Origin of the sequence: Streptococcus sp. 2342 (genome assembly GCF_013276795.1) — a bacterium.
GTDB lineage: Bacteria > Bacillota > Bacilli > Lactobacillales > Streptococcaceae > Streptococcus.
Window position 1 is genome coordinate 634,008 of record NZ_VMLR01000003.1, and the last position, 113,582, is coordinate 747,589.

The window sequence follows — 113,582 nt, forward strand, 5'->3', positions numbered from 1 at the left end:
GGAAAAGGTTGTGGAACACCTTGGTTTGAAACCAGAGAACGTCATGGTTTTTGGAGATGGGCTCAACGACTTGGAACTCTTTGATTATGCTGGAATCAGCGTTGCCATGGGAATTTCTCATGATAACATCAAAGAAAAAGCAGATTATATTACAAAAACATTAGAAGAAGATGGCATTTTTGATGCCTTAGAAGGATTTGGTATGGTAGAAAAAGAATTGCATTTCCCACAAGTAGACATTGAAACAGTAGAAGGTCCTATCGCGACTATTAAGACCAATCACGGAGACTTGCGTATCAAGCTTTTCCCTGAACATGCTCCTAAAACAGTGGCTAACTTTGTAGCTCTTTCAAAAGATGGTTACTATGATGGTGTCATTTTCCATCGTATTATCAAGGACTTTATGATTCAAGGTGGAGACCCAACTGGAACTGGTATGGGTGGCGAGTCCATCTACGGCGAATCATTTGAGGATGAATTCTCAGAAGAACTTTACAATATCCGTGGTGCCCTTTCTATGGCCAATGCAGGTCCAAATACCAACGGCAGCCAGTTCTTTATCGTGCAAAATCAACATTTGCCTTATTCTAAGAAAGAAATTGCTCGTGGTGGTTGGCCAGAACCGATCGCAGAAATCTATGCTAACCAAGGTGGGACACCTCACCTAGACCGCCGTCACACGGTTTTTGGACAGTTAGCTGATGAAGCATCTTACGCTGTCTTGGATGCCATTGCTGCTGTTGAGACAGGGGCTATGGACAAGCCAGTTGAAGATGTCGTGATTGAAACAATTGAAATCGAGGACTAAGATGAAAATCGGTGATAAGCTAAAGGGGCGTATTACAGGGATTCAGCCCTACGGTGCCTTTGTTGAGCTAGAGACGGGTGATACGGGGCTGATTCACATTTCAGAGATTCGGACAGGCTTTATTGAAAATATCCATGAAGCCTTGAAAGTCGATGAAGAGGTTCAGGTTCAGGTAGTAGATTTAGATGAATTTACAGGGAAAGCTAGTCTTTCTATCCGCACTTTGGAGGAAGAAAAGCACCAGTTTCCGAGACGGAGACGCTTTTCAAGCGACCGTTTTAACTACGGCTTTGCGCCTCTTAAACGAATGATGCCAATTTGGACTAGAGAAGCCTTGCACCATTTAAAAAAGAAGAAGTAGTTTAGAATTTTATATTTTTTGTAATGTTAATATAAATCTGCTATAATAGAACCATGGAAGAAGAACAATTATTAAAATCAGGGGAGCGCATTAACCAGCTCTTCTCAACAGATATCAAAATCATTCAAAATAGAGAGGTTTTTAGCTATTCGGTGGATAGTGTTCTCTTGTCACGTTTTCCACGTTTTCCTAAAAAGGGCTTGATAGTGGATTTCTGCGCTGGAAATGGAGCAGTGGGGCTATTTGCTAGCACTCGTACTCAGGCACAGATTTTGGCTGTTGAGATTCAGGAGCGTTTGGCGGATATGGCTGAGCGCTCTGTCCGTTTGAATGGATTAGAGGAGCAGATGCAGGTCATCTGTGATGATTTGAAAAATATGCCTGCTTACATCCAGGGAAGTAAGGTGGATATGATTTTGTGTAATCCGCCCTATTTCAAGGTGGATCCTCATTCCAACTTAAATGAGAGTGAACATTATCTCTTGGCGCGCCATGAAATCACGACCAATTTGCAGGAAATCTGTCGTAGTGCCCAGAGTATTCTCAAGTCTAATGGACGGTTGGCCATGGTTCATCGTCCTGACCGACTCTTGGACATTCTGGATACGTTACAACGGCATAATCTAGCCCCTAAGCGTCTGCAATTTGTCTATCCAAAAAAAGAAAAGGAAGCCAATATGCTCTTGATTGAAGCTATCAAGGATGGTTCAACAAGTGGCTTTAAGGTCTTACCACCTCTCATTGTTCACAATGATGATGGCTCTTATACGCCGGAACTCGAAGAGATTTATTATGGATTATAAGGCTTATATGTATGTGCTGGAGTGCCGTGATGGTTCCTACTATACGGGTTATACCACTGACGTGAGGAGACGCCTTGCTGTCCACAATAGTGGGAAGGGAGCCAAGTATACTAGGGCTCGCTTACCAGTGAAACTTATTTATGCAGAAGGATTTGCCAGTAAGGAAGAAGCCATGTCGGCAGAAGCCCTTCTCAAGCGTAAGAAGAGGCCACAGAAGGAAATATTTTTATCTGAAAATCAAGATAGAAATTTACTCAGTTATTTTGAAGAGTAGCGGGGAGTCCTTTGACTCCTCTTACTTTTGTCAAAAAGCGAAAAAAATGCTACAATAAAGAGAATAAACAAAATGAGGTATTATCATGTCTAAGATTCTAGTATTTGGTCACCAAAATCCAGACTCAGATGCCATCGGGTCATCTGTAGCTTTTGCCTACCTTGCAAAAGAAGCTTACGGTTTGGATACGGAAGCTGTTGCCCTTGGAACTCCAAATGAAGAAACAGCCTTTGTCTTGAACTATTTTGGTGTGGAAGCACCGCGTGTTATCACTTCTGCTAAAGCAGAAGGCGCAGAGCAAGTTATCCTGACTGACCACAATGAATTCCAACAATCTGTATCAGATATCGCTGAAGTAGAAGTTTATGGTGTGGTGGACCACCACCGCGTGGCTAACTTTGAGACTGCAAGCCCACTTTACATGCGTTTGGAGCCAGTTGGTTCAGCGTCTTCAATCGTTTACCGTATGTTCAAAGAACATGGTGTAGCTGTGCCTAAAGAGATTGCTGGTTTGATGCTTTCAGGTTTGATTTCAGATACCCTTCTTTTGAAATCACCAACAACACACCCAACAGATAAGGTTATTGCTCCTGAATTGGCTGAATTAGCTGGTGTCAACTTGGAAGAGTATGGTTTAGCTATGTTGAAAGCTGGTACAAACTTGGCTAGCAAATCTACTGACGAATTGATTGACATCGATGCTAAAACTTTTGAATTGAACGGAAATAATGTCCGTGTTGCCCAAGTGAACACAGTTGACATCGCTGAAGTCTTGGAACGTCAAGCAGAAATTGAAGCTGCAATGCAAGCTGCTAACGAAGCAAACGGTTACTCTGACTTTGTCTTGATGATTACAGATATCGTCAACTCAAACTCAGAAATCTTGGCTCTTGGTGCCAATATGGGCAAGGTCGAAGCGGCTTTCAACTTCAAACTTGAAAACAATCATGCCTTCCTTGCTGGTGCCGTTTCACGTAAGAAACAAGTGGTACCTCAATTGACTGAAAGCTTTAATGCTTAAGATTTTGGGTGTCAGTTCAAAATCGGAAAGGCTAGTTTGCCTTATATCGAAAGGAGTTTCGGCTCCTTTTTTTCTAGGAGTGAAGCATGTTAGAAACTGGTGATTTGATTTTTGTGAGAGATGAGTCGGACATGGGGCAAGCCATCCAGATTTCAACAGGTAACTATAGCCATGTTGCTATTTATTTGGATGGGATGATTTATCATGCTAGTGGACAGGCGGGTGTTGTTTGTCAGGAATCAGCAGACTTCTTTGAGTCTAATCACTTGTACGACCTCTATGTCTACCCAGAAATGGATATCCAGTCGGTGAAGGAAAGAGCTTGTAAACATCTAGGGGCACCCTACAATGCTTCTTTCTATCCAGATGGAGAAGGTTTTTACTGTTCTCAGTATATGGTAGAAATCCTCCCCATTTTTGAAACTATTCCCATGAAATTTGGTGATGGGGAGCAGGACATTAGTGATTTTTGGAGAGAGTATTATAGAGAACTAGGTCTGCCTGTTCCTCTGAACCAAGCTGGGACCAATCCTAGTCAGTTGGCAACATCACCTCTGTTAGAATGTAAAGAAAGGAATCTTCATGATTCAGATTTTTAATCCATCTCGTTTGACGAGACAGCCATTTTTTGGAGAATTGATCCGCTATCTGGACCAGCATGAGGATGTGATTCTACGGGAAATTAAGACTCAATTTCCAGATGTAGCAGTTGACAAACTCATGGAAGAGTATATAAAAGTGGGCTTGGTTCGTCGGGAAAATAAGCGTTATTACCTCAATCTTCCTATGCTTGAATCACTCGATAGTCTCGAACTGGATCAAGAGATTTTTGTCAGCGAAGATAGCCCGGCCTATCAAGCTTTGTTGGAGCAGAGTTTTGAGACAGAATTGCGCAATCAAACCAATGCAGCTATTTTAGTTGAAAAAACAGATTTTGCGCGGACTAAAATGACCCTGTCTAATTATTTCTACAAGGTCAAACATCAGTATCCTTTGACAGAAAAACAGCAGGAACTTTATGACATTTTGGGAGATGTTAATCCTGAGTATGCCCTCAAGTATATGACGACTTTTTTGTTGAAATTTCTCAAAAAAGACCAGCTTATGCAGAAACGCCGAGACATCTTTGTGGATAGTTTAGTTGTCCTAGGTTATATTGTCCAAAATGAAGATGGAAAGTATGAGTTGGCCGTTGATTTTGACAAGGAGAGATTAACTTTCTATTTAGTGTGATTGCTTTTTCTGAGCACATTGTTTGACTTTATCTATCGATAAGTTTATACTAATGTAACCGATAACACATATCGGAATAGAACTAAAGGAGACAATCATATGTCACTTGAAAACAAATTGGAACAAGCAACAGGTGCTGTCAAAGAAGGTTTTGGTAAAGTTACTGGAGACAGCAAGACAGAACTTGAAGGAGCTGTTGAAAAAACAGTTGCTAAGGCAAAAGAAGTAGTTGAAGATGCTAAAGGTGCTGTAGAAGGTGCCGTTGAAGGTTTGAAAAACGCTTTTAAATAAAAATAGAAAAAATCAAGGGTTTCATTTCCCTTGATTTTTTACTATCTTATAAATAATTTTCTGCGACAGCTGCATCTCCAGGATAGGCTTCTTTCTTTCCTTGGACGATTTGGTAGCAATCGGCTCCCTTACCAGCGATAATGACAGCATCTAATTCGTGATTTGTGATAGTCATAGCTGCCTTGATGGCTTCTTGGCGATCCGCAATTTTTTCAACAGGATGATTGATGTAGCTACTAATTTCATCCGCAATGGCCATAGGGTCTTCATAGTTGGGGTCATCAGCAGTCAGAAAGACTTGAATCTCAGGGTGTTGATTGAGGAGAAGGCCAAAGTCTTTGCGACGACTTTCTCCCTTGTTTCCTGTCGAACCTAATACCAGAGCAATATTTCCTGTTTGATGAGTTTCTACAACATTGATGAGTTTTTTGAGACTGTCACCATTGTGGGCATAGTCGATGAAAACCTTGGCACCATTTTTCTGAGTGAGGACTTCCATACGACCAGGAACACGGGTTGCAGCGATTCCTTTTTTGATGTCCTCAAGACTAGCTCCGAGACGGAGACAAGCAAGTCCAGCAGCAACGGCATTTTCTTGGTTGAAGTGGCCAATGAGTTGAATATCATAATCTCCAGCGAGTTTACCTCTAGCTGAGAAGCTAAAGGCTTTGGAATTCTCGATTTGGTTATCAGATTGGTTACCATAGAAATCATGCTCTTGATCTGCCACTTGTTCTTTTAGTACAGAAAAGTGATCCATGTCACTGTTAATGATGACTGCTCGGCTATTTTCCATCAAGAGACGCTTGTGGTAGAAGTAGTCTTCAAAGCTAGGGTGTTCAATCGGGCCGATATGGTCTGGGCTGATATTGAGGAAAACTCCCACATCAAAGGTTAGACCATAGACACGTTTGACCAGATAGGCTTGACTGGAGACTTCCATGATGAGGTGGGTACGGTCATTTTGCACAGCTTGATGCATCATATCAAAGAGGTCAATACTCTCAGGAGTTGTCAATGCAGACTTAAAGAAAGTCTTGCCATCTAAAGTTGTGTTCATGGTCGACAACATTGCAGGTCGATGCCCTTGAGATAAGATGTTATAGGCGAAATAGGCTGCTGTTGTCTTACCCTTAGTACCAGTAAAGGCAAGGAGTTTGAGTTTTTTCTGTGGATTGCCATAAAACTCCATGGCAATCAAACTCATTGCTTTCTTGATATCGCTGACGATAATGGCAGGAATACCAACCTCATAGTCTTTTTCAGCCACATACCAATCGAGTCCTTGAGAGATTGCTGAAAGAAGAAATTCCTTCTTAAAGGCAGCACCTTTAACGAAAAAGAGGCTCTTTTCTTTGGCCTTGCGACTGTCATAGCAGATGGTGTCAAATACGACATGGCTGTAGTTGTAGTGATAATGTCCTTGGTCGATAATCTCACGGAAGAGACCATCTTTCTTTAAAATATCTAATACAGTTTCAATCTTTATCATACTTTCTATTGTAAACCGAAAGTCGTAAATTTACAAGTAACAAGGAAAAGTTTATAATGGAAGATAAGGAGTTTTTCCTAGTTATTAAAATCAAATGAGGAATCTATGTCGCACGAAAACAATCACCAGCAGGCCCAGATGTTACGGGGGACTGCTTGGCTAACGGCTAGTAACTTTATCAGTCGCCTACTTGGGGCTATTTACATTATCCCTTGGTACATCTGGATGGGGTCTTATGCGGCTACAGCAAATGGACTCTTTACCATGGGATACAATATCTATGCCTGGTTCTTGCTGGTTTCAACAGCAGGTATTCCAGTTGCAGTGGCCAAGCAAGTTGCCAAGTATAATACCATGAGAGAAGAGGAGCATAGCTTTGCCCTGATTCGGAGCTTTTTAGGATTTATGACAGGACTAGGTCTGGTTTTTTCTTTAGTCTTGTATGTCTTTGCTCCTTGGCTAGCAGACTTGTCGGGTGTAGGGAAAGACCTGATCCCAATCATGCAGAGCTTGGCTTGGGGAGTCTTGATTTTCCCGTCTATGAGTGTTATCCGAGGATTTTTCCAAGGGATGAATAACCTCAAACCTTATGCCATGAGCCAAATCGCTGAGCAGGTCATTCGTGTTATCTGGATGCTTTTAGCTACCTTTATCATTATGAAGATTGGTTCAGGAGATTACCTAGCAGCCGTTACCCAATCGACCTTTGCGGCCTTTGTCGGTATGGTAGCCAGTTTTGGAGTTTTGATTTATTTCCTTGCTCAAGAAGGGTTACTCAAAAGAGTCTTTGAAACAGGGGATAAGATTAACAGCAAGCGTCTTTTGGTCGATACCATTAAGGAAGCTATTCCTTTTATCTTAACAGGGTCTGCCATCCAGCTCTTCCAGATTCTGGATCAGCTGACCTTTATCAATAGTATGAGTTGGTTTACCAATTATAGTAATGAAGACTTGGTTGTCATGTTTTCTTATTTCTCAGCCAATCCTAATAAAATCACTATGATTTTGATTTCTGTTGGGGTTTCGATTGGGAGTGTAGGCTTGCCACTTTTGACGGAAAACTATGTCAAGGGGGACTTGAAGGCAGCTTCTCGTCTCGTTCAGGACAGTCTCACCCTACTCTTTATGTTTCTGCTACCAGCAACGGTTGGAGTGGTCATGGTCGGAGAACCTCTTTATACAGTCTTCTATGGCAAGCCAGATAGTTTGGCTCTGGGCTTATTTGTCTTTGCAGTTTTGCAGTCTATTATTTTAGGCTTGTACATGGTCTTGTCTCCAATGCTTCAGGCCATGTTCCGCAACCGCAAGGCTGTTCTCTATTTTATCTATGGTTCTATTGCCAAGCTAGTCTTGCAACTACCTACCATCGCCCTCTTCCACAGTTATGGTCCTTTGATTTCAACAACCATTGCTCTCATCATTCCTAATGTCTTGATGTATCGGGACATTTGTAAGGTAACGGGTGTCAAGCGCAAGGTGATTGTGAAGCGAACCATTTTAATCAGTTTGCTGACCCTAGTCATGTTTCTGTTAATAGGAACCATCCAGTGGCTGTTAGGATTTGTTTTCCAACCAAGTGGACGTTTGTGGAGCTTCCTTTATGTAGCTCTTGTTGGTGCCATGGGAGGAGGAGTTTATGGAGTCATGAGTCTTCGAACCCGTTTATTGGATAAGGTGATTGGAAAAGCTCAAGCAGATCGCCTGCGAGTAAAATTTAAGCTTTCGTAAGATAGCATTTATAAATAAAAGGAATAAGTTGAACAATCTTTTAGGAGAACTTGAAACTTATTCCTTTTTTAGCGTCAAAATAGCTAAAATTATCTTTTGAAAGTAGAAGATGAGGTCTTTTTCGATTTTTTTTGGAAAAAATCATTGACTAAACAAACTAAACGTTGTATAATAAAACAAATATTTAAATCAGGAGGTTCTGGAAATGAAAAAGTCTAAGAGCAAATATCTAACCTTGGCAGGTCTTGTCCTGGGTACAGGAGTTTTATTGAGTGCCTGTGGAAATTCTAGCACAGCATCAAAAACATACAATTATGTTTACTCAAGTGATCCATCTAGTTTGAACTATCTAGCAGAAAACCGTGCAACAACAAATGATATTGTGACCAACCTGGTAGATGGTCTTATGGAAAATGACCAATATGGGAACTATGTTCCATCCTTGGCTGAGGATTGGACTGTTTCTAAGGACGGTTTAACCTATACCTACAAACTTCGTAAGGATGCTAAGTGGTTTACTTCTGAGGGAGAAGAATATGCACCTGTAACTGCTCAGGATTTTGTAACCGGTTTGCAATATGCAGCTGATAAAAATTCAGAAGCCTTGTATCTAGTGCAGGACTCTGTTGCAGGTTTGGATGACTATATCACTGGGAAAACAAGCGACTTTTCAACTGTCGGAGTCAAGGCACTTGATGACCAAACGGTTCAATACACCTTGGCTCGACCAGAACCTTACTGGAACTCAAAAACAACCTCAACCATTCTCTTCCCAGTCAATGCAGATTTCTTGAAATCAAAAGGGGATGATTTTGGGAAGGTAGACCCTGCTAATATTTTGTACAGTGGACCTTTCTTGATGAAAGCTTTTGTTTCAAAATCTGTCATCGAATACAAGAAAAATCCTAACTACTGGGATGCTAAAAATGTCTTTGTAGATGATGTCAAATTGACCTACTATGATGGTAGTGACCAAGACGCTCTTGTTCGTAACTTTACAGACGGAGCCTATAGCTACGCTCGTCTCTATCCGAATAGTTCAAGTTATGAAGGAATTAAAGAAAAATACAAAGATGATATCGTCTATAGCATGCAAGATGCCACTTCTTACTTCTTAAACTTTAATCTGGATAGACAATCTTATAAATTCACTTCCAAGACAAGTGATGCTGAAAAGAAATCGACTCAAGAAGCGGTTCTTAATAAAAACTTCCGTCAAGCCATTAACTTTGCCTATGACCGTACGGCCTATGGAGCCCAATCTCAAGGAGAAGATGGTGCAACTAAGATTTTGCGTAACTTGGTTGTTCCTCCAAACTTCGTAAGTATCAAGGGAAAAGACTTTGGTGAAGTAGTAGCCTCTAAGATGGTAAATTATGGCAAGGAATGGCAAGGAATCAACTTCGCGGATGCCCAAGATCCATACTACAATCCAGAGAAAGCCAAAGCCAAATTTGCAGAAGCTAAGAAAGAATTAGAAGCTAAGGGGGTAACATTCCCTATCCACTTAGATAAAAATATAGAGTTGACCAATAAGGCTGAAATTCAAGGAATCAATTCCATGAAGCAATCAATTGAGTCTGTCTTAGGTGCAGAAAATGTTGTGATTGATGTCCACCTACTTTCTACAGAGGACTATGATAGTTCAGGTTATCTAGCTCAAACAGCTGCGCAAAAAGACTACGATCTCTACAATGGTGGTTGGAGTACGGACTATCTTGATCCATCTAGCTATCTTGATATCTTTAGTGTCAAGAATGGTGGTGTTCTGCAAAATCTTGGAATAGAGCCAGGTGAAGCCAATGACAAGGCCAAGGCTGTTGGATTGGATGTCTACACTCAAATGTTGGAAGAAGCTAATAAGGAGCAAGATCCGGCTAAACGTTATGAAAAATATGCGGATGCCCAAGCTTGGTTGGTGGATAGCTCTCTAGCAATTCCAAATGTTTCACTTGGTGGAACACCAACATTGAGAAAAATCGTTCCTTTCTCAACACCATATTCATTGGCTGGTAATAAAGGGGTTGAATCCTATAAATACCTCAAAGTACAAGATAAGACAGTCACAAAAGACGAATATGAAAAAGCCAAAGAAAAATGGCTGAAAGAAAAAGAAGAATCCAATAAAAAAGCCCAAGAAGAATTGGCAAAACATGTAAAATAAGGATTTTTCAATAAAAACGATGGTTTCAAGGAAACTGTCGTTTTTATATAGAATGATAGCAAATTTGGAAGAAAAGTACTTACATTTTTTAAATTCTTTGTTAGATTTATGATATAATAAATATAACAAAAACGTGAGAAACTATTTTCGAAAATCTATCCAATGTTGATTGAAGTATGCACATGCTAGGATGATTTTATAGGAGGGATGTTATTTACTGAAAAAGTAAGATAAAATGTAACAAATGATAAGTTCTTCTTTTATGTGAAGAGTTCTTATCTGCCTATTTACTAATCGTTATGGAGGTAACATCATGGGCGCTATTATGGAGTTTGCAACAGAAAAACAGATTGAATCATTTCTCTCAACTTGTCGCATTGAAGGACAAAGGAATTTTCTGATGGCTTTCAAGAAAAAGACATGGTTGAAATCCTTTATTGATTTTTTCATTATAGGTGGTTCCTACTATGTTCAGTCGAGTGTGAAGCCTAAAATTCTGGCATTCACACCTAAGGGGATCTACTTGATGGACATCAGTGATGTAACTGGAAATTGTTCTAATCAAGTCGTAGAGATGTCTTGGAATCAAGTTCAAGATTTTACTTATAAGCCAGTCTTGAATACAGTTAGGCTGAACTGGCACTATCAAAATGAAGACTATATTTTTTCCGTGGATGTCGGTCAGATTAGTCAGCGTGTGGGCCAGTATCAATTTAACAAAGAGCATTATGACTATTTATCCCAACACGATTTCTTTCAGTCAAAGTAAACTCTAGCAATCATCGTCACAAAAGAATCTGGAAGCTTTTCTGGATTCTTTTTAGCTTTACTAGCTAATACTCAATGAAAATCAAAGAGCAAACTAGGAATCTAGCCGCAAGCTGCTCAAAACACGGTTTTGAGGTTGTAGATAAGACTGACGAAGTCAGTCACATATCTACGGTAAGGCGACGCTGACGTGGTTTGAAGAGATTTTCGAAGAGTATAAGTCTATAGTTTGAAACTATAACTAGCTCTTGAAAAGAAGAAAATGAGTTGATGAAAATAAGTGGTACAATAGTTACTATAGATTTGGAGGAATTGTATGAGCAAGGAATTACACATTAACACAATTTTGGCCCAGGCGGGCATTAAATCAGATGAAGCGACAGGAGCTTTGGTGACACCGCTTCATTTTTCAACGACCTATCAGCATCCAGAGTTTGGTCGATCTACTGGGTTTGACTATACACGCACTAAAAACCCAACTCGCACTAAGGCTGAAGAAGTCTTGGCGGCTATTGAGTCAGCAGACTATGCTTTAGCTACTAGCTCAGGTATGTCAGCTATTGTACTGGCCTTTAGCGTCTTTTCAGTAGGAAGTAAGGTCTTGGCTGTCCGTGACCTTTATGGAGGTTCTTTCCGCTGGTTCAATCAAGTGGAGCAGGAAGGCCGTTTCCATTTTACCTATGCCAACACAGAAGAAGAGTTGATTGCCGAGTTAGAAAAGGATGTGGATGTTCTCTATATCGAAACTCCAACCAATCCCTTGATGTTGGAATTTGACATCGAAAAATTGGCAAAATTGGCTCATGCTAAGGGGGCCAAAGTGGTGGTGGATAATACCTTCTATAGCCCTATCTACCAACGTCCGATTGAAGATGGAGCAGATATCGTTCTTCATTCAGCAACTAAGTATCTAGCAGGGCACAATGATGTCTTGGCTGGAGTGGTTGTGACTAATAGTTTAGAACTATACGAGAAGCTCTTTTACAATCTTAATACGACAGGGGCAGTCTTGTCTCCATTTGACAGTTATCAATTGATTCGTGGTCTCAAGACCTTGTCTCTTCGTATGGAGCGCTCAACAGCTAACGCCCAAGAAGTGGTTGCCTCTTTGAAGGATTCCCCAGCAGTTAAGGAAGTTCTCTACACTGGTCGTGGGGGCATGATTTCCTTTAAAGTAACCGATGAAACACGCATTCCTCATATTTTGAACAGTCTCAAGGTCTTCTCTTTTGCGGAAAGTTTGGGTGGAGTGGAAAGTCTCATTACCTATCCAACGACCCAAACTCACGCTGATATTCCAGCAGAAGTGCGCCATTCTTATGGTTTGACAGATGACCTCTTGCGCTTGTCAATTGGGATTGAGGATGCTAGAGATTTGATTGCAGATTTGCGTCAAGCCTTGGAAGGATAAGACAAAGATGGGAAAATATGATTTTACAAGCCTGCCCAATCGTTTAGGGCACCATACCTATAAATGGAAAGAAGCAGAAACGGATAGTGAAGTCCTACCAGCTTGGATAGCGGATATGGACTTTGTAGTCTTGCCTGAAATTCGCCAAGCTGTGCAAACTTACGCTGATCAACTGGTTTATGGCTATACCTATGCCAGTGAAGAGTTAATTAAGGAAGTTCAAAAGTGGGAAGCCACACAACACGGCTACCACTTTGACAAAGAGGCTCTTGTCTTTATCGAGGGTGTGGTACCAGCCATCTCAACAGCTATTCAAGCCTTTACAAAAGAAGGCGAGGCGGTTTTGATTAACACACCTGTCTATCCACCCTTTGCTCGCAGTGTCAAGTTGAACAACCGTAGATTGATTACCAATTCTTTGGTGGAAAAGGATGGTCTGTTTGAGATTGACTTTGACCGACTTGAAAAGGATTTGGTGGAAGAGGAGGTCAAACTCTATATTCTTTGCAACCCTCACAATCCTGGTGGACGTGTGTGGGAAAAAGAAGTCTTGGAGAAGATTGGCCAACTCTGCCAAAAACACGGTGTTTTCTTGGTTTCAGATGAGATTCACCAAGATTTGGCCCTCTTTGGTCACAAGCATCATTCCTTCAATACCATCAATCCTGACTTTAAAGAATTTGCGATCGTCTTGACCAGTGCCACTAAAACCTTTAATATTGCTGGGACAAAAAATTCATATGCAGTTATTGAAAATCCTAAGTTGAGACTGGCTTTCCAGAAACGCCAGTTGACCAATAATCAGCATGAAATTTCAGGCTTGGGTTATTTGGCGACAGAAGCTGCCTATCGCTATGGGAAGGATTGGTTAGAGGAACTCAAGCAAGTCTTTGAAGACCACATCAATTATGTGGTAGATTTATTTGGAAAAGAGACTAAAATTAGGGTCATGAAACCGCAAGGAACCTACTTGATTTGGCTTGATTTTTCAGCCTATGACCTGACTGATGAAACATTGCAAGAGCTGTTGAGAAATGAAGCTAAGGTTATCCTCAACCCTGGTTCGGATTATGGAGAGGAAGGAAGTCTCCATGCCCGCCTCAATGTAGCCATGCCTAAATCCCTGCTGCAAGAAGTTTGTCAGCGGATTGTGACGACTTTTGCCAAACGTTAAAAATCCAGCCTTCTAGGAGAAAAGTCATCCTAGAAGGCTATTTTCATAGGGGAAAATATGGTATAATAAAAAGATAAGGTAAAGGTAAAAATATGGCTAAATTGATTCCGGGGAAAGTCCGTATCGAAGGCGTTGCCCTTTATGAAACTGGTAAGGTTGACATCATCAAGGAAAAGAACAATCGGCTCTACGCTCGCGTTGCAGAAGAAGAACTGCGCTATAGTTTAGAGGATGATTTGGTTTTTTGTGCCTGTGATTTTTTCCAAAAGAGGAGCTACTGTGTGCATTTGGCAGCGCTGGAGCATTTTCTAAAAAATGATGAGCGTGGTCAGGAAATCTTGCAGAGTATGGAAGAAGGTCACGAAGAAAAAGAGGCCGTTGAAACCAAGGTGACCTTGGGTGGCAAATTTTTGGACCGAATCTTGTCTCCAAAATCAGAACGTGCCTATGAATTATCGGCTGTGGGGCAGGTGGAAGCAGGGACCAATCATATCTTGTGGACTCTGAGAATCGGCCAAATCAATAGCCAAAAATACTATGTCATTCGGGATATTCCACTCTTTTTAAGGATTGTCGAGCAGAGAAAGTCTTATATGATTGGCAAGATTTATGAGGAGTCTCTTTCTTGGGAAGCCTTTGATGAGGCTAGCCAAGAACTTCTGACTTTCTTGCGAGGACTGATGGAGGAAGGACAGGCTCCAGACCTCTTTTTCCAAAACCAAGGTCGGCACCTCTTTTTCCCTCTGACCTTTTTTGAGCAGGGTGTGAATTTACTGATGACCTTGCCGCATTTTCAATTTGACCATCAAGTGGATAGCTATCAGACTCTGCTTTTTCAGGATATGCATGCTGATGCCAATCTATTTGCCTTTACAGTAACAGAATACTCGGATTATTTTGAAATGGAAATCAGTGAGAGTCCTAGGGTCAATGTCTTTTATCAGGGAGTTGTGCTTTTCCATAAAGGACAGGTTTATTTTCTGACAGACCAGCAGATGCGTCTTCTCAAGGAAATCAAAGCGTTGCCTTTGGATCAGCATGGCAAGAAATACCTGCAATTTGATAGCAGTGACCGAGATAAGTTGGCTTCTTGTCTAGCGCTCTTTGGCCAGATGGGCAGCGTTTCAGCTCCAGAACGTCTACAAATCAAATCCTTTGCGACCTCTTTTTACTTTGACAGGGAAGAAGATAATCGGATTCGTTTAGAAATTCAGTTTGATTATGGGGATAGGCAGGTATCTAGCCGACAAGAGTTAGAAGAATTACCATTTTCGAGTGATGCTGACTTAGAAGAAAGAGTTTTCCAAGTCTGTTTGGCAGCAGGTTTTGAAGCAGATTTTCAATCTTGGCGTCAGGCCTTAAAAGCCGAGTCTGTCTATCATTTCTTTCACGAAATCATTCCAGTCTTTGAAAAACTCGGTCATGTTGACCTATCAGACAAGCTAGAAGAGCTTTATAGCTTAGCGAGTCCTCAAGTGCAGATTGCTTCCAAGGGAGGTCTCTTGGAAATCCAGTTTGATTTTCAAGATATTGCCCAAGAGGAAATTGACCAAGCCATGCAGGCCTTGGTTGCCAACAAGGATTTTTACATTGATTCGTCTAATCAAGTCTACTTTTTTGATGAAGAAACCAAGAAAATTCGCCAAAATTTACAGGAGCTAGGACAATTCGAATTAAAAGATGGCTCCTTGCAGGCTCGGAAATCATTGGCCTACAGTTTAGCCCATCTCTTTGAAGGGCGAGACCGTGTTTCTTTTTCACAAGAATTCCAGAATCTGGCCCAGGATTTGACGCATCCAGAGGACTTTCCTCGACAAGCAACTCAGGTTCAGGCTGATTTGCGAGATTATCAGGAAAAGGGAATCGGCTGGCTGCAAATGCTCCATCATTATGGTTTTGGTGGGATTTTGGCTGATGATATGGGTTTGGGGAAAACCCTTCAGACCATTGCTTTTTTGACCAGTCAAGTGACAAAAGAAAGTCGGGTCTTGATTTTAGCTCCGTCAGGTTTGATTTACAACTGGGCAGATGAGTTTCAAAAATTTGCCCCACAGTTAGATGTGGCTGTTGTTCATGGTTTGAAAGCTAGTCGTGAAGAGATTCTTGCTGAGAGCCATCAAATCTTTGTGACAAGCTATGCTACCTTCCGTCAGGACAGTGAGCTTTATCAGGGGATGGCCTTTGACTTCCTTTGCTTAGATGAGGCTCAGGTCATGAAGAACGCCCAGACCAAGATTGCCCAGACCTTGAGACAATTTGTGGTGCCGTCAGTCTTTGCCTTGTCCGGAACTCCGATTGAAAACCATCTGGGTGAGCTGTGGTCTATTTTCCAAATCGTCATGCCAGGACTTTTGCCAAGCAAGAAAGAATTTATGAAATTGCCAGCCGAGCGAGTGGCTCAGTTTATCAAGCCTTTCGTTATGAGGCGCAAGAAAGAAGAAGTGCTGACTGAATTACCAGACTTAATCGAAGTGGTTTATAAAAATGAACTGGAAGACCAGCAAAAGGCTATCTACCTAGCCCAGTTGCAACAGATGCGGGACCGTCTGGCTCAAGTATCAGATCAGGAATTTCAGCGAAGTCGTGTGGAAATCTTGTCTGGTCTGATGCGCTTGCGCCAAATCTGTGATACCCCTGCCCTCTTTATGGAAGATTATCAGGGAGCCAGCGGCAAACTGGATAGTCTCCGAGACCTGCTGCTACAGGTGGCAGACGGCGGACACCGTGTCTTGCTTTTCTCGCAGTTCAAGGGAATGTTGGAGAAAATTGAACAAGAACTGCCAGACTTGGGCATGACTTCCTTTAAAATTACGGGTTCAACCCCAGCCAAGGAAAGACAAGATATGACCAAGGCCTTTAACCAAGGGGAAAGAGATGCCTTTCTGATTTCCCTCAAGGCTGGTGGTGTCGGTCTGAACCTGACAGGTGCTGATACGGTTATCTTGGTCGACCTTTGGTGGAATCCTGCGGTGGAAGCGCAAGCCATTGGCCGTGCCCATCGGATGGGACAGGAAGAAACGGTTGAGGTCTATCGCTTGGTAACCAAGGGAACCATTGAAGAAAAAATCCAGGAACTCCAAGAACAAAAGAAACATCTGGTGTCACAAGTATTGGATGGCACAGAGTCACGTGGCAGTCTGACCCTAGCAGAAATTAGAGAAATTTTGGGAATTTCTGAAGCCAGCACTTGAAAAATCAAGACAATACGCTATAATGAAGTGTTGAAAGGAAATAGAAAATGAAACAAGAACGATTTCCATTGGTGTCAGATGACGAGGTCATGTTGACTGAAATGCCAGTCATGAACTTGTATGATGAGTCTGATCTGATCAGTAATATCAAGGGTGAGTATCGGGATAAAAATTATTTAGAATGGGCTCCTATTACTGAAGAGGCGCCAGTCAAACCGATTGAAAAGCAAGTCGAGAAACCTAAAAAGGCTCCTTTAGGGGTTAAAAAAGAAGGAAAGAGCTATGCAGAGGTGGCACGTGAAGAAGCGCGTGCAGACTTGAAAAAGAAACGCTCAGCTAACTATCTAACTCAGGATTTCAGCCGTACGAGACGTCATTCTAAATCAGTCCTTCTTAGACAGGGCAATCAACCGACAGCGCCTTTCCAAAAGGAAAATCCTGGTGAATTTGTCAAATATAGCCAAAAATTGACCCAGTCTCAGTACATCTTGGCGGAAGAAGTTCATTCTATCCCTACCAAGAATGAAGAAGTGTCAGCACCTGCTCCAAAGAAAAACAACTATGATTTTCTAAAGAAGAGCCAAATCTACAATAAAAAAAGTAAACAAACAGAACAAGAACGTCGGGTTGCCCAAGAATTGAATCTGACCAGAATTACAGAATAGGGGAGAAAACATGCCAAAGACATATCATTTTATCGGAATTAAGGGATCAGGGATGAGTGCCTTGGCCTTGATGTTGCACCAAATGGGGCATAAGGTACAGGGATCAGATGTTGAAAAGTACTACTTTACTCAACGTGGTCTTGAGCAGGCAGGAATTACCATTCTTCCTTTTGATGAAAAGAACCTAGACGGTGATATGGAAATTATCGCTGGAAATGCCTTTCGTCCAGATAACAATGTCGAAATTGCCTATGCAGACCAAAATGGTATCAGCTACAAACGTTACCATGAATTTCTAGGTAGCTTTATGCGTGACTTTGTTAGCATGGGAGTAGCTGGAGCGCATGGAAAAACTTCAACGACAGGTATGTTATCTCATGTCTTGTCTCACATCACAGACACTAGCTTCTTGATTGGGGATGGGACAGGTCGTGGTTCGGCCAATGCCAAATATTTTGTCTTTGAATCTGACGAATATGAGCGTCACTTTATGCCTTATCATCCAGAATACTCTATTATCACCAACATTGACTTTGACCATCCAGATTATTTCACAAGTCTCGAGGATGTTTTCAATGCCTTTAACGACTATGCCAAACAAATTACCAAGGGTCTTTTTGTCTATGGTGAAGATGCAGAATTGCGTAAGATTACGGCTAATGCTCCGATTTATTATTATGGTTTTGAAGCTGAGGGTAATGATTTTGTAGCTAGTGAGCTTCTTCGTTCAACAACTGGTTCAACCTTCACCGTTCATTTCCGTGGACAAGACTTGGGGCAATTCCACATCCCAACCTTTGGTCGTCACAATATCATGAATGCGACAGCCGTTATTGGTCTTCTTTACACAGCAGGATTTGATTTGAACTTGGTGCGTGAGCACTTGAAAACATTTGCCGGTGTTAAGCGTCGTTTCACTGAGAAAATTGTCAATGACACAGTGATTATCGATGACTTTGCCCACCATCCAACAGAAATTATTGCGACCTTGGATGCGGCTCGTCAGAAATACCCAAGCAAGGAAATTGTAGCAGTCTTCCAACCGCATACCTTTACAAGAACCATTGCCTTGTTGGACGAATTTGCTCACGCTTTGAACCAAGCGGATGCTGTTTACCTAGCGCAAATCTATGGATCTGCTCGTGAAGTAGACCATGGAGATGTCAAGGTAGAAGACCTAGCCAAAAAAATCAACAAAAAACACCAAGTGATCACTGTTGAAAATGTTTCTCCCCTCCTAGACCACGATAATGCTGTCTATGTCTTTATGGGAGCAGGAGATATCCAAACCTATGAGTATTCGTTCGAGCGTCTCTTGTCTAACTTGACAAGCAATGTTCAGTAGGATATTCTTATGGAAATTCCAATTAAGATCATTCAAGCAAGTCAGTCTGATTTAGCTGAGGTAGTGGCACTTCAGGCCACATCTTTTCCAGCTGAAAAGCAGCAACCTTCCCATATCTTAGAAGAAAGTATCCGTAAGTGTGCGGATACCTTTCTTCTAGCTAGGGATGAAAATCAACTTTTAGGCTATATTTTATCAAGTCCCCAGTCAGACAATCCGCAATGTCTAAAAATACATTCTTTAATTATCGAGGCTGACCATCGGAGACAGGGCTTGGGAACACTTCTTCTTGCAGCCTTGAAAGAGGTAGCAGTTGAGCTGGATTACAAAGGGATTCGTTTGAAGAGTCCTGATGAGTTGCTTTCATACTTTGAAATGAACGGTTTTATTGATGAAGAAACTTCCCTTTATGCAACTAGCCAGGGTTTTAGTATGATTTGGTTTAATCCCTTTTATCTGGAGGCACAATGAAAATCAGACAAGCAAGATTAGAAGATTTGGATCGGATTGTTGATATTGAACTAGAAAATTTCTCGATTGAAGAAGCCATTCCTCGCTCTGTTTTTGAAGCACATTTGCGAGAAATTCAGACCTCGTTTCTGGTTGCGGAAAAAGAAGGTAGAATCATGGGTTATATCGAAGGGCCAGTTGTCCCTCACCGCTATCTGCAAGACCAGTCTTTTACAGAAGAGATAGAAGATTATAGTCATGAGCCTGGTGGTTATATCTCTGTGACCTGTCTTTCTATTGCCAAAGAGGCCCAGGGGATAGGACTGGGTCAGCAATTGCTAACAGCCTTGAAAGACCTGGCTCTTGAAGATGAGAGAGAAGGCATTAACCTAACCTGTCATGACTATCTCATCGCCTACTATGAAAAGCATGGATTTGTCAATGAAGGTCTGTCCCAGTCAACCTTTGCAGGGGAAACCTGGTATGATATGGTCTGGGAAACGAAAAAATAAGCCAGGAAAAGTATCATAGGTTGCTTTTCTTGGACTTTTAAGATATAATATTATGGATTGTCAACAAGGAGGAAAAACTTTTGAGTGAAAAGTCAAGAGAAGAAGAGAAATTAAGCTTTAAAGAGCAGATTCTGAGAGATTTAGAAAAAGTAAAAGGCTATGATGAAGTTCTGAAAGAAGATGAGGCAGTAGTTCGCACTCCTGCAAATGAACCTTCAGCTGAAGAACTCATGGCTGATTCCTTGTCAACGGTAGAGGAGATTATGAGAAAAGCTCCTACCGTGCCGACTCACCCAAGTCAAGATGTACCAGCTTCTCCAGCAGATGAGATTCAAAGAGAAACTCCTGGTGTTCCAAGTCATCCAAGTCAAGATGCACCTTCTTCTCCAGCGGAAGAAAGTGGTTCAAGACCAGGACCAGGTCCTGTTAGACCTAAGAAACTTGAAAGAGAATACAATGAAACCCCAACAAGGGTAGCTGTTTCCTATAAGACGGCAGAGAAAAAAGCAGAACAAGCAGGTCCAGAAACACCTATGCCTGCTACAGAAACAGTGGATATCATCAGCGATACACCACGTCGTAGCCGTAGAGAAGGAGTAAAACCTGTTAAGCCTAAGAAAGAGAAGAAGTCACATGTGAAAGCCTTTGTGATTTCATTCCTTGTATTCCTTGCCTTGCTCTCAGCAGGTGGTTACTTTGGTTACCAGTATGTTCAGTCATCTTTACAGCCTGTGGATGCTTCATCGAAACAATATGTGACGGTTGGAATTCCAGAAGGTTCAAACGTTCAAGAAATCGGTACGACGCTTGAAAAAGCTGGTTTGGTAAAGCATGGTCTGATTTTTAGCTTTTATGCCAAGTATAAAAATTATACCGATTTGAAAGCAGGTTACTACAATTTGCAAAAGAGTATGAGTACAGAAGACTTACTCAAAGAGTTGCAAAAAGGTGGAACAGCTGAACCACAGGAACCTGTCCTTGCGACTTTGACAATTCCAGAAGGTTATACGATTGATCAAATTGCTCAAGCTGTGGGTCAATTGCAAGGTGACTTCAAAGAGCCTTTGACAGCGGAGGCTTTCTTGGCAAAAGTTCAAGATGAGACGTTTATCAGTCAAGAAGTTGCCAAATATCTGAGTCTACTTGAAAGCTTGCCTACAAAAGACAGCGGTGCGCGTTATCGTTTGGAAGGATACCTTTTCCCAGCTACATACTCTATCAAGGAAAGCACAACTATTGAGAGCTTGATTGATGAGATGTTAGCTGCTATGGATAAGAACCTATCTCCTTACTATAGTACTATCAAATCTAAAAACTTGACTGTCAATGAGTTGTTGACCATTGCTTCCTTGGTCGAAAAAGAAGGTGCCAAGACAGAAGATCGTAAGCTCATTGCAGGTGTATTCTACAATCGTTTGAATCGTGATATGCCACTTCAAAGTAATATTGCAATCTTGTATGCCCAAGGAAAACTGGGGCAAAATATCAGCCTAGCTGAGGATGTTGCGATTGATACCAACATTGATTCACCTTATAATGTTTATAAAAATGTAGGTCTCATGCCTGGTCCAGTCGATAGTCCAAGTCTGGATGCGATTGAGTCAAGCATCAATCAAACTAAGAGCGATAACCTCTACTTTGTAGCAGATGTCACAGATGGCAAGGTCTACTATGCTAACAATCAAGAAGACCACGATCGCAATGTTGCTGAACATGTCAACAGCAAATTAAACCAAACAAACTAAAATTATGTGATACTTCACATAATTTTCTTTCGAAAATATCATCAGAAGAAAGTTGAGAAAAATGGCAGAAAAAACATATCCTATGACCCTTGAGGAAAAGGAAAAACTTGAAAAAGAATTAGAAGAATTGAAATTGGTCCGCCGTCCAGAAGTGGTAGAACGCATTAAGATTGCCCGTTCATACGGTGACCTTTCAGAAAACAGTGAGTACGAAGCAGCTAAGGATGAACAAGCCTTTGTTGAAGGACAAATCTCTAGCTTGGAAACAAAAATCCGCTATGCTGAAATCGTCAATAGCGACGCAGTTGCCCAAGACGAAGTAGCGATTGGTAAAACAGTCACCATCCAAGAAATTGGTGAGGACGAAGAAGAAGTTTATATTATTGTAGGTTCAGCGGGTGCGGATGCCTTTGCAGGTAAAGTTTCAAATGAAAGCCCAATTGGACAAGCCTTGATTGGCAAGAAAACAGGTGACACAGCAACCATTGAAACACCTGTTGGTAGCTATGATGTAAAAATCTTGAAGGTTGAAAAAACAGCCTAAAAACAGAAAAAAGGAGTGGGGAGGCGATGCGCTTCACTCACTCCTTTTTCCATTTTGCTACTCTTCGAAAATCTCTTCAAACCACGTCAGCGTCGCCTTGCCGTATGTATGGTTACTGACTTCGTCAGTTTCATCCACAACCTCAAAACCATGTTTTGAGCTGACTTCGTCAGTTCTGTCTACAACCTCAAAACAGTGTTTTGAGCAACGTACGGCTAGCTTTCTAGTTTGCTCTTTGATTTTCATTGAGTATAAATTGAATTGAATTGGAGACTATATGAGTTCAAAGAAGAAAAATAAGATGGAGCGTGGTCTGACCAATCGTCATGTGCAGGTTATGGCCATCGCTGGAACAATCGGAACAGGACTCTTTTTGGGAGCAGGTCGCTCTATTAGCCTAACAGGTCCTTCCATTGTACTGATTTATATGATTACGGGGGCCTTCATGTTCCTCATGATGCGTGCTGTTGGGGAAATGCTCTACCAAGACCCTGAGCAACATACCTTTATCAACTTTATCACGCGCCATTTGGGTAAGGGCTGGGGCTATTTCTCAGTATGGTCTTACTGGCTATCCGTTGTCTTTATCGGTATGGCGGAAATCACTGCTATCGCACATTATGTGCAATTTTGGTTCCCAACTTGGCCGAGTTGGATGATTGAGATTGGATTTTTGACCATTCTAGCCTTGGTCAATCTGATTGCGGTGAAGCTCTTTGGGGAAGTTGAGTTTTGGTTTGCGATGGTCAAGATTGTGGCTATTTTAGCTATGATTGCAACAGGAGTCTTTATGGTCTTGACAGGCTTTAAGACACCTCATGGAGTAGCAAGTTTGGCCAATATTGCTGACAATTTCTCCCTCTTCCCAAATGGTGGAGTGAACTTTGTCATGGCCTTCCAGATGGTGTTCTTTGCATATCTTATGATTGAGTTTATCGGGGTCACAACTTCTGAAACCAAAAATCCACGTCAGGTCTTGCCAAAAGCCGTTAAGGAAATTCCTTTGCGTATCGCCTTTTTCTACGGTGGTGCCCTCTTATCCATCATGGCTATCATTCCATGGCGTGAACTTGCCTCAGCTGATTCTCCTTTTGTAACAGTATTTGAATTGGCCGGTGTCAAGTGGGCAGCAGCCTTGATTAACTTCGTTGTTTTGACCTCAGCAGCATCTGCTCTTAACTCAACGCTTTATTCAACAGGGCGCCATTTGTATCAGATTGCTCATGATTCGCCAAATCGCTTCCTAAAGGCTATCAAGGCAGATACTCTTTCTCGCCACAATGTGCCACAAAATGCCATCATCGCCTCAGCGATTTTGATTGCCCTAGCAGCCTTTATCAACGTCCTGCCAGGAGTTTCGGATGCCTTTGCCTTGATTACGGCATCATCATCAGGTGTCTATATTGCCATTTATATCTTGATCATGGTGGCTCACCTTAAATACCGCAAGTCACCAGACTTTATGGCGGATGGCTATCTCATGCCCCATTATCGTTTCTTAAATCCTTTAACCATGCTCTTCTTTGCCTTTGTCTTTGTAACCCTCTTTTTACAAGAGTCTACATTTGTCGGAGCAATCGGCTCAGCTATCTGGATTATCGGTTTTGGTATTTATAGCCAGTGGAAATTTAGAAAATAGATTTGAAACTCATCAACTTAGCTTGGTGGGTTTTTTCTTTAGAATCAAGTCAAAAAGCACCAGAGTCAAGTGACTTTGGTGCTTTAAAGTTGCACACATTTTGTTGTTTATTGATGTTGATAGTTATTCTTCATCTTCCATAGGGAATGGAATGCCAGTTTTATTCAGTCGTTGAACTTCTTGGGTAAATGAATTTTTAATTGTAATCATATTTGGTAATGGAAAGAGGTCGTTTTGAGCATCAATGTAATGAAGAAGAGCATTAGCTCGTTCAATAGCCTTAGGATTGTTTTGTCGAAGTAGATTGAAAACTTCATATATGTTTAAATAAAATAGTTGAAATACTGAAAACTCATAATAGAATATTTCAGATAGTGCTATCTTCAACTTATAGATGAGCTTTTCTGCTTTATCGTAGTATCCATAGCGAGAATATGTTCTAACTAAAAACGTTCCAGTTTGAGTATATCTGTGAGAAAATGATTCAGACATATGTTTAGTTTCTTCTAATCCTTTGACAATTAGCTTTTCGAGGTATTCAAGGAATTTTAACTCAAAATATTGCCCATCAAATGTAAGAAGAAGTTCAATAATAAGAAAATCACGAATATAAAGAGTATCAATACTAAACATATAGTTGACCAAGTAATTAATAGCTTCTACTACATCAGGAGTCGATTCATCCCTTGTATTCTCCATTCTAAAAATATCTAATTTTAGTATGTAATACTCTATGACATTTCCCCAGTCACTTTTCTTTCCCAGTATTTGTCTAGCTTTTATTTTATCATTTTTAGACAATGCATGTATAATTTCTCTTGCTCTTAGGGAATTCTTATCTTGAATATGAAAAATTTCTACATAGTCGTATCCATCTAAATTAAAATTGTTTAAAACTTCAAAAAATGTATTTACTTTAACAGTAGCGAGTCCTTTTTCAAAGCGACTAAGGTTGTTGGGAGTAATGGCATCTCCAGCAGCCTCTTTAAGGCTCATATTGCGATCTTGACGGATTTTGTGGATAATTTCTCCATAGTGTTTGAATTCCATGATAGTCTCCTTGAGTTTTATTGGTTTTATTATAACTTAAATTTCTCCATTTTTGGGAAAAACTACTGTTTTTAGTAAATTTTTTAGGAAAAGTCGGGGGGGGGGGTAAAATTCTATTGTTTTCGGTAGAAATATCCAAAAAGGGGATTATTTACTGTATAATCAAGTCAATCAAAAATAAAGGAGATAAGGATGAAAAAGTCCCTAATTATGACAACTGCTGCAGTAGCTGGTTTAGGAGTTGCAGCAACTACTCAAACAGTCTTTGCAACTGAAGCTCCAACTGAAAACACAGTCAACTCTACTATCAACAATAAGGTCACAGACAAAGATTTATCTGACGCTGAAAAACGCGCGGTAGATACCGCTAAAGATGCCGACAAAAAAGCAAAAGACGCTGAACAAGCCAAAGATACGCTTGACAAGGCGCAAAAAGACAAAGACGCCAAAACCGCTGAAAAAGATGCCCTTGAAAAAGACCTTGAAAAGGCAAAAGACGCTACACCAGAAAAAATAAAAGATGAAACTGATGATGTAGACGCTAAAGAAAAAGCAAAGGCAGACAAAGAAACGGAATCCAACAAAAAGGCTGACCAAGTGACTAAAAAGTCTGACGAAGCCAAACTTGCTAAAGATGAACTTGACAAGGCTCGTACAGGTGTAGAAAAAGCTGACAAAGAGCTGAAAGACGCAACGGACGACTTTGACCCAACAGCTAAAGATAAGGCTCAACAAGAAAAAGATGATGCGGATAAAGATGTACTTGTAAAAGACCAAGCCAAACGCAATGCGGAAACAGAGCTTGAAAAAGCAAAAGAAGACGACAAAACGCGTGAAGCTAAAAAGGTACAAGAGCGTCAAAACAAAAACGACAAAGAAGCAGAAAAAACGGCAAAAGAAGGCGATGTGAAAACCGCAGAAAAAGCAATCAAAGACGCTGAAGAAAAACTAAAATCAGCTCAATACCCAACAGACGTCGTCCTAACTCCAGAATGGAGAGATAAAGCTAAAGAGCTCATCAAACGACGTATGGATAAGTACCCAGAGCCATATCCAGATATGACAGGCATGGACGCAGACCAAATTGACAAAGCGGATGAAGAATGGAACGCTCGCTATAACGTTTGGTTGGAACAATATCGTAAAGATATTCGCCGACTAGAAGAAGAGTTGACTGAACTAGACCGTGAAACAAATGAGAACTGGATGGACCGTATCAGCAAAATTAGTGAGACAGGAATCCAAGATGGGGAAACTGATGTTAAATATGACCCAAACAACCTACCTCAAGATATCGTGGATGATTTAAACAACCATTTTGTTACTCTTTTAAACAGTCTTCGTAAACAATTAGGTCTGTCAGAAGCTAAACTCAATACGAACAATAAAGATTTTGCCAAAGAAGTAGCAAAAATTTATAAAGACAATGACTATCAAGACTTGAGTCACTTTGGACGAGGAATTAATGATATCGCTCGAAAACGAGGATTAAAACCGTCTGAAAAACCTGGCATTGACACACATACACAATATTATGAAGACCTCATGAATATTCCAATGGGTTCAGATAAAATGACTAAACAGGAACTGCTTGCACGCATGACAGAATCTTTTATGTCATTCTTTGCTGAAGGTTACTTGACAGGTGGCTACGGTCATTTTTATAGTTTGTTACAAGCCGACACTGTAGGATTAAATACATCAATCATCAAAGGTGGACAACTTTTAACTGACCTTGGTGACCCTGATTTCACACACGTATACCGCATTCACGTTTTGAAAGTGAAAAGTGAAAAATATATTGACAACGATAATACAGACATCCAAAAAGCTAAGTATGATGACCTCTATGGACCAAATTCTAAAGCCAATCTTCCAACACCAACTCTACAAAGCAAACAAGAAGTAGAAGCCGAATTGGAAAAAGCTAAATCTGATAAGAAAACAGCTGAGGCGAATTTGGAACAAGTGAAAACAGAGCTTCAAGAAATTGAGAAACGCATTACCGACCTAGAAAAAGAAGTATCTGAAACACCAGCCAAAGAAGCAAAACGTGCGGAAGCTGTCAAAGAGCTTGAAAAAGCTAAAGAAAAAGCAGAAGACGCTCAACGTAAGCTAGAACGTGCGACACTTGACGATAATGCCAAATCATTGCGTCTGGAAAAAGCTCGCAAGGAAAAAGACGAAGCCGACAAAGAATTGGCTAAGAAATTGGCAGAAAGTCAGCAAAAAGACAAAGACTTGGAAGATGCGAAGATTGAGCGTTTGAAGGCTGACAAAGAATTGAAAGACGCGGAAGACGCACTGCAAAAAGCAAAAGACAAGTTGGCAGAAACACTTCATTTGAGTCAAGAAAAAGCTAAACTGGAAGCAGAATTGAAAGCTAAGTCAAAAGAGTTGGATGAACTCTGCAAGCACGTAGATGATTTGAAACGTGACGTGAAGCAAAAAGAAGACGAGGCAGAAAAAGCTCGTAAAATCAAGGATGAAGCGGAACGTGAGTATCAAAAATTGCTCCTACATAAGACAATCGACGACGCACTTATTCCAGAACAACCAGAATTCAAAGGTGGCGTAAACGGCCCAGGCGCTATTCAACCAGAACTACCAGAATTCCCACTTGACGAACTACCTAAGGATGAAGAACCCAAAGTAGAAGAACCTAAAGTAGAACAGCCAAGAGTTGAACAACCTAAGGTAGACGAACCGAAGGGTGAGCAGCCCAAAGTTGAACAACCAAAAGCTGAACAACCGAAAGTAGCGCAACCAAAAGGTGAAGAACCAGCTCAAGAGCCTAAAAGTGGTAGATCAAGTGACGAACCGAATACCGAAAAACCTGGTCAGGCTGGTAACCGAGATGTGAAACCTGTTGGGCCAGCACCAAGCTACCAAGCGCCAGCAGTTCTTTCTCAAGCTAAACAAGAAGTTGAACAAAAAGCATTGCCAAATACTGGAAGTCAAGTGAGCCTACTAGCTTTATTAGGATATGGTTTATTAGCGGGATTAGGAATTATTTTAAAGAAAAAGAGGGATAAAAATTGAAAAAGAAAGTTGCATTTGTATTATCGTTAGTAACTAGTCTATTGCTTTTGGCGGCCTGTTCATCAGCAGATGGAACCTATGTCTACCAAGGTAGCATGCCATTTATGGAAGAAGCAACCGTAACCATCCAAATCAAGGGTGACAAGGGACAAGTTCATACCAAGGGAAAAACAATTGGTATCCTAACAGAAGGCAAGCCAACAGAGCAGACAGATGAGATGAAGGTCAACCAGAAAGAAAAGACTCTTGAATTGTCTTCAATGAAACTAGGTTATGAGATCAAAGGTGGAGAGTTGACCATTACTTCAGATCCTTCTGGTATACTAGCTGGTAAATCTTTTAAAAAGAAATAAAGGAGGTATTATGTCCAAGAAAACCATTTTAAGTGGCTTGTTATTGGCTAGCTCAGTCATTTTATTAGCAGCCTGTGGGCAGCAAGCTAGTCAGATTAGTGGGGGAGAGTCGACTGACACTACAGTCCAAACCAGTGCTTCGGAAGATAAAAAAGCTGAACAAGCAAAGATTGATTACCAGATTGTATATCAGAATATCTTAGATTCCTATAGAGAGCGAGTTAAGGCAGCGCAAAAACAACAAATGCCACAGAATTCGACAGGTGACAAAGAAGAGTCTTATATTGATTCCATTTTGTTTGATTACCAAGGGAAAGATATTAGCTACACTTTCTACGATATTAATAAGGATGGCAAGAAAGAATTGCTAATTAAACAAGATAAGGTCCTACTTGGGATTTATTATCTGATAGATCAGGGAGCCCAGCTAGTCAAGGCTGGTGGGGTTGCTGGGAAAGGTGGTTCACGTCAGATCTTGATTCCTTATGAAAATGGAACTATCTCTTACTTGATTTTTAGTGCTTCTAAACCGGAAGCCATTGCTAAAACCTATCTCTTTGCAGATGGTCGTTATCAGGAAGCCAGCTCAGTCAACTATGATTTAAGAGAGACAGATGATCCTTCAAGTTTACAAGGGCTAGATGGGGTTAAAAAGCTTGATTTGGAAGGCTTGAACTGGTTGATTTTTGATGATGCTTCAGCTAGTCGTCCCTTTATTGATCTAGAGGAGCAGGCCAAGGGACCTGGTGCTCATCTGGCTGAAATTCATCAGAAAAACTTTAGTAGTATCAAAGGCACTTGGAAGAATAACAAGGGTGGCGAAGTCACTTTTGATGAAAATGGATTTACAAACGGAGCTGAAGTAACACCGGCTCCACCTAGAATTGTAGATAATATGGCAAAATTTGGAATCGGATTTAGTGGTGGCGTAGGTGGAGCAGCTGTCACTCTAATTCCCAAAGGAATTGTGCATCCTCCTCTTAATGGAGGTAATACATCTTATGAAGATGCTTCTGACAGCAGTAAAGATCGTTTATTAATTACCCAGTATGGGGGGGCATTAGCAGATCCAAACGAATTTTACTATAAGATTAGTGAATAAAAAGGAAAAATAGAAGATGAAACTAAAACATGTACTGGCAGGATCAGCAATGGGGTTGAGTCTACTGATGGCAGGGGTAGGAAATGTCTGGTACTACCTCAACGGTTCAGGTGCTATGAATAAAGGTGGCTGGTCTAAAGTTGGAAAATCCTGGTATTGCTTCACAACTTCAGGAGCTCTTTTAGTCAATACTACAACACCAGATGGCTATCGCGTAAATGCTAATGGTGAGTGGGTGTAGGAGTGACAGAGCTATAGTCATACATGATAGATAAAATATATTTTAGATATATCACATTTAAGGAGAATAATAATGGCTTATTTTTTAGTTGGTAAAGATAATTCTTCTTTATTTTCTAAAAGAACAACTTGGGATTTTGATGCTGCAATTGCGGCTGCAAGTGATGGAGATACAATTGAAATCCAAGAAAATTTTAGAGTAGAATTTGGATCAATCCTAATTGATAAAAATTTATCATTTATTGGAAATGTTATTGAAGAGGAGCAACTCATTTTACCTGCATTGGATGGTTTGTTTGCTATTGATGGTGTAAATGTGACATTTAAAAATCTAGCTTTAAATGTCAAAGAAGAAAAATATAATTGTTTGAACATAAAACCAGGATCATCTGTACTATTAGATACCGTTATTTTAGAATCAAATCAGACTGAAGGTGAAATTTACCCGATCTGTTATTCTAAAGATTCAACCGTTACGATTAAAAATTCTGTAGTTCGTTCTTTTCAACCAGATAAACGTCAGCGCATATATTTTGATAATTCTACAGTTCTAATTCAAGATACGAGTATCTATGTTCAAACAGTATTTGATAACTCAAGATTTGAATTATCAAATATTGAGTTAGAAGTTTCGGATAACAATGGAATATTCTTAGGAACAAAATCAGAAGGAAGCATTAAAAGTTCTATTTTATTTGCAGGTAGTTTTGAAAATAAGCGCTCTACAATTGAGTGTACACAATCAAGCTTGACCTTACTGGATACGAGAGTTTTTCTAGATAATGATGAGGAGTATGTAAATGCTTGTTTTCTAAAAGAAAGTTCCTTATCTGTAGGGTTTGTAATGATGCATTCTATTAAAACAGTGAAGTCCACAGTACATATTGAAGATCATCTGGGATTGGTAGAACTTGGAGATTTTGAAGATCATTCATCTGTTACTGGAAATATCTTAATGGTTTTAGGAGGAAATCATAATAAGATTAATGTATACTCTGACAGTCATTCTAACCTACGATTAAATAAAATAATTGTAGGAATGAAAACAAACCCAGATATAAAACTGGAACGAAATGTTAAATTCCAAGTCGGTGAATTACTGAGAGTAAAAACCAATGAAGATTATACAGATGTTATCTTAGATGAAAATAATCAATATACCTTAGTAAATGATGAAGTATCTATTCGTCGTTTCGGTGAGAAAACAACGTTTGAAAAGTTACAGGATATGATTGGACTTGATAGTGTCAAAAATGAAGTTCAAGAATTTATTGCTATTACTAATATGAATAAATCCCGAAAAGATAAGGGCTTTAATACATCTGGAGTAACTTTACATTCATTGTTTTTAGGAAACCCTGGTACTGGTAAAACTACAGTTGCTAGATTGATGGGTAAACTACTTTATGAAAATAATATCATTCCAACAGATAAGTATGTAGAAACATCCAGAAGTGATTTAGTCGGTCAGCATATAGGTCATACTGCTATCAAAACAAGAAAAGTATTAGAATCTGCACTAGGTGGAGTACTCTTTATTGATGAGGCCTATACACTTGCAAAAGGTGGAGAAAAAGATTTTGGATCGGAAGCTATTGATGAAATCTTGAAATTCATGGAAGATCATCGAGAGGATATTGTCTTAATTTTTGCAGGTTATACAAAGGATATGGAAAAATTCTTAGAAATGAATGAAGGATTGCGGAGTCGTATTCCAAATGTATTTCATTTTGAAGATTATTCTATTGGGCAATTGTATCAGATTGGTCTAAATAATCTAGTAAGTAAAGGTTATAAAGTAGATGTAGAAGCATATCAAAAACTTCTGAAAAATAATTTTGAAAGAAGCAATGATTTTAGTAACGGACGCTGGGTTAGAAACCAAAATGAGAAAATTTTACGTAAGGTAGCGATGTATCTATTTGAGAATAATATAGAGATAATAGAGATGATACCTAATGAAGTCTTGGAGAATTGTTATATTTAATAGAAAGAGGAAAGAAAGTATATGTCAGATAATTTTAAGAAAGAATATGTAACCCCACCATCCGCAGGAGCCACTAAAGAAAAATTTGGTAATTTTTTACAATCTGTAAGAGATCATTTAAGAGAAGACTATCGTAAACAATTTATAATTAGAAAAACATTATGTAGTTTCTTGGTATTTCTTTTTTGGATAATGTTTTGGGTTCCTCCTTTAGGGATTTTTGGTTTTCTAATTGCTGTTGTCTTAACCTGGTTATCTTTTGTGTTTTGGCACTATTCTTATTGGAATTATCAAGGGGGAATTATACAGAATTTCTTGGATGGTCTAGTTCGCTATGGAACATTTTGGGGATTAGTAAAGAAAACTATTTTACAGTATATCTTGGTTTATTTTTGGATAACATTAGCTGCTCCAGTTTTTGGATTTTTCATCTGGAGGAAAGCTGTAAAGCATAATCAAATTTTATATGTTACCAACGAACGCAGAGACATATGGAATGAAAACTAAATCGTTTGAAAGGTTTCCAAATTAGATGAAAGTAGTTTAAAGGTATTCATCAGTGTAAGAATGAGATGATTAGAATCTAGTATATAAGTTCTATTAATGTAAGAAGAGGTTCAATACCAGTATTCTACGATGAATAATTTGAAAATATAAATTGTTAAAACTATATCTTTACAACGAAGCAACAAGCATCTCCACATCGGGGGGTGTTTTTGAAACTCATCAACGCAGGTTGGTGAGTTTTTGCTAGTTTGACAGTCTATTGAAATAAGACTATAATCAAGCTGTATCAGTTTTCGAGGAGGTTTAGATGTACTTTAGATTGGAAAATAAGGAATCCCATAAATCGCAAGAAATTGGGAATTTGATTCGTGCTTATAATCGTTCAAAAAGAGAAGAGGCTGAAAGTGAGCCACTTAATCTTTATGTTGAAGATGAAAAGGGCAATCTCTTTGCAGGTTTGATAGCAGAGACTTTTGGAAATTGGCTAGAAATTGAGTATTTATTTGTCAAAGAGGAACTGAGAGGGCAAGGAATCGGTTCAAGACTATTGCAGCAAGCAGAAAGTGAAGCCAAGAATCGAAACTGTCGTTTTGCTTTTGTCAATACTTATCAGTTTCAAGCTCCAGATTTTTATCTAAGCCATGGCTACAAGGAAGTCTTTGCTTTGCAAGACTATCCCTACACAGGGAAAAGATATTACTACCAAAAGGATTTGTAAGGTGAGTATGAAAGTATAAGGCAAAGAGGGGTTCTTGACATAAGTATGAAGGGGATTCTCGATAAATACCAGTTAAATCCTACACATTGTGTCTTTATAGGTGATATTGAGGACAATACAATCGCAGCTGAGAAATTGGGAATCAAGTCCTATCAGGTTAAGAAAAGAAGCGATGCCGTCGATATTTTGAAATTATATATTTAAACTAAAAACTCTCTATCTTTTTGTGGTAGAGAGTTTTTTTGTTAATAAAATTTTACAAAATGACATTTATATATTGCATTAAGTTAGATATATGATATAATGTTGTTAAAAAGAGGCGCAACTTTTTAAAATTAATGAGAATCAAAGAGAAAACCAAGAATATTAATGGAGGAATAAAAAATGGAAGTTATAAATGTAAGTAAGCATTATGGTCATTCAATCATTCTCAAAGATATAAATTTCGCACTTAATAAGGGTGAAATTGTTGGTCTAGTAGGGAGAAATGGAGTTGGTAAGAGTACGTTGATGAAAATTCTTGGTCAGAATAATCAACCGACTTCAGGTAATATTATAAGCAGTGATAATGTTGGGTATTTAATCGAAGAACCAAAATTATTTTTATCTAAAACAGGTTTAGAGAATTTAAAATATTTGTCAAATTTATATGGTGTTGACTACAATCAAGAAAGATTTAGAAGTTTGATCCAAGAGTTAGATTTGACTCAGTCTATTAATAAAAAAGTAAAGACCTATTTTTTGGGTACAAAACAAAAATTAGCTTTGCTTCTAACTCTCGTTACGAAACCTGATATATTGATTTTAGATGAACCGACTAATGGTTTAGATATTGAATCATCACAAATAGTTTTAGCGGTTCTAAAAAATTTAGCTTTACATGAAAATGTGGGAATTTTAATATCGAGTCATAAATTAGAAGATATTGAAGAAATTTGTGAGAGGGTTCTTTTCTTGGAGAACGGGCTTTTGACATTTCAAAAAGTAGGAAAAGATAGTCATAATTTCTTGTTTGAGATAGCTTTTTCATCAGCTACAGATAGAGACATTTTCATTACCAAACAAGAATTTGGGGATATTGTTCAGGAAGAGGGACTGAGAATTACGATGTCTGGGAATATTCAAAGTAGTGAGCTTTTTAAATTTTTTAACGAAAACTCTATTAAAGTAGTTGATTTTGAAACTAAAAAAGAGACGCTTAAAGATATTTACTTAAATCGTTCAAAATAAAGGAAGGTTATCATCATGAAATTAAATAAATTGAATTTTCTTAAGGAAAATATAAGAAATTTATATTCATCAGGCGTAATATATCTCGGTTTACTTATCTCGTTTATACCGCCGATATTGGTTACATTCTTTATTCTAAAGACTCAAGGGACATCGCTTGGTATTAAGCATATTTCAAACTTTTATGCTATGCTCGGTATGTTAATGGCTGTTATACATGCTAATCGAGTCATTAGTAGAGATTTTTCCCACAATACGGTAAGTTTGTTTTATAATCAACAGAAGAATCGGATGATTTACGTCTTGTCTAATTTTCTATATGCCATCTCAGTTTCCATTATTTATGCTTTGAATGGCATTGTGTTACTAGTCATAGTAAGTAAATTGGGTATTCCAGGTGATTTAGGATTAAATTTTATAGTAGCTATTGTAGTCAATACAATTTTGTTAGTCCTATTTTATTTTCTATTATCTTACATTTTCTATTTATACAAATTGAAAAGTGGCTTGGTATTTTAGTAGCTTTACTACTCTTTATCCCTAATATATTAAATACGATGATGATGAATACTAGTAATGATTTGTTTATCAAAGCAATTGAACTTCTTCCTTTTTATTCTTTACCTGTATTTGTGGCTTCAAATACGATGTCTATTAGTCAGTATCTTGTGGTAATCACTACAATCATTTTATTGTACTTTTTCACTCTCAAGAAAAGCAAGAAGTATTCATTTTAGTTTCATTTAGTATTATTTTGCAAACTTAAAATCTAGTAAAAAAATCAGTCATCTTGGTATGCTCCTGCTTTCACTATTCAACACGTTTTTGACTTATACTAGGCTCATTTCCAAAAGCATTATATAATAGTGATATGAAACCAACTAAACTAAACAAGAAATATAAGCAATAAAAACTCGTTTAAAAGCTCCTACTAAAGCTAATACTAAATAAAAATAAAAGAGTAAACTAGGAAGTTTATTTCAAACAACCTAAAATACTGATTTTCGGCTGAAGATAATACTGGAATGCAAATTAATGGGGTTATAATAAATAGCTGATAGCTTGTGTTAGTTTGGAATTTTTTAAGAGTAGATGAGTATTAAAACTATAAGGAGGACGAAGGTGGCTAAAAATTTAAAATTAAAATTAGCTCGGGTAGAGCGTGATTTAACACAAGGTCAACTGGCAGAGGCTGTCGGGGTGACACGCCAGACTATTGGTTTGATAGAGGCGGGAAAATACAATCCCAGTCTCTCGCTCTGCCAGTCTATTTGCAGATGTTTAGGGAAAACCCTAGACCAACTATTTTGGGAGGAAGAAGATGAAAAATAGATTTTATTATTATCAATTACTAGACGAAAGAGAAGAACAACTGTTCAATAAAGCGGGATCTGAAAGTTTCTATATCTGCATTGCTTTGTCGCTCCTATCTTATATCATTTCAGTATTAGCACCAAGCCTTTTTAATTCTAATATGCTGCTAATCGTTATCATCATAGGGACATTTTACTTTTTCAATCGTGCCCGTTATCTGGGAGTGACCTACTATAGTCGTTTTCATTTTACGATTTTGGGTTGTTTTTTTCTAACCTTGGCGATTACGGCTCTTTTGATGTTGCAGAATTATCAATTCAACATAGAAATTTATCAGCACAATCCTTTGAACATTAAATACCTGTCTGTTTGGGTCATTACTTATGTCATTTACCTTCCTTGGGTTTTTATAGGCAATCTCGGTCTGAAGAGCTATGGAGAATGGGCTCAGAAAAAATTTGAGCAAGACATGGATGAACTGGAGAGTAGTGAATAGCTTGTTACTCTTTTCTCAATCCAGCTAAAATGTGATATAATAGTACTAATTTATTGGAATGCATGAAAGTTTTTGAAAATTTTCATGTATTTCTAGCTAAGGAAGTAGGAAAAGTATGTATCCAGATGATAGTTTGACATTGCACACGGACTTGTACCAGATTAACATGATGCAGGTTTACTTTGACCAAGGAATTCACAATAAAAAGGCGGTCTTTGAGGTTTATTTCCGCCAACAGCCTTTTAAGAACGGCTATGCGGTTTTTGCTGGTTTGGAAAGAATTGTGAATTATCTTGAAGACTTGCGTTTTTCAGATAGTGATATTGCCTATTTGGAGTCGCTTGGTTATCATGGGGTGTTCTTGGACTATCTCCGCAATTTCAAGTTGGAGTTGACCGTTCGTTCTGCCCAAGAAGGGGATTTGGTTTTTGCTAATGAACCGATTGTGCAAGTTGAAGGCCCTCTAGCTCAATGTCAGTTGGTCGAAACAGCTCTTTTGAACATCGTCAACTACCAGACCTTGGTGGCGACTAAGGCAGCTCGTATTCGTTCAGTCATTGAAGATGAGCCTTTGATGGAGTTTGGGACACGTCGGGCGCAAGAGATGGATGCGGCTATCTGGGGAACACGCGCAGCGGTGATTGGTGGAGCCAATGGAACCAGCAACGTGCGCGCTGGTAAACTCTTTGACATTCCTGTCTTGGGGACCCATGCCCATTCTTTGGTACAGGTTTATGGTAACGACTATGAGGCTTTCAAGGCTTACGCTGCGACCCACAAAAATTGCGTTTTTCTTGTGGATACCTATGACACCCTTCGTATTGGGGTACCCGCTGCAATTCAGGTGGCGCGTGAGCTGGGTGACCAGATTAACTTTATGGGTGTGCGGATTGACTCTGGGGATATTGCCTACATTTCTAAGAAAGTCCGTCAGCAACTGGACGAGGCTGGATTTACAGAGGCTAAGATTTATGCTTCAAATGACCTAGATGAAAATACCATCCTAAACCTCAAGATGCAAAAGGCCAAGATTGATGTCTGGGGTGTGGGTACAAAGCTGATTACAGCCTATGACCAGCCAGCTCTGGGAGCAGTTTATAAGATTGTGGTCATCGAAGATGAAAATGGTAATATGCGTAATACGATTAAGCTGTCAAATAATGCTGAAAAAGTGTCTACGCCAGGTAAGAAGCAGGTGTGGCGCATTACCAGTCGTGAAAAAGGCAAGTCAGAAGGCGATTATATCACTTATGACGGCGTAGATGTTGCCAGCATGACAGAAATCAAGATGTTCCATCCGACCTATACTTACATCAAGAAGACGGTTCGTAATTTTGACGCTGTTCCTCTCTTAGTGGATATCTTCAAAGACGGGAAATTGATTTACAACCTGCCTAGCTTAACTGAGATTCAGGACTATGCTCGTAAGGAATTTGACAAGCTTTGGGATGAATACAAGCGCGTGCTCAATCCGCAGCACTATCCAGTGGATTTGGCGCGTGATGTATGGCAAGATAAGATGGACTTGATTGATAAGATGCGCAAGGAAGCCCTTGGTGAAGGAGAAGAAGAATGAGTTTGCAAGAAACGATTATCCAAGAGCTGGGTGTCAAACCAGTGATTGATGCCCAGGAAGAAATCCGTCGTTCTATTGATTTCTTAAAAAGATACCTGAAAAAACATCCCTTTCTTAAAACCTTTGTGCTAGGGATTTCTGGAGGACAAGACTCAACCTTAGCAGGACGATTGGCTCAACTGGCCATGGAAGAATTGCGAGCAGAAACGGGAGACGACAGCTACAAATTTATCGCTGTCCGCCTGCCTTATGGAGTACAAGCCGATGAAGCAGACGCTCAAAAAGCCCTAGACTTCATCCAGCCAGATGTCAGTTTAGTCGTCAATATTAAGGAATCAGCTGACGCTATGACAGCTGCTGTTGAAGCGACAGGTAGTCCTGTTTCAGATTTTAACAAGGGCAATATCAAGGCTCGTAGTCGTATGATTGCCCAATATGCCCTTGCGGGTGCCCATAGTGGAGCGGTCATTGGGACAGACCACGCCGCGGAAAATATCACAGGTTTCTTTACCAAGTTTGGTGACGGTGGTGCAGATATTCTCCCTCTTTATCGCCTCAATAAACGCCAAGGAAAACAACTTTTGAAGGAACTTGGTGCAGACCCAGCCCTTTATGAAAAAATCCCAACAGCAGACCTAGAAGAAGACAAACCAGGCCTAGCTGACGAAGTAGCCCTCGGAGTCACTTATGAAGAGATTGATGACTACCTAGAAGGCAAAACAATCAACCTAGAAGCCCAAACAACTATCGAAAACTGGTGGCATAAAGGCCAACACAAACGCCACCTACCCATCACCGTCTTTGATGATTTTTGGGAGTGAAAACCTCCAGTGGAGGTTTTCAGCCTCTCACCTTGAAATAAGAAAGTGAGAGAAGGTCCGGGGGACCTTGAACCCCGAGTCTAAAAATAAGAAAGCGAAGAAGGTCTGGTAACTCACAGAGTTCGATTTCGTCTTCTCACCCCCGCAACGATGACTAGGTTTGAAAAAGCTTGCTAGAGCGCATTTCAAACCAGACAGCGACTGCGTCAAGGAACTAGATGAAAAACTTGTTTTTTAGTTGTTACTGAGTTTAGTCTTTTTACCCCGAGCATGGAAACAGGTAAGCGAGGAATGTCCGGGGGACCTTTTTAGCGTATTACCTTGAGATTCAAAAGCAAAACAAGTTTCAATGGAGATTGGGCAGAGAATTATCTATTAGAAAGCGAGGTAACATTATGAAAGCAATCGGTACGCAAATGTTAGAGACGGAACGTTTAATCTTGAGAAGATTTGTGGAGAGTGATGCGGAAGCCATGTTTCAAAATTGGGCTTCGTCTCCTGAGAACCTGACCTATGTCACCTGGGATCCTCATCCTGATGTTGAAGTGACTCGGAACTCGATTCGAAATTGGGTTGCATCCTATACCAATCCCAACTATTACAAATGGGCCATTTGTCTCAAAGAGAATCCTGAGCAAGTGATAGGAGATATCAGCATCGTTGAAATGGATGAGATTGACTCTAGCTGTGAGATTGGGTATGTTTTAGGAAAAGATTATTGGGGCCGAGGTATGATGACGGAGGCCTTGAAAGCTGTCTTAGACTTTTGTTTTACCCAAGCAGGATTTCAAAAGGTCAGAGCTCGTTACGCCAGTCTTAATCCAGCTTCAGGACGTGTGATGGAGAAGGCTGGAATGTCCTATTTAAAAACCATTGCCAATGGTGTGGAGAGAAAAGACTACGTTGCGGACCTTATTTATTACCAGATAAGTAGGGAAGACAGGTGATTTCTTTTCTGTTTCTATCAAAGTCAGACATTGTCTGGCTTTTTTTGTGCAAAATTTCTGAATAAACTGATTAAATTCCTATTTTTCCCTATCATTGTCCCTGTTTTTTCTTAGAGTTGGGAATTATAATAGACTTATCAAATCAAAGAATGGAGGAAGGCAATGGACAATGTAATCTTTTTTATCAGTGTTTTTCTTGCTGGAATTCTTTCCTTCTTTTCTCCTTGTATCTTACCCTTGTTACCAGTCTATGCAGGGGTCTTGTTGGATGATAAAGATGGTGCTCAGGCTTCTAGCGGAAAATTTTCAATCTCAGTCGTTAGTCTATTGCGAACTCTCGCATTTATAGCAGGGATTTCTTTTATCTTTATCTTACTGGGATATGGTGCTGGTTTTTTAGGCAATTTGCTGTATGCTTCTTGGTTTCAGTATGTGACGGGTGCGGTTATCATTCTCTTGGGCTTGCACCAGATGGAAGTCTTACATTTGAAAGGACTTTACAAGGAAAGAAGGTTACAATTAAATAGACAAGGGCAAAAGGGTAAGGAATATAGTCAGGCATTTTTACTGGGCTTGACCTTTAGTTTTGCTTGGACGCCATGTGTGGGACCGGTTCTGGGCTCTGTTTTAGCCTTGGCGGCTTCAGGTGGCTCAGGTGCTTGGCAGGGAGCTGGTCTCATGTTGGTTTACACGCTGGGTTTGGCACTACCATTCTTGGTTCTAGCTCTTGCCTCCAGCTATGTTTTGAAACATTTCCGAAAACTTCATCCCTACCTTGGAACCCTCAAAAAAGTAGGTGGTCTCCTCATTATCGTGATGGGAATCTTGGTGCTTTTGGGAAATGCTTCTATTTTAACAAGATTATTTGAATAGAGAGGAATAAGAAATGAAAAAATGGCAAACATGTCTCCTTGGAGTAGGCTCAATTTGTTGCTTGGCAGCCTGTTCGGCTAAAAATATGTCAGACGAATCTACCATGAAGGAGCAAACAAAAACAGAACAAGTCAGTGCGCAAACTGCGACTAAAGGTCAGGCGGTTGCTGATTTTGAACTAACGGGAGTAGACGGCAAGACATATCGCTTGTCTGATTACAAGGGCAAGAAAGTCTATCTCAAATTCTGGGCTTCTTGGTGTTCCATCTGTCTAGCTAGTCTTCCTGACACGGATGAAATTGCTAAAGATGCTGGAGACGACTATGTGGTCTTGACAGTGGTGTCTCCTGGACATAAGGGGGAACAAGCAGAATCAGACTTTAAGAACTGGTACAAGGGCTTGGATTATAAAAATTTCCCAGTTCTAATTGACCCATCAGGTAAACTTTTGGAAACTTATGGTGTTCGTTCTTATCCAACTCAAGCCTTTATAGACAAGGAAGGTAAGCTAGTCAAAACGCAACCTGGTTTTATGGATAAGGATATGATTTTAAAAACATTGAAAGAAATGGGGTAGAGAAAGGTCATGAATGATAAAGTAAAATTGTTTGTCTTGGCAGGAATCTTTTTCCTAGCCATAACCGGTTTCTATTTTCTATTGATGCGAAATGCAGGGCAGACAGATAGCTCGCAAATTGAGAAAGCATCAGTTAGCCAAGGAGGAAAAACAGTGAAAAAAACAGAAGTGAGTAAAGATGCAGACTTGCACGAAATTTATCTAGCTGGTGGATGTTTCTGGGGAGTTGAGGAGTATTTTTCTCGCGTTCCTGGTGTGACAGATGCCGTATCAGGCTATGCAAATGGTAGAGGGGAAACAACCAAGTACGAATTGATTAACCAAACAGGACATGCGGAAACCGTCCATGTCACTTACGACGCCAATCAAATTTCCCTCAAGGAAATTCTGCTTCATTATTTCCGCATTATCAATCCAACCAGCAAAAATAAACAAGGAAATGATGTGGGAACCCAGTACCGTACTGGTGTTTATTACACAGATGACAAGGATTTGGAAGTAATCAACCAAGTCTTTGATGAGGTGGCTAAGAAATACGACCAACCTCTAGCAGTTGAAAAGGAGAACTTGAAGAATTTTGTAGTGGCTGAGGATTACCACCAAGACTATCTCAAGAAAAATCCAAATGGCTACTGCCATATCAATGTCAATCAGGCGGCCTATCCTGTCATCGATGCCAGCAAATATCCAAAACCAAGTGATGAGGAATTGAAAAAGACCCTGTCACCTGAGGAGTATGCAGTCACCCAGAAAAATCAAACAGAACGAGCTTTTTCAAATCGCTATTGGGATAAATTTGAATCCGGTATCTATGTGGATGTGGCAACTGGCGAACCTCTTTTTTCATCAAAGGATAAGTTTGAGTCTGGTTGTGGCTGGCCTAGTTTCACCCAACCCATCAGTCCAGATGTCGCCACCTACAAGGAAGATAAGTCTTACAATATGACACGCATGGAAGTGCGGAGCCGAGTGGGAGATTCTCATCTGGGCCATGTCTTTACGGACGGTCCTCAGGACAAGGGTGGCTTGCGCTACTGTATCAATAGTCTCTCTATTCGATTTATTCCCAAAGACCAAATGGAAGAAAAAGGCTATGCTTATTTACTAGATTATGTCGATTAAGAGGGCTTTCCTAAGCAGTTAGAGGAGAATTTTGCTATACTGATACTAGTAAGTGACAAAGGAGCTGAGCATGACCTACACAATTTTAATCGTAGAAGATGAATATCTGGTAAGACAAGGCTTGACCAAACTGGTCAATGTAGCAGCCTACGATATGGAAATCATCGGTCAGGCTGAAAATGGAAAGCAGGCTTGGGAATTGATACAAAAGCAGGTGCCAGATATCATTTTAACCGATATCAACATGCCTCAGCTAAATGGTATCCAGTTGGCCAGTCTGGTCCGAGAAACTTATCCTCAGGTTCATCTGGTTTTTTTGACAGGTTACGATGATTTTGATTATGCCTTGTCTGCTGTCAAACTCGGTGTGGATGACTACCTGCTCAAGCCCTTTTCTCGTCAGGATATTGAGGAAATGTTGGGGAAAATCAAGCAAAAGTTGGATAAGGAAGAAAAGGAAGAGCAATTACAAGATCTATTGACTGATAAGTTTGAGGGAAATATGGCCCAGAAAATCCAGTCCCATCTGGCTGATAGCCAATTTAGTTTAAAGTCTTTAGCCAATGACTTGGGCTTTAGTCCGACTTATCTGAGTTCTTTGATTAAGAAAGAGTTGGGCCTGCCTTTTCAGGATTATCTGGTGAGAGAACGTGTCAAACAAGCTAAGCTTTTACTTTTAACTACAGATTTAAAGATTTATGAGATCGCAGAGAAGGTTGGCTTTGAAGATATGAACTATTTTACCCAACGTTTTAAACAAGTTGCGGGTGTGACACCTCGTCAGTTTAAGAAGGGGGAAGGTCGATGAAGCGTTCTTCTCTCCTAGTCAGAATGGTTATTTCCATCTTTCTGGTCTTTCTCATTCTCCTAGCTCTGGTCGGGACTTTCTATTATCAATCTAGTTCATCAGCCATTGAAGCTACCATTGAGGGCAATAGCCAGACGACTATCAGCCAAACTAGCCACTTTATCCAGTCTTATATCAAAAAATTAGAAACCACCTCGACTAGTTTGACCCAGCAGACAGATGTTCTGGCCTATGCTGAGAATCCCAGTCAAGACAAGATCAAGGGAATTCGAGATCTGTTTTTGACCATCTTAAAGGCAGATCAGGACTTGAAAACTGTTGTGCTGGTGACCAAATCCGGTCAGGTCATTTCTACAGATGATAGTGTGCAGATGAAAACCTCCTCTGATATGATGGCTGAGGATTGGTACCAAAAGGCCATTCATCAGGGAGCCATGCCCGTTTTGACTCCAGCTCGTAAATCAGATAGTCAGTGGGTCATTTCTGTCACTCAAGAACTTCTTGATTCAAAGGGAGCCAATCTTGGCGTGCTTCGTTTGGATATTTCCTACGAAACTCTGGAAGCCTATCTTAACCGGCTTCAGTTGGGTCAGCAGGGCTTTGCCTTTATTATCAATGAAAACCATGAATTTGTTTATCATCCTCAACATACAGTTTATAGTTCGTCTAGCGAAATGGAGGCCATGAAACCCTATATTGAGACAGGGCAGGGTTACACTCCAGACCACCGATCCTATGTCAGTCAAGAAAAGATTGCTGGAACTGATTGGACGGTGCTTGGTGTGTCTTCGTTGGAGAAGTTAGACCAGCTTCGGAATCAACTCATGTGGACCTTGCTTGGTGCTAGTGTCACATCTCTTCTTGCCTGTCTCTGCTTGGTGTGGTTCAGTCTTAAACGCTGGATTGCTCCTCTGAAGGATTTGAGAGAAACCATGCTGGAAATTGTTTCTGGTGGTCAGAATCTTCGTGCCAAGGAAGCTGGTGCTTATGAACTGAGAGAAGTGACTCGTCAGTTCAATGCCATGCTGGATCAGATTGATCAGTTGATGGTAGATATTCGCAGGCAGGAAGAAACGACCCGTCAGTACCAACTTCAAGCCCTATCGAGCCAGATTAATCCGCATTTCCTCTATAACACCTTGGATACCATCATCTGGATGGCTGAATTTCAGGATAGTCAGCGCGTGGTTCAGGTGACCAAGTCCTTGGCAACCTATTTCCGCTTGGCGCTCAATCAAGGCAAGGATTTGATTTGCCTGTCTGACGAAATCAACCATGTCCGCCAGTATCTCTTTATCCAGAAACAACGCTATGGAGATAAGCTGGAATACGAAATTGCTGAAAATCCTGCCTTTGATCATCTAGTCTTGCCCAAGTTAGTGTTACAACCCTTGGTAGAAAATGCTCTTTACCATGGCATTAAGGAAAAGGAAGGTCAGGGACATATTAGAGTTTCTGTCCAGAAACAGGATTCGGGCTTGGTCATCCGCATTGAGGATGATGGCGTTGGCTTCCAAGTTGCTGGCGATAGTAGTCAAAGTCAACTCAAACGTGGGGGAGTTGGTCTTAAAAATATTGACCAACGGCTCAAACTTCATTTTGGAGAAGATTACCAGATGAAGATCGATTCTGCCCCTTTAAAGGGTACGACAGTTGAAATATACATAAATAGAATAGAACCTAACTAACTCCCAGTCAATTCTGGGAGTTTTATGCAGGTTGGAGTAAGATTTTCAGGTTGTCTATCTTGCTAAAAACAAGAAAAAACGATATGATAGATAGTGATAAAAGAGGTATCAAGTATGAAGGAAAAAGACATTCAAAGAGAGACAAGCCAGATTGTAGAAGATGTATTGGAAAAGGCCAATTTGAAGCAGGGGGCCCTTTTTGTTTTAGGTCTATCTTCTAGTGAGGTGCTAGGTGGTCAGATTGGGAAAGAATCCAGTCAAGAGATTGGTGAGCTGATAGTGGGGACTATCTTGGGTATTCTAGGTAGTAGAGGTATCCATTTAGCCGTTCAAGGTTGTGAACATGTTAATCGAGCCCTCGTCGTTGAACGTCAGGTGGCAGAGCAGTTTGGCCTGGAAATCGTCAGTGTCCTTCCGACTCTTCATGCAGGAGGTTCGGGTCAATTGGCAGCCTTCAAGTTTATGCAAGATCCAGTTGAGGTTGAATTTATCAAGGCTCATGCTGGATTGGATATCGGAGACACTGCAATTGGCATGCATGTCAAGCATGTTCAGGTTCCGATTCGCCCTCTTTTGAGAGAGATTGGGCATGCCCACGTAACGGCTCTAGCTAGTCGTCCAAAATTAATCGGAGGTGCGCGTGCGCACTATCCGCAAGATTCTATCAGAAAGTCGTGAGAATGAATAAAGGAGATGAAAGTGTTTAAAAAAGACCGTTTTTCAATTCGTAAGATTAAGGGAGTTGTAGGTTCTGTATTTCTTGGAAGCCTTTTGATGGCTCCTTCTGTAGTGGACGCAGCCACCTATCACTATGTAGATAAAGAGGTTATTTCACAAGAAGCTAAAGATTTAATCCAGACAGGAAAGCCTGATGGAAATGAAGTTGTCTATGGTTTGGTATATCAAAAAGACCAGCTGCCACAAACAGGGACAGAAGCATCTGTTTTGACAGCTTTTGGTTTGCTGACTGTTGGGAGCTTACTTTTAATCTACAAGAGAAAGAAAATTGCCAGCGTCTTTCTAGTTGGAGCTATGGGATTGGTAGTCCTTCCTAGTGCAGGAGCTGTAGACCCAGTTGCGACCCTAGCACCAGCTAGTCGAGAGGGTGTTGTTGAAATGGAGGGTTATCGCTATGTTGGTTATCTATCAGGTGACATCCTCAAAACGCTTGGCTTGGACACTGTTTTAGAAGAAGACTCAGCTAAACCTGGAGAGGTGACTGTAGTCGAAGTTGAGAATCCCCAAGTAACAACAAATCAGGAGCAAGCTAATCCAGAAAACCAAGCAGTAGAGACAGAGGAAGCTCCAAAAGAAGAAGCACCTAAAACAGAAGAAAGTCCAAAGGAAGAACCAAAATCGGAGGTAAAACCTACTGACGAGCCCCTCCCTAAAGGAAAAGATGAAAAAGAAGATTCAGCAGAACCAGCTCCAGTTGAAGAAGTAGGTGGAAAAGTTGAGTCAAAACCAGAGGAAAAAGTAGCAGTTAAGCCAGAAAGTCAACCATCAGACAAACCAGCTGAGGAATCAAAAGTTGAACCACCAGTAGAACAAGCAAAAGTCCCAGAACAACCCGTGCAACCTACACAACCGGAGCAACCAAGGATACCAAAAGATTCATCACAACAAGAAGATCCTAAAGAGGATAAGGTATCGGAAGAGACACCGAAACAAGAAGATGCACAGCCAGCAGTAGTAGAATCAAAAGAGGAGGCTGCTAATCAACCTGTTGAAGAACCAAAAGTGGAAATGCCTGCTGTAGAAAAACAAACGGAACCAAAAGTTGAACAAGCAGGTGAACCAGTCGCGCCAAGTGAAGACGAAAAGGCACCAGTCTCTCCAGAAAAGCAACCAGAAGCTTCTGAGGAAGAGAAGGTTTCGGAAGAAACCCCGAAACCAGTAGAAGTCTCTCCAGAGACCAAGGCTGAAGAAACTGTAGAACCAACAGAGGAGACCAAAACAGCTAAAGGTACGCAAGAAGAAGGCAAAGAAGGTCAAGCACCAGTACAAGAAGTAAACCCAGAATATAAAGTAACAACAGGTACAGTTGAGAAGTCTACCGAAAGTGAATTAGATTTCACAACAGAAGTAGTTCCGGATGACACAAAATATGTAGATGAAGAAGTTGTTGAACGTCAAGGGTCTAAAGGAGTTCAACTTACGAAAACAACTTACGAAACAGTGGAAGGTGTAGAGACAGATAAAGTTCTTTCTACAACTACAGAAGTAAAAACTCCTGCTGTTCCGAAAGTTGTTAAAAAAGGAACAAAACCAGTTGAAGGAACAGTAGATGAAACTGAAGAAGTAGAGATTCCTTTTAAAACAAAAACGCAAGAAGATGATACTTTAAAACGTGGGACAGAAGAAGTTGCTCAAGAAGGTGTAAACGGCAAGAAACAAATTACCAAGACGTATAAAACGATTCGTGGAGAAAAAACAAAAGATGCTCCAACAGTAGAAGAAAAAATTATCTTACAACCTCAAGATAAAATTATTAAGAATGGTACAAAAGGGTTAGAAAAACCAACATTACAATGGAATACAACAGATAAAGATGTCTTGAAGAAGAGTGCGACAGCTAGTTATACGTTGACAAAACCAGCTGGAGTAGAAATCAAATCAATCAAATTAGCATTAAAAGATAAAGATGGACAACTTGTTAAAGAAGTAACGGTAGAAGAAAATAAATTAAACGCTACTTTAGATAAATTGAAATATTATCAAGGTTACACCCTATCTACTACAATGGTTTATGATCGTGGAGAAGGCGAAGAAACTGAGAAATTAGAAGATAAACAAATTCAGTTAGACCTTAAAAAAGTTGAAATCAAAGATATTCGAAGAACTGATTTAATTAAATATGATCAAGAAACAGAAACGAATGAATCTAGATTAAAATCAATCCCAGAGGATAAGAGTAAATACTACTTAAAAGTCACTTCACATGATCAAAAATCAACATTATTAGCAGTGAAAAATATTGAAGAAGTAACCGTTGATGGAAAACAAATGTATAAAGTAACTGCAACAGCAGATAATTTAGTTGGGCGTCAAAAAGATCAAACATTTGAATCTGAATATACTCATTACATTGAAAAATCAGTTGCAGCTAACGGAAATGTTTATTATGATTTTGAAGATTTAGTTTCAGCAATGCAAAAAAATCCAGCAGGAGAATACCGATTAGGTCAAAGTATGAGTGCTAGAAATGCATCTGCGAATGGAAAATCGTATATCACGAGTGAATTTACAGGAAAATTATTAAGTGAAGACGGAAAACGTTATGCTATTACAGAGTTAGAACGACCTTTATTCAATGTTATTAAGAATGCTACTATAAAAAATATTAATTTTGAAGATGTAGATATCGATCGTAAAAATGATGATGGTGTTGCTACAATAGCCAATACAATGAATGGAACTTCTGTCATTGAAGATGTGAAAATTACAGGTTCTGTTATTGGACGTAATAATGTAGCAGGTGTTGTTAATTATATGAACGAGGGAACTCGCATTGAAAATGTTGCCTTTATTGGTAAACTACATTCTACAAGTGAAAATGGTTCAGCATTAGGTGGTATTGCCGATAAAAACTATCGAGGTATTGTAACAAGAACTTATGTAGATGCAATATTAACAGGTAATAACGTACGAGCAAGCTCATTAATTCCATATGTTGAATACGGAATGGTAGGCGATTATTTAACTGGAACTAAAGGAAACTTGACCAAATCTGTTGCCAAAGGAATGATTAATGTAGTTACGCCAGTACAAACTGGAGCGTTTGCAAGTAAGACATGGCCTTTTGGTACAGTAAAAGATAATGTTAGTTATGTAAAAGTGAAAAATGCAGAAATGTTATTTGGTTCAAATGATATTGATGATGATTATGCACATCCACAAATTGATAAATTATACAGTGTAGCTGGATATAGTGAAGGTAAAAAGTCATACACTAAATATCCTAATAAACAAATTAAATTAACAAAAGAAGAAGCTGATGAAAAAGTAGCTAGCTATAATATTACTGCTAATACTTTTGAAAGCGAAAAATCACTAGTGGCTACATTAAACGCAACAGTGTCTCAAAATTCTGCTTATGATCAAATCCAAGATTATAACGATGAATATAAATTAGCATATAAGAATTTTGAAAAATTACAACCATTCTATAATAAAGAATATATTGTACATCAAGCTAATAAATTGGATAAAGCACATAACTTAAATACGAAAGAAGTTCTTTCTGTAACACCAATGCATGATACAGAATTCGTTACAAATTTAGAAGAAGTGAATAAAATTATGATTCACTATGCGGATGGAACAAAAGAATACTTAAATCTATCTGGCAGTACAGAAGGATTAAGTAATGTTAAAGAATACACTGTAACAGATTTAGGAGTTAAATATACATTAAATATTGTTCAAAAAAATTATGATGGTTTAGTGAATGGAATTGTTTCAAAATTAAGTCCGATTGAATTACAATCAGATGTTATTTATAAACACTTTAACCGACCGGGAGCAGGAAGATTTGATGCGGTGAAAAATCTTTACTTAGAAGAAAGCTTTGATTATGTGAAGAATAACTTAACAGAACTAGTGACTAAGTTAGTTCAAAACGAAAATCATCAATTAAATGATTCACTAGTAGCACAACAAATGATTTTAGATAAAGTTGAAAAGAATAAAGCCGCTTTAATTCTTGGATTAACGTATCTAAATCGTTATTACGGAGTAAAATTTGGAGAAGTAAATATTAAAGAATTAATGTTATTCAAACCAGATTTCTATGGTAAAAATATAGATGTATTAGATCGATTGATTGAAATTGGCTCTAAAGAGAACAATCTTAAAGGTCATCGTACACATGATGCATTCCGTGAAGTTTTGAGTGCTTCTACTCGCTCGGGTAACTTAATTGACTTCTTAAAATACAATATGGAACTTTTAACTTCAGATAAAAATATAAATGATTGGTTTATTCATGCGACTGAAGGTAAAGTATACGTTGTTGAAAAACAATCTCGTGAAGAAGGTCTTAAAAATGCTAAATATAGAGCATTTGATAATCTATCCAAAGGATATCATCAGAAGATGATTCTTCCACTTTTAAATCTAAAGCAAACACAAGCATTCCTGATTTCTACGTATAACACAATTTCATTTGGTACAGCTAATAAATACAATACGACACTTGGAAATTTCAAAGATAAAATTGATTTGGCGGCAAATAGGCATCTTAACTATCTTGATTTCTGGTACCGACTTGCAAATGAGAATGTTAAGAATTTATTGGCAAAAGAGATTGTTACTCCTGTTTGGGAAGGATACCAAGTTTGGGGACATGATTGGGGTAAATGGATGGATAAATATGGTAAGTTTGAAGATGGTAAAGGTATTTATGCTCCAACCCGTGAACTTTATGGCCCTGTAGGTGAGCATTACGGTCCTAATGGGGCTGTTGCCGGAGCCTATGCAACTTATTATGATGATAAGAATGATAATCGTGCAAAAGTTGTATTTGTTATGTCTGATATGATTAGCGAGTATGGATCCTCAGCATTTACACATGAAACTACTCACATAAATGACCGCGTAGTTTATTATGGAGGGTACACACACCGAGAAGGTACATTCTTAGAAGCCTTCGCACAAGGTATGCTTCAATCACCTGCTACTCAAGGTCACCAAGGTGAGTATGGTGCTTTAGGACTAAATATGGCTTTTGAACGTGAAAACGATGGAAATCAATGGTATAATTATAACCCTAATAATCTTAAATCACGTAAAGAAATTGACCACTATATGAAGAACTATAATGAGGCACTGATGATGTTAGATTATCTTGAAGCTGATGCAGTTATTGGGAAACTTAATGGTGATAATAGTAAATGGTTTAAGAAAGTTGATAAGAAAATGCGTCATACTGATGGTGATAATAAACATCTAGTTGGACCTAACCAATGGGATGAAGTGCGTGACTTAAGCGAACAAGAAAAAGCACTTGAGTTGAATAATATTAATGATTTAGTTAACAATAACTTTATTACAAAACATGGTGCTCCAGGTAACGGGGTGTATCGTCCTGAAGATTTTAGATCTGCATACGTTAACGTTAATATGATGACCGGTATCTACGGTGGTAATACTAGTGATGGTGCTCCGGGAGCCCTATCATTCAAACACAATGCTTTCCGTATGTGGGGTTACTTCGGATATGAAAATGGATTTATTGGATATGTTTCCAATAAATATAAAGGTGAAGCGAAAAAGGATGGTGAAAACAATTTAAGTGATAAATTTATTATTAAGAAAGTATCTAAAAATGTATACAACACACTTGAGGATTGGAAGCAACATTGGTTCCAAGAAATTAAAGATAAAGCTAATAATGGATTCACTGCCATTGAAATTAATGGTGAAACGATTACAAGTTATGACAGATTGAAGACTCTATTCAGTACTGCTGTTGAAAAAGATTTAGCTGAATTGAACGATTCTAAAGTAGAGCGTAAATATAGAAATACTGTAGGCTTGAAAGAGAAAGTCTTCAAACAACTCTTGTACAAATCCGACGGTTTCTCTGGGAATCTCTTCAATGAATCACAGGCATAGTGCTAACAAAATCATTACAAAGGTGGATCAGCTTGGCTGTATCTGCCTTTTTATGCTATACTTAAGGTATGCATAGAAAAACAGTGATTGATTTTAGGGCTTTGGGGGAGAGATACACCTTTACCCAGCCTATTAAAGAGTTGAAAACGAGAAATGTAGCAGAAGTGGCAGATTTGCTGGCACAAGTGGAAAGCTACCAAGAGCAGGGCTACTATGTGGTGGGCTATGTCAGCTATGAGGCTGCACCTGCTTTTGAGGAGAAATTAGCAGTTCATAAAGCTCCTTTACTGGCAGAGTATCTGCTATATTTTACAGTTCATGATAGGGTAGAAACATCCCCTATTTCTCTGATTTATGACGAGGTTGATTTGCCTTCAAACTGGCAGGAAGTAACGTCTGCAGCAGACTATGAAAAGGCTATTGCACAGATTCACCATCATTTGCGCCAGGGAGACACCTATCAGGTCAACTACACAGTCCAACTCAAGCAAAAATTAAGTGCCAATCCTTTTGCCATCTACAATCGTATGGTGGTAGAGCAGGAGGCGGGTTACAATGCTTATGTTGAACATGACGAGATGGCAGTGATTTCCATGAGCCCAGAGCTCTTTTTTGAGCAGAATGGCCGCGAGTTGACAACGCGACCAATGAAGGGAACGACTCAGCGTGGCATGACTGACCAAGAAGATCTTGAACAGGCTAGCTGGTTGGAGCAGGATTCTAAAAATCGCTCTGAAAATATGATGATTGTGGACCTCTTGCGCAACGATATGAACCGTATTTCTGAAGTGGGAAGTGAGCATGTGGAGCGTCTGTGTCAAGTGGAGCAGTATTCGACTGTCTGGCAGATGACTTCGACCATCAAGAGTCGGTTGCGACCAGATGTGGACTTGGTTTCCATTTTTCGCTCTCTCTTTCCTTGTGGATCCATCACAGGAGCTCCGAAAATTGCGACTATGGAGATTATAAAGGACTTAGAACCACAACCGCGTGGAGTCTACTGTGGAACGATTGGTCTCTTGCTTCCAAATGGACGACGGATTTTTAATGTGGCCATTCGTACCATTCAACTTCACAAAGGTCAAGCCATTTATGGAGTTGGCGGAGGGATTACATGGGATAGCACATGGGAATCTGAATACCGAGAGGTTCATCAAAAGGCAGCAGTTCTCTATCGTAAACAAGCTCGTTTTCAGCTGATTACTACTGGGAAAATCAGCCAGAAGAACTTGCTGTTTGAAGAACAACATTTGGAAAGACTCCAAAAAGCTAGTCGCTATTTTGCCTTTCCTTTGGATTCAGAAGACTTGAGACACAAGATTGAGGAAGAGTGTCAGGATTGTGACATTGATCAAGATTACCGCTTGCGAATTAGCCTTAGCAAGTCTGGAAAGATAGAGGTCGATCGTCAAGTATTAACACCCCTCAGTCCAACCTTCTGCCATGCCCAACTCTGCCTGCAGGAAGCCAATTTGCAACAAGCATTTACCTATTTTAAAACAAGCCACCGACCGCATTTGAGCCTAGGGGAACAAGAGAAGATTTACCACAATAAGTCTGGAGAGCTACTTGAAACCTCTATTGGAAATTTGGTTCTGAAAATCGCTGGAAAACTCTACACACCGCCTATTCGACTGGGAATTTTACCAGGAATTTACCGTCAGCATTTGCTGGAAACAGGACAGGTAGAAGAGAAAGTCTTGACCTTGGCAGATTTAGACAAAGCTGAAGCTATTTACGGCTGTAACGCAGTGCGAGGCTTGTATGAGTTAATCTTACAGGAGAACTAGATGAAACTGATATTTTTACATGGACTAGGCCAGTCAGCGGAGAGTTGGAAAGAAGTTCAGAATCTACTGACAGATTATCCTTCTGAGGCTATCGAGTTGTTTCCTTCTGGAGTTAGCAACTATCAACAAGCCAAGGAACGAGTTTATCAGCATCTAGTTCAAGAGACAGAACCTTTTGTCCTAATCGGTTTGTCCTTAGGGGCTGTCCTTGCATTGGAGCTTTCAAGTTCTGAGATACCAACCCTTCAGGCTTTGGTTTTGTCAGGTTGTCCATTGAAACTAGCAGGTAATATTCCTTTTTATTTTCAAACACTGATATTTAAACTACTCCCAAAAAGGATATTTGAGAAACAGGGAGCAGACAAAACTCTTATGGTTGGAGTTTCTGAGGAATTGAAGACACTTGATTTAAGAGAGATTGCAAGGCATTGTCCTTATCCAACCTTACTAATTTGTGGTAGCAAAGATAAACCGAATCTTAGTTCTATGAAAGATCTTCATTTATTATTGAAAGATTCGCAGTTTCAGATCATTCCTGATGGCCCTCATGTTCTGAATAGAGCTAAACCAAAAGAGTTTGCAGAAATAACCAGAAGTTTTCTTGAATTGAAGAAATAAATCTGATAAAATAAACATGAAATCGATATCATCGTTATGGGAGAAAGAAATGAATAAACGTCTCTTTTTAAAAATGAGTCTGGCTACCTTGCCAATTTTAGCCTTGTTTTCACAGCCTGTGTTAGCAGAAGAAGACATTCATTTTTCTAGCTGTCAGGAAGCTTGGGCGAATGGCTATTCGGATATTCACGAGGGAGAACCTGGTTATTCTGCCAAGTTAGACCGAGATCATGATGGTGTGGCTTGCGAATTGAAGAATGCTCCTAAGGGTGCTTTCAAAGCAAAACAAGCAACTACGGCTCAAAGCAACACAAGTTCAGCAACAACAAGTGGATGGGTTAAGCAGGACGGTGCTTGGTACTACTTTGATGGAAATGGAAATCCAGTGAAAAATGCTTGGCAGGGAAGCTATTACCTGAAATCTGATGGTAAGATGGCACAGAGCGAATGGATTTATGATTCTTACTATCAAGCTTGGTATTATTTGAAATCAGATGGCTCTTATGCTTATAGTACATGGCAAGGAAATTACTATTTGAAATCAAACGGTAAAATGGCTAAAGGTGAATGGATTTATGATGATTCTTATCAAGCTTGGTATTACTTGAAATCAGATGGTTCGTATACTTATAGTACATGGCAAGGAAATTACTATCTGAAATCAGATGGTAAAATGGCACAGAGCGAATGGATTTATGATGATTCTTATCAAGCTTGGTATTATTTGAAATCAGATGGCTCTTATGCTTATAGTACATGGCAAGGAAATTACTATCTGAAATCAGATGGTAAAATGGCTGTCAATGAATGGGTTGATGGTGGACGTTATTATGTAGATACCACTGGTTTGTGGAAAGCCAATTCAAAAGTAACTAATAAAGGTTCTTACTATAGCCTTCAAGGGAAGTATGATGAAATTGTCGTTGCCAACAAACACTATCCAATGTCAAAAGACTACTATCCTGGTGAAAATGCTACTGCAAAAGCAGCCTTTTTAAAACTGATTGCACAAATGAAAGAAGAAGGATACGCTATTAGCGATAATTATAGTGGATTTAGAAGTTATGCAACTCAAGCACAATTGTATCAAAGTTATGTGAACCAAGAGGGACAGGCTGCTGCGGATCGTTATTCCGCCCGTCCTGGATATAGTGAACATCAGACAGGACTTGCTTTTGATGTGATTGGCACAGATGGTCAATTAGTTGAAGATGCGGGTGCGGCTCAATGGTTATTGGATCATGCACCAGACTATGGCTTTGTTGTTCGCTATCCCCGTGGGAAAGAGAGTGTCACAGGTTACATGCATGAGGAATGGCATTTACGTTACATTGGAAAAGAAGCAAAAGACATTGCTGCAAGTGGTTTGACACTAGAGGAATACTATGGCTTTGATGGTGGAGACTATCTTCAGTAAAATTACTCATAAAAACAATGCAAACCTTTGCATAAATGAGTGAAATTTGTTATACTATAACTGTAAGCATTTTCAATTACTGCATAATGAAAAAGGAGAATATGATGAGTCAAAAGATTATTGGGATTGACCTTGGTGGAACTTCTATCAAATTTGCAATCTTGACAACAGCAGGAGAGATCCAAGAAAAGTGGTCTATCAAGACCAATATTTTGGATGAGGGGAGTCATATTGTTGATGATATGATTGAATCTATTCAACATCGTTTGGACTTGCTTGGATTGGTAGCAGCAGACTTCCAAGGAATTGGAATGGGGTCACCAGGTGTGGTTGACCGTGAAAAAGGGACTGTGATTGGTGCCTACAACTTGAACTGGAAAACCCTTCAACCAATCAAAGAAAAGATTGAAAAAGCCTTGGGGATTCCATTTTTCATCGATAATGATGCCAACGTAGCGGCTCTTGGTGAGCGTTGGATGGGGGCTGGTGATAACCAACCAGACGTTGTCTTTATGACACTTGGTACAGGTGTTGGTGGTGGTATTGTCGCAGAAGGCAAATTGCTTCACGGTGTAGCTGGTGCAGCAGGTGAGCTTGGTCACATCACTGTTGACTTTGACCAACCAATCGCATGTACTTGCGGTAAGAAAGGTTGCCTTGAGACAGTAGCTTCTGCAACAGGGATTGTCAACTTGACTCGTCGTTATGCCGATGAATACGAAGGTGATGCAGCCTTGAAACGCTTGATTGATAACGGAGAGGAAGTAACCGCTAAGACAGTCTTTGACCTTGTAAAAGAAGGAGACGACCTTGCCTTAATCGTTTACCGTAACTTCTCACGTTACTTGGGAATCGCTTGTGCTAACATCGGTTCAATCCTAAACCCATCAACAATCGTCATCGGTGGTGGTGTGTCAGCTGCGGGAGAATTCCTTTTACAAGGTGTTCAAAAAGTCTACGATGAAAATACTTTCCCACAAGTACGCACATCTACTAAATTAGCTCTTGCAACTCTAGGAAATGACGCTGGAGTTATCGGAGCAGCATCACTTGTATTGCAATAAAATAATAAAAGAGGAAAAGTGCTAACCTAGAGTTAGTAATGTTCCTCTTTTCTTTTTTATGCTATACTAGTTAGGACAATAAATGAGGTGAGAGTAAATGACAAAAGCAGATACGATTTTTAAAGAAAATATTGAACGAATCCTCAAAGACGGTGTCTTTTCTGAGCAGGCCCGTCCCAAGTACAAGGATGGGACTGTTGCCAACTCCAAGTACATAACGGGTGCCTTTGCAGAGTATGACTTGGCAAAAGGGGAATTCCCCATCACAACCTTGCGTCCCATTGCAATCAAATCAGCTATCAAAGAAGTTCTCTGGATCTACCAAGACCAGTCAAATAGCCTTGAGGTACTCAATGACAAGTACAATGTTCACTACTGGAATGACTGGGAAGTGGGAGATACAGGAACTATTGGTGAGCGCTATGGTGCTGTTGTTAAGAAACACGACATCATCAATAAGCTTCTCAAACAGTTGGAAGCCAACCCTTGGAACCGCCGCAATATTATCTCTCTCTGGGATTACCAAGCTTTTGAGGAGACAGAGGGCCTCCTTCCATGCGCCTTTCAGACCATGTTTGATGTCCGCCGTGTAGATGGGGAAATCTATCTGGATGCGACCTTGACCCAGCGTTCGAATGATATGCTGGTGGCTCACCACATCAATGCTATGCAGTATGTAGCTCTTCAAATGATGATTGCCAAGCATTTTGGCTGGAAGGTTGGGAAGTTCTTCTATTTCATAAACAACCTCCATATCTATGACAATCAATTTGAACAAGCTCAGGAATTGCTCCGTCGTGAGCCGTCAAACTGCCAACCACGTTTGGTCTTGAATATACCAGATAAGACAAACTTCTTTGATATTAAAGCAGAAGATTTTGAGTTGGTGGATTATGACCCTGTTAAGCCACAGTTGAAGTTTGACCTAGCTATTTAATACTCAATGAAAATCAAAGAGTAAACTAGGAAGCTAGCCACAGGTTTCTCAAAGCACTGCTTTGAGGTTGTAGATAAGACTGACGAAGTCAGCTCAAAACACTGTTTTGAGGTTGCAGATAGAACTGACGAAGTCAGTAACCATACCTACGGCAAGGCGACGTTGACGTGGTTTGAAGAGATTTTCAAAGAGTACAAAAGAATAGAAAAAAGAAGTTGAGAAAATAAATCCCAACTTCTTTTGTTTCTTAACGTGATACGCGGCGACGAGCTGCTTTTTTTCGGTTTTCTTCGATGAAAGCTGCTTTTTGCTCTTCTGGTTCGATTACTTTCTTTTTAAATGCGTATACTGCACCTGCGACTGCAGCGACAGTTCCTGCGACACCTGTTACAAGACCTTTAGCGAATCCTTTAGCCATGAGTCTTCCTCCTTTATTTTCTTAATCAGCCAGCCTCCTCAAGAGGTCACATTTTTCTGACTGACCTTTTTGTGTTATAATAATAGTAACGAAAAAATGGGAATTTTTCAAGGAAAAAAGATGAAAACAAAAATAATTGTGATTGTTGGACCGACTGCAGTTGGAAAGACAGCTCTAGCCATTGAAATTGCAAAGCGTTTTAATGGTGAAGTGGTTAGCGGTGATAGTCAGCAGGTTTACCGAGGTCTAGATATTGGGACGGCTAAAGCTAGTCTAGAAGAGCAGGCGGCTATTCCCCATCATTTAATCGATGTTAGAGAGGTAACCGAGTCTTACTCGGCTTTTGATTTTGTTTCAGAAGCTAAGACAGCCATTGAAGATATTCAAAATCGGGGTAAGCTAGCCATTATTGCTGGTGGGACTGGACTTTATATCCAGAGCTTGCTAGAAGGTTATCACCTGGGTGGGGAGACTCCCCATGAGGAGATTTTAGCTTATCGAGCTAGTTTGGAGCCTTATACAGATGAGGAACTGGCTCATCTGGTGGAGCAAGCTGGCCTTGAGATTCCCCAGTTTAATCGTCGTCGTGCTATGCGTGCCTTGGAAATTGCCCATTTTGGTCAGGATTTGGAAAATCAAGAGAGTCTATATGAACCGCTGATTATCTGCTTGGATGATGAACGCAGTCAATTATATGAACGTATCAATCGCCGCGTGGATTTGATGTTTGAGGCTGGGCTTTTGGATGAGGCCAAGTGGCTTTTTGACCATTATCCAGATGTGCAGGCTGCTAAAGGAATTGGCTATAAGGAACTTTTTCCATATTTCCGTGGGGAGCAAACTTTGGAGGAAGCTAGTGAGAGTCTCAAACAGGCTACCCGTCGTTTTGCCAAGCGTCAGTTGACCTGGTTCCGTAATCGCATGCAGGTCACCTTTTATCAGATTGGAGAAGCTGGTGTGCAAGACCGCATTTTAAACCAGATAGAGGAGTTTTTAGATGATTGATACGGAAAAAAAAGAGGAGCGAGTCCTGCTCATTGGTGTGGAATTGCAGGGCATGGACAATTTTGACCTCTCTATGGAAGAATTGGCCAGTCTAGCCAAGACAGCTGGTGCAGTCGTTGTAGATAGCTACAGACAAAAACGTGAAAAATATGATTCCAAGACCTTCGTCGGCTCTGGTAAGTTGGAAGAAATAGCCCTCATGGTGGATGCAGAAGAAATCACCACTGTCATCGTCAACAACCGTCTGACTCCACGGCAAAATGTCAATTTAGAAGAAGTTCTGGGTGTTAAGGTTATTGACCGTATGCAGTTGATTTTGGATATCTTTGCCATGCGGGCTCGAAGCCATGAAGGCAAGCTCCAAGTCCACCTAGCCCAACTCAAATACCTCTTGCCTCGTTTGGTTGGTCAGGGGATTATGCTCAGCCGTCAGGCAGGGGGAATTGGTTCCCGTGGACCTGGTGAAAGTCAGCTGGAGCTGAACCGTCGTAGCGTTCGCAATCAAATCACGGATATCGAGCGCCAGCTCAAGGTGGTTGAGAAAAATCGGGCGACTGTCAGAGAAAAACGTCTGGAGTCGAGCACTTTTAAGATTGGTTTGATTGGTTACACCAATGCTGGGAAGTCAACTATAATGAACACCTTGACCAGCAAGACCCAGTATGAGGCTGATGAGCTCTTTGCGACTCTGGATGCGACGACTAAGAGTATTCATCTGGGGGGCAATCTCCAAGTAACTTTGACAGATACCGTGGGCTTTATCCAAGATTTGCCGACAGAGTTGGTATCCAGTTTCAAGTCAACCTTGGAGGAAAGCAAGCATGTAGATCTTCTGGTTCATGTTATCGATGCCAGCAATCCTTACCACGAGGAGCATGAAAAAACGGTCCTTTCCATCATGAAAGACTTGGACATGGAGGATATTCCTCGCCTGACACTTTATAATAAAGCGGATTTGGTGGAGGATTTCACGCCTACCCAAACGCCTTATGCCCTCATTTCTGCCAAGTCTGAGGATAGTCGTGAGAATTTGCAGGCTTTGTTTTTAGAGAAAATCAAGGATATTTTTGAATCTTTTACACTGCGAGTGCCTTTTTCAAAGTCCTACAAGATTCATGATTTAGAAAGTGTTGCAATTCTGGAAGAACGTGATTATCAGGAAGACGGCGAAGTGATTACAGGCTACATTTCCGAGAAAAATAAATGGAGGTTCGAGGAATTTTATGACTGATATTAAAACTTTGGCTTTAAAGTATGGAGGTTATACAAGTCTGGATAAGGTCTATCTGGATCAACTTCTAGCTGGAAAGACAGATCAAGAGCAGTTGGCCATTATTACACCTCCGCCCAGCGTAGTCAATGCTTACTTTGCAGAACTCTATCAGAAAAAGAGTCCTGAGGCTGCGACGGATTATTTTGCAGAAGTCAGTCAGGAACTGAATCTTTACAATACTGAGCCAAGTTTCACCCTAGAAAATAAGCCTTTTATTCGGCTTAATCTATCTGGTAAATCCTTTGGTTTTTGTTATGAGAGTGAGGGTCTTGGTCGAATTTTCTCTGAAAATAAGGAGAAGATCTCGGATGACTTGCTCTTTGAAATTGCGCAAATTTTCCCCCATCAACTAGTCTTTGAAGAGTCTGGTAAGATTTATATGAAGGCTGTCGGGGACGAGGAAGTTGTTAGCATGGAGAGTTTAACAGCTTTGACTGATTTGGAAAGTTTGGCTGATGGTCGCAAGCGTCTTAAAGGTTACAGCCAAGAGGAGTTATTACAAGAAGCTACTGCTTTTTCTGGCAAGCGCTATTTCCGATCGGAAAACCGCACAGCCATGTTATATATTGATTAATTAGAAAGTATCGAATGGATATTCAATTTTTAGGAACGGGGGCTGGTCAGCCCTCTAAAGCCCGCAACGTTTCAAGTCTCGCCCTGAAACTCTTGGATGAGATTAACGAAGTCTGGCTCTTTGACTGTGGAGAAGGTACGCAAAATCGCATCCTGGAAACCACAATTAGACCACGTAAGGTCAGCAAAATTTTTATCACTCATCTGCATGGAGACCACATTTTTGGCTTACCAGGTTTCCTTTCTAGTCGAGCCTTTCAGGCCAATGAAGAGCAGACAGATTTGGAAATCTATGGACCTCAAGGCATCAAATCTTTTGTATTGACTAGTCTACGTGTGTCAGGTTCGCGCCTGCCTTACCGTATTCATTTTCATGAGTTTGCCCAAGATTCTTTAGGAAAAATCTTTGAGACCGATAAATTCACTGTGTACGCGGAAGAATTGGATCATACTATTTTCTGTGTTGGCTATCGTGTCATTCAAAAGGACTTGGAAGGAACGCTGGATGCTGAAAAACTCAAGGCTGCTGGTGTCCCATTTGGCCCACTTTTTGGAAAAATCAAGAATGGTCAGGACGTTGTTCTCGAAGATGGGACTGAAATCAAGGCAGTAGACTATATCTCAGCTCCTCGTCCGGGTAAGATTATTACCATTCTGGGTGACACCCGAAAAACCAATGCCAGTGTACGTCTAGCTATCAATGCCGATGTCCTGGTTCATGAATCCACTTATGGCAAGGGCGATGAAAAAATTGCTCGTAACCATGGCCACTCAACTAATATGCAAGCTGCACAAGTAGCAGTAGAAGCAGGTGCTAAACGCCTCTTGCTCAATCATATCAGTGCTCGCTTCCTCTCAAAAGATATCAGCAAACTCAAAAAAGACGCTGCTAGTGTTTTTGAAAATGTCCATGTGGTCAAAGACTTAGAAGAAGTGGAAATCTAAAAGATTGAGAAAGGATAAGTATGCTTACTATTCTCATTACCGGAGCTAGCGGTGGCTTAGCTCAAGAAATGGTCAAATTCTTGCAAAACGACCAACTCATCTTGCTTGGTCGAAATAAGGAAAAATTAGCCCAACTCTACGGAAACCATCCCCATGCAGAATTGATTGAAATCGATATTACCGATGATTCAGCCTTAGAAACTCTGGTAGCAGACCTCTATCACCGCTATGGCAAGATTGATGTTTTAATAAACAACGCTGGTTACGGGATTTTTGAGGAATTTGACCAGATTTCTGACCAAGATATTCACCAGATGTTCGAGGTTAATACCTTTGCCCTGATGAATCTGTCTCGTCGCCTTGCAGCTCGTATGAAGGAAAGCCGAAAAGGTCATATCATCAATATCGTCAGCATGGCAGGTTTAATCGCTACTGGCAAGTCTAGTCTCTACTCAGCAACCAAGTTTGCGGCTATTGGTTTTTCAAATGCCTTACGCCTCGAACTCATACCCTATGGAGTCTATGTGACGACAGTCAATCCAGGACCAATCCGTACAGGATTTTTTGACCAAGCCGACCCAGATGGGACTTATCTTAAGTCGGTTGATTGCTTCCTGTTGAAACCAGATGCAGTTGCTAAAAAGATTGTCAAGATTATAGGGAAAAACAAACGAGAACTCAATCTTCCTGTTTTGTTGAACCTAGCCCATAAGTTTTATACTCTCTTCCCCAAGCTAGCTGATAAGTTGGCAGGGGAAACTTTTAATTATAAGTAAAAAGAACCAATGTGCAGGTTGTTGCTAGCCTACATATTGGTTCTTATCATTTCTCAACTATCAAACTGGACTTCTTCTAGGAGATAGTCGATAAAGCGTTCGCCCATCTTAGATAGGCTGGTTTTTTCATGCTGGATATAGACCAGCTCAATTGGGTCATCAATATCCAGTGGGATAGAAACGATATTGTCTCCGTTGAGGTTGCTGTTCAAAATCCCCGTCGCAATAGTATAACCATCCAAACCAATCAAGAGATTAAAGAGGGTAGCACGGTCACTAACCACGATGGATTTCTTGTGGTGCTCTTGGGAAAGGATTTCTTCTGAAAAGTAGAAGGAGTTGTGCGTTCCTTGGTCATAACTCAGATAAGGGAAGTTTTCCAAATCAGACAGTTTCACCTTGTCTTTCTTTGCCAGAGGGTTGGTCTTGCTGACAAAGATATGGGGCTGCGCTGTGAAGAGATGGTGAGCCAGTAGGTGATTGTCATCCAGCATCTTAGTTAAAACATCACGGTTGTAGCTGTTTAAAAATAGAACACCGACCTCACTACGGAAGTTCTTGACGTCGTCGATAATTTCCCAAGTACGAGTTTCACGAAGGAAGAGCTCGTATTTCTCCATATCGCTTTTCTTGAGTAGCGATACAAAGGCATTGACCACAAAGGCATAGTGTTGAGATGAAACGCTAAAGAGTTCACGGTGGGCGACAGGATTTTTATAGCGTTCTTCCAGAAGTTGGGTCTGCTCGACAACCTGACGGGCATAAGAGAGAAACTCCATCCCATCACGGGTCAAGGTGATACCCTTAGGATTGCGGATAAAGATCTCAATCCCCATTTCATTTTCTAAATCTCTCACAGCATTGGAAAGACTAGGTTGAGTGATAAAGAGTTGCTTGGCTGCCTCATTCATGGAGCCAGTTTCGACGATTTTGATAATATAGTGTAATTGTTGAATTCTCATGTTTTTATTGTACCACACTTGCGTCAGAATCGCCAAAGAAGATAGGAAAATCAGGAGCATTGTGTGAGTCTCTTCTTGAAAAAAACACAAAATTTTGCTAGAATAAGTCTTATGAAAACATTCTATGATGTGCAGCAATTCCTCAAACGATTTGGTATTATTGTTTATATGGGAAAACGCTTATATGATATTGAACTGATGAAGTTGGAGCTCTCTCGGATTTACGATGCAGGGCTGATGGACAAACTGGATTATCTGGAAGCGGAAGCGGTTCTTCGCAGAGAGCACAAGGTAGAATTGGATTATATTGAGAAAAATGGAGAAATGAACTAATGGTTACTTGGATTTTGTGGGCACTTATACTAGCAATGTTGGCATGGATGGGCTTTAACTATCTTCGTATTCGCCGTGCGGCTAAAATCGTAGACAATGAGGAATTTGAAGCCTTGATTCGTACGGGTCAATTGATTGATTTGCGAGACCCAGCTGAATTCCACAGAAAACATATCCTTGGTGCCCGCAATATTCCTTCAAGTCAGTTGAAGACGAGTCTTGCAGCCCTTCGTAAGGATAAACCTGTCCTTCTCTACGAAAACCAACGTGCGCAACGAGTTACAAATGCAGCTCTTTACTTGAAAAAACAAGGCTTTTCTGAGATTTATATCCTTTCTTATGGCTTGGATTCTTGGAAAGGGAAAGTCAAAGTTGAGAAATAAGAAAACGAGCTTGGATATTTCCGAGCTCATTTTTTAACCACTTTTTCTGAGAAAGTCACGAATACTTGCCAACTCTTCTGAGTTTAGGGGACGATAGTCTCCTGCTTGAAGATTTTCATCCAAGCTCCAAGGCCCAAAATGGGTGCGTTTGAGTGAGGTCACTTTGACACCAACCGAGAGGAACATTTTCTTGACTTGATGAAATTTTCCTTCTGAAATGGTGATAGAGGCTTGACTGAGGGAAGGACTTGCAGATAGAATCTCTAATCTTGCAGGTTTACAGATAGTGCCATCTAAAAAGACAATTCCCTTTTGAAAGGCTTGGATATGGTCAGGTGTCAGAAGTCCATTAACCTCAACCTGATAAGTTTTATCGACATGATATTGGGGATGGAGGAGTTGAAAGCCCAAGGGACCGTTATCGGTCACGAGGAGGAGACCAGTCGTATCTCGGTCCAGTCGACCGACGGCATAGAGTTTGTCAGATTGGATGTCAGGCGGAAGGAGGTCCATGATGGTTTGGAGTTCCTTGTCCTTGTTGGCTGTAACGAAACCAGCAGGCTTATGAAGCATCAGATAGGTGTGCTCATAGCCTTGAATTATTCGGTCCTGAAAAAGGAGTTCTTGTAGTCCTGTATCGATATTCTGAGCTAGGGAGCGGGCTGGGTGACCATCGACTAGAATGTTCCCTTTGAGTAAGGCTTGTTTCATGGCCTTTCGGCTGATTTTTTCTTGGGCTAATAAATTATCTAAACGCATACTGTGCCTATCTTATCATAAGTTGTATGCTTTGAAAAGGCTTGACGTGAAAAGAAAAGCATAGTGAAAACATTTACACTTGCTTGAATTATGTTATTTACTTGAAATTATGGTATAATCGTTCAGTTAGAAAATAAATTTTGAATATTATAGAGGAAATCATGACAAAATTAAGAGAAGATATCCGTAACATTGCGATTATCGCCCACGTTGACCACGGTAAAACAACCCTCGTTGACGAATTATTGAAACAATCAGAAACGCTTGATGCACGTACTGAATTGGCTGAGCGTGCTATGGACTCAAACGATATCGAAAAAGAGCGTGGAATTACCATCCTTGCTAAAAATACAGCCGTTGCCTACAACGGAACTCGTATCAACATCATGGACACACCAGGACACGCGGACTTCGGTGGAGAAGTTGAGCGTATCATGAAAATGGTTGACGGTGTTGTCTTGGTCGTAGATGCCTACGAAGGAACAATGCCACAAACTCGTTTCGTATTGAAAAAAGCTTTGGAACAAGACCTTGTCCCAATCGTGGTTGTCAACAAAATCGATAAACCATCAGCTCGTCCAGCAGAAGTAGTGGATGAAGTCTTGGAACTTTTCATCGAGCTTGGTGCAGATGACGACCAGCTTGATTTCCCAGTGGTGTATGCTTCAGCTATCAACGGAACTTCTTCATTGTCAGATGATCCAGCTGATCAAGAAGCTACGATGGCACCAATCTTTGACACGATTATTGACCACATCCCAGCTCCAGTAGATAACTCAGATGAGCCTTTGCAGTTCCAAGTCTCACTTTTGGACTACAATGACTTCGTTGGACGTATCGGTATCGGTCGTGTCTTCCGTGGTACTGTTAAGGTTGGGGACCAAGTTACCCTTTCTAAACTAGATGGTACAACGAAGAACTTCCGTGTTACAAAACTCTTCGGTTTCTTTGGTTTGGAACGTCGTGAAATCCAAGAAGCTAAAGCAGGTGACTTGATTGCCGTTTCAGGTATGGAAGACATCTTTGTCGGTGAAACTATCACTCCGACAGACGCAGTTGAAGCTCTTCCAATCCTACACATCGATGAGCCAACTCTTCAAATGACTTTCTTGGTCAACAACTCACCATTTGCTGGTAAAGAAGGTAAATGGGTGACTTCTCGTAAGGTGGAAGAACGCTTGCAGGCAGAATTGCAAACAGACGTTTCCCTTCGTGTTGACCCAACTGATTCACCAGACAAATGGACTGTTTCAGGACGTGGAGAATTGCACTTGTCAATCCTTATCGAAACAATGCGTCGTGAGGGATATGAACTTCAAGTATCTCGTCCAGAAGTTATCGTAAAAGAAATCGACGGTGTTAAATGTGAGCCATTTGAACGTGTTCAAATCGATACTCCAGAAGAATACCAAGGGTCTGTTATCCAAAGCCTTTCTGAACGTAAGGGTGAAATGTTGGATATGATTTCAACTGGTAATGGTCAAACTCGTTTGGTTTTCCTTGTTCCAGCGCGTGGTTTGATTGGATACTCAACTGAGTTCTTGTCAATGACTCGTGGTTACGGTATCATGAACCATACCTTTGACCAATACTTGCCATTGATTCCAGGTGAAATTGGTGGTCGTCACCGTGGTGCCCTTGTTTCTATCGACGCTGGTAAGGCTACAACATACTCTATCATGTCTATCGAAGAACGTGGTACGATTTTTGTCAACCCAGGTACTGAAGTTTACGAAGGAATGATCATCGGTGAAAACTCTCGTGAAAATGACTTGACAGTTAACATCACTAAGGCGAAACAAATGACCAACGTTCGTTCAGCTACTAAGGACCAAACAGCTGTTATCAAGACACCTCGTATCTTGACACTTGAAGAGTCTCTTGAGTTCTTGAACGACGATGAGTACATGGAAGTAACGCCTGAGTCTATCCGTTTGCGTAAACAAATCCTTAACAAAGCAGAGCGTGAGAAAGCTAACAAGAAGAAAAAATCAGCTGAATAAGAGCTAGAAAGAGAGAAAGATGGTCTATTTAGTCCTAGGGATTTTACTGCTCCTACTCTATGTATTTGCGACACCAGAAAGCATTAAAGGGACAGTCAATATCGTCGCTATGGTATGTATTTTAGTGGCACTCTTGATTTTGTTGGCTCTATCTTTTCTGAAAATTTTTCAATTACCAACAGAAATGTTCCTAGCAATAGCCATGTTAATCCTAGCTTACTTTAGTGTGAGAGACATCACACTCATGCCAGTCAAAAAAGGTAAAAGAAGATAAAAAGAGAGTTTCAGCTCTCTTTTTTTGGTAGGAATTTTACAATAGTTTGAATTGTTTTTTACTATAACATCATCTCTTTTGCTTGGATAATATGAATGGGAAAAACTTGAATAAAATTCGTTAATGACATCTATTTTTTGGGGAACTGTAAAACTCTATTACTAACAATATTTTAGTAAAATATGTTGATAAATTATATAGAAAGTGATATACTTAAGTTATAAGAAATCGTTTTCAAAATAAGAAAGGATTAAATTTATACTCAATGAAAATCAAAGAGTAAACTAGGAAACTAGCCGCAGGCTGTACTTGAGTACGGCAAGGCGACGTTGACGCGGTTTGAAGAGATTTTTGAAGAGTATTGTTGTCTTGGTGCTCAGGGTGTGATGGATTAAACTAGGAAAATAATTCTAAGAATTTATAAAAGATAAAATCTTTTTCTATAGGGTTATTCTCTTATACAAGGAGTCTACTATGAAGAAACTATTCATATTATTATCAACTTTTTTTCTCAGCTTCTTCCTTGCTTGGATTATTGTCTTACGTGCGCCACAATATTTATATGCAAGCTATGATTCCGTCTCTTTACTTCGTGTCAAAAAAGATACTCAGGAACCGACGCGTGAGATATTTGAACAGGAATTGGAGAATTTTGCAAACTCAGAACAGAGTTTAATAGCTAGAAGAATTGTAGAGCCGAGTAAGGATGGGACGACCAACTTTACTTATGCAACTTATGGTCAGGGAACTTTACCAAAAGAATTCCAAGAAGCTAGCCAAGAAAGTCGTGAACGTAGTGATCCGCTAAATAGTTATCTCCTTTTGTCAGGCTCCTTGACGAAAGAAAAGCTTGCCGATAAATTAGGAGATTTGGGTTATAAAGCAATTGCTGACAGAAAGACACCTCCCTATTCCCTTGCTTTTAGAATGTTACTAATTCCCCTTATTTTAATTAGTTTAGCAATATTTGGCTTATCTTTCTTTGCTTTAGTGATTATCACTCGGATTAAGGAAATGAGAGCAGCAGGTATAAAACTCTTTTCTGGTCAGACTCTCTTATCCATCATGGGGCATTCTTTATCGACTGATATTAAGTGGCTCCTTCTATCAGCCCTCCTTTCCTTCCTAGGTGGGGGAGTCGTTCTTTTTAGTCAAGGTTTGTTTTATCCTATCTTGTTAGCCACCTATGGTTTTGGGATTAGTTTCTATCTGTTGTTTTTATTGGGTATTTCAATTTTACTAATGCTCCTTTATCTAATGAGTTTGAGTTATAAAGCATTAGTTCCTGTTATTAAGGGAAGATTACCCCTTAAACGCTTGATGGCTTTAACCCTATTGTGTCAGTTAGTAGCTGTTTTTACAGTGGGCTACGCTGTTAAGACAGGCTTGACATCTTACCAACGATTGAAAGAACTTGAAATTTCAAAACAAGCATGGCAGGACAGAGCAGACTATTATCAAATTTCTTTTGGCTTAGGTGATAGAGTAAAAGATACAGAAAATCAGAGCAAGTGGTATGCCTTTGCCAAGGAAGCAATCGAAGAAGAACAAGCTCTTTATGTAAAGGATAATCTGTTCCATTTTGCCAATCCTCAAGGAAAAAATGAACAGGGAGAGACACTGGATACCTATAGTCCAGATGCTAATGTTCTCTATGTCAGTCCAAGTTATTTGGACAAGGAAAATGTACCTGTAAATGGTGAGACTAGACAGAAACTAGCTCATCTTCAAAAAGGTGAATTTGGACTCTTATTACCAGAATCTCTTCGTTCACAGGAAGCAGAACTTAAGAAAGCTTTTGAAGAAAGATTGAGTTATTATGGAAAATCTGGTGAGGAGGCAAGCGCTCCTTTAGAGTATGAAATGAGAGCGATTGTTAGCTATCTTCCAACAGGAGAGAAGCGATTTATTTATAATAACGGTGAAAGCCCAGTATCCATTCAGTACTTAACCGATCCGATTTTAGTTGTATTTACTCCAACATCTACAGGTGATAGTTTCATTTCAAAATATGTTTGGTCTATCAATGCTGGAAAACAACTTTTTATCAAAGGATATGAGAGTGGGCTAGAACTCTTGAAGAAAGCTGGAATTTATGAGCAAGTATCCTATCTTAAAGAAGGAAGAAGTGTTTATCTAACTCGTTATAATGAAGTTCAAACTGAAACAGCAACTTTAATCTTAGGAGCTATTGTGGGGATAGCTAGTTCCTTGTTACTCTTTTATTCTGTCAATCTTCTATATTTCGAGCAATTCCGCCGAGATATTTTGATTAAACGAATTTCAGGTTTACGATTTTTTGAAACACATGCTCAGTATATGGTTAGTCAATTTGCCAGTTTTGTATTTGGTGCTAGTCTCTTTATTTTAAGCAGTCGAGACTTGGTGATTGGCTTGCTCACTTTATTAGTCTTTCTAGCTAGTGCAGTTTTGACGCTTTACCGTCAAGCTCAGAAAGAATCTCGTGTTTCTATGACAATTATGAAAGGAAAATAGGATGATTGAACTAAAGAATATATCTAAAAAATTTGGAAGCCGTCAGCTATTTTCAGATACGAATCTTCATTTTGAAGGTGGGAAAATTTATGCCTTAATCGGAACAAGTGGCTGTGGTAAGACAACACTCTTGAATATGATTGGACGATTAGAGCCATATGATAAAGGACAAATCATCTATGATGGCACTTCTCTTAAGGACATCAAGCCTTCTGTTTTCTTTAGAGATTACTTGGGATACTTATTTCAAGATTTTGGCTTAATTGAAAGCCAAACCGTCAAAGAGAATCTCAATCTGGGTTTAGTTGGTAAAAAGTTGAAGGAAAAAGAGAAAATCTCTTTGATGAAACAAGCTCTAAACCGTGTTAACCTCTCTTATTTAGATTTAAAGCAGCCTATCTTTGAATTATCAGGAGGAGAAGCACAACGTGTTGCACTAGCGAAGATAATTTTAAAGGATCCACCTTTGATTCTCGCAGATGAACCAACCGCTTCACTAGACCCCAAAAACTCTGAGGAATTACTTTCTATCCTAGAATCTTTAAAAAATCCGAATCGGACCATTATTATTGCGACCCACAATCCTCTGATTTGGGAACAAGTGGACCAAGTCATTCGAGTTACCGATTTATCACATAGATGATATGGTAAGATTCATACTCAATGAAAATCAAAAAGCAAACTAGGAAGCTAGCCGCAGGCTGTACTTGAGTACGGCAAGGCGAAGCTGACGTGGTTTGAAGAGATTTTCGAAGAGTATCAGTTAGAAGAAAGAGTCACAAACACACTTTGTGGCTTTTTTATTTCCATAAAAATGGTAAAATAGTAGGAGTAGAAATGGAGTTCGAGACATGAAAGTAATAGATCAATTTAAAAATAAGAAAGTCCTTGTTTTAGGTTTGGCCAAGTCTGGTGAATCTGCAGCTCGTTTGTTGGATAAGCTGGGTGCCATTGTGACAGTAAATGACGGGAAACCATTCGAGGACAATCCAGCTGCGCAAAGTTTGCTGGAAGAAGGGATCAAGGTCATCACAGGCGGTCATCCTTTGGAACTCTTGGATGAAGAGTTTGCCCTTATGGTAAAAAATCCAGGTATCCCTTACAGCAATCCCATGATTGAAAAGGCTTTGGCCAAGGGAATTCCAGTCTTGACTGAGGTGGAATTGGCTTATTTGATTTCTGAAGCACCGATTGTTGGTATTACTGGTTCGAATGGTAAAACAACCACAACGACTATGATTGGGGACGTTTTGACTGCTGCTGGGCAACATGGTCTTTTATCAGGAAATATCGGCTATCCAGCCAGTCAAGTGGCCCAAACTGCGTCAGACAAGGACACGCTTGTCATGGAGCTTTCTTCTTTCCAACTCATGGGAGTTCAAGAATTCCATCCTGAGATTGCGGTTATTACCAACCTCATGCCAACTCATATCGATTATCATGGTTCTTTTGAGGAATATGTAGCAGCTAAGTGGAATATCCAGAACAAGATGACAGCAGCTGATTTCCTTGTTTTGAACTTTAACCAAGACTTGGCAAAAGAATTGGCAAGAAAAACACAAGCTACAGTTGTACCATTCTCAACACTTGAAAAGGTTGATGGAGCTTATTTGGAAGATGGTCAGCTCTACTTCCGTGGGGAAGTAGTCATGGCAGCGAATGAAATCGGAGTTCCAGGTAGTCACAATGTGGAAAATGCGCTTGCGACTATTGCTGTAGCCAAGCTTCGTGGTGTTGATAACCAGATCATCAAAGAAACTCTTTCAGCCTTTGGTGGTGTCAAACACCGTCTCCAATTTGTGGATGCAATCAAGGGTGTCAAATTCTATAATGATAGCAAGTCAACCAATATCTTGGCTACTCAAAAAGCCTTGTCAGGATTTGACAACAGCAAGGTCATTTTGATTGCAGGTGGTTTGGACCGTGGTAATGAGTTTGACGAACTGGTGCCAGATATTACTGGACTCAAGAAGATGGTCATCTTGGGTCAGTCTGCAGAACGTGTCAAACGGGCAGCAGACAAGGCTGGTGTGGCATATGTGGATGCGACTGATATTGCAGATGCGACCCGCAAGGCCTATGAGCTTGCGACTCAAGGAGATGTGGTTCTTCTTAGTCCTGCTAATGCCAGCTGGGATATGTATGCTAACTTTGAAGTACGTGGCGACCTCTTTATCGACACAGTAGCGGAGTTAAAAGAATAATATGAAAAAAATTGTCTTTACAGGTGGGGGGACAGTTGGACACGTTACCCTCAATCTTTTGTTAATGCCCAAGTTCATCGAAGATGGCTGGGAAGTCCACTATATCGGGGACAAGCGTGGTATCGAACACCAAGAAATCCTCAAGTCAGGTCTGGATGTTACCTTCCATTCCATTGCTACTGGAAAATTGCGTCGTTATTTCTCTTGGCAAAATATGCTGGATGTCTTCAAAGTTGGTTGGGGAATTATCCAATCTCTCTTTATCATGTTGCGACTTCGTCCACAGGCCCTTTTCTCAAAAGGGGGCTTTGTCTCAGTACCGCCTGTTATCGCTGCGCGTGTGTCAGGAGTGCCAGTCTTTATTCACGAATCTGACCTGTCTATGGGCTTGGCCAATAAAATCGCCTATAAATTTGCGACCAAGATGTATTCAACCTTTGAGCAAGCTTCAAGTTTGTCTAAGGTTGAGCATGTGGGAGCAGTGACCAAGGTTTCAGACCAAAAAACTCTAGAACCCGATGAATTGGTGGATATTCAAACACACTTTAATCCCCAATTGCCAACTGTATTGTTTGTCGGCGGTTCTGCAGGTGCTCGTGTCTTTAACCAATTGGTGACAGACCATAAGAAAGAACTGACAGAGCGCTACAATATTATCAATTTAACTGGAGATTCTAGCCTGAACGAGTTGAGCCAAAATCTTTTTCGTGTTGACTATGTGACCAATCTCTATCAACCCTTGATGGAATTGGCTGATATTGTTGTGACACGTGGTGGTGCTAATACGATTTTTGAGCTCTTGGCCATGGCAAAATTGCATGTTATTGTGCCACTTGGTCGTGAAGCTAGTCGTGGAGACCAGATTGAGAACGCAGCCTACTTTGTAAAAAAAGGCTATGCAGAAGAGCTTCAAGAAAGTGATTTGACTTTGGATAGTTTGGAAGAGAAGCTGTCTCACTTACTAAGCCACAAGGAAGAATACAAAGCTAAGATGAAGGCTTCTAAGGAATTGAAATCTCTAGCAGATTTTTATCAACTGTTGAAAAAAGATTTATCATAAGGAAAGTAAATGTCAAAAGATAAGAAAAATGAGGGCAAAGAAATCCTCGAAGAATTTAAAGAGTTATCAGAATGGCAGAAACGGAACCAAGAATATCTAAAAAAGAAGGCTGAAGAAGAGGCAGCCCTAGCTGAGGAGAAAGAAAAGGAAAGACAAGCTCGAATGGCTTCAAAATCTGAAGATTCAGATGAAACTGAAGACCAAGAGAGTGAATCTAATCCAAAGGATCCAGAATCAGCTAAGGAAGAGTTTGAAGAAAAAGTAGAAGCCCCAGAGGGTGACAAAGAGGAAGAAGAGATAGAAGAATCAGGGGCTAAAGAGGACGAAGAACAGGATAAAAAGCTTGCTAAAAAGGCTGCAAAGGAAAAACTAGCCAAAGCAAAGATTCCTGGCCTCCATATCTTGCGAGCCTTCACGATTTTATTTCCAAGTCTGCTTTTATTGATTGTCTCTGCCTACCTACTCAGTCCTTATGCGACCATGAAGGATATTCGTGTTGAGGGAATGGTGCACACTACGGCTGATGATATTCGACAGGCTTCAGGCATTCAGGATTCGGATTATACGATTAGCCTTCTGCTAGACAGGGCAAAATATGAAGAGCAGATTAAGTCTAACTATTGGGTTGAATCAGCTCAACTTGTCTATCAATTTCCAACCAAGTTCACTATCAAGGTCAAGGAATACGATATTGTGGCCTACTATGTTTCTGGTGAAAATCATTATCCTATTCTTTCCAGCGGTCAGCTTGAGACCAGTGCTGTGAGCTTGGTTAGTCTCCCAGAAACTTATATATCAGTTCTCTTTAATGACAGCGAACAAATCAAGGCTTTTGTCTCAGAACTTGCTCAAATTAGCCCAGAACTCAAGGCTGCTATCCAAAAGGTGGAATTAGCTCCCAGCAAGGTCACTTCCGATTTAATTCGATTGACCATGAATGATTCGGACGAAGTCTTGGTTCCGCTTTCTGAAATGAGTAAGAAACTGCCTTATTACAGCAAGATTAAGCCTCAATTGTCAGAACCGAGTGTGGTCGATATGGAAGCTGGAATTTACAGTTACACAGTGGCGGATAAATTGATTATGGAAGCTGAGGAAAAAGCCAAACAAGAGGCTAAGGAAGCCGAGAAAAAGCAGGAAGAAGAACGTAAACGTTTAGAAGAAGAACAGAAAAAACAAGAGGAAGAGAGCAATCGAAACCAAACGACCCAGCGCTCATCGCGTCGCTAGTCTTACCTTTTCTCCTATAGCTCTTTAGTGACCATATTTTTACTTGACAAGTGCTGGTAGAAATAATAGAATAGTAAAAAACCTTTAAAGCAGTCCAGAGAGGCAGCTAAGGTTAAACGGTGAAAGGGTGGAGACTACCCATTTTTCGTGGAACCTTGCTGTTGGCAGGTTCCTTTTTTCGTGGCTTCTTGTGGCCAGACTCTCTCACTAGCAAAGGTAAAAGGAGAAACCTATGCGAGAACATCGTCCAGTTATTGCTCTTGATTTTCCTAGTTTTGAGGTGGTCAAGGAATTCTTAGCTCTTTTTCCAGCAGAAGAAAGCCTTTATCTTAAGGTAGGGATGGAGCTTTATTACGCAACGGGGCCTGAGATTGTGTCTTACTTGAAAGGCCTGGGGCACAGTGTCTTTTTGGATCTCAAGCTGCATGACATTCCTAATACAGTCAAGTCAGCCATGAAGGTCTTGTCTCAGCTTGGTGTGGATATGACTAATGTTCATGCGGCTGGTGGTGTAGAGATGATGAAGGCGGCGCGTGAAGGTCTTGGAAACCAAGCCAAATTGATCGCTGTAACGCAGCTCACATCAACATCAGAAGCTCAGATGAAGGAGTTCCAAAATATCCAAACTAGCCTGCAAGAGTCTGTGATTCATTATGCTAAGAAGACAGCTGAAGCGGGATTAGATGGTGTTGTCTGCTCGGCTCAGGAAGTGCAAGTCATCAAGCAGGCTACCAATCCAGATTTTATCTGTCTGACACCGGGGATTCGTCCAGCAGGTGCTGCAGTTGGAGACCAAAAACGCGTCATGACACCTGCTGATGCCTATCAAATCGGCAGTGACTATATCGTAGTGGGACGTCCCATTACCCAAGCTGAGGATCCTGTTGTAGCTTATCATGCCATCAAGGATGAATGGACACAGGACTGGAATTAAAGAACTAGATTAGAAAAATAAAAGGAGAAGACCATGACACTTGCTAAAGATATTGCTAGCCACCTCTTAAAAATCCAAGCCGTTTACCTCAAACCAGAGGAGCCTTTCACTTGGGCCTCTGGTATCAAGTCACCCATTTATACGGATAACCGTGTGACATTAGCCTATCCAGAAACTCGTACCCTAATTGAAAATGGCTTTGTAGATGCTATCAAAGAAGCCTTTCCAGAGGTAGAAGTGATTGCAGGAACTGCAACAGCAGGGATTCCACACGGAGCTATTATTGCTGACAAGATGAATCTGCCATTTGCCTATATCCGTAGCAAACCAAAAGACCACGGAGCTGGTAATCAAATTGAAGGCCGTGTAGCTCAAGGTCAAAAAATGGTAGTGGTTGAAGACCTCATTTCAACTGGTGGTTCTGTTCTTGAAGCCGTAGCAGCAGCTAAACGCGAAGGAGCAGATGTACTTGGAGTTGTAGCGATTTTTAGTTACCAATTGCCAAAAGCAGATAAGAACTTTGCAGATGCTGGTGTTAAACTTGTGACGCTTTCTAACTACAGTGAACTCATTCACCTAGCCCAAGAAGAAGGATATATCACACCAGAGGGACTCGATCTTCTAAAACGCTTTAAAGAAGACCAAGAAAATTGGCAAAACGTTTAAAACATAGAAAATCAGGTGGTTGCTAGGATTACCTGATTTTGTTTTTAATACTAGAAAATGAAAAGATTATTTGAATTTCCATAACTTAAGAAAGTTTATCATTTTTAATTATCTCTGTAAAATGATTGAAAGCATGAAATTTCCAAACAAAATATTTGAAAAATTTTGAAAAAAGAGTTAAAATATTTTTGTAATATAAAAAGCAAACGCTTACTTATTAAGGAGGGCATTTTATGTCATACAAAACAAGCAATGCAGAAGGGCATGTAGATTTCATCAATACCTATGATTTGGAGCCCATGGCGCAAAAAGTGATCCCTAAAGCAGCATTTGGCTATATCGCCAGTGGAGCAGAGGATACTTTCACTTTAAGAGAGAATATTCGTGCTTTTAACCACAAGCTCATCGTTCCTCATACACTTTGCAATGTAGAAAATCCAAGTACAGAGATTGAATTTGCAGGCGAAAAATTGTCTTCACCAATCATTATGGCGCCTGTTGCGGCTCATAAATTGGCAAACGAACAAGGTGAAGTGGCGACTGCGCGTGGTGTGCATGAGTTCGGTTCGCTTTATACAACTAGCTCATACTCTACTGTTGACCTTCCAGAGATTTCTGAAGCCCTTCAAGGGACACCACATTGGTTCCAGTTTTACTTTAGTAAGGATGACGGTATCAACCGCCACATCATGGACCGTGTGAAGGCTGAAGGCTATAAAGCGATTGTCTTGACGGCAGATGCTACTGTAGGGGGTAATCGTGAGGTTGATAAGCGTAATGGGTTTGTCTTCCCAGTTGGCATGCCGATTGTTGAAGAATACCTGCCAGAAGGTGCTGGTAAATCAATGGACTTTGTTTACAAATCAGCTAAACAACGCTTGTCTCCACGTGATGTAGAATTTATCGCTGAATACTCTGGTCTTCCTGTGTATGTCAAGGGACCACAATGCCGTGAGGACGTTGAACGTTCGCTTGCTGCAGGAGCTTCTGGTATCTGGGTAACCAACCACGGTGGTCGTCAAATCGACGGTGGACCAGCTGCCTTTGACTCGCTTCAAGAAGTGGCAGAAGCAGTTGATAAACGTGTGCCAATCGTCTTTGACTCTGGTGTTCGTCGTGGTCAACATGTCTTTAAAGCCTTGGCTTCAGGAGCAGACTTGGTAGCTATTGGTCGTCCGGTTATCTATGGTCTGGCTCTCGGCGGTAGTGTTGGTGTGCGTCAAGTCTTTGAACACTTGAATGCAGAATTGAAGACAGTCATGCAATTGTCTGGAACTCAGACCATTGAAGATGTCAAACACTTCAAGCTCCGTCACAATCCATACAACCCAACCTTCCCAGTTGACCCACGTGACTTAAAATTGTATTGATAAAATGCTTGCCTCCACTGAATGTGGAGGTTTTTGGTTATGTATTAGAAGTTTAAATAAGATCAATCTGTATCAAGAAAACTATATAAAGATATTTTTCGGTCAAATATCTTGCTAGGGCTTTCATTTTTTGCTATACTGGTGCAGTAATTAAATAATAAAGACATTTGGGGTGCTTTAGGCTGAGATGATACCCATTGAACCTGATACAGTTAAGACTGGCGAAGGGAAATGTGAACAGTTTTTTCGTATGGTGAAATGAACGATCTAATCTTGTAAGTCAACTCTAATTCTTGATTGTAATTGGAGTTTTTTTGTTTATATAAAACTGGATAGGCTTGTTTAGGTAGCTCTCTGCAAATGCCCTAGATTTTCTTTAACAGGGTCAAGTGAAACTAGGATTTTGCTTGGTATTTTATTGATTACTAAGGAGTAAAGAGAGGAAAAATAAATATGGAAACACAGATTTATGCATTTCAGCCAGGTTTGACTGTTGGAGAATTATTAAAAAGTAGTCAGAAGGATTGGCAGGCTGCTGTCAATCATCGTTTTGTCAAGGAACTTTTTGCAGGGACAATTCAGAATAAGGTCTTAAAAGACTACCTAATTCAAGATTATCACTTCTTTGATGCCTTCTTATCCATGCTGGGTGCCTGCGTAGCCCACGCAGACCAGCTTGAATCCAAGCTTCGTTTTGCCAAGCAACTAGGTTTTCTTGAAGCAGATGAAGACGGTTATTTCCAAAAGGCTTTCAAAGAGTTAAAAGTATCTGAGAATGACTATCTGGAAGTGACCTTGCACCCTGTAACAAAAGCCTTTCAGGATCTTATGTATTCGGCAGTGTCTTCATCAGACTATGCCCATCTTTTGGTCATGCTGGTCATTGCAGAAGGTCTCTATTTAGACTGGGGTTCTAAAGATTTGGCTCTACCTGAAGCCTACATTCATTCGGAATGGATCAATCTCCACAGAGGTCCTTTCTTTGCAGAGTGGGTTCAATTTCTTATTGACGAACTCAATCGTGTCGGGAAAGGTCGAGAAGATTTGACAGAACTTCAGCAACGCTGGAATCAAGCGGTCGCTTTAGAATTGGCCTTTTTTGATATTGGTTATGACGCCTAGAGAAAGTTTAGGATATTTACAAATTTGATGAGGTACATCATTCAATGTAAATGAAAAAAATTTCTTAACAAAAGATAGAGATAAATCGAAATCAGTATATCGTATAAAGTGAAAAGGAAGAATTTCAATATGACAAGTTTAAAATTATTAAAAGAAAAAGCACCATTAGTCATTTGTATCACCAATGATGTAGTAAAAAATTTCACAGCAAATGGATTAGTAGCACTGGGTGCATCACCAGCCATGAGTGAGTTTCCAGCAGATTTAGAGGATTTGTTAAAGTATGCTGGAGGATTATTGATTAACATTGGGACTTTAACGGATGATAATTGGAAGCTGTACCAAGAGGCATTAAAAATAACTGAAAAATATAATGTACCTGCAGTATTAGATCCTGTAGCCTGTGGAGCGGGAGCTTATAGAAAAAAAGTATCAGATGATTTAATAAATAATTACAAACTGGCAGCTATTAGAGGAAATGCAGGAGAGATTGCATCTTTAGTCGGCATAAATGTAGCCTCTAAGGGAGTAGACAGTGCAGGAGTAGATAATATTGATGAAATTGCTTTAGCAGCAAATGCTAAGTTTAATATTCCAATAGTAGTAACTGGGGAGGTTGATGCTATTGCTGTTAATGGTGAGGTAGTGACTATCCATAACGGAAGTGCAATGATGCCGAAAGTTATTGGAACAGGATGTTTATTAGGAGCTGTATTAGCGAGCTTTATAGGACTAGAAAAAGGACAAGAATTGAAATCTTTAGAAACAGCAATGTTAGCATATAATATTGCTGGGGAAATGGCAGAAAAGCGTCCTAATGGACATCTACCAGGAACGTTTAAAGTTGAATTTATTAATGCATTATATGAAGTTACTGATAAAGATATAGAAACATTTAAAAAGGTGAAATAAGATGTTTAATAAAGAACTATTAAAATTATATTTTATTTGTGGAACGACTACTTGCTTAGGTAAGGATTTATATACAGTTGTTGAAGATTCTTTAAAAGGTGGTATAACTTTATTTCAATTTCGAGAAAAAGGTAAAGGTGCTTTAGAAGGTAAAGAAAAACTGGAATTAGCAATAAAACTTAAAAAACTTTGTAAAAAATACAATGTACCGTTTATCGTAAATGATGATATAGAGTTGGCATTAGAAATAGATGCTGATGGGGTTCATGTAGGACAAGATGACCTAGGTGTTGATGAAATTAGAAAATTGATGCCAGATAAAATAATTGGTCTTTCTATAAAAAACGAGAAAGAATTTCAACAGTCAAAAGTTGAATATGTAGATTATGTTGGTGTTGGTCCTGTATTTGATACCCAGTCAAAAGATGATGCTGGTGGCGCTATAGGTTATGAAGGTCTTAAATTGATGAGAAAACTATTGCCACAAATGCCCTTAGTTGCAATTGGTGGGATACAGACGCAACATATTAAAGACATTATGAAGACCAATGTTGACGGTGTTTCAATCATTTCAGCAATATCGTATGCAAAAAATATAGAAAAAACTGTTCGAGAAATGAGTGAACAATAGGTATCTATCCTTGGATTCTAAGTAAGTGGAAGTTTTCCTTTTCTAAAAAGATATGTCCAGATTCAGCTTGAATGGCTAATTCATCAAACAGGTCATTTGTTTTTTGCAAAAGAAAGATCTGCTGTCTTTGTGAGTGCAAGGCTGTATTTCCAGTTCAATTTCTTGAACTAGTATAAAATGTGTGTTATAATAATCACATAATTAAATAATAAAGACATTTGGGGTGCTTTAGGCTGAGATGATACCCATTGAACCTGATACAGTTAAGACTGGCGAAGGGAAATGTGAAACGCTTTTTTCGTATGTCGAAAAGAACGGTCTAATCTTGTAAGCTGAACTCTAATTCTCGTTTGTAATTGGAGTTTTTTTGTTTATTAAAAGAGGATAGTCTGGACGTTAATACTCAATGAAAATCAAAGAGCAAACTAGGAAACTGGCCGCAGGCTGTACTTGAGTACGGCAAGGCGACGTTGACGTGGTTTGAATTTGATTTTCGAAGAGTATAAGCCTTTTGGCAGCTCACCTTGAGCACCCCACTTTTCTTTAAAAAGGAGTTTTTTATGTTGAAAAAATGGCAGCTAAAAGATGTTATTTTGCTTGCTTTCTTGTCTATCTTTTTTGGTGGGGTTTTCGTTGGTTCAGGATATGTGTATAATATTCTCAGCCTACTCTTAACACCTCTTGGTTTACAGGCTTTTGCCAATGAAATCCTTTTTGGACTCTGGTGTATGGCTGCGCCCATTGCTGCCATCTTTGTTCCGAGAGTCGGAAGTGCAACGATTGGAGAAGTGCTAGCTGCGCTTGCTGAAGTCCTTTATGGTAGCCAATTCGGTCTAGGTGCCCTTTTGTCTGGCTTGGTTCAAGGTTTGGGAAGTGAACTTGGTTTTATCGTAACCAAGAATCGCTATGAAAGTTGGCTCTCTCTAACTGCCAATAGTATTGGGATTACGCTTGTTAGCTTTGTCTATGAATACATTAAGTTAGGTTACTACGCCTTTTCAGTGCCTTTTGTACTTTCCTTGCTAGTGGTACGTTTTATTTCTGTTTATTTCTTCTGTACTATCTTGGTTCGTGCCATTGTCAAACTCTATCATCAGTTTGCAACTGGAGGAAAAGCATAGATGGGTCTGGAATTACGGGAGATTCAGTCCCCAATTTTTTCGGAACCGATTGATTTTACTTTTCATGCGCAAGCCTTTACCTTGTTAGTTGGGAGCAGTGGTTCTGGAAAATCGTGTCTCTTTCAAATGATTGCCCAAGTTAGTTCTCTTCCCTATAATGGTCAAGTCCTGATAAATGGGAGCGAGGTCAGTCAGCTTTCTATCATCGAACGTGTTCAAACGGTTGGTATTCTCTTTCAAAATCCCAATCATCAATTTACCATGGAGAGCTTGTTTGAGGAGCTGATTTTTACCTTGGAAAATATCGGCTATCACCTTCAGGAAATTGATTCTAAAATAGCAGAGGTTGTCCAGCAATGTCGTTGCAAGGACATCTTGCACCGTCCCATCCATCACTTATCAGGTGGAGAAAAGCAAAAGGCTGCTTTGGCTGTTCTCTTTGCTATGAATCCTAGGGTCTATCTATTAGATGAGCCCTTTGCTTCCATTGATCGCAAGAGTAGGATAGAGATATTGGAGATTCTAAAAGAGTTGGTCTCTAATGGGAAGACAGTTATTTTGTGCGACCATGATTTATCTGATTATGAAGCCTATATCGACCATATGGTGGAGCTAAGAGACGGACAACTAAGGGAAGTGTTTCAAATCCCTACCTCTGAGATGACACAGGTTGCTTCAAAGGAGGTTGCTTCTAGCCCAGAACTATTCTATATGGACCGAATCACTTGTGAACTGGATAAGCACCCCCTCTTTTCGATTGCGGATTTTACATTCTACCAAGGAATTTCCTGTATCTTGGGTGATAATGGTGTCGGGAAATCAACCCTTTTTCGGTCTATTCTTCAATTTCAAAAGTATAAGGGGCGTATTACCTGGAAGGGGACAGTCCTGAAAAAGAAAAAGAGTTTGTATCGTGACCTGACGGGTGTTGTTCAGGAAGCTGAGAAACAGTTTATCAGAGTCAGTCTGCGAGAGGAACTTCAATTAGATGGACCTGATTCTGAAAGAAATCAACGAATTTTCCAAGCTTTACGATATTTTGATTTGGAGCAGGCACTCGATAAGAGTCCCTATCAATTAAGTGGTGGCCAGCAAAAGATTCTTCAGCTCTTGACCATCTTGACCAGCAAGGCTTCTGTGATCTTGCTAGATGAACCTTTTGCAGGTTTGGATGATAGAGCCTGCCATTATTTTTGTCATTGGATTCTGGAGGAGAGAAATCAAGGAAGAAGTTTTCTGATCATTAGCCATCGTTTGGATCCCTTGATCTCTGTGGTTGATTATTGGATTGAGATGACTAGTCAGGGTCTTCGTCATGTGAAAGAAGTGACCATTACCAAACCACTTACATCTCAGAGTAGCAATATCCAAGGGGAGGTGAGATAGTATGGTCAAAGTAGCAACCCAGACACCGATTATCAGTCTCTTTTTGCTGATTTTATCCTTGGAAACATCTTTTATTCCTTCGATTGCTCTGAATCTTTCGGTAGTCGCATTCTGTATTCTCTTTATGCTCTATTACCGGCGATTTAAAATGTTAGCTTGGATGATCATACTTGCCATTTTGCCATCCTTTGCCAACTACTGGGCAGTTCAGTTACATGGGGATGCTTCGCAGGCAGTCATACTTGGAACCAGAGCTTTTGTGACAGTTTGTATAGGGGTTGTATTTATCTCAAGCATCTCACTAAAAGAGCTTCTCTTGTACTTGGCTCAAAAGGGGTTATCACGGTCATGGGCCTATGCCTTGATTGTGGTATTCAATTCCTTTCCCCTTATTCAGCAAGAAATCAAGTCTCTCAAGGAAGCTTGCTTATTACGCGGTCAAGAACTGCATTTTTGGTCGCCCTTGATTTACAGCAAGGTTCTGATGACAGTCTTTAGGTGGCGCCATCTTTACCTGAGAGCTCTATCGGCGCATGGATATGACGAACATGCACAGGTGGAGAATAGCTATCGGACTTTTTATATTCCTAAAAGGACAATATTCATCTACCTGCTGTTCTTTTTATTGCTTCAAACCAGTCTATTTTTATAAAGGAGTTATTATGGAATTTACAGATATTGCGATGGAATTATCCAGGGAAGCTTGGCAGACTTCTTTTCATCATCCCTTTATTTTACAATTACAAGAGGGAAATTTAGACCCTGCCATTTTCCGCTATTACCTGATTCAGGATGCCTACTATCTGAAGGCCTTCTCAGAAATCTATCACCTTTTGGCTGATAAGACTTCAAACCAAGAGATGAAAAGACTCTTGAAACAAAATGCTCAGAGTCTAGTGGAAGGTGAGTTATTTATCCGCCAACAATTTTTCAAGGAATTGGAAATCAGCGATCAGGAAATGGAGCAACATCCAATCGCTCCCACCTGCTATCATTACATTTCTCACATTTATCGTCAATTTGAAGAAGCAAATCTAGCCATTGCCTTTTCAAGTTTGCTGCCTTGTCCTTGGCTATATCATGATATAGGCAAATCACTTAATCTTAAACCATCACCAAATCCTCTCTACCAACAATGGATTGAAACTTATATTACGGATGAGTTGGAGCAACAGATCAGAGAGGAGGGAGCGCTGGTCAATCAACTCTATCGCGAAAGTGATGAGACAGACAAGAAAAAAATGCTAGATGCCTTCCACATCAGTGTTCATATGGAAGCCAAGTTTTGGCAAATGGCCTACCAACACCAGACATGGAAGAGTGATTTACAGTCTTTAGAAAAAGGAGAAGAATAGAAACATGAGAAAGCACCAATTACAAGTTCACAAATTAACCATTTTATCTATGATGATTGCCCTTGATGTAGTCCTTACACCTATTTTTCGAATTGAGGGAATGGCACCGATGTCCAGTGTAGTCAATATTCTAGCAGGAATCATGATGGGACCTGTTTATGCCTTGGCTATGGCTACAGTGACAGCCTTTATCCGTATGACGACTCAAGGGATTCCGCCTTTAGCTCTCACAGGAGCGACTTTTGGAGCCCTTCTAGCAGGTCTCTTTTATAAGTATGGTCGAAAATTTCACTATTCTGCTCTAGGAGAGATTTTGGGAACAGGTATCATTGGTTCTATTGTTTCCTATCCTGTTATGGTGCTCTTTACAGGATCGGCTGCAAAGCTCAGCTGGTTTATCTACACTCCTCGATTTTTCGGAGCAACCTTGATTGGTACAGCGATTTCCTTTATTGCCTTTCGATTTTTAATCAAGCAGGAATTCTTTAAAAAAGTGCAAGGATATTTCTTTGGTGAAAGGATAGACTGATGCAGGCATTGACAAATCCTTTTCCTCTGGAAATGACTTCCCTAATTCACTGTATTACCAATGAGATTTCTTGTGAGATGCTAGCAAATGGGATTTTGGCTTTGGGATGTAAACCAGTTATGGCAGATGATTCCCGTGAGGTTCTTGATTTTACTAAGCAAAGCCAGGCACTCTTCATCAATTTGGGGCATTTGTCAGCTGAGAAGGAAAAAGCAATCCGTATGGCAGCTTCTTATGCAGCTCAAGTTTGTCTCCCAATGGTAGTAGATGCGGTTGGCGTAACAGCTTCAGTCATTCGTAAGAGCTTAGTTAAAGACCTTTTAGACAATAGCCCTACGGTCCTTAAAGGAAATATGTCAGAAATCCGAAGTCTTGTTGGCTTAAAACACCACGGCGTTGGGGTCGATGCGAGTGCTAAAGATCAAGAAACGGAGGATTTGCTTCAAGTCTTGAAAGACTGGTGTCAGACCTATCCTGGTATGTCATTCTTAGTTACTGGTCCTAAGGATCTCATCGTTTCGAAGAATCAGGTCGCTGTACTGGGAAATGGCTGTGCAGAATTAGACTGGATAACAGGGACAGGAGACTTGGTTGGAGCCTTGACAGCCGTTTTTCTCAGCCAAGGAAAGACTGGATTTGAAGCTTCGTGTTTAGCAGTCTCTTATCTTAATATCTCCGCTGAGAGAATAGTTGTTCAAGGAATGGGATTGGAAGAATTTCGTTACCAAGTACTCAATCAGTTTTCGCTTCTAAGGAGAGATAAAAACTGGTTAGATGCCATCAAAGGAGAGGTTTATGAATAGAGAAGCACTTAGACTATATCTGGTAACCAATCGCTACCAAGATTCCGTGGAAAGATTTCTTGAAAAGGTTGAGACGGCTTGCCGTTCAGGGGTTACCATAGTCCAATTACGAGAAAAAAATCTCACAACCAATCAATATTATCAACTAGCAAAACAAGTCAAGGAAATAACAGATGTTTATCAGGTACCCTTGATAATCGATGATCGTTTGGATGTTTGTCTTGCAGTCGATGCTGCAGGTCTGCATATCGGAGACGATGAATTACCAGTTTCGGTTGCCCGACAAGTCTTGGGACCTGAAAAAATCCTCGGTGTCACCGCTAAAACAATAAAAAGAGCTCTGGAAGCAGAAACATCAGGTGCAGATTACTTGGGGACAGGAGCCATTTTCCCAACCACCACCAAGGAAAATGCGCCCATTACTCTGATATCGACCTTGAAAACAATTTGCCAAACGGTTGACATTCCAGTAGTTGCTATTGGAGGCCTGACTTCAGAGAACATTGACCAGCTTATGGGCACTGGCATCGCTGGTGTAGCTGTTGTACGTGATTTGATGCAGGCAGAAGATATTGAGGCAAAAACGCAAGCCTTTTTAACAAAGTTGCATGACATTATTTCCTAACTAATACTCAATGAAAATCAAAGAGGAAGCTAGCCTCAGGTTGCTCAAAGCCCTGCCTTGAGGTTTTAGATAAGACTGATGAAGTCAGCTCAAAACAGTGTTTTGAGGTTGCAGATGGAAGCTGACGTAGTTTGAAGAGATTTTCGAAGAGTATAAAAACTCTCTAATTCCCTTAAAGTGGGAACTAGAGAGTTTTTTTCTTAATCTTTAAAAGTTGTATGGTTGACTGGGCCAGAACCATGACCAAGTTGAGGAGCGTCTTGAATAGCTTTTGTGATAAAGGCCTTGGCCTTATCAACTGCCTGATAAAGGCTTTTTCCCTTGGCTAGTTCAGCAGTAATTACTGCAGCAAAGGTACATCCAGTACCATGGGTGTGACAGGTTTGAATTCGTGGGCTTTCCCAGACAAACTGTTCATCCTTGGTAAAGAGGAAATCCTTAGCACCGCCTTCGAGATGACCACCTTTGATGACTACAGACTGAGGACCAAATTCTTTTAGAATCAGGCGACCAGCACGCTGCATGTCTTCAGGATCATGGATTGAAAAACCAACAATCTCTTCTGCCTCAGGAAGATTTGGCGTAATAATAGTTGCTAGAGGTAGTAAGTTTGTTTTGAGATAGTCTCTAGCACTTGAGTCGATCAAGGCATCTCCGCTAGTCGCTACCATAACTGGATCTAAAACATAGGGACAATCCAGCTTTTTAAGATAGGGCTGGATGATTTCCATAATTTCAGTAGTTGCTAACATCCCAGTTTTTACAGCCTGAGGTGGAATATCCGAAAAGACACTGTCCAATTGGGCTTTCAACATTTGAGGAGAAACGTGCTCGATCAATTGAACGCCTCTGGTATTTTGAGCGACAAGACTGGTTACAACAGCCATTCCATAGACATCTCTCGCTTGGAATGACTTTAAATCAGCCATAATGCCAGCACCGCCACTTGGGTCAGTTCCTGCAATGGTCAAAGCAACGGGTAAATAAGTCATCTAAAACCTCCCAACCAACTGAAGTTTGTATTCTTAAGAACAAGCTAATCTGTTTCAGGAAGGCAATAGAAGACTGCTAGTCCCCATTATCATTTCCACTTCCATCAGCTAGCATTACCTAGATTGAGTTAAAGGGATCTAACAGTTGTTAATCTCAGCTTTACGCACCCCTAGTGGTTGTTTTCTTTTTTCTTTAGTATAGCATATTTTTATAGTTTATATAGTAAGATTTGACTGAAAATCCTGTATTATATGGTTAAAATTCAATTTTTCAAAGAAAAGATTGATTTTATAATTGACAAATGTAGATTTTAGGAGTATACTAATAACTGTAATCGACAAATGTAGATTTTGGAGGTGTGATTATGCAGATTTCAGATGCAGAATGGCAGGTTATGAAGATTATTTGGATGCAAGGAGAGCAGACTAGTACGGATTTGATCAAGGTTCTGGCGGAGCGGTTCGACTGGTCCAAGTCAACCATTCAAACTCTTTTGGCTCGTTTGGTTGAGAAAGAGTGTCTGACAAGGAAAAAAGAAGGCAAGTTCTTTGTCTATTCAGCCCTTTTAACTTTGGACCAAAGTCGGGATTTACTTGTCCAAGATATCAAGGACAAGGTTTGTTCTCGTAGGATTAAGAACTTGTTGGCTGATTTGATTGCTGAATGTGATTTTACTCAGGCTGACTTGGAAGACTTGGAAGCTGTGATTTCTGAGAAGAAATCAAGCGCTGTAACAAAAGTAAAATGTAATTGTATGTAAAGGAGACGTCATGTTAAATAGTATTGTAACCATTATTTGTATTGCCCTTATCGCGTTTATCTTGTTTTGGTTTTTCAAAAAGCCTGAAAAATCTGGACAAAAGGCCCAGCAAAAAAAGGGCTACCAAGAGATTCGAGTGGAAGTCATGGGAGGCTATACGCCTGAGTTGCTTATCCTCAAGAAATCAGTGCCAGCCCGCATTGTCTTTGACCGCAAGGATCCTTCACCCTGTCTGGACCAAATTGTTTTTCCAGATTTTGGTGTACATGCGGACCTGCCTATGGGGGAAGAGTATGTAGTGGAAATCACGCCTGAGCAGGCTGGAGAATTTGGATTTGCTTGTGGTATGAACATGATGCACGGTAAGATGATTGTAGAATAGGAGAATGATATGACTGAAATTGTGAAAGCAAGTCTTGAAAATGGTGTTCAAAAAATCCGTATCACGGCAGACAAAGGCTACCATCCAGCCCACATTCAACTGCAAAAAGGAGTTCCTGCTGTTATCACCTTTCACCGTGTGACACCTTCAAACTGTTATAAGGAAATTCTTTTTGAAGAAGAAGGCATCTTGGAACCAATCGGCGTGGATGAAGAGAAGACAATTCGTTTTACCCCTCAAGAATTAGGTCAACATGAATTTTCTTGTGGCATGAAGATGCAAAAGGGGAGTTATACCGTAGTTGAGAAGATTCGAAAATCTCTATCACTTTTACAGCGTTTTTGGATTACTAGTATCTTTACTGTGCCTCTTGTGATTCTCATGATTGGGATGTCGACAGGAGGAATTAGTCACCAAGTCCTGCGTTGGGGAACCTTTTTAGCCACAACACCGATCATGCTAGTAGCAGGTGGTCCTTATATCCAAAGTGCTTGGGCTAGTTTTAAAAAGCACAATGCCAACATGGATACCTTGGTTGCTCTGGGAACCCTAGTGGCCTATTTCTATAGCTTAGTTGCCCTCTTCGCTGGTCTCCCCGTTTACTTTGAAAGTGCTGCATTTATCTTCTTCTTCGTTCTTATGGGAGCCGTTTTTGAGGAGAAAATGCGGAAAAATACTTCCCAAGCTGTGGAGAAATTGCTGGACTTGCAGGCTAAAACAGCAGAAGTCTTGCGTGATGAACGCTATGTTCAAGTTCCTTTGGAACAAGTCAAGGTAGGTGACCTGATTCGAGTGCGTCCCGGTGAAAAGATTGCGGTTGATGGTGTCGTAGTAGAAGGTATCTCTAGTATTGATGAGTCTATGGTGACAGGTGAGAGCCTACCAGTGGACAAAACAGTTGGAGATACTGTCATTGGCTCAACCATCAATAATAGCGGAACGCTTATTTTTAGAGCAGAAAAAGTTGGTTCAGAGACTGTTTTGGCTCAGATTGTGGATTTTGTGAAGAAAGCTCAAACAAGTCGTGCGCCGATTCAGGACTTGACGGATAAAATTTCAGGGATTTTTGTCCCAGCAGTTGTCATTTTAGGGATTGTGACCTTTTGGGTTTGGTTCGTCTTGCTCAGGGATAGTGTAGTTGTGCTTGGGGCGAGCTTTGTGTCTTCGCTTCTCTATGGAGTAGCAGTTCTGATTATTGCCTGCCCTTGTGCCTTGGGACTTGCAACACCGACAGCCCTTATGGTGGGGACAGGTCGCAGTGCCAAGATGGGAGTTCTCCTCAAAAATGGAACGGTTCTACAGGAAATCCAGAAAGTCCAAACTATTGTTTTTGATAAGACAGGAACTTTGACGGAAGGGAAACCTGTGGTCACAGATATCATCGGCGACGAAGTAGAAGTGCTTGGATTGGCAGCTTCCTTGGAAGAAGCTTCTCAACACCCACTGGCTGAAGCCGTTGTGAAACGAGCGAGTGAAGCTGGACTTGAGTTTCAAACTGTTGAAAATTTCCAAGCCTTGCACGGAAAAGGTGTCTCAGGGCAAATCAATGGAAAACAAGTTTTGCTTGGAAATGCTAAAATGCTGGATGGCATGAACATTTCTAGCACTTATCAAGAAAAACTAGAAGAACTAGAAAAAGAAGCTAAGACAGTTGTGTTCTTGGCTGTTGACAATGAAATCAAAGGCTTGCTTGCTTTGCAAGATATTCCCAAGGAAAATGCTAAGCTAGCCATCAGTCAGTTGAAAAAGCGTGGCCTTAAAACAGTCATGCTGACAGGAGATAATGCAGGTGTAGCGCGTGCTATTGCAGATCAAATCGGAATTGAAGAGGTCATTGCAGGCGTCTTGCCAGAAGAAAAAGCCCATGAAATCCATAAACTACAAGCAGCTGGCAAAGTAGCCTTTGTTGGGGACGGTATCAATGACGCTCCTGCCCTCAGTGTAGCAGATGTGGGAATTGCCATGGGAGCTGGAACAGATATTGCCATCGAGTCAGCAGATTTGGTGTTGACAACCAATAACCTCCTAGGCGTGGTGCGTGCCTTTGACATGAGTAAGAAAACCTTTCATCGAATTCTGCTCAATCTTTTCTGGGCCTTTATCTACAATGTCGCCGGAATTCCGATTGCAGCAGGAGTCTTTTCAGGTGTTGGACTGGCTCTCAATCCAGAACTGGCAGGTTTAGCCATGGCCTTTAGTTCTGTATCCGTTCTGACCAGTTCTCTTCTCTTAAACTTTACTAAAATAGACTAAAAGTAATGACTAGATTTCTTTGTTATAAAACAGGAATAGCAGCGTTTTCAAAACTGTATTAGAATAGAGAATAGAGAGTTTTGAGCAGATTTTTAGAAAAGTCAGCATAAATATGATACAGTGGAATAGTAAAAATTTGGAGAACGTTTCCAATTCTATGTAATCGTATTCTCCAAGTCTAAAAAAATTGAAGGAGAGTTATCACTATGACTCAAGGGAAAATTACTGCATCTGCAGCAATGCTTAACGTATTGAAAACATGGGGCGTAGACACAATCTACGGTATCCCATCAGGAACACTCAGCTCATTGATGGACGCTTTGGCTGAAGAAAAAGATATCCGCTTCTTGCAAGTTCGCCACGAAGAAACAGGTGCTCTTGCAGCGGTTATGCAAGCTAAATTCGGTGGCTCAATTGGGGTTGCAGTTGGTTCAGGTGGTCCAGGTGCGACTCACTTGATTAACGGTGTTTACGATGCAGCTATGGATAACACTCCATTCCTAGCGATCCTTGGATCACGTCCAGTTAACGAACTCAACATGGATGCTTTCCAAGAATTGAACCAAAACCCAATGTACAACGGTATCGCTGTATATAACAAACGTGTAGCTTACGCTGAGCAATTGCCAAAAGTAATTGACGAAGCTTGCCGTGCTGCAGTTTCTAAAAAAGGTCCAGCTGTTGTTGAAATCCCAGTAAACTTCGGTTTCCAAGAAATCGACGAAAGCTCATACTACGGTTCAGGTTCATATGAACGTTCATTCATCGCTCCTGCTTTGAACGAAGTTGAAATCGACAAAGCTGTTGAAATCTTGAACAATGCTGAACGTCCAGTTATCTATGCTGGTTACGGTGGTGTTAAAGCAGGTGAAGTGATCACTGAATTGTCACGTAAAATCAAAGCACCAATTATCACAACTGGTAAAAACTTTGAAGCCTTTGAATGGAACTATGAAGGTTTGACAGGTTCTGCTTACCGTGTTGGTTGGAAACCAGCCAACGAAGTGGTCTTTGAAGCAGACACAGTTCTTTTCCTTGGTTCAAACTTCCCATTTGCTGAAGTTTACGAAGCATTCAAGAACACTGAAAAATTCATCCAAGTTGATATTGACCCTTACAAACTTGGTAAACGTCATGCCTTAGACGCTTCAATCCTTGGTGATGCAGGTCAAGCAGCCAAAGCTATCCTTGACAAAGTGAATCCAGTTGAATCTACTCCATGGTGGCGTGCAAACGTTAAGAACAACCAAAACTGGCGTGATTACATGAACAAACTCGAAGGTAAAACTGAGGGTGAATTGCAATTGTATCAAGTTTACAATGCAATCAACAAACATGCTGATCAAGACGCTATCTACTCAATTGACGTAGGTGACACTACTCAAACATCTACTCGTCACCTTCACATGACACCTAAGAACATGTGGCGTACATCTCCACTATTTGCGACAATGGGTATTGCCCTTCCTGGTGGTATCGCTGCTAAGAAAGACAATCCAGATCGCCAAGTATGGAACATCATGGGTGACGGTGCATTCAACATGTGCTACCCAGACGTTATCACAAACGTTCAATACGACCTTCCAGTTATCAACGTTGTCTTCTCAAATGGTAAATATGCCTTCATCAAGGACAAATACGAAGACACAAACAAACACTTGTTTGGTTGTGACTTCCCTAATGCTGACTATGCGAAAATTGCTGAAGCTCAGGGAGCTGTTGGATTTACAGTTGACCGTATCGAAGACATCGATGCAGTGGTTGCAGAAGCTGTTAAATTGAACAAAGAAGGTAAAACTGTTGTGATCGATGCTCGCATCACTCCACACCGTCCACTTCCAGTAGAAGTACTTGAATTGGATCCAAAACAACACTCAGAAGAAGCTATCAAAGCCTTCAAAGAAAAATACGAAGCAGAAGAACTCGTACCATTCCGTCTCTTCTTGGAAGAAGAAGGATTGCAATCACGCGCAATTAAATAAACAACGAAAGATCGGAGCAATCCGGTCTTTTTATGGAGGATAGTAAATGAATTTAAATCAATTAGATATTATCGTTTCAGATGTTCCCCAAGTCTGTGCTGACTTGGAGTATATCTTGGATAAAAAGGCAGATTATGCTGATGATGTTTTTGCTCAGTTTACGATTGGCAGTCACTGTCTCATGTTGTCCCGAAATCATTTGATTCCTTTGGAAGATTTTCAGTCAGGCATCATTCTTCACCTTGAGATTGAGAATGTAGACAAGGATTACCAACGTTTAAAAGAGATCGGTGTCGAGATTTTAAACGGTATTTGTGAAACGGATTGGGGAACAGAGTCCTTATTAGTTAAAGGTCCAGCTGGTCTAGTGATTGATTTTTATCGTATGAAATAGGACGCTTAGTCATTTGACGTTAACCTTAACCATTCTTAAAACAGAAATTGAGAATAGGAACTATTGAAAGATCGGAGCAATCCGGTCTTTTTATATAAAGAAATTGCATATAAATAGTTGACAGCGCTTTCCCAAAATCTTATAATAAAAATATAACAGTAGAAAATGAAACTGATATGGAAAGGAGAAATATGATTAAACAGCTGTTGTAAGTGGATTTTATTATTTCATTGGAAGTTGGGATTGAAATATCTTCATGAATAGATAGTAGGAGGAAAGAGATGAAAAAAAAGGATATTTATCTAATCTGTGTGACCATGATTATCTGTTCAATTATTATAGGTTTGATTGTAGGAAATTTTATTTTGCACGGTCTTGAAGTTATTGCTCAAATAATTTCTAACGGTTTATTTACCATCAATCAATCGCTTCATTGACAAAAGCTATTCATTTTTACATTTTATGAATCGTACAGATCGGAGCAATCCGGTCTTTTTCTTATCACAAGACTGTGATAGTTTACATTTTTATAGCAAAACTCTCAAACTCTTGCTTATTTTTGTATTAAATTATAAAATAGAAAGTATAAAAGAATAAAAGAGGTTTTGAAAATGTCTGAAAAACAAATGAAAGTGTTGGGGTGGGTAGCGACTTTCATGTCTGTTATGATGTATGTGTCTTACTTCCCACAAATCATGAATAATCTTGCCGGTCAAAAAGGCAACTTCATTCAACCCCTAGTCGCAGCTATCAACTGTAGTCTCTGGGTTTACTATGGTCTTTTCAAGAAGGAAAGAGATATTCCACTTGCAGCTGCTAATGCACCAGGTATCGTTTTTGGTTTAGTAACGGCTATCACAGCTTTGATTTAAAAAGAAGACTGCTTTCAGTCTTTTTATTTTATGAAAATAGATGCTTCATTAAAGTAATTTTTGAATGAGAGTTGGGGGAAAAAGTCCAGTTACAGCTAGCTTTATGAGAGTCTTTTATGTTCGTCTCTATCAAAGAAAAAAGTATATCGTTACTATTTTTACAAAATCTTCTCCCTACTTTATAAGATGTTAAAAAGAGTTCAAATGGAACTCTTTTTTTGCTATAATGAAGGAAGAAAAATCAGACAGGAGATCAAGATGTCAGAACCATTATTTTTACAATCAGTTATGCAAGAAAAAATCTGGGGTGGAACCAAGCTACGTGATGAGTTTGGCTACGACATTCCAAGTGAAAAAATCGGAGAATACTGGGCCATCTCAGCCCATCCAAATGGCGTCTCTAAAGTTGCCATTGGTCGCTACGAGGGAATAGATCTAGCTACTTTATATGCAGAGCACCGTGAATTATTTGGCAATCGTCCAGAACCTGTATTTCCGCTTTTGACCAAAATCCTCGATGCCAACGACTGGCTCAGCGTCCAAGTTCACCCAGACGATGCTTATGGATTAGAGCATGAAGGCGAACTCGGAAAAACAGAGTGCTGGTACATCATTGCAGCGGATGAAGGTTCAGAGATTATCTACGGCCATAATGCCAAGTCAAAAGAAGAACTCCGCCAGCAAATCGAGGACAAGAACTGGGATGCCTTGCTGACAAAAGTACCAGTTAAAGCTGGAGATTTCTTCTATGTGCCAAGTGGCACCATGCACGCTATCGGTGCAGGTATCTTGATTCTTGAAACCCAGCAGTCTAGCGATACCACCTATCGCGTCTATGACTTTGACCGCAAGGATGACAAAGGCAACTTGCGTGAACTTCATCTTGAAAAATCCATTGATGTCTTGAACATTGGTGAGCCAGCAAATAGCCGTCCTGTGACTGTCAAAGCTGATGATTTACGCTCAACTTTACTTGTCTCTAATGATTTCTTCGCAGTTTACAAGTGGGAAATTACTGGAAAAGTTGACTTCGAAAAGACAGCTGACTACAGCTTATTGAGTGTCCTAGCTGGTCAAGGTCAGCTAACTGTTGACGGAAAAAACTATCCAATCCAAAAAGGCAGCCACTTTATCCTACCAAGTGATGTTGAAGCTTGGACTCTGGAAGGGCAAGGTTTGGAATTGATTGTTAGCCATCCATAAAAAAGAAAGGGCCTGAGTTTACTACTCAAGTCCTTTTTGATTACATAAATTGGGCGATGAAGACCACGATGATGATGATTGGAATGACGAAACGAAGAAGGAAGAGCCAGACTTGGAACAGTCCTTGTTTCCATACCGTTTCATCAAGATGGAATTCCTCCATAGCAAGGGCCTTCTTAAAGATGTAGCCAGTAAAGAGTGAAAGACAGAGAGCTCCAAATGGCATGAGGAGATTGGAAACCAAGAAGTCCATAGCGTCAAAGAAGGTCTTCCCAAAGATGTGAACATCCGCCATAACACCGTAAGAAAGGGCTGAGGGAATCCCAAAGGCAAAGGTCAGAATCCCTAAAATGGCACTCCACATAGCACGCTTGCTGTTGTCTTGATTGGTGATATTGCCTACATTGATTTCCAGCATAACGACGGAAGAAGTGACCGTCGCAAAGAGGAAGAGCAAGAGGAAGAGGATGTAGAAAATAGTTCCAAAAGGCATCTTGTCAAAGAGTTGAGGCAAGACGATAAAGAGCAAGCTCGGTCCCCCTTCAGACTGGATATTGAAGGCTGACATGGCTGGGAAAATGGCTAGTCCTGCCATGATGGATACTGAGATGTTCATAGCTACAATGGAAATCCCTGACTGTACCAGATTGGTTTTCTTGTCCAAGTAGGATGCATAGGTCAGCATGGCTGTCACCCCTAGTGAGAGGGCAAAGAAAGATTGTCCCAGAGCATAGAGGAGACCAGCGCTAGTTAGTTTTGAAAAGTCTGGTTTGAGGAAGTAGAGAACCCCTTCCATGGCATTTGGCAAGCTGAGAGAGCGTCCGATGATGACGACAAAGATGATAAAGAGCAGGGGCATCATGACCTTAGAAGCTCTTTCAATCCCTTTTTGAACCCCACGTGATACAATAAAGATATTCAACAGGATAAAGGCAGCTTGAGCTCCTAGGGCAATGACTGGATTAGAAATAATATCGGTAAAGAGCTGAGCATAGTCATTGGTAATGCCTAGGTGGAGAGCTTTACCGATAGCGATACCTAAATAAATGAAGACCCATCCTCCAATAACACTGTAGAAAGATAAGAGGATAAAGAGGGCAAAGGCACCAATCCAACCGATAAAGTTGTACTTACTATTCTTGCCTAGTTTTCCAAAGGTTTTGATAGCTGAGACACCAGCACTTCGGCCGAGAGCAAATTCAGCCAGCAATAGGGGGAAACCGATTAAAATAGTGGAAATGAGAAAGATCAGTAAAAAGCCTCCTCCACCGTTAGCAGCAGTCATGTAGGGGAATTTCCAAACGGCACCAAGTCCGATGGCTGAACCAGCAGATGCTAGGATAAAGCCCAGTTTAGAACCCCATTGCGATTTTTCAGACATAGTTAAACTCCTAAAATTAGTATTACAAAAGAAAAAGCTACTGCCCTTGGCAACTAGCCTCATCAGTACTCAAAGTGAGCGTTTCTTTTGATTGATAGACTTGACTATCCTATCATGTTTTCTAAGGTCTGTCAAGAAAACCATTTTCATGTTATGATAAAGTAAAAAATTTCGCAAAAACACTTGACTCTGACCTAAGGGGAGGGGTTATACTATCAATGTAATACTCTTCGAAAATTTCTTCAAACCACGTCAGCGTCGCCTTGGATTATATATGTGACTGACTTCGTCAGTCTTATCTACAACCTCAAAGCAGTGCTTTGAGCAACCCGCGGATAGCTTTCTAGTTTGCTATTTGATTTTCATTGAGTATAAGGAGGAAATCATGTACCATATAAAAGAAGCTGCTAAACTCTTGCAAGCCATCCGTACTTATGGATTTGACTGCTCTATTGAGGTATTCGGTCATATCGGTAAAGGCTACGTCTACAACCCAGAATTTAAGGAAAACATTGACAAATTTGGCCCAGGAACAGCCCAGTACACATCAGATGTCATTGCCCACTATGTCCAAACTCAGACAAAATAAAATCGGAGGAGTATTCTTCCGATTTTTACTAAATTCAATCACTACTTGCTTAATAATTTTTCTACTACATTTAGTTTTCGCATGGTCAAATCTACATTGAAAAGCTTTTCAAGATAGTTAGTATTGAGCTTTTTTTGTTTTGCAGTTCTAGGGAGATAGAGGTAAAGACAATGGTTACCGACATAAATTTCTTCTTCGCCGTAATCAATTTTCAATTTTTCTAAAGGGAGGCTTTGAATAGATTCTTGATAAAAAATCACGTGTATACGGTCATAAAGATAGTGTTCTCCAAGCGGGTTTTCTTGGACAATTTTTGTAAAATCACTTTTGTTCTTGATAACCATTTTTAAGTCGGCCCCAATTTTTTCCTTTATCAGAGTATGAACACGTTCTCGTATTGTTTCTAAATCTAAGTCACTTTCAAGAATGATATTTCCACTTTGAATATAAGTTCGAACTTGTTGAAAACCAACTTCTGTCAAGATATCTACTAGATAAGACATTTTAGGGATAGCATTTTTTCCATTAGGAGTAACTCCCCTTAGCAAGATAATATGTTCCAAAGTCGTTCCTTTCTTTTTGGGGCTGATTTAGCCATCGAATAATTTAGATTTAGATTGGGTTTGATCCCGCCACCCAGCCAGTACAGAGGGCAGAAGTGATGTTAAAGCCACCTGTGTGGGCATTGATATCCAGTACTTCGCCAGCAAAGTGGAGTCCAGGGACTAGTTTACTTTCCAAAGTTTTAGGATTGATTTCCTTGAGACTGACGCCCCCCTTGGTAACAAAGGATTTGGCTAGGGACATTTTGCCAGTCACAGGGATTTTGAGGTCCTTGATAGACTGGATAAGTTGTTCTCGTTCCTTTTCAGTCAGTTGTTTGACTTTTTCAGGATAGACTTGCACAAAAAATTCAGCCAAGCGCTCAGGTAATAAAGATTTTAAAGCATTTTTCAAGGATTTTTCCCGATTTTCTTCTAGAAATGCAGCCAAGTCCTTCTCAGAAAGTTGAGGCAAAACATCCAGTGAGAGAAGCTCCCCACCCTTGACAAAACTAGACATACGCAGGGCAGCAGGGCCAGACAAACCAAAGTGGGTAAAGAGCAAATCGTGAGTGATGACATGCTTTCCATAACTTAGGGTCACATCATCCAATGAAATTCCCTGTAAGGCCTTGTGTGGAAAATCTGTCAACAAAGGACTTTCAGCGGCTTCAAGTTCGGTAATGGTATGTTTGAAATGGCGGGCAATCTCGTGACCAAAACCAGTTGAACCAGTAGAAGGATAGGATTTCCCACCAGTTGTGACAATGAGTTTATCACAAGTGAAGGTTTGGTCTGCGGACTTAAGGACAAACTGGTTGTCGATTTTTTTAACCGAAACAATTTCGGTTTGAGTAGCAATTTGACCACCTAGTTCAGTGATTTTCTTTTCCAAGGCTTCGATAATGGTCCGAGACTTGTCACTGGCAGGAAAGACGCGGCCGTGGTCTTCGACCTTAAGTTTAACACCATTTTCTGTAAAAAAGTTAATGATATCATGGTTATCAAACTGGGAGAAGACACTGTAGAGAAAGCGCCCATTTCCAGGGATTCCAGCTAGTAGGTCATCTAGAGTTCCGTTGTTGGTTACATTGCAACGTCCCCCACCTGTCCCAGCTAATTTTTTTCCAAGTTTCCGATTTTTTTCGAGGAGGAGGGTTTTCTGTCCATAAAAGCTACTGGAAATCGTAGCCATCATGCCAGCAGGTCCTCCACCGATGACAATAGTATCAAAATATTTCATAGCTCTATTGTACCACAAAAAAACAAGAGATGATGGTCACCTCTTGTCAAGAATGCAATTAATCAATTTCATATCCCATCAGCAAACCACCATCTTCTGCATAAAAACTGCAGAGACCAGATGTTGGGAGAATTTTAATATCCGCCTGTGGGAAATTTTCACGGATTCGGTCTGAAAGCTGTTGGCAACATTTCTCGTTATTGCGTTGGGCCATGACAATACGGCCACCAGCATATCCTGCTTTCACTAACTCTTCATAGGCTGCTTGAATCGACTTCTTTGGTCCTCTTGCTTTTTGTAGCAATTCGAGAGTTCCAGTTTCACTAGCTTCTCCAACCATACGGATGTTGAGAAGGCCAACGACTGTACCGATAAGCTTACTCAAACGGCCGTTCTTCACCAAGTTATCTACTTTGGCTAGGACAAAGAGCAACTTGGTTTTTTCTTGATAAGCAGTGATAGCTTCAACCACTTCTTCAAAAGATAGGCCCTGGTCAATCAAGTCATTTAATTTTTCTACGAGCAAGTCAACTTCCCCGCCAGCAGACAAACTATCAATTACATGAATCTTAGTGTCAGGATGGTCTTCCAGATAAATATTCTTGGCTAGTTGAGCACTATTGTGACTGCCAGAAAGAGTACCAGTGATGGTTACTAGGAAAATGTTTTTGGCTCCTTCAAATGCTCGCAAATAATCATCTGGGCTTGGACAAGCTGATTTTGAAGCTTCTGCAGTTGCATACATGGTTTCCATCATTTGGTCAATATCAAGACTGGCATCATCAACAAAGACCTGATCAGCTACTTGAATGGTTAAGGGAACACTTACAAAGGTCGTGTCAATAGCTGGTGTCTCCAGCTGACGATAATCACAACCAGAGTCAGCAATAATCTTCCAAGTCATAGAAATTCTCCATCTTTGTCAGTTATACATTGACAAAGGTTCTGTCTTTTTTTACAATTATATCATGAAAGCCCTTGAAACAAAAGCCTCATCCGTCTGTTGTGACAAGTAGAAAGAAAATGTTATGTCTGAACGTAGAATCTCTGAAAAGTCTCTTGAAAATCTCAGAAAATCAAACCAAGAATCCAATTTATTAACCAGAGAAGCCATCGAAACAGCCCTCTTGCAGCTCTTGGAAAAAAAGGACTTGACCAAGATTAGTATTTCTGAATTGGTCAAACGTGCAGGCGTTTCTCGTGCAGCCTTTTACCGTAATTATGATTCCAAAGAAGAAATTTTAGAAAGCGTCTTTAAACGAACTGTCCATAATATCATGGAGCAGCTGCATCATTACGATCTAAAGACAGACCTTTATCTGGTATGGGTTCACCTTTTCCGGGAGGCAAGAAAGGAAGCCAGAGTGATTCAATTGGCCTTGGATTACCATCTGGAAAAAATCTTTGTCCAAGCCATGCAGGAATTTCTAGAAAAATACCATGGGAAATCAAAAGGTGTCAGCTCTTATCTTCATTCCTTCTGGAGCTCAGCCATTGTATCTGTCCTCCTAAAATGGATCAAGGATGGCATGAAGGTACCAGCTGAAAAGATTGCAGACTTAGGTTTACCATTTTTTAAAAAATAGAGAAAAAGGAGAAGAGATATGACTGAAAAAAGACTAGCTTGGGATGAGTATTTTGCAGCCCAAGCCCTACTGATTGCCAATCGTTCCACTTGTAAACGTGCCAAAGTGGGCGCAATTCTGGTAAAGGATAATAAGGTTATTTCCACTGGTTACAATGGTTCGGTGTCAGGGACTGAGCATTGTATTGACCATGAATGTCTGGTCATTGAAGGCCACTGTGTTCGTACCCTTCACGCTGAGGTTAATGCCATTCTCCAAGGTGCAGAACGTGGTGTTCCTAAAGGTTTTACGGCCTATGTGACGCATTTTCCTTGTCTCAACTGTACCAAACAATTACTTCAGGTCGGTTGCAAGCGCGTAGTTTATATTAACCAGTACCGAATGGATGACTATGCCCAATACCTTTATCAAGAAAAAGGAACAGAATTAACTCATTTACCACTTGAGACCGTACAGGCCGCTCTTAAAGAGGCTGATCTAATGTAAAAATTATCAAAAACAAATGGTTTAGAAAGATTTTTAAACCGTTTTTTGGTATAATAAGAAGAATAAATTGAAAGAAGGAATTCCAAAAATGGGAAAAATTGAAGTTATAAATCATCCACTGATTCAACACAAATTGTCAATCTTGCGTCGTACAGATACTTCTACAAAAGCTTTTCGTGAGCTAGTAGATGAGATTGCAATGTTGATGGGGTATGAAGTACTTCGTGATCTTCCACTAGAAGATGTGGAAATCGAAACACCAATTACAAAAACAGTTCAAAAACAATTGGCTGGTAAGAAATTGGCCATCGTTCCAATCTTGCGTGCAGGTATCGGGATGGTTGATGGTCTCTTGAGCTTGGTTCCAGCTGCCAAAGTTGGCCATATCGGTATGTACCGTGATGAAGAAACGCTTCAACCAGTTGAATACTTGGTGAAATTGCCTGAGGACATTGACCAACGTCAAATTTTTGTGGTAGACCCAATGTTGGCAACAGGTGGATCAGCGATCTTGGCTGTTGACTCGCTTAAAAAACGTGGCGCATCAAATATTAAATTTGTCTGCCTTGTATCTGCTCCAGAGGGTGTAAAAGCCCTTCAAGAAGCTCATCCAGATGTAGAAATCTTTACAGCTGCCTTGGATGAACGTTTGAACGAACACGGTTATATCGTTCCAGGTCTTGGAGATGCTGGAGACCGCTTGTTCGGTACAAAATAAGATCGAAAAGAAGAATGACTTGGAAAAGTATTTCCAGTCACGAAAGGAGGTTGGGTTTTTGTTTCTGTCTAATGAAAGCAGAGCAAAAGTTTGACCTTTTTTGACCAAGATATTATAATAGTCTTATCTTCAGTCATTTGACCAACAAAAATAAAACTCAAAAGGAGAAATAAATGATTCCTGTAGTTATTGAACAAACAAGCCGTGGAGAACGTTCTTACGATATTTACTCACGTCTTCTCAAAGACCGCATCATTATGCTGACTGGTCCAGTTGAAGACAACATGGCCAACTCTGTTATTGCCCAATTGCTTTTCTTGGATGCCCAAGATAGTACAAAAGATATTTACCTTTATGTCAATACACCTGGTGGTTCCGTTTCAGCTGGTTTGGCAATCGTTGATACTATGAACTTTATCAAGGCAGATGTTCAAACCATCGTTATGGGTATGGCCGCATCTATGGGGACGGTCATTGCATCAAGTGGAGCAAAAGGTAAACGCTTCATGCTTCCAAATGCAGAGTATATGATTCACCAACCAATGGGTGGTACAGGTGGTGGTACCCAACAGACTGATATGGCGATCGCTGCAGAACATTTGCTTAAAACTCGTAATACCTTGGAAAAAATCTTGGCTGAAAATTCAGGTCAGTCAATCGAAAAAGTCCACGCAGATGCAGAACGCGATAACTGGATGAGTGCCCAAGAAACACTTGAATATGGCTTTATTGATGAAATCATGGCCAACAATTCATTGAACTAATGATGAAAGAAGGCAAACTCGACTGGGTTTGCTTTTTTTGGTATAATAGGGAGAGAGTTCTTAGAAAGAGGATTTATCATGTTTGAAAAAGTCAATCGCTCTGGCTTGATTATCTATCTTTACTATAATCGTGATGCCAAAAAATTGCAGGATTATGGAGATATTACCTATCATTCCAAGAAACATCGTTACTTACAACTCTATGTTCCAACTCAAGAAGTGGAGCAATTGGTCGGGCGCTTGAGCAAGGAAAAGTTTATAAAAAAAGTCAGAGTTTGTCATATCCAAGAGCTGGAAACACCCTTTGTGGGCAATCTTTATCGAGAGGAAAACGTTATCAGATAAAAATTTAAAGAAAAGTGTTGACAATTTTCTGATAATTCGGTATATTCTTAACAGACTATTTAAGAAATAAGGAGACAAAAAAAGATGAAGAAAAAATTTGCCCTATCCTTTGTGGCGCTTGCAAGTGTAGCACTTCTTGCAGCCTGTGGAGAAGTAAAGTCTGGAGCAGTCAACACTGCTGGTAACTCAGTAGAGGAAAAGACAATCAAAATCGGATTTAACTTCGAAGAAACTGGTGCCGTAGCAGCCTACGGAACATCTGAACAAAAAGGTGCCCAACTTGCTGTTGACGAAATCAATGCTGCAGGTGGTATCGATGGAAAACAAATCGAAGTAGTCGATAAAGATAACAAGTCTGAAACAGCTGAGGCTGCTTCAGTAACAACTAACCTTGTAACCCAATCTAAAGTATCAGCAATCGTAGGACCTGCGACATCTGGTGCAACTGCAGCTGCGGTAGCGAACGCTACAAAAGCAGGTGTTCCATTGATTTCGCCAAGTGCGACTCAAGATGGATTGACTAAAGGTCAAGATTACCTCTTTATCGGAACTTTCCAAGATAGCTTCCAAGGAAAAATTATCTCAAACTATGTTTCTGAAAAATTAAATGCTAAGAAAGTTGTTCTTTACACTGACAATGCCAGTGACTATGCTAAAGGGATTGCTAAAGCCTTCCGCGAATCATACAAGGGTGAGATCGTTGCAGATGAAACTTTCGTAGCAGGTGACACAGACTTCCAAGCAGCCCTTACAAAAATGAAAGGGAAAGATTTTGATGCTATCATCGTTCCTGGTTACTATACTGAAGCTGGTAAAATTGTAAACCAAGCGCGTGGTATGGGAATTGACAAACCAATCGTTGGTGGTGATGGATTCAACGGTGAAGAGTTTGTACAACAAGCAACTGCTGAAAAAGCATCAAACATCTACTTTATTTCAGGCTTCTCAACTACTGTAGAAGTTTCAGCTAAAGCAAAAGCCTTCCTTGATGCATACCGTGCTAAGTACAATGAAGAGCCTTCAACATTTGCAGCCTTGGCTTATGACTCAGTTCACCTTGTAGCAAATGCAGCAAAAGGTGCTAAAAACTCAGGTGAAATCAAGGATAATCTTGCTAAAACAAAAGATTTTGAAGGTGTAACTGGTCAAACAAGCTTCGATGCGGACCACAACACAGTCAAAACTGCTTACATGATGACCATGAACAATGGTAAGGTTGAAGCAGCAGAAGTTGTAAAACCATAATAGAAAATGTTGAAATAGGGAATGAGCCTCGGACTCACTCCCTGTTTCGGTGTTTAATACTCTTTGAAAATCTCTTCAAACTGCGTCAACGTCGTCTTGGATTATATATGTGACTGACTTCATCAGTCTTATCTACAACCTCAAAGCAGTGCTTTGAGCAACCTGCGGCTAGTTTTCTAGTTTGCTCTTTGATTTTCATTGAGTATAAGAACCTATCAAAAAGTGAGGGGAAACTCTCAAAATTATAAATAGAAAGAGTGAATCTTATGCTCCAACAACTAGTAAATGGTTTGATTCTAGGTAGTGTTTATGCGCTGTTAGCTCTAGGATATACCATGGTTTACGGAATTATCAAGCTCATCAACTTCGCCCACGGTGATATTTATATGATGGGAGCCTTTATCGGTTATTTCTTGATCAATTCTTTCCAAATGAATTTCTTTGTAGCGCTTATTGTAGCTATGCTAGCGACAGCTATTCTTGGTGTCGTGATTGAGTTCCTTGCTTACCGACCTTTGCGTCACTCTACTCGTATTGCTGTTTTGATTACAGCTATTGGGGTTTCTTTCCTATTGGAGTATGGCATGGTCTATCTGGTTGGTGCCAATACTCGTGCCTTCCCTCAAGCGATTCAAACAGTTCGCTATGATCTGGGACCAGTTAGCCTAACAAACGTGCAGTTAATGATTTTGGCCATTTCCTTGATTTTGATGATTTTGTTACAAGTCATTGTCCAAAAGACTAAGATGGGGAAAGCCATGCGTGCAGTATCAGTAGATAGCGATGCGGCGCAATTGATGGGGATCAATGTAAACCGTACTATCAGCTTTACCTTCGCTTTGGGTTCAGCTCTTGCGGGTGCAGCTGGTGTTCTGATTGCCCTCTATTATAACTCTCTTGAGCCTTTGATGGGGGTTACTCCAGGTCTTAAGTCTTTCGTTGCCGCAGTACTTGGTGGTATCGGAATCATTCCTGGTGCGGCTCTTGGTGGTTTTGTGATTGGTCTATTGGAAACCTTTGCGACAGCCTTTGGAATGTCAGACTTCCGTGATGCCATTGTTTATGGAATTTTGTTGTTGATCTTGATTGTCCGCCCAGCTGGTATCCTTGGTAAAAATGTGAAAGAGAAGGTGTAAGCGATGAAAGAAAATTTAAAAGTTAATATTCTATGGTTACTCCTTTTGTTAGCTGGCTATGGCTTGATTAGTGTACTGGTTTCAGTCGGAGTACTCAACCTATTCTATGTACAGATTTTACAACAAATTGGAATTAATATTATTCTGGCTGTTGGTCTCAACTTAATCGTTGGTTTTTCAGGACAATTTTCACTTGGTCATGCTGGTTTTATGGCGATTGGTGCCTATGCAGCAGCTATTATTGGTTCTAAATCACCAACCTACGGTGCCTTCTTTGGAGCCATGCTTGTAGGGGCTTTACTTTCAGGAGCAGTTGCCTTACTTGTCGGGATTCCAACCTTGCGCTTGAAGGGGGACTATCTTGCGGTAGCGACTCTAGGTGTTTCTGAAATTATCCGTATCTTTATCATCAATGGCGGAAGCCTTACAAATGGTGCAGCAGGTATCTTGGGAATTCCAAACTTTACAACTTGGCAAATGGTTTACTTCTTTGTTGTGATTACAACCATTGCAACCTTGAACTTCTTGCGTAGCCCTATTGGTCGTTCAACCCTCTCCGTTCGTGAGGATGAAATCGCTGCTGAGTCTGTTGGGGTTAATACGACTAAAATTAAAATTATCGCTTTTGTCTTTGGTGCCATTACTGCAAGTATTGCAGGGTCACTTCAGGCAGGATTTATCGGGTCTGTTGTACCGAAAGATTATACATTCATTAACTCAATCAACGTTTTGATCATTGTTGTATTTGGTGGACTTGGTTCCATTACAGGTGCCATTGTTTCAGCTATTGTTCTGGGAATTTTGAATATGCTTCTCCAAGATGTTGCCAGCGTGCGTATGATTATTTACGCTTTGGCCTTGGTCTTGGTAATGATTTTCAGACCAGGTGGACTTCTTGGAACATGGGAATTGAGCCTATCACGTTTCTTTAAAAAATCTAAGAAGGAGGAACAAAACTAATGGCATTACTTGAAGTAAAACAGTTAACCAAACATTTTGGCGGTCTAACAGCTGTTGGAGATGTGACTCTTGAATTGAACGAAGGGGAACTGGTTGGACTAATCGGTCCAAACGGAGCTGGGAAAACCACTCTTTTCAACCTCTTGACGGGTGTTTATGAACCAAGCGAGGGAACAGTAACCCTAGATGGTCACCTTTTGAATGGAAAGTCACCTTATAAGATTGCTTCTTTGGGACTTGGACGTACATTCCAAAATATCCGTCTCTTTAAAGATTTAACAGTTTTGGACAATGTTTTGATTGCTTTTGGCAACCATCACAAACAACATGTTTTTGCTAGTTTCTTACGCTTACCAGCTTTTTACAAGAGTGAAAAAGAATTAAAGGCTAAGGCTTTGGAATTGTTGAAAATCTTTGATTTAGATGGTGATGCAGAAACGCTTGCTAAAAATCTTGCCTACGGACAACAACGTCGTTTGGAAATTGTTCGTGCCCTCGCTACGGAACCTAAAATTCTCTTCTTAGATGAACCAGCAGCAGGTATGAACCCGCAGGAAACAGCCGAATTGACTGAGTTAATTCGTCGCATCAAAGATGAATTTAAAATTACGATCATGCTGATTGAACACGATATGAATCTGGTCATGGAAGTAACAGAACGCATCTACGTACTCGAATACGGTCGTTTGATTGCTCAGGGAACTCCAGAAGAAATTAAGACCAATAAACGCGTTATCGAAGCTTATCTAGGAGGTGAAGCCTAATGTCTATGTTAAAAGTTGATAATCTTTCTGTGCATTACGGCATGATCCAAGCAGTCCGTGATGTAAGCTTTGAAGTGAATGAAGGAGAAGTCGTTTCCCTTATCGGTGCCAATGGTGCAGGTAAGACAACCATTCTCCGTACCTTGTCTGGTTTGGTTAGACCGAGTTCAGGAAAGATTGAATTTTTAGATCAAGAAATCCAAAAAATGCCAGCTCAAAAAATCGTGGCAGGTGGTCTTTCACAAGTTCCAGAAGGCCGCCACGTCTTTCCTGGCTTGACTGTTATGGAAAATCTTGAAATGGGAGCTTTCTTGAAGAAAAATCGTGAAGAAAATCAAGCTAACTTGAAGAAGGTCTTTTCACGCTTTCCTCGTCTTGAAGAACGGAAGAACCAAGATGCAGCTACTCTTTCAGGAGGAGAACAACAAATGCTTGCCATGGGACGCGCCCTCATGTCAACACCAAAACTTCTTCTTTTAGATGAACCATCAATGGGACTTGCCCCAATCTTTATCCAAGAGATTTTTGATATCATTCAAGACATCCAGAAGCAAGGAACAACCGTCCTCTTGATTGAACAAAATGCTAATAAGGCACTCGCAATCTCTGACCGAGGCTATGTGCTGGAAACAGGAAAAATCGTCCTATCCGGAACAGGAAAAGAACTCGCTTCATCAGAAGAAGTCAGAAAAGCATATCTAGGTGGCTAAAAAGGTCCGGGGGACCTTTTTAGTCGGTGAATAGAGATTGCGAAGCAATCATCAAATCCAGTGGATTGTTTTAGTCGGTGGATGAAGATTACGAAGTAATCATCATTATAGTCCAGTGGACCTTTTTAGTCGGTGGATAAGGATTACGAAGTAATCTTCGCATAGTCTGGGAGACTAGTTTAGGTTGCGGATGGAAATTACGAAGTAATCATCATTATAGTCCAGTGGACCTTTTTAGTCGGCATATTTAGATTGCAAAGCAATATTCATCTACATTGAAAGCTTAATTTCTAATAATTGAAAAAATCGAATGAAACGTTTCTAACCTTCATTCACAGAGCTCGATTTTAGAGCTCTTTTTGCTAGCTTATTCATACTTTTCTGAATTTTGAAAAAGAAATGTAAGCGTTTGATAGATTTACAAAAAGATTGTATAATAGGGATAAGAATAGAAAAGGAGAAGTCTCATGGCAGTTAAAGATTTTATGACCCGCAAGGTAGTGTATATTAGTCCAGATACAACAGTATCTCATGCAGCAGATTTGATGAGAGAGCAAGGGTTGCACCGCTTGCCTGTTATCGAAAATGATCAATTGGTTGGTTTGGTGACTGAAGGAACCATTGCGCAAGCTAGTCCATCCAAAGCAACAAGTCTTTCTATCTATGAGATGAACTATCTTCTGAATAAGACAAAAGTAAAAGATGTCATGATTCGTGACGTTGTCACTGTTTCAGGCTATGCGAGTCTAGAAGATGCAACTTATCTGATGTTGAAAAACAAGATTGGTATTCTTCCTGTCGTAGATAATCATCAAGTATACGGAGTTATTACGGACCGTGACGTTTTCCAAGCCTTTCTTGAAATTGCTGGTTATGGTGAAGAAGGAATTCGTGTGCGCTTTGTTACAGAAGATGAAGTTGGCGTTCTTAGTAAGATTGTTTCTCTAATCGTTGAAGAAAATTTGAATATCTCTCATATAGTCAATATTCCGCGTAAGGATGGTAAGGTGATTATCGAAGTTCAAATCGATGGATCAATTGATTTACCAGCCTTGAAAGAAAAATTTGAAGCAAATGGTATTCAAGTGGAAGAAATCACTCGCACTTCAGCAAAAGTCTTGTAAAAAGGGAAGCCCAAAGGCTTCTTTTTTCATAAAAAAGGGATTATAGCAAAAGATGGAAAGAAATGATAAAATATGCTATAATGAAATGATGTAAAAAAGGAGTATTTATGGACATTTCAGTAATCCGTCAGAAAATTGACACAAATCGTGAAAAATTATCTTCTTTCAGGGGGTCTCTTTGACCTAGAAGGTCTAGAGGAAGAGATTGCCATCTTGGAAAATAAGATGACTGAACCTGATTTTTGGAACGATAATATCGCGGCCCAAAAAACGTCGCAAGAATTAAATGAATTAAAAAACACCTACAACACCTTCCACAAAATGGAAGAGTTGCAGGATGAAGTTGAAATTTTATTGGACTTTTTATCTGAAGATGAGTCGGTGCATGAAGAATTGATAACGCAGTTATCCGAACTTGATAAGATGATGACCAGCTACGAGATGACTCTACTCTTGTCAGAACCTTATGACCACAACAATGCCATCTTGGAAATCCATCCAGGTTCTGGTGGTACTGAGGCGCAGGACTGGGGCGATATGTTGCTTCGTATGTATACTCGTTATGGTAATGCTAAAGGCTTTAAAGTGGAAGTATTGGATTACCAAGCAGGTGATGAGGCAGGTATTAAGTCGGTAACCTTATCATTTGAAGGTCCTAATGCCTACGGCCTTCTCAAGTCAGAAATGGGTGTGCACCGTTTGGTGCGAATTTCGCCGTTCGACTCTGCCAAACGTCGTCATACCTCTTTCACATCTGTAGAAGTGATGCCTGAGTTGGACGATACCATTGAAGTGGAAATCCGGGAAGATGACATCAAGATGGATACCTTCCGTTCAGGTGGTGCCGGTGGACAAAACGTCAACAAGGTTTCAACAGGTGTACGTTTAACCCACATTCCAACTGGAATTGTTGTCCAATCAACAGTGGATCGTACCCAGTATGGAAATAGAGATCGAGCTATGAAGATGTTGCAGGCTAAACTCTATCAAATGGAGCAAGAGAAGAAAGCTGCGGAGGTAGATTCCCTCAAGGGTGAGAAAAAAGAAATCACATGGGGAAGCCAAATTCGTTCTTATGTCTTCACACCTTATACTATGGTAAAAGATCACCGAACTAGCTTTGAGGTTGCTCAGGTAGATAAGGTTATGGACGGGGACCTAGATGGTTTTATCGATGCCTATCTCAAGTGGCGCATTAGCTAAGATAGAAAGGAACTCATATGTCAATCATTGAAATGAGAGATGTCGTCAAAAAATACGACAACGGAACGACTGCCCTACGCGGTGTTTCGGTCAGCGTTCAACCGGGGGAATTTGCTTACATCGTAGGACCTTCAGGAGCAGGTAAGTCAACTTTTATTCGTTCTCTGTATCGTGAAGTAAAAATCGATAAAGGAAGCCTATCAGTTGCTGGTTTTAATCTGGTTAAGATTAAAAAGAAAGATGTCCCGCTTCTACGTCGTAGTGTTGGGGTTGTCTTCCAGGATTATAAACTCTTGCCAAAGAAAACGGTCTATGAGAATATTGCATACGCTATGGAAGTAATCGGGGAAAATCGCCGTAATATCAAAAAACGAGTGATGGAAGTTTTGGACTTGGTTGGCTTGAAGCACAAGGTTCGTTCTTTCCCCAATGAACTCTCAGGTGGGGAGCAACAGCGGATTGCGATTGCGCGTGCCATTGTAAATAATCCCAAAGTACTGATAGCCGATGAACCAACAGGAAACCTGGATCCTGACAATTCATGGGAAATTATGAATCTCTTGGAACGGATTAACCTACAAGGGACAACTATTTTGATGGCGACTCATAATAGCCAGATTGTAAATACCTTGCGCCACCGTGTCATTGCCATTGAAAATGGCCGTGTCGTTCGTGACGAATCAAAAGGAGAGTATGGATACGATGATTAGTAGATTTTTTCGCCATTTATTTGAAGCCTTAAAAAGTTTGAAACGAAATGGTTGGATGACAGTAGCTGCTGTCAGTTCAGTCATGATTACTTTGACCTTAGTGGCAATATTTGCTTCTGTTATTTTCAATACAGCGAAACTAGCTACAGATATTGAAAATAATGTCCGTGTAGTAGTTTATATCCGAAAGGATGTGGAAGATAACAGTCAGACAATTGAAAAAGAAGGTCAAACTGTTACAAATAATGACTACCACAAGGTATATGATTCTTTGAAGAACATGTCTACGGTTAAGAGTGTTACCTTTTCAAGTAAAGAAGAACAATATGAAAAATTAACCGAGACAATGGGAGATAACTGGAAAATCTTTGAAGGAGATGCCAATCCTCTCTATGATGCCTATATTGTAGAGGCAAACACTCCAAATGATGTAAAAACTATAGCCGAAGATGCTAAAAAAATTGAAGGTGTCTCTGAGGTTCAAGATGGCGGTGCCAATACAGAAAGACTCTTCAAGTTAGCTTCATTTATCCGTGTTTGGGGACTAGGGATTGCTGCTTTGTTAATTTTTGTCGCAGTTTTCTTGATTTCAAATACCATTCGTATTACCATTATTTCCCGCAGTCGCGAAATTCAAATCATGCGCTTGGTCGGAGCTAAAAACAGTTATATCCGTGGACCGTTCTTGTTAGAAGGAGCCTTTATCGGTTTATTGGGAGCTATCGCACCATCTGTTTTGGTCTTTATTGTTTATCAAATGGTTTACCAATCTGTCAACAAATCGTTGGTAGGGCAAAATCTATCCATGATTAGTCCAGATTTATTTAGTCCTTTGATGATTGCCCTACTATTTGTGATTGGAATTTTCATTGGTTCATTGGGATCAGGAATATCCATGCGCCGATTCTTGAAGATTTAGGTAAAATAATTACTTTTATGAGGAGGTTGTAAAATCTCCTTTTTTGCTACAAGAGTTTTTGAAAAGGGACTTCTAATACTCAATGAAAATCAAAGAGCAAACTAGGTAGCTCGCCACAGGATGCTCAAAATACTGATTTGAGGTTGTAGAAAGTCAGTCACATATATACGGTAAGACGACGCTGACGTGGTTTGAAGAGATTTTCGAAGAGTATAAAGAAGTCTCCCAGAGAAGACTTCTTGATGACTAATTTGAACTTGAAATTTTGCACTGGAAATTTTTTTGAAAAAGTGTAATTTTTTTTATAAAAGCCTTTACAAAAAAAAATAAAGTGGTATAATTAAATCATAAAAGGTGCAAACGTTTTCGTAAAACGTTTGCCTAAATAAAAATAAAGGAGATTTGAATGATGAAAGATACATTCAAAAATGTCTTGTCTTTCGAATTTTGGCAAAAATTCGGTAAGGCTTTGATGGTGGTTATCGCGGTTATGCCGGCTGCTGGTTTGATGATTTCAATCGGTAAGTCTATCGTGATGATTAACCCAACCTTTGCACCACTTGTTATTACTGGTGGTGTACTAGAACAAATCGGTTGGGGGGTTATCGTTAACCTTCATATCTTGTTCGCCCTAGCCATTGGAGGTAGCTGGGCTAAAGAACGTGCTGGTGGTGCTTTCGCCGCTGGTCTTGCCTTTATCCTAATCAACCGTATCACTGGTACAATCTTTGGTGTATCAGGAGATATGTTGAAAAATCCAGAAGCTATGGTAACAACTCTCTTTGGTGGATCAATCAAAGTTGCTGATTACTTCATTAGTGTTATGGAAGCTCCAGCACTTAACATGGGTGTATTCGTAGGGATTATTTCTGGTTTTATTGGAGCAACTGCTTACAATAAATACTATAACTTCCGTAAGCTTCCTGATGCACTTTCATTCTTTAACGGAAAACGTTTTGTACCATTTGTAGTTATTCTTCGTTCAATAATTGCTGCAATTGTACTTGCTGCTTTCTGGCCACTTGTGCAAACTGGTATCAATAGCTTTGGTATCTGGATTGCCAACTCACAAGAAACTGCTCCAATCCTTGCACCATTCTTGTATGGTACATTGGAACGTTTGCTCTTGCCATTTGGTCTTCACCACATGTTGACTATCCCAATGAACTACACAGCTCTTGGTGGTACTTATGATGTCTTAACTGGTGCAGCTAAAGGTAGTCAAGTATTTGGTCAAGATCCACTTTGGCTTGCATGGGTAACAGACCTTGTAAACCTTAAAGGTACTGATGCTAGTCAATACCAACACTTGTTAGATACAGTACATCCAGCTCGTTTCAAAGTTGGACAAATGATCGGTTCATTCGGTATCTTGATGGGTGTGGTTGTGGCTATCTACCGTAATGTTGATGCTGACAAGAAACACAAATACAAAGGTATGATGATTGCGACAGCTCTTGCAACATTCTTGACAGGGGTTACTGAACCAATCGAATACATGTTCATGTTTGTAGCAACACCTATGTATCTTGTTTACTCACTTGTTCAAGGTGCTGCCTTCGCTATGGCTGACGTAGTAAACCTACGTGTCCACTCATTCGGTTCAATCGAGTTCTTGACTCGTACACCACTAGCAATTAATGCTGGTATCGGTATGGATATCATTAACTTCGTTTGGGTAACTGTTCTCTTTGCCGTAATCATGTACTTTATCGCAAACTTCATGATTCAAAAATTCAACTACGCAACTCCAGGGCGTAACGGAAACTACGAAACTGCTGAAGGTTCAGAAGAGTCTAGTAGCGAAGTAAAAGTTGCAGCAGGCTCTCAAGCTGTAAACATTATCAACCTTCTTGGTGGACGTGCAAACATCGTTGATGTTGACGCATGTATGACTCGTCTTCGTGTAACTGTTAAAGATGCAGATAAAGTAGGAAATGCAGAGCAATGGAAAGCAGAAGGAGCTATGGGTCTTGTCATGAAAGGACAAGGGGTTCAAGCTATCTACGGTCCAAAAGCAGACGTATTGAAATCTGATATCCAAGATATCCTTGATTCAGGTGAAATCATTCCTGAAACTCTTCCAAGCCAAATGACTGAAGCACAACAAAACACTGTTCACTTCAAAGGTCTTACTGAGGAAGTTTACTCAGTAGCAGACGGTCAAGTTGTTGCTTTGGAACAAGTAAAAGATCCAGTATTTGCTCAAAAAATGATGGGTGATGGATTTGCAGTAGAACCAGCAAATGGAAATATCGTATCTCCAGTTTCAGGTACTGTATCAAGCATCTTCCCAACAAAACATGCTCTTGGTATTGTGACTGAAGCAGGTCTTGAAGTATTGGTTCACATTGGTTTGGACACAGTAAGTCTTGAAGGTAAACCATTTACAGTTCATGTTGCTGAAGGACAAAAAGTTGCAGCAGGAGATCTCCTTGTCACAGCTGACTTGGATGCTATCCGTGCAGCAGGACGTGAAACTTCAACAGTAGTTGTCTTCACAAATGGTGATGCAATTAAATCAGTTAAATTAGAAAAAACAGGTTCTCTTGCAGCTAAAACAGCAGTTGCTAAAGTAGAATTGTAATATACTTGAGGTTGGAAGCTGTATTCCAACCTCTTATTTTGGGAGAAAAGCATGAAATTTTTAACACTCAATACTCACAGTTGGATGGAAAAAGAAGCAGAGGAAAAATTCCAGATTTTGCTTGAGGATATTCTTGAAAAAGACTATGATTTGATTTGTTTCCAAGAAATCAATCAGGAGATCACATCGCCAGAGGTGGAGGTCAATGATCTTTATCAAGCTTTGCCAGCAGCTGAGCCTATTCACCAAGATCACTATGTTAGACTCTTGGTTGAAAAGTTGTCTGAGCAAGGGAAAAATTACTACTGGACCTGGGCCTATAACCATATCGGTTATGATCGCTACCACGAAGGTGTAGCTATCTTGTCTAAAACACCTATTGAAGCCAGAGAAATTTTGGTTTCAGATGTGGATGATCCAACAGACTATCATACTCGCCGTGTTGCCTTGGCTGAAACTGTAGTTGATGGTAAGGAGCTTGCAGTTGCAAGTGTCCACCTTTCTTGGTGGGATAAAGGTTTCCAAGAAGAATGGGCACGATTTGAAGCTGTCTTGAAAGAATTGAATAAGCCACTTTTGCTAGCTGGAGATTTCAACAACCCAGCCGGTAAGGAAGGCTACCAAGCTATTTTAGCTAGTCCATTGGGCTTACAAGACGCTTTTGAAGTTGCTCAAGAGAAAAGTGGTAGCTATACTGTTCCACCAGAAATAGATGGATGGAAAGGGAACACTGAACCCCTTCGAATCGACTATGTTTTTACTACCAAAGAGTTAGAGGTAGAAAATTTACATGTTGTATTTGATGGTAACAATAGTCCGCAAGTCAGTGATCACTATGGCTTGAGTGCTATTTTAAACTGGAAATAATAACTGATACTCTTCGAAAATCAAATTCAAACCACGTCAACGTCGCCTTGCCGTATTCAAGTACAGCCTGCGGCTAGTTTCCTAGTTTGCTCTTTGATTTTCATTGAGTATGAAAAGAGGTTGGGATTATAAAATTCCAGCCTTTTTCTTATTAGAGAAGCTACTGGAAATCGCCTAATACTCTTCGAAAATCAAATTCAAA

General features: G+C 40.2%; 106 protein-coding genes, 6 pseudogenes and 3 riboswitches (1 of these 115 only partly in view). Of the genes and pseudogenes, 101 read left to right on the forward strand and 11 right to left on the reverse strand.

Annotated features, from left to right (window positions below; translation table 11 throughout):
- The 8 genes from HT689_RS05475 to HT689_RS05510 form a co-directional block, all read left to right on the forward strand.
- On the forward strand, window positions 1-808 hold the 3' portion of the coding sequence (locus tag HT689_RS05475; protein ID WP_100104449.1) for a bifunctional Cof-type HAD-IIB family hydrolase/peptidylprolyl isomerase. 593 nt of this gene lie to the left of the window's left edge; only the last 808 of its 1,401 coding nucleotides appear in the window; its start codon lies off the left edge, out of view; its stop codon occupies window positions 806-808.
- 1 nt (window position 809) lies between these two features.
- Entirely contained in the window at window positions 810-1,169 is a 360-nt protein-coding gene (locus HT689_RS05480) for a S1 RNA-binding domain-containing protein (protein ID WP_119942147.1), read from the forward strand.
- A gap of 53 nt (window positions 1,170-1,222) precedes the next feature.
- Window positions 1,223-1,972 carry a tRNA1(Val) (adenine(37)-N6)-methyltransferase gene (locus tag HT689_RS05485; RefSeq protein ID WP_119942151.1) on the forward strand — a complete coding sequence of 250 codons (750 nt, stop codon included), beginning with the start codon at window positions 1,223-1,225 and terminating at the stop codon, window positions 1,970-1,972.
- Window positions 1,962-2,246, forward strand: coding sequence for a GIY-YIG nuclease family protein (locus tag HT689_RS05490; RefSeq protein WP_173225475.1), 285 nt, complete (start codon window positions 1,962-1,964; stop codon window positions 2,244-2,246). The genes HT689_RS05485 and HT689_RS05490 overlap by 11 nt, the downstream gene beginning before the upstream one ends.
- Before the next feature lie 85 nt (window positions 2,247-2,331).
- Window positions 2,332-3,267 (forward strand): manganese-dependent inorganic pyrophosphatase, encoded by a 936-nt coding sequence (locus HT689_RS05495; RefSeq protein ID WP_173225472.1) that lies wholly within the window; start codon window positions 2,332-2,334, stop codon window positions 3,265-3,267.
- Between the two features lie 86 nt (window positions 3,268-3,353).
- Window positions 3,354-3,866 carry a YiiX/YebB-like N1pC/P60 family cysteine hydrolase gene (locus HT689_RS05500; protein WP_173225469.1) on the forward strand — a complete coding sequence of 171 codons (513 nt, stop codon included), beginning with the start codon at window positions 3,354-3,356 and terminating at the stop codon, window positions 3,864-3,866.
- Window positions 3,850-4,500 (forward strand): DUF1803 domain-containing protein, encoded by a 651-nt coding sequence (locus HT689_RS05505; RefSeq protein ID WP_173213523.1) that lies wholly within the window; start codon window positions 3,850-3,852, stop codon window positions 4,498-4,500. The genes HT689_RS05500 and HT689_RS05505 overlap by 17 nt, the downstream gene beginning before the upstream one ends.
- A gap of 99 nt (window positions 4,501-4,599) precedes the next feature.
- On the forward strand, window positions 4,600-4,791 hold the full coding sequence (locus HT689_RS05510) for a CsbD family protein (RefSeq protein ID WP_024478880.1): 192 nt from the start codon (window positions 4,600-4,602) through the stop codon (window positions 4,789-4,791).
- Window positions 4,792-4,837: 46 nt separating this feature from the next.
- On the opposite strand, the gene HT689_RS05515 is transcribed toward HT689_RS05510, so the two are convergent.
- Window positions 4,838-6,283 (reverse strand): UDP-N-acetylmuramoyl-L-alanyl-D-glutamate--L-lysine ligase, encoded by a 1,446-nt coding sequence (locus HT689_RS05515; protein WP_173225466.1) that lies wholly within the window; start codon window positions 6,281-6,283, stop codon window positions 4,838-4,840.
- A 105-nt stretch (window positions 6,284-6,388) separates the two neighbouring features.
- Between HT689_RS05515 and HT689_RS05520 the strand changes: the two genes are divergently transcribed.
- From HT689_RS05520 to greA, 12 genes are all read left to right on the forward strand, one after another.
- On the forward strand, window positions 6,389-8,011 hold the full coding sequence (locus HT689_RS05520) for a polysaccharide biosynthesis protein (RefSeq protein ID WP_173251484.1): 1,623 nt from the start codon (window positions 6,389-6,391) through the stop codon (window positions 8,009-8,011).
- A 205-nt stretch (window positions 8,012-8,216) separates the two neighbouring features.
- Entirely contained in the window at window positions 8,217-10,175 is a 1,959-nt protein-coding gene (locus HT689_RS05525; protein ID WP_173251482.1) for a peptide ABC transporter substrate-binding protein, read from the forward strand.
- Window positions 10,176-10,488: 313 nt separating this feature from the next.
- Window positions 10,489-10,944: a hypothetical protein gene (locus HT689_RS05530; RefSeq protein WP_173251480.1), complete on the forward strand. Its 456-nt coding sequence runs from the start codon at window positions 10,489-10,491 to the stop codon at window positions 10,942-10,944.
- Between the two features lie 315 nt (window positions 10,945-11,259).
- On the forward strand, window positions 11,260-12,354 hold the full coding sequence (locus HT689_RS05535) for a cystathionine gamma-synthase (RefSeq protein ID WP_173225454.1): 1,095 nt from the start codon (window positions 11,260-11,262) through the stop codon (window positions 12,352-12,354).
- Between the two features lie 7 nt (window positions 12,355-12,361).
- Window positions 12,362-13,528, forward strand: a complete 1,167-nt coding sequence (locus HT689_RS05540) for a MalY/PatB family protein (RefSeq protein WP_173225451.1) — start codon at window positions 12,362-12,364, stop codon at window positions 13,526-13,528.
- 92 nt (window positions 13,529-13,620) lie between these two features.
- Window positions 13,621-16,719, forward strand: a complete 3,099-nt coding sequence (locus HT689_RS05545; RefSeq protein WP_173225449.1) for a DEAD/DEAH box helicase — start codon at window positions 13,621-13,623, stop codon at window positions 16,717-16,719.
- A gap of 47 nt (window positions 16,720-16,766) precedes the next feature.
- A complete protein-coding gene (locus tag HT689_RS05550; protein WP_173225446.1) occupies window positions 16,767-17,384 on the forward strand; it encodes a cystathionine gamma-synthase in 618 nt (205 codons plus the stop codon).
- 10 nt (window positions 17,385-17,394) lie between these two features.
- The gene (murC, locus tag HT689_RS05555; RefSeq protein WP_050390837.1) at window positions 17,395-18,729 is read left to right on the forward strand and encodes a UDP-N-acetylmuramate--L-alanine ligase; all 1,335 of its coding nucleotides are present in this window, start codon (window positions 17,395-17,397) and stop codon (window positions 18,727-18,729) included.
- Between the two features lie 9 nt (window positions 18,730-18,738).
- Window positions 18,739-19,200 (forward strand): GNAT family N-acetyltransferase, encoded by a 462-nt coding sequence (locus HT689_RS05560; protein ID WP_173213535.1) that lies wholly within the window; start codon window positions 18,739-18,741, stop codon window positions 19,198-19,200.
- Window positions 19,197-19,691: a GNAT family N-acetyltransferase gene (locus HT689_RS05565; protein ID WP_173225444.1), complete on the forward strand. Its 495-nt coding sequence runs from the start codon at window positions 19,197-19,199 to the stop codon at window positions 19,689-19,691. The genes HT689_RS05560 and HT689_RS05565 overlap by 4 nt, the downstream gene beginning before the upstream one ends.
- A gap of 80 nt (window positions 19,692-19,771) precedes the next feature.
- Entirely contained in the window at window positions 19,772-21,436 is a 1,665-nt protein-coding gene (gene mltG, locus HT689_RS05570; protein WP_173251478.1) for an endolytic transglycosylase MltG, read from the forward strand.
- 61 nt (window positions 21,437-21,497) lie between these two features.
- Window positions 21,498-21,980 (forward strand): transcription elongation factor GreA, encoded by a 483-nt coding sequence (gene greA / locus HT689_RS05575; protein WP_000818760.1) that lies wholly within the window; start codon window positions 21,498-21,500, stop codon window positions 21,978-21,980.
- 57 nt (window positions 21,981-22,037) lie between these two features.
- Here the strand turns inward: greA and HT689_RS09740 are convergent, their stop codons facing one another.
- On the reverse strand, window positions 22,038-22,226 hold the full coding sequence (locus HT689_RS09740) for a hypothetical protein (protein ID WP_240148129.1): 189 nt from the start codon (window positions 22,224-22,226) through the stop codon (window positions 22,038-22,040).
- A gap of 31 nt (window positions 22,227-22,257) precedes the next feature.
- Between HT689_RS09740 and HT689_RS05585 the strand changes: the two genes are divergently transcribed.
- Window positions 22,258-23,619 carry an amino acid permease gene (locus tag HT689_RS05585; protein ID WP_173251476.1) on the forward strand — a complete coding sequence of 454 codons (1,362 nt, stop codon included), beginning with the start codon at window positions 22,258-22,260 and terminating at the stop codon, window positions 23,617-23,619.
- A 123-nt stretch (window positions 23,620-23,742) separates the two neighbouring features.
- Here the strand turns inward: HT689_RS05585 and HT689_RS05590 are convergent, their stop codons facing one another.
- Window positions 23,743-24,669 (reverse strand): helix-turn-helix transcriptional regulator, encoded by a 927-nt coding sequence (locus HT689_RS05590; protein ID WP_173251474.1) that lies wholly within the window; start codon window positions 24,667-24,669, stop codon window positions 23,743-23,745.
- 192 nt (window positions 24,670-24,861) lie between these two features.
- Between HT689_RS05590 and HT689_RS05595 the strand changes: the two genes are divergently transcribed.
- From HT689_RS05595 to HT689_RS05730, 28 genes and pseudogenes are all read left to right on the forward strand, one after another.
- On the forward strand, window positions 24,862-27,711 hold the full coding sequence (locus HT689_RS05595) for an SEC10/PgrA surface exclusion domain-containing protein (protein ID WP_173280859.1): 2,850 nt from the start codon (window positions 24,862-24,864) through the stop codon (window positions 27,709-27,711).
- Window positions 27,708-28,064, forward strand: a complete 357-nt coding sequence (locus tag HT689_RS05600) for a hypothetical protein (protein ID WP_173251557.1) — start codon at window positions 27,708-27,710, stop codon at window positions 28,062-28,064. The genes HT689_RS05595 and HT689_RS05600 overlap by 4 nt, the downstream gene beginning before the upstream one ends.
- 10 nt (window positions 28,065-28,074) lie before the next feature.
- Window positions 28,075-29,166: a DUF6287 domain-containing protein gene (locus HT689_RS05605; protein WP_173251559.1), complete on the forward strand. Its 1,092-nt coding sequence runs from the start codon at window positions 28,075-28,077 to the stop codon at window positions 29,164-29,166.
- Between the two features lie 79 nt (window positions 29,167-29,245).
- Window positions 29,246-29,407, forward strand: a pseudogene (locus HT689_RS05610) (nucleoside triphosphate hydrolase); the annotation flags it as partial.
- 72 nt (window positions 29,408-29,479) lie between these two features.
- Window positions 29,480-31,393 carry an AAA family ATPase gene (locus tag HT689_RS05615; protein ID WP_173251561.1) on the forward strand — a complete coding sequence of 638 codons (1,914 nt, stop codon included), beginning with the start codon at window positions 29,480-29,482 and terminating at the stop codon, window positions 31,391-31,393.
- 21 nt (window positions 31,394-31,414) lie between these two features.
- Window positions 31,415-31,900 carry a hypothetical protein gene (locus HT689_RS05620; RefSeq protein ID WP_173251564.1) on the forward strand — a complete coding sequence of 162 codons (486 nt, stop codon included), beginning with the start codon at window positions 31,415-31,417 and terminating at the stop codon, window positions 31,898-31,900.
- 307 nt (window positions 31,901-32,207) lie between these two features.
- A complete protein-coding gene (locus HT689_RS05625) occupies window positions 32,208-32,618 on the forward strand; it encodes a GNAT family N-acetyltransferase (protein WP_173251566.1) in 411 nt (136 codons plus the stop codon).
- Between the two features lie 45 nt (window positions 32,619-32,663).
- Entirely contained in the window at window positions 32,664-32,822 is a 159-nt protein-coding gene (locus HT689_RS05630; RefSeq protein WP_173280861.1) for an HAD hydrolase-like protein, read from the forward strand.
- Window positions 32,823-32,956: 134 nt separating this feature from the next.
- A pseudogene (locus HT689_RS05635) lies at window positions 32,957-33,848 on the forward strand (ABC transporter ATP-binding protein).
- A 15-nt stretch (window positions 33,849-33,863) separates the two neighbouring features.
- Window positions 33,864-34,585, forward strand: a pseudogene (locus HT689_RS09745) (hypothetical protein).
- A gap of 385 nt (window positions 34,586-34,970) precedes the next feature.
- The gene (locus tag HT689_RS05650; protein WP_001107505.1) at window positions 34,971-35,180 is read left to right on the forward strand and encodes a helix-turn-helix transcriptional regulator; all 210 of its coding nucleotides are present in this window, start codon (window positions 34,971-34,973) and stop codon (window positions 35,178-35,180) included.
- Window positions 35,170-35,658 (forward strand): DUF6773 family protein, encoded by a 489-nt coding sequence (locus HT689_RS05655; RefSeq protein ID WP_050262054.1) that lies wholly within the window; start codon window positions 35,170-35,172, stop codon window positions 35,656-35,658. Before HT689_RS05650 ends, HT689_RS05655 begins: the two co-directional genes overlap by 11 nt.
- A gap of 115 nt (window positions 35,659-35,773) precedes the next feature.
- Entirely contained in the window at window positions 35,774-37,234 is a 1,461-nt protein-coding gene (locus tag HT689_RS05660) for a nicotinate phosphoribosyltransferase (protein ID WP_172931001.1), read from the forward strand.
- Complete coding sequence (nadE, locus tag HT689_RS05665) at window positions 37,231-38,055, forward strand: ammonia-dependent NAD(+) synthetase (protein ID WP_173280867.1); 825 nt, start codon at window positions 37,231-37,233, stop codon at window positions 38,053-38,055. The genes HT689_RS05660 and nadE overlap by 4 nt, the downstream gene beginning before the upstream one ends.
- Window positions 38,056-38,450: 395 nt before the next feature.
- On the forward strand, window positions 38,451-39,002 hold the full coding sequence (locus HT689_RS05670; protein ID WP_173251585.1) for a GNAT family N-acetyltransferase: 552 nt from the start codon (window positions 38,451-38,453) through the stop codon (window positions 39,000-39,002).
- 162 nt (window positions 39,003-39,164) lie between these two features.
- Window positions 39,165-39,875: a thiol-disulfide oxidoreductase-associated membrane protein CcdA2 gene (ccdA2, locus tag HT689_RS05675; protein WP_173251587.1), complete on the forward strand. Its 711-nt coding sequence runs from the start codon at window positions 39,165-39,167 to the stop codon at window positions 39,873-39,875.
- A 13-nt stretch (window positions 39,876-39,888) separates the two neighbouring features.
- The gene (locus tag HT689_RS05680; RefSeq protein ID WP_000759260.1) at window positions 39,889-40,452 is read left to right on the forward strand and encodes a redoxin family protein; all 564 of its coding nucleotides are present in this window, start codon (window positions 39,889-39,891) and stop codon (window positions 40,450-40,452) included.
- Between the two features lie 9 nt (window positions 40,453-40,461).
- Window positions 40,462-41,574 carry a peptide-methionine (R)-S-oxide reductase MsrB gene (gene msrB / locus HT689_RS05685; protein ID WP_173251590.1) on the forward strand — a complete coding sequence of 371 codons (1,113 nt, stop codon included), beginning with the start codon at window positions 40,462-40,464 and terminating at the stop codon, window positions 41,572-41,574.
- A gap of 70 nt (window positions 41,575-41,644) precedes the next feature.
- Complete coding sequence (locus HT689_RS05690) at window positions 41,645-42,382, forward strand: response regulator transcription factor (protein WP_173251592.1); 738 nt, start codon at window positions 41,645-41,647, stop codon at window positions 42,380-42,382.
- Window positions 42,379-44,070, forward strand: a complete 1,692-nt coding sequence (locus tag HT689_RS05695) for a sensor histidine kinase (protein ID WP_173251594.1) — start codon at window positions 42,379-42,381, stop codon at window positions 44,068-44,070. The genes HT689_RS05690 and HT689_RS05695 overlap by 4 nt, the downstream gene beginning before the upstream one ends.
- Window positions 44,071-44,184: 114 nt before the next feature.
- Entirely contained in the window at window positions 44,185-44,748 is a 564-nt protein-coding gene (locus HT689_RS05700) for a TIGR01440 family protein (protein WP_173251597.1), read from the forward strand.
- Window positions 44,749-44,769: 21 nt separating this feature from the next.
- Complete coding sequence (locus HT689_RS05705; protein ID WP_173251599.1) at window positions 44,770-50,688, forward strand: ZmpA/ZmpB/ZmpC family metallo-endopeptidase; 5,919 nt, start codon at window positions 44,770-44,772, stop codon at window positions 50,686-50,688.
- Window positions 50,689-50,756: 68 nt separating this feature from the next.
- A complete protein-coding gene (pabB, locus tag HT689_RS05710) occupies window positions 50,757-52,478 on the forward strand; it encodes an aminodeoxychorismate synthase component I (RefSeq protein ID WP_173225391.1) in 1,722 nt (573 codons plus the stop codon).
- Window positions 52,479-53,096 carry an alpha/beta hydrolase gene (locus HT689_RS05715; RefSeq protein WP_173225388.1) on the forward strand — a complete coding sequence of 206 codons (618 nt, stop codon included), beginning with the start codon at window positions 52,479-52,481 and terminating at the stop codon, window positions 53,094-53,096.
- Window positions 53,097-53,145: 49 nt separating this feature from the next.
- Window positions 53,146-53,952: pseudogene (locus HT689_RS09750) on the forward strand (N-acetylmuramoyl-L-alanine amidase family protein); the annotation flags it as partial.
- 6 nt (window positions 53,953-53,958) lie between these two features.
- Window positions 53,959-54,513 (forward strand): annotated as a pseudogene (gene ldcB / locus HT689_RS09755) (LD-carboxypeptidase LdcB/DacB); the annotation flags it as partial.
- A 104-nt stretch (window positions 54,514-54,617) separates the two neighbouring features.
- Window positions 54,618-55,577, forward strand: coding sequence for an ROK family glucokinase (locus tag HT689_RS05725; protein WP_173225382.1), 960 nt, complete (start codon window positions 54,618-54,620; stop codon window positions 55,575-55,577).
- 97 nt (window positions 55,578-55,674) lie between these two features.
- Window positions 55,675-56,514, forward strand: coding sequence for a thymidylate synthase (locus tag HT689_RS05730; RefSeq protein ID WP_173225379.1), 840 nt, complete (start codon window positions 55,675-55,677; stop codon window positions 56,512-56,514).
- A 247-nt stretch (window positions 56,515-56,761) separates the two neighbouring features.
- Here HT689_RS05730 and HT689_RS05735 read toward each other — a convergent pair whose 3' ends face one another.
- A complete protein-coding gene (locus HT689_RS05735; RefSeq protein WP_001051780.1) occupies window positions 56,762-56,932 on the reverse strand; it encodes a DUF3042 family protein in 171 nt (56 codons plus the stop codon).
- Window positions 56,933-57,052: 120 nt separating this feature from the next.
- Between HT689_RS05735 and miaA the strand changes: the two genes are divergently transcribed.
- From miaA to HT689_RS05760, 5 genes are read left to right on the forward strand one after another with little or no spacing between them, the layout of a single operon-like run.
- Window positions 57,053-57,937 (forward strand): tRNA (adenosine(37)-N6)-dimethylallyltransferase MiaA, encoded by an 885-nt coding sequence (gene miaA / locus HT689_RS05740; RefSeq protein WP_173225376.1) that lies wholly within the window; start codon window positions 57,053-57,055, stop codon window positions 57,935-57,937.
- The gene (hflX, locus tag HT689_RS05745) at window positions 57,930-59,168 is read left to right on the forward strand and encodes a GTPase HflX (RefSeq protein WP_173225373.1); all 1,239 of its coding nucleotides are present in this window, start codon (window positions 57,930-57,932) and stop codon (window positions 59,166-59,168) included. Before miaA ends, hflX begins: the two co-directional genes overlap by 8 nt.
- The gene (locus tag HT689_RS05750) at window positions 59,161-59,784 is read left to right on the forward strand and encodes a cystathionine beta-lyase (RefSeq protein ID WP_173225370.1); all 624 of its coding nucleotides are present in this window, start codon (window positions 59,161-59,163) and stop codon (window positions 59,782-59,784) included. The genes hflX and HT689_RS05750 overlap by 8 nt, the downstream gene beginning before the upstream one ends.
- 14 nt (window positions 59,785-59,798) lie before the next feature.
- A complete protein-coding gene (rnz, locus tag HT689_RS05755; protein WP_173225367.1) occupies window positions 59,799-60,728 on the forward strand; it encodes a ribonuclease Z in 930 nt (309 codons plus the stop codon).
- 20 nt (window positions 60,729-60,748) lie between these two features.
- Window positions 60,749-61,504 (forward strand): SDR family oxidoreductase, encoded by a 756-nt coding sequence (locus HT689_RS05760; protein WP_173225364.1) that lies wholly within the window; start codon window positions 60,749-60,751, stop codon window positions 61,502-61,504.
- Between the two features lie 53 nt (window positions 61,505-61,557).
- Here HT689_RS05760 and HT689_RS05765 read toward each other — a convergent pair whose 3' ends face one another.
- The gene (locus HT689_RS05765; protein ID WP_001222592.1) at window positions 61,558-62,466 is read right to left on the reverse strand and encodes a LysR family transcriptional regulator; all 909 of its coding nucleotides are present in this window, start codon (window positions 62,464-62,466) and stop codon (window positions 61,558-61,560) included.
- Between the two features lie 63 nt (window positions 62,467-62,529).
- Here HT689_RS05765 and HT689_RS05770 point away from each other — a divergent pair, with 63 nt between their 5' ends.
- A complete protein-coding gene (locus tag HT689_RS05770; RefSeq protein WP_173225362.1) occupies window positions 62,530-62,799 on the forward strand; it encodes a YqgQ family protein in 270 nt (89 codons plus the stop codon).
- Window positions 62,799-63,182, forward strand: coding sequence for a rhodanese-like domain-containing protein (locus HT689_RS05775; RefSeq protein WP_000259257.1), 384 nt, complete (start codon window positions 62,799-62,801; stop codon window positions 63,180-63,182). The genes HT689_RS05770 and HT689_RS05775 overlap by 1 nt, the downstream gene beginning before the upstream one ends.
- A gap of 33 nt (window positions 63,183-63,215) precedes the next feature.
- Here the strand turns inward: HT689_RS05775 and HT689_RS05780 are convergent, their stop codons facing one another.
- The gene (locus tag HT689_RS05780) at window positions 63,216-63,941 is read right to left on the reverse strand and encodes a 16S rRNA pseudouridine(516) synthase (RefSeq protein ID WP_173251828.1); all 726 of its coding nucleotides are present in this window, start codon (window positions 63,939-63,941) and stop codon (window positions 63,216-63,218) included.
- A 161-nt stretch (window positions 63,942-64,102) separates the two neighbouring features.
- Here HT689_RS05780 and typA point away from each other — a divergent pair, with 161 nt between their 5' ends.
- The 20 genes from typA (at window position 64,103) to thiE (HT689_RS05880) (ending at window position 84,662) form a co-directional block, all read left to right on the forward strand.
- The gene (typA, locus tag HT689_RS05785) at window positions 64,103-65,944 is read left to right on the forward strand and encodes a translational GTPase TypA (protein ID WP_000164111.1); all 1,842 of its coding nucleotides are present in this window, start codon (window positions 64,103-64,105) and stop codon (window positions 65,942-65,944) included.
- Window positions 65,945-65,963: 19 nt separating this feature from the next.
- A complete protein-coding gene (locus HT689_RS05790) occupies window positions 65,964-66,218 on the forward strand; it encodes a DUF3165 family protein (protein WP_000262797.1) in 255 nt (84 codons plus the stop codon).
- A 474-nt stretch (window positions 66,219-66,692) separates the two neighbouring features.
- On the forward strand, window positions 66,693-68,714 hold the full coding sequence (locus tag HT689_RS05795; RefSeq protein ID WP_173225356.1) for a bacteriocin-associated integral membrane family protein: 2,022 nt from the start codon (window positions 66,693-66,695) through the stop codon (window positions 68,712-68,714).
- A 1-nt stretch (window position 68,715) separates the two neighbouring features.
- Window positions 68,716-69,357 carry an ABC transporter ATP-binding protein gene (locus tag HT689_RS05800; protein WP_000571283.1) on the forward strand — a complete coding sequence of 214 codons (642 nt, stop codon included), beginning with the start codon at window positions 68,716-68,718 and terminating at the stop codon, window positions 69,355-69,357.
- A gap of 208 nt (window positions 69,358-69,565) precedes the next feature.
- Entirely contained in the window at window positions 69,566-70,918 is a 1,353-nt protein-coding gene (murD, locus tag HT689_RS05805; RefSeq protein WP_173225353.1) for a UDP-N-acetylmuramoyl-L-alanine--D-glutamate ligase, read from the forward strand.
- Between the two features lies 1 nt (window position 70,919).
- The gene (locus HT689_RS05810) at window positions 70,920-71,978 is read left to right on the forward strand and encodes a UDP-N-acetylglucosamine--N-acetylmuramyl-(pentapeptide) pyrophosphoryl-undecaprenol N-acetylglucosamine transferase (RefSeq protein WP_173225350.1); all 1,059 of its coding nucleotides are present in this window, start codon (window positions 70,920-70,922) and stop codon (window positions 71,976-71,978) included.
- 9 nt (window positions 71,979-71,987) lie between these two features.
- Window positions 71,988-73,208 (forward strand): cell division protein FtsQ/DivIB, encoded by a 1,221-nt coding sequence (locus HT689_RS05815; RefSeq protein ID WP_173225347.1) that lies wholly within the window; start codon window positions 71,988-71,990, stop codon window positions 73,206-73,208.
- A 232-nt stretch (window positions 73,209-73,440) separates the two neighbouring features.
- A complete protein-coding gene (gene pyrF / locus HT689_RS05820) occupies window positions 73,441-74,142 on the forward strand; it encodes an orotidine-5'-phosphate decarboxylase (protein WP_173225344.1) in 702 nt (233 codons plus the stop codon).
- 33 nt (window positions 74,143-74,175) lie between these two features.
- Window positions 74,176-74,808: an orotate phosphoribosyltransferase gene (pyrE, locus tag HT689_RS05825; RefSeq protein WP_173225341.1), complete on the forward strand. Its 633-nt coding sequence runs from the start codon at window positions 74,176-74,178 to the stop codon at window positions 74,806-74,808.
- Window positions 74,809-75,041: 233 nt separating this feature from the next.
- Window positions 75,042-76,178, forward strand: a complete 1,137-nt coding sequence (lctO, locus tag HT689_RS05830) for an L-lactate oxidase (RefSeq protein WP_088791092.1) — start codon at window positions 75,042-75,044, stop codon at window positions 76,176-76,178.
- 158 nt (window positions 76,179-76,336) lie between these two features.
- A riboswitch (TPP riboswitch) is annotated at window positions 76,337-76,425 on the forward strand.
- Between the two features lie 206 nt (window positions 76,426-76,631).
- A complete protein-coding gene (locus HT689_RS05835; RefSeq protein ID WP_173225336.1) occupies window positions 76,632-77,300 on the forward strand; it encodes a TenA family protein in 669 nt (222 codons plus the stop codon).
- 129 nt (window positions 77,301-77,429) lie between these two features.
- Window positions 77,430-78,212: a hydroxyethylthiazole kinase gene (gene thiM, locus HT689_RS05840; RefSeq protein WP_173225333.1), complete on the forward strand. Its 783-nt coding sequence runs from the start codon at window positions 77,430-77,432 to the stop codon at window positions 78,210-78,212.
- A 1-nt stretch (window position 78,213) separates the two neighbouring features.
- Complete coding sequence (thiE, locus tag HT689_RS05845; RefSeq protein ID WP_166731202.1) at window positions 78,214-78,843, forward strand: thiamine phosphate synthase; 630 nt, start codon at window positions 78,214-78,216, stop codon at window positions 78,841-78,843.
- A 209-nt stretch (window positions 78,844-79,052) separates the two neighbouring features.
- Window positions 79,053-79,141: riboswitch (TPP riboswitch) on the forward strand.
- Between the two features lie 262 nt (window positions 79,142-79,403).
- Entirely contained in the window at window positions 79,404-79,964 is a 561-nt protein-coding gene (locus HT689_RS05850; RefSeq protein ID WP_173225269.1) for an ECF transporter S component, read from the forward strand.
- The gene (locus tag HT689_RS05855; protein WP_173225272.1) at window positions 79,965-81,350 is read left to right on the forward strand and encodes an ABC transporter ATP-binding protein; all 1,386 of its coding nucleotides are present in this window, start codon (window positions 79,965-79,967) and stop codon (window positions 81,348-81,350) included.
- Window position 81,351: 1 nt separating this feature from the next.
- The gene (locus HT689_RS05860; RefSeq protein WP_050242361.1) at window positions 81,352-82,002 is read left to right on the forward strand and encodes an energy-coupling factor transporter transmembrane component T; all 651 of its coding nucleotides are present in this window, start codon (window positions 81,352-81,354) and stop codon (window positions 82,000-82,002) included.
- 10 nt (window positions 82,003-82,012) lie between these two features.
- Window positions 82,013-82,705: a thiaminase II gene (gene tenA / locus HT689_RS05865; RefSeq protein ID WP_173225275.1), complete on the forward strand. Its 693-nt coding sequence runs from the start codon at window positions 82,013-82,015 to the stop codon at window positions 82,703-82,705.
- Between the two features lie 4 nt (window positions 82,706-82,709).
- Window positions 82,710-83,234, forward strand: a complete 525-nt coding sequence (gene thiW, locus HT689_RS05870) for an energy coupling factor transporter S component ThiW (protein WP_023933981.1) — start codon at window positions 82,710-82,712, stop codon at window positions 83,232-83,234.
- The gene (locus tag HT689_RS05875; protein WP_173225278.1) at window positions 83,234-84,037 is read left to right on the forward strand and encodes a hydroxyethylthiazole kinase; all 804 of its coding nucleotides are present in this window, start codon (window positions 83,234-83,236) and stop codon (window positions 84,035-84,037) included. The genes thiW and HT689_RS05875 overlap by 1 nt, the downstream gene beginning before the upstream one ends.
- Window positions 84,030-84,662, forward strand: coding sequence for a thiamine phosphate synthase (thiE, locus tag HT689_RS05880; protein ID WP_173225281.1), 633 nt, complete (start codon window positions 84,030-84,032; stop codon window positions 84,660-84,662). The genes HT689_RS05875 and thiE (HT689_RS05880) overlap by 8 nt, the downstream gene beginning before the upstream one ends.
- A 200-nt stretch (window positions 84,663-84,862) precedes the next feature.
- On the opposite strand, the gene thiD is transcribed toward thiE (HT689_RS05880), so the two are convergent.
- Complete coding sequence (gene thiD, locus HT689_RS05885; protein WP_173225285.1) at window positions 84,863-85,654, reverse strand: bifunctional hydroxymethylpyrimidine kinase/phosphomethylpyrimidine kinase; 792 nt, start codon at window positions 85,652-85,654, stop codon at window positions 84,863-84,865.
- A gap of 83 nt (window positions 85,655-85,737) precedes the next feature.
- Window positions 85,738-85,836: riboswitch (TPP riboswitch) on the reverse strand.
- A 183-nt stretch (window positions 85,837-86,019) separates the two neighbouring features.
- On the opposite strand from thiD, the gene HT689_RS05890 reads away from it, so the two are divergent.
- The 8 genes from HT689_RS05890 (at window position 86,020) to manA (ending at window position 93,501) form a co-directional block, all read left to right on the forward strand.
- Window positions 86,020-86,415 (forward strand): CopY/TcrY family copper transport repressor, encoded by a 396-nt coding sequence (locus HT689_RS05890; protein ID WP_173225288.1) that lies wholly within the window; start codon window positions 86,020-86,022, stop codon window positions 86,413-86,415.
- A gap of 10 nt (window positions 86,416-86,425) precedes the next feature.
- Window positions 86,426-86,797 (forward strand): cupredoxin domain-containing protein, encoded by a 372-nt coding sequence (locus tag HT689_RS05895; RefSeq protein ID WP_173225291.1) that lies wholly within the window; start codon window positions 86,426-86,428, stop codon window positions 86,795-86,797.
- Window positions 86,798-86,806: 9 nt separating this feature from the next.
- Window positions 86,807-89,050: a heavy metal translocating P-type ATPase gene (locus HT689_RS05900; RefSeq protein WP_173225294.1), complete on the forward strand. Its 2,244-nt coding sequence runs from the start codon at window positions 86,807-86,809 to the stop codon at window positions 89,048-89,050.
- A 206-nt stretch (window positions 89,051-89,256) separates the two neighbouring features.
- Complete coding sequence (gene spxB / locus HT689_RS05905; RefSeq protein ID WP_173225296.1) at window positions 89,257-91,032, forward strand: pyruvate oxidase; 1,776 nt, start codon at window positions 89,257-89,259, stop codon at window positions 91,030-91,032.
- A gap of 46 nt (window positions 91,033-91,078) precedes the next feature.
- Complete coding sequence (locus tag HT689_RS05910) at window positions 91,079-91,426, forward strand: VOC family protein (RefSeq protein ID WP_173225301.1); 348 nt, start codon at window positions 91,079-91,081, stop codon at window positions 91,424-91,426.
- Window positions 91,427-91,707: 281 nt separating this feature from the next.
- On the forward strand, window positions 91,708-91,863 hold the full coding sequence (locus HT689_RS05915) for a hypothetical protein (protein WP_173225304.1): 156 nt from the start codon (window positions 91,708-91,710) through the stop codon (window positions 91,861-91,863).
- A gap of 174 nt (window positions 91,864-92,037) precedes the next feature.
- Complete coding sequence (locus HT689_RS05920; protein WP_001291476.1) at window positions 92,038-92,298, forward strand: SemiSWEET family transporter; 261 nt, start codon at window positions 92,038-92,040, stop codon at window positions 92,296-92,298.
- A gap of 258 nt (window positions 92,299-92,556) precedes the next feature.
- A complete protein-coding gene (gene manA, locus HT689_RS05925; protein ID WP_173225308.1) occupies window positions 92,557-93,501 on the forward strand; it encodes a mannose-6-phosphate isomerase, class I in 945 nt (314 codons plus the stop codon).
- Window positions 93,502-93,541: 40 nt separating this feature from the next.
- Here the strand turns inward: manA and HT689_RS05930 are convergent, their stop codons facing one another.
- Window positions 93,542-94,882, reverse strand: a complete 1,341-nt coding sequence (locus tag HT689_RS05930) for a sodium-dependent transporter (RefSeq protein ID WP_173225311.1) — start codon at window positions 94,880-94,882, stop codon at window positions 93,542-93,544.
- 400 nt (window positions 94,883-95,282) lie between these two features.
- Here HT689_RS05930 and HT689_RS05935 point away from each other — a divergent pair.
- Window positions 95,283-95,471 (forward strand): annotated as a pseudogene (locus HT689_RS05935) (TipAS antibiotic-recognition domain-containing protein); the annotation flags it as partial.
- A gap of 41 nt (window positions 95,472-95,512) precedes the next feature.
- On the opposite strand, the gene HT689_RS05940 reads toward HT689_RS05935, so the two are convergent.
- From HT689_RS05940 to HT689_RS05950, 3 genes are read right to left on the reverse strand one after another with little or no spacing between them, the layout of a single operon-like run.
- The gene (locus HT689_RS05940) at window positions 95,513-96,034 is read right to left on the reverse strand and encodes a DUF1697 domain-containing protein (RefSeq protein WP_173225314.1); all 522 of its coding nucleotides are present in this window, start codon (window positions 96,032-96,034) and stop codon (window positions 95,513-95,515) included.
- Window positions 96,035-96,083: 49 nt separating this feature from the next.
- Window positions 96,084-97,256: an NAD(P)/FAD-dependent oxidoreductase gene (locus HT689_RS05945; protein ID WP_173225317.1), complete on the reverse strand. Its 1,173-nt coding sequence runs from the start codon at window positions 97,254-97,256 to the stop codon at window positions 96,084-96,086.
- Window positions 97,257-97,314: 58 nt separating this feature from the next.
- Window positions 97,315-98,160: a DegV family protein gene (locus HT689_RS05950; RefSeq protein WP_173225320.1), complete on the reverse strand. Its 846-nt coding sequence runs from the start codon at window positions 98,158-98,160 to the stop codon at window positions 97,315-97,317.
- A gap of 124 nt (window positions 98,161-98,284) precedes the next feature.
- On the opposite strand from HT689_RS05950, the gene HT689_RS05955 reads away from it, so the two are divergent.
- The 16 genes from HT689_RS05955 to HT689_RS06030 all read left to right on the forward strand — a co-directional run bounded on the left by HT689_RS05955 (window position 98,285) and on the right by HT689_RS06030 (window position 113,380).
- Window positions 98,285-98,842, forward strand: coding sequence for a TetR/AcrR family transcriptional regulator (locus HT689_RS05955; RefSeq protein ID WP_000004135.1), 558 nt, complete (start codon window positions 98,285-98,287; stop codon window positions 98,840-98,842).
- Window positions 98,843-98,860: 18 nt separating this feature from the next.
- On the forward strand, window positions 98,861-99,328 hold the full coding sequence (locus HT689_RS05960) for a cytidine/deoxycytidylate deaminase family protein (RefSeq protein ID WP_000136973.1): 468 nt from the start codon (window positions 98,861-98,863) through the stop codon (window positions 99,326-99,328).
- Window positions 99,329-99,416: 88 nt separating this feature from the next.
- Entirely contained in the window at window positions 99,417-100,046 is a 630-nt protein-coding gene (upp, locus tag HT689_RS05965) for a uracil phosphoribosyltransferase (RefSeq protein ID WP_000515974.1), read from the forward strand.
- 173 nt (window positions 100,047-100,219) lie between these two features.
- Window positions 100,220-100,810: an ATP-dependent Clp protease proteolytic subunit ClpP gene (gene clpP, locus HT689_RS05970; RefSeq protein WP_000613475.1), complete on the forward strand. Its 591-nt coding sequence runs from the start codon at window positions 100,220-100,222 to the stop codon at window positions 100,808-100,810.
- Between the two features lie 78 nt (window positions 100,811-100,888).
- On the forward strand, window positions 100,889-101,155 hold the full coding sequence (locus tag HT689_RS05975; RefSeq protein WP_050223575.1) for a YlbG family protein: 267 nt from the start codon (window positions 100,889-100,891) through the stop codon (window positions 101,153-101,155).
- Window positions 101,156-101,239: 84 nt separating this feature from the next.
- Window positions 101,240-102,400, forward strand: coding sequence for an ABC transporter substrate-binding protein (locus HT689_RS05980; RefSeq protein ID WP_173225327.1), 1,161 nt, complete (start codon window positions 101,240-101,242; stop codon window positions 102,398-102,400).
- 266 nt (window positions 102,401-102,666) lie between these two features.
- Complete coding sequence (locus HT689_RS05985; protein ID WP_000941427.1) at window positions 102,667-103,536, forward strand: branched-chain amino acid ABC transporter permease; 870 nt, start codon at window positions 102,667-102,669, stop codon at window positions 103,534-103,536.
- 3 nt (window positions 103,537-103,539) lie between these two features.
- Window positions 103,540-104,496 carry a branched-chain amino acid ABC transporter permease gene (locus HT689_RS05990; protein WP_000662290.1) on the forward strand — a complete coding sequence of 319 codons (957 nt, stop codon included), beginning with the start codon at window positions 103,540-103,542 and terminating at the stop codon, window positions 104,494-104,496.
- On the forward strand, window positions 104,496-105,260 hold the full coding sequence (locus HT689_RS05995; protein ID WP_172923546.1) for an ABC transporter ATP-binding protein: 765 nt from the start codon (window positions 104,496-104,498) through the stop codon (window positions 105,258-105,260). Before HT689_RS05990 ends, HT689_RS05995 begins: the two co-directional genes overlap by 1 nt.
- On the forward strand, window positions 105,260-105,970 hold the full coding sequence (locus HT689_RS06000; protein ID WP_050091862.1) for an ABC transporter ATP-binding protein: 711 nt from the start codon (window positions 105,260-105,262) through the stop codon (window positions 105,968-105,970). The genes HT689_RS05995 and HT689_RS06000 overlap by 1 nt, the downstream gene beginning before the upstream one ends.
- A 467-nt stretch (window positions 105,971-106,437) precedes the next feature.
- Window positions 106,438-107,094 carry a CBS domain-containing protein gene (locus HT689_RS06005; protein WP_172923547.1) on the forward strand — a complete coding sequence of 219 codons (657 nt, stop codon included), beginning with the start codon at window positions 106,438-106,440 and terminating at the stop codon, window positions 107,092-107,094.
- A 107-nt stretch (window positions 107,095-107,201) separates the two neighbouring features.
- Window positions 107,202-108,297 (forward strand): peptide chain release factor 2 gene (prfB, locus tag HT689_RS06010; RefSeq protein ID WP_172923548.1). Its coding sequence is split into 2 segments (ribosomal slippage): window positions 107,202-107,273 and window positions 107,275-108,297, totalling 1,095 coding nucleotides; the frame shifts between segments, so codons are not numbered across the junction.
- A gap of 17 nt (window positions 108,298-108,314) precedes the next feature.
- Entirely contained in the window at window positions 108,315-109,007 is a 693-nt protein-coding gene (gene ftsE, locus HT689_RS06015; RefSeq protein ID WP_000022265.1) for a cell division ATP-binding protein FtsE, read from the forward strand.
- On the forward strand, window positions 109,000-109,926 hold the full coding sequence (ftsX, locus tag HT689_RS06020) for a permease-like cell division protein FtsX (protein WP_000625541.1): 927 nt from the start codon (window positions 109,000-109,002) through the stop codon (window positions 109,924-109,926). The genes ftsE and ftsX overlap by 8 nt, the downstream gene beginning before the upstream one ends.
- 406 nt (window positions 109,927-110,332) lie before the next feature.
- Window positions 110,333-112,513 (forward strand): PTS transporter subunit IIBC, encoded by a 2,181-nt coding sequence (locus HT689_RS06025; RefSeq protein ID WP_173225330.1) that lies wholly within the window; start codon window positions 110,333-110,335, stop codon window positions 112,511-112,513.
- A gap of 51 nt (window positions 112,514-112,564) precedes the next feature.
- On the forward strand, window positions 112,565-113,380 hold the full coding sequence (locus HT689_RS06030) for an endonuclease/exonuclease/phosphatase family protein (protein ID WP_172923551.1): 816 nt from the start codon (window positions 112,565-112,567) through the stop codon (window positions 113,378-113,380).
- Window positions 113,381-113,582: the final 202 nt, after the last annotated feature.

Bases quoted from the DNA above. Each gene is read 5' to 3' on its own strand.
- HT689_RS05540 (WP_173225451.1), top strand. From the start codon at position 12,362: ATGGGAAAATATGATTTTACAAGCCTGCCCAATCGTTTAGGGCACCAT.
- HT689_RS05490 (WP_173225475.1), top strand. From the start codon at position 1,962: ATGGATTATAAGGCTTATATGTATGTGCTGGAGTGCCGTGATGGTTCC.
- HT689_RS05715 (WP_173225388.1), top strand. From the start codon at position 52,479: ATGAAACTGATATTTTTACATGGACTAGGCCAGTCAGCGGAGAGTTGG.
- HT689_RS05750 (WP_173225370.1), top strand. From the start codon at position 59,161: ATGACTGATATTAAAACTTTGGCTTTAAAGTATGGAGGTTATACAAGT.
- thiE (WP_166731202.1), top strand. From the start codon at position 78,214: ATGTTTAATAAAGAACTATTAAAATTATATTTTATTTGTGGAACGACT.
- lctO (WP_088791092.1), top strand. From the start codon at position 75,042: ATGTCATACAAAACAAGCAATGCAGAAGGGCATGTAGATTTCATCAAT.
- HT689_RS05700 (WP_173251597.1), top strand. From the start codon at position 44,185: ATGAAGGAAAAAGACATTCAAAGAGAGACAAGCCAGATTGTAGAAGAT.
- thiM (WP_173225333.1), top strand. From the start codon at position 77,430: ATGACAAGTTTAAAATTATTAAAAGAAAAAGCACCATTAGTCATTTGT.
- HT689_RS05530 (WP_173251480.1), top strand. From the start codon at position 10,489: ATGGGCGCTATTATGGAGTTTGCAACAGAAAAACAGATTGAATCATTT.
- HT689_RS05815 (WP_173225347.1), top strand. From the start codon at position 71,988: ATGTCAAAAGATAAGAAAAATGAGGGCAAAGAAATCCTCGAAGAATTT.
- HT689_RS05670 (WP_173251585.1), top strand. From the start codon at position 38,451: ATGAAAGCAATCGGTACGCAAATGTTAGAGACGGAACGTTTAATCTTG.
- HT689_RS05945 (WP_173225317.1), bottom strand. From the start codon at position 97,256: ATGAAATATTTTGATACTATTGTCATCGGTGGAGGACCTGCTGGCATG.
- HT689_RS05480 (WP_119942147.1), top strand. From the start codon at position 810: ATGAAAATCGGTGATAAGCTAAAGGGGCGTATTACAGGGATTCAGCCC.
- HT689_RS05585 (WP_173251476.1), top strand. From the start codon at position 22,258: ATGAGTTCAAAGAAGAAAAATAAGATGGAGCGTGGTCTGACCAATCGT.
- murD (WP_173225353.1), top strand. From the start codon at position 69,566: ATGAAAGTAATAGATCAATTTAAAAATAAGAAAGTCCTTGTTTTAGGT.
- nadE (WP_173280867.1), top strand. From the start codon at position 37,231: ATGAGTTTGCAAGAAACGATTATCCAAGAGCTGGGTGTCAAACCAGTG.
- HT689_RS05810 (WP_173225350.1), top strand. From the start codon at position 70,920: ATGAAAAAAATTGTCTTTACAGGTGGGGGGACAGTTGGACACGTTACC.
- HT689_RS06030 (WP_172923551.1), top strand. From the start codon at position 112,565: ATGAAATTTTTAACACTCAATACTCACAGTTGGATGGAAAAAGAAGCA.
- pyrF (WP_173225344.1), top strand. From the start codon at position 73,441: ATGCGAGAACATCGTCCAGTTATTGCTCTTGATTTTCCTAGTTTTGAG.
- HT689_RS05625 (WP_173251566.1), top strand. From the start codon at position 32,208: ATGTACTTTAGATTGGAAAATAAGGAATCCCATAAATCGCAAGAAATT.
- HT689_RS05995 (WP_172923546.1), top strand. From the start codon at position 104,496: ATGGCATTACTTGAAGTAAAACAGTTAACCAAACATTTTGGCGGTCTA.
- HT689_RS05795 (WP_173225356.1), top strand. From the start codon at position 66,693: ATGAAGAAACTATTCATATTATTATCAACTTTTTTTCTCAGCTTCTTC.
- HT689_RS05500 (WP_173225469.1), top strand. From the start codon at position 3,354: ATGTTAGAAACTGGTGATTTGATTTTTGTGAGAGATGAGTCGGACATG.
- HT689_RS05895 (WP_173225291.1), top strand. From the start codon at position 86,426: ATGTTAAATAGTATTGTAACCATTATTTGTATTGCCCTTATCGCGTTT.
- HT689_RS05620 (WP_173251564.1), top strand. From the start codon at position 31,415: ATGTCAGATAATTTTAAGAAAGAATATGTAACCCCACCATCCGCAGGA.
- HT689_RS05915 (WP_173225304.1), top strand. From the start codon at position 91,708: ATGAAAAAAAAGGATATTTATCTAATCTGTGTGACCATGATTATCTGT.
- greA (WP_000818760.1), top strand. From the start codon at position 21,498: ATGGCAGAAAAAACATATCCTATGACCCTTGAGGAAAAGGAAAAACTT.
- HT689_RS05535 (WP_173225454.1), top strand. From the start codon at position 11,260: ATGAGCAAGGAATTACACATTAACACAATTTTGGCCCAGGCGGGCATT.
- miaA (WP_173225376.1), top strand. From the start codon at position 57,053: ATGAAAACAAAAATAATTGTGATTGTTGGACCGACTGCAGTTGGAAAG.
- HT689_RS05485 (WP_119942151.1), top strand. From the start codon at position 1,223: ATGGAAGAAGAACAATTATTAAAATCAGGGGAGCGCATTAACCAGCTC.
- HT689_RS05495 (WP_173225472.1), top strand. From the start codon at position 2,332: ATGTCTAAGATTCTAGTATTTGGTCACCAAAATCCAGACTCAGATGCC.
- pyrE (WP_173225341.1), top strand. From the start codon at position 74,176: ATGACACTTGCTAAAGATATTGCTAGCCACCTCTTAAAAATCCAAGCC.
- HT689_RS05730 (WP_173225379.1), top strand. From the start codon at position 55,675: ATGACAAAAGCAGATACGATTTTTAAAGAAAATATTGAACGAATCCTC.
- HT689_RS05765 (WP_001222592.1), bottom strand. From the start codon at position 62,466: ATGAGAATTCAACAATTACACTATATTATCAAAATCGTCGAAACTGGC.
- manA (WP_173225308.1), top strand. From the start codon at position 92,557: ATGTCAGAACCATTATTTTTACAATCAGTTATGCAAGAAAAAATCTGG.
- ftsX (WP_000625541.1), top strand. From the start codon at position 109,000: ATGATTAGTAGATTTTTTCGCCATTTATTTGAAGCCTTAAAAAGTTTG.
- ftsE (WP_000022265.1), top strand. From the start codon at position 108,315: ATGTCAATCATTGAAATGAGAGATGTCGTCAAAAAATACGACAACGGA.
- HT689_RS05900 (WP_173225294.1), top strand. From the start codon at position 86,807: ATGACTGAAATTGTGAAAGCAAGTCTTGAAAATGGTGTTCAAAAAATC.
- HT689_RS09740 (WP_240148129.1), bottom strand. From the start codon at position 22,226: ATGAAAATCAAAGAGCAAACTAGAAAGCTAGCCGTACGTTGCTCAAAA.
- HT689_RS05930 (WP_173225311.1), bottom strand. From the start codon at position 94,882: ATGTCTGAAAAATCGCAATGGGGTTCTAAACTGGGCTTTATCCTAGCA.
- msrB (WP_173251590.1), top strand. From the start codon at position 40,462: ATGAATGATAAAGTAAAATTGTTTGTCTTGGCAGGAATCTTTTTCCTA.
- HT689_RS05850 (WP_173225269.1), top strand. From the start codon at position 79,404: ATGTTGAAAAAATGGCAGCTAAAAGATGTTATTTTGCTTGCTTTCTTG.
- typA (WP_000164111.1), top strand. From the start codon at position 64,103: ATGACAAAATTAAGAGAAGATATCCGTAACATTGCGATTATCGCCCAC.
- HT689_RS05550 (WP_173225446.1), top strand. From the start codon at position 16,767: ATGAAACAAGAACGATTTCCATTGGTGTCAGATGACGAGGTCATGTTG.
- clpP (WP_000613475.1), top strand. From the start codon at position 100,220: ATGATTCCTGTAGTTATTGAACAAACAAGCCGTGGAGAACGTTCTTAC.
- murC (WP_050390837.1), top strand. From the start codon at position 17,395: ATGCCAAAGACATATCATTTTATCGGAATTAAGGGATCAGGGATGAGT.
- HT689_RS05990 (WP_000662290.1), top strand. From the start codon at position 103,540: ATGAAAGAAAATTTAAAAGTTAATATTCTATGGTTACTCCTTTTGTTA.
- HT689_RS05950 (WP_173225320.1), bottom strand. From the start codon at position 98,160: ATGACTTGGAAGATTATTGCTGACTCTGGTTGTGATTATCGTCAGCTG.
- HT689_RS05725 (WP_173225382.1), top strand. From the start codon at position 54,618: ATGAGTCAAAAGATTATTGGGATTGACCTTGGTGGAACTTCTATCAAA.
- thiE (WP_173225281.1), top strand. From the start codon at position 84,030: ATGAATAGAGAAGCACTTAGACTATATCTGGTAACCAATCGCTACCAA.
- HT689_RS05890 (WP_173225288.1), top strand. From the start codon at position 86,020: ATGCAGATTTCAGATGCAGAATGGCAGGTTATGAAGATTATTTGGATG.
- upp (WP_000515974.1), top strand. From the start codon at position 99,417: ATGGGAAAAATTGAAGTTATAAATCATCCACTGATTCAACACAAATTG.
- HT689_RS05980 (WP_173225327.1), top strand. From the start codon at position 101,240: ATGAAGAAAAAATTTGCCCTATCCTTTGTGGCGCTTGCAAGTGTAGCA.
- HT689_RS06000 (WP_050091862.1), top strand. From the start codon at position 105,260: ATGTCTATGTTAAAAGTTGATAATCTTTCTGTGCATTACGGCATGATC.
- HT689_RS05595 (WP_173280859.1), top strand. From the start codon at position 24,862: ATGAAAAAGTCCCTAATTATGACAACTGCTGCAGTAGCTGGTTTAGGA.
- HT689_RS05515 (WP_173225466.1), bottom strand. From the start codon at position 6,283: ATGATAAAGATTGAAACTGTATTAGATATTTTAAAGAAAGATGGTCTC.
- HT689_RS05565 (WP_173225444.1), top strand. From the start codon at position 19,197: ATGAAAATCAGACAAGCAAGATTAGAAGATTTGGATCGGATTGTTGAT.
- thiD (WP_173225285.1), bottom strand. From the start codon at position 85,654: ATGACTTATTTACCCGTTGCTTTGACCATTGCAGGAACTGACCCAAGT.
- HT689_RS05800 (WP_000571283.1), top strand. From the start codon at position 68,716: ATGATTGAACTAAAGAATATATCTAAAAAATTTGGAAGCCGTCAGCTA.
- HT689_RS05655 (WP_050262054.1), top strand. From the start codon at position 35,170: ATGAAAAATAGATTTTATTATTATCAATTACTAGACGAAAGAGAAGAA.
- HT689_RS05920 (WP_001291476.1), top strand. From the start codon at position 92,038: ATGTCTGAAAAACAAATGAAAGTGTTGGGGTGGGTAGCGACTTTCATG.
- HT689_RS05660 (WP_172931001.1), top strand. From the start codon at position 35,774: ATGTATCCAGATGATAGTTTGACATTGCACACGGACTTGTACCAGATT.
- hflX (WP_173225373.1), top strand. From the start codon at position 57,930: ATGATTGATACGGAAAAAAAAGAGGAGCGAGTCCTGCTCATTGGTGTG.
- HT689_RS05775 (WP_000259257.1), top strand. From the start codon at position 62,799: ATGGTTACTTGGATTTTGTGGGCACTTATACTAGCAATGTTGGCATGG.
- HT689_RS05860 (WP_050242361.1), top strand. From the start codon at position 81,352: ATGGTCAAAGTAGCAACCCAGACACCGATTATCAGTCTCTTTTTGCTG.
- HT689_RS05760 (WP_173225364.1), top strand. From the start codon at position 60,749: ATGCTTACTATTCTCATTACCGGAGCTAGCGGTGGCTTAGCTCAAGAA.
- HT689_RS06025 (WP_173225330.1), top strand. From the start codon at position 110,333: ATGATGAAAGATACATTCAAAAATGTCTTGTCTTTCGAATTTTGGCAA.
- HT689_RS05520 (WP_173251484.1), top strand. From the start codon at position 6,389: ATGTCGCACGAAAACAATCACCAGCAGGCCCAGATGTTACGGGGGACT.
- HT689_RS05985 (WP_000941427.1), top strand. From the start codon at position 102,667: ATGCTCCAACAACTAGTAAATGGTTTGATTCTAGGTAGTGTTTATGCG.
- HT689_RS05510 (WP_024478880.1), top strand. From the start codon at position 4,600: ATGTCACTTGAAAACAAATTGGAACAAGCAACAGGTGCTGTCAAAGAA.
- thiW (WP_023933981.1), top strand. From the start codon at position 82,710: ATGAGAAAGCACCAATTACAAGTTCACAAATTAACCATTTTATCTATG.
- HT689_RS05695 (WP_173251594.1), top strand. From the start codon at position 42,379: ATGAAGCGTTCTTCTCTCCTAGTCAGAATGGTTATTTCCATCTTTCTG.
- HT689_RS05855 (WP_173225272.1), top strand. From the start codon at position 79,965: ATGGGTCTGGAATTACGGGAGATTCAGTCCCCAATTTTTTCGGAACCG.
- HT689_RS05690 (WP_173251592.1), top strand. From the start codon at position 41,645: ATGACCTACACAATTTTAATCGTAGAAGATGAATATCTGGTAAGACAA.
- HT689_RS05790 (WP_000262797.1), top strand. From the start codon at position 65,964: ATGGTCTATTTAGTCCTAGGGATTTTACTGCTCCTACTCTATGTATTT.
- HT689_RS05605 (WP_173251559.1), top strand. From the start codon at position 28,075: ATGTCCAAGAAAACCATTTTAAGTGGCTTGTTATTGGCTAGCTCAGTC.
- HT689_RS05615 (WP_173251561.1), top strand. From the start codon at position 29,480: ATGGCTTATTTTTTAGTTGGTAAAGATAATTCTTCTTTATTTTCTAAA.
- HT689_RS05875 (WP_173225278.1), top strand. From the start codon at position 83,234: ATGCAGGCATTGACAAATCCTTTTCCTCTGGAAATGACTTCCCTAATT.
- HT689_RS05960 (WP_000136973.1), top strand. From the start codon at position 98,861: ATGACTGAAAAAAGACTAGCTTGGGATGAGTATTTTGCAGCCCAAGCC.
- tenA (WP_173225275.1), top strand. From the start codon at position 82,013: ATGGAATTTACAGATATTGCGATGGAATTATCCAGGGAAGCTTGGCAG.
- HT689_RS05835 (WP_173225336.1), top strand. From the start codon at position 76,632: ATGGAAACACAGATTTATGCATTTCAGCCAGGTTTGACTGTTGGAGAA.
- rnz (WP_173225367.1), top strand. From the start codon at position 59,799: ATGGATATTCAATTTTTAGGAACGGGGGCTGGTCAGCCCTCTAAAGCC.
- HT689_RS05560 (WP_173213535.1), top strand. From the start codon at position 18,739: ATGGAAATTCCAATTAAGATCATTCAAGCAAGTCAGTCTGATTTAGCT.
- HT689_RS06005 (WP_172923547.1), top strand. From the start codon at position 106,438: ATGGCAGTTAAAGATTTTATGACCCGCAAGGTAGTGTATATTAGTCCA.
- HT689_RS05545 (WP_173225449.1), top strand. From the start codon at position 13,621: ATGGCTAAATTGATTCCGGGGAAAGTCCGTATCGAAGGCGTTGCCCTT.
- HT689_RS05975 (WP_050223575.1), top strand. From the start codon at position 100,889: ATGTTTGAAAAAGTCAATCGCTCTGGCTTGATTATCTATCTTTACTAT.
- pabB (WP_173225391.1), top strand. From the start codon at position 50,757: ATGCATAGAAAAACAGTGATTGATTTTAGGGCTTTGGGGGAGAGATAC.
- HT689_RS05590 (WP_173251474.1), bottom strand. From the start codon at position 24,669: ATGGAATTCAAACACTATGGAGAAATTATCCACAAAATCCGTCAAGAT.
- HT689_RS05630 (WP_173280861.1), top strand. From the start codon at position 32,664: ATGAAGGGGATTCTCGATAAATACCAGTTAAATCCTACACATTGTGTC.
- spxB (WP_173225296.1), top strand. From the start codon at position 89,257: ATGACTCAAGGGAAAATTACTGCATCTGCAGCAATGCTTAACGTATTG.
- HT689_RS05910 (WP_173225301.1), top strand. From the start codon at position 91,079: ATGAATTTAAATCAATTAGATATTATCGTTTCAGATGTTCCCCAAGTC.
- HT689_RS05680 (WP_000759260.1), top strand. From the start codon at position 39,889: ATGAAAAAATGGCAAACATGTCTCCTTGGAGTAGGCTCAATTTGTTGC.
- HT689_RS05735 (WP_001051780.1), bottom strand. From the start codon at position 56,932: ATGGCTAAAGGATTCGCTAAAGGTCTTGTAACAGGTGTCGCAGGAACT.
- HT689_RS05780 (WP_173251828.1), bottom strand. From the start codon at position 63,941: ATGCGTTTAGATAATTTATTAGCCCAAGAAAAAATCAGCCGAAAGGCC.
- HT689_RS05505 (WP_173213523.1), top strand. From the start codon at position 3,850: ATGATTCAGATTTTTAATCCATCTCGTTTGACGAGACAGCCATTTTTT.
- HT689_RS05955 (WP_000004135.1), top strand. From the start codon at position 98,285: ATGTCTGAACGTAGAATCTCTGAAAAGTCTCTTGAAAATCTCAGAAAA.
- ccdA2 (WP_173251587.1), top strand. From the start codon at position 39,165: ATGGACAATGTAATCTTTTTTATCAGTGTTTTTCTTGCTGGAATTCTT.
- HT689_RS05525 (WP_173251482.1), top strand. From the start codon at position 8,217: ATGAAAAAGTCTAAGAGCAAATATCTAACCTTGGCAGGTCTTGTCCTG.